Below are 112,034 nucleotides of genomic sequence, written 5' to 3' on the forward strand. Positions count from 1 at the left end.
GGGGGGGCGCCCCCCCCCCGCCCCCACCCGCCGCGTTCTCATGTCCGGGTGCGGGCCGCCTCCGCCCTGACGAAGCGCGCCAGGCGCGCGACGCCGTCCCGGATCTGATCATGCGTCAGATAGCTCACGGACAGCCGGAGGCTGTCCTCGCCACCTCCCTGGGGATAGAAGTACGACATCGGGGTCCAGATGACCCCGAAGTCCTGCGCCGCGCGCGTGAGCGCGGCGTTGTCGGCGCGGAACGGGACGGTGACGGAGAGGAAGAAGCCTCCGCTCGGCTCGTTCCAGCGCATGCCGAGTTCGGCACGCAGGTCTTCCGGGAAGGCCGCCTCCAGCGCCTGGAGGGTGACCCGCATCGCGTCGCCGTAGTAGGCGGCCGTGGCCTTGTTGAGCTCGGAGGCCCGGCCGTCCGCGGTGAGCAGCATGCCCGCCACGACGGCCTGGCTGAGCGGCGAGGTGTTCACGGTCACCATGGACTTGATCTTGGTGAGCTCGTCGGCGAGCAGGCTGGTGCGGCCCGACGCGTCGGTGACGGGCTGGTCCGCGATGGCGAAGCCGACGCGGGCTCCGGGGAAGAGGGTCTTGGACAGCGAGCCCAGGTGCAGCACGCGGTGCCCGCGGTCCAGGGACTTCAGGGTCGGCAGCTGCCGGCCGGGGCTGACCAGCCGGTAGGGGCTGTCCTCGATGATCAGGATGTCCTCGTGAGCGGCCAGTTCGAGCAGCTCGCGCCGGGTCTCCAGCGGCACCGTCGTGCCCGTGGGGTTGGAGTGGTCGGGGATGATGTAGAAGGCCCGGGGGCGGCGCCCCCGGGCCCGCTCGGCGCGGATCGCCGCGGCCAGGTCGGCGCAGCGGAACCCGCCCTCGGCCTCGGCGATCGCGGTCGGCCGGATGTCGAGCAGCCGGGCCGCGCCGGTGATCCCGACGTAGCAGGGGCTGGAGACGAGCAGGACGTCCTCGGGGCCGCGGATCAGCGCCCGGACCGCGAGGAGCATGGCCTCCTGGGCTCCGACCGTGACCACGACCGACTCCGGGGGGACGTCGATCCCCTCGTCCTTGCGCAGCGAGTCGGCGATCAGCTCGCGGATCCGGCCGCCGGTGGGTCCGTACTGGAACAGCGCGGAGCGCACCTGCTCCGGCGTGGCGCCCTCCGTCTCCAGGTGGTCGAGGTAGCGGCGCAGGTACGTGAAGATCTGCTCGGTGTCGAAGAACCCCTCATAGGGGCGCCCCGGCGCGAAGGAGACCGCGTCGGGGTAGTGGGTGGTGATCTCGTTGAGGAACGTCATCGTGCCCAGGACCGGGTCCGAGACGCTGCCGTGCAGATCCTCCGGGCGCAGCCCCGAGGGCCCTGGGCCGTGCACCGGGCGGGCCGGCACGGCGGCCCGGCCGCCGACGAGTTCCGGTCCGGCTTCGCGGACCGAGGCGGTGCCGGTGAGCGCCATCGCCTCCGTCAGCTCGCCGGTGACGAGGGTCAGGACGTCCTCGACGCCGCGGGCCCCGGCCACGGCAAGGCCGTGCAGGACGGGGCGGCCGAGAAGCACGCCGTCGGCGCCGGAAGCGAGGGCCGCGAGCACGTCGGTGCCGCGCCGGATGCCGCCGTCGACGAGGAGCGGGCACGCTCCGGCGACGGCGGCCGCGATCTCCGGCAGGACGTCCAGGGTGGCCGGGGCGCCGTCGAGCTGGCGCCCTCCGTGGTTGGATACCACGATGCCGTCGACGCCCACCGACAGTGCCCGCAGGGCGTCGTCCGGGGAGAGGATCCCCTTGACCAGGACGGGCAGCGAACTGACCGATCTCAGCCACGAGATCACCGTCCAGTCGAGAGCCGGTTCGAACTCGGTGGCGGCGTGCGCGCTCGGCGAGGCGAAGTCGGTGCCGGGGCCGTCCAGGTTGGCGGGCTCGACGCCCGTGGGCAGCCGGAAGCCGTTGCGCACGTCGCGCAGCCGCCGGCCGAGGCGCGGCGCGTCCACGGTGAGCACGAGGGCCTCGAAGCCCGCCCGCTCGGCCCGTTCGACCAGCCGCCGCGTGGTGGCCCGGTCGCGGAAGCAGTAGACCTGGAGCCAGAGCGGGCCCGCGGCCTCGGCCGCGATCTCCTCGAAGGTGCGGCTCGCGAAGGTGCTCACGACGAGCGGCACCCCTGCCGCGCCCGCTCCGCGGGCGGTGGCGACTTCGCCGTCGGGGTGCGCGAGCGTGTGGTACGCCATCGGCGCGACCGCGATCGGGGACGCCCAGCCGCGGCCGAGCAGCGCCGTCCTGGTGTCGGGTGCGCCCTGTCCGGTCAGTACCCGGGGACGCAGCTGCGCCCGGTCGAAGGCGGCGAGGTTGGCGGCGAGGGTACGTTCGTCGCCCGCGCCGCCCTCCAGGAAGTCCCACACGTCGGGGTCGACGGCCGAGCGCGCCGCGGCCGCGTAGTCGGCCAGGGTGACCGGGGGCGCGGCGGTGGGGTCGGTGGCGCTCATCCGGCGGTCAGCCGCTCGCGCTCCACCGCTTCGTACAGGGCACGGATGTTGGAGCTGCCGAAGCCGCGCGAGCCCTGGCGCTGGATGAGCTCGAAGAAGAGCGTGTTGCGCTCGTACGGGGAGCGGCTGAAGAGCTGGAGCAGATGTCCCCACTCGTCGCGGTCGGCGAGCACCCGCGTCTCGCGCAGCTCGCCGACGATCCCGCGCAGCTGCTCGAACCGCTCGACGAGCAGGTCGTAGTACGTGTCGGGCGTGGTCAGGAAGTCGACCCCGCGGTCCCGGAACTCACGCACGGCCGGGATGATGTCGTCGACGAGGAACGCCAGGTGCTGGACCCCGGGGCCCCCGTTGCGCTCCAGGAACGCGTCGAGCTGGCCGGGATCCTTGGCCGGGTCGGGTGCGACGAGGGTGAAGGTGACGCCGCCCGAGCCGCTGCGCACGACCACGGAGTCCATGGCCTGGCCGCCGACGGTGACGTACTCGGAGTAGAAGCGGGAGAACCCGAAGGCATCGCGGTAGAAGTCCGCGTACTCGCCGAGTGATCCGCCTTCGAGGCAGACCGCGATGTGGTCGAGGAGCCGGATCCGTCCCTGTGGGCGGCCGGCGCCCGCCACGGGTATCCAGTTGCGGCCGGGCGGCAGCTGGTCGGCGGGTCTGCCGACGGCGGGGACGAGGGTGTGCACCACGTCGCCGAAGCCGGACACGACCGTTCCGCCGTGCAGGGAGGCGACCGGCTTGGCACCCGCGAGAAGCGCCGCGTCCCGGGTCGCCGTGACGTCGTCGCAGGTCATGGCGATGTCGGCGATGCCGTCGCCGTGCTCGTCGAGGAACTTCCACAGGCCCCGCCCCGAGGTGACGACGATCTGTACGTCGCCCTGTCTGAGCAGGATGGAGCTGCGGTCGACCTCCACGGAGTCGGCGACGCGGGTGAAGCCCATGGCGGACTCGAAGTAGTCGACGGCGGCGAGCTTGTCTCTGGTGAACAGCTCCACGTAAGCCATGTCTTGCACAACCACGGGAAAGCCTCCTGTTGCCGGGGGCGGGGCACCCCGCGCCGCGCTGTGCGGCCGTCCGGGGTGCCCCGCCCGAGAGTTGTCACATGCGTGGTCAGGCGGTGGCTACCAGCGCCACTCCTGCTGCTTGAAGAGGTGACCGGCCTTGATGTCGCGGTCCTTGCACCAGGTCAGGAACTCCTCGATCTGCTTGATCTGGTAGGTGTCCTCGGTGTACGTCGTGGCCATGACGTGGCCCAGCCAGTCCTCCTCGCCCATCGCGTAGACGTACGCCTCGCCGGCGCCGAGCTCCGTCATGATCGCGGCGGCCTGCTCGGCGTTGGAGCCGGAGAGCTTCCGGGAGTTGCTCATCTTCTTGGTGACCGGGATGGTCAGCAGGGCCTGGTAGAGCCAGGTCAGCGGAGCGCCGTCGCACTCCATGCCGAGGAACGCGATGTCGGCCCGGCCCAGGTGGTTCTTGATGTAGCGGTAGAGGTTGGGCTCGATGCCGGAGGAGTCGGCGCCGATGAAGATCTTCTTGCCGGCCAGCTCCGCCCAGTACGTCGACTTGGCACGGATGTCGAGGTCGCAGTGCTCGCCGAGGAACGGGGTCGCGGTGATCTTGCCGCCGGGGAACTCCACCTCGTCGAAGTCGTCGACCTCGATGACGTTGAAGCCCTGGTGACGCAGCATCAGCGCCATCGACGGGTCGGCCAGGTTGCCGCGCGAGGAGCGCGGGACGACGATCGCGCCGAGGCGGCCGCGCAGCTGAAGCAGCGTCTCCAGGACGATGTGGTCCTGGTGGCCGTGCGTGATCAGGACGAGGTCGATGTAGTCGGGCAGGTCGTCCAGCGTGTACCGGTCGGTCTTGTCACTGTCCGCGCTGATGAACGGGTCGGTGACGATGGCGGCTTCGGGCGTCTGCAGGACGAGACAGGCGTGGCCGAAGTAGCGGATGCGGCCGCCGCTCTCGATGTGGCGGTCCTCGGAGAGGCTCGGCTTGTCGGTGAGCAGGGTGCGCAGCTGCTTGGCCTGGGCATCGTCGAGGCCGAGCGCTTCGCGCAGGTGCGCGAGCGTCGTCGGGTGCACCCGGCTCTTGAAGAGCTCCGCGAGGCCCTCGTGGCGGAACGGGATGTCCAGCTCAAGGACGTCGGGGGAGGGCAGACGCGGGGTGCTGAGGATGAACGGGCGCTCGATGCCCGTCTCCATCGACAGCTGCACCGACTGCCGAGCCTCCTGGTAGACGTTGCTCTTGTAGACGACCGGCTCCATGAAACGCATCTGAGCCTGGTTGTCGGTGTCGTACGCGAGCTCGACCAGGCCGCCGAGCTCGGCGGGCAGCTTGGGGTAGAGCGGGGTCAGGTCGAAGCCGGTGGCGTTGGCACGCAGGATCTCCTGCCCCGCGGCGATCGCCTCGGCGAACTTGAGCATGTCCGCCCGGTCGCGCTTGATCGCGGCGAGCAGGTCACGCACCTCGTCGGCGCGCTCCTCCGGGATGTTGATGAAGTAGCCGCCGCGCAGTTCCGGGTTGTTGCTCGCCGCGACATGGACCTGCGGCGACTGCAGGTAGGACTCGAGCAGCGGTACCTGGAGGAAGGCCAGGTTCATCGCCGCCTGCACCGGCGCGATCGTGTAGGGCCAGGCGAAGAACCTGTCCACAAGCGGCTCGATGATTGCTTTCGACCGCAGATAAAGCTGCTCGTCAGCCATGAACGCATTCCCTCCAGGAGAACCGAAGACATTGGACCGCCCGGGGCGTGCGCATCGATTGCTCATGGCGCAACAGCGGACCGTGAAGAACGAATGGGAAACCGCAGGGCTTCGAAATCCGGTTCCGGTGGTGCCCTGCCGCAGCAGAATGCCCCGGGGCGATCCGTCGCTCAATGCCGGTCGGTCTGAACACCCGCGAGAGCCCGAAGGCCCGCTCTTGTCCCGCCGTTCAACCGCCGGTACGGAGCGGTTGAACGGCGGCCTCGGCCGCTCGGAGCCCACTTCGCGCGGTTCCGTCCGTCGTCACACGGCTATCGGCGCGACGGTCGGCTCGGCGAGGTCGAGGTAGTCGGAGACGGCGAGGGCGAACGACAGGTCGAGCCGGCCGGCGTTGAAGTAGATCTCCTCGTGGACGAGCAGGTTCTCGTCGACGAGGAGATCCAGTTCGGACGAGAATGCGAACGGGGTGATGGACCCGCTGACGCTGCCGGCGAGCCGCTCGGCCACCTCCCGGTCCGCGAACGACGCCTCCCGCCCGCCGTAACGGTGGGCCAGCGCCCCCAGGTCGACACGGCGATCGCCGGGGACCACCGCCAGCACGTAGCGCCGTGAGCGCTTGCCCGTGGCGACGCGTACCACGATGGACTTGGCGGCCTGTTCCAGGGGATGTCTGCGCAGTCTGCTGGCGGCCTCCGTGGAGCCTTCGGGTGCGTGGGGAATCATCCGGTAGGAGACCGAGCCGGACGAGAACATCTCGGTGAGCCGTTGGTAGACGTCGGATTCGTCTGTTGCATCAGGGCAGCGGTGCACCATGCCTCCGCGACGGAGAAGAAAAGGGAAAGGGAGAACGTGCCCAGCGGGATCCGACCGCCCGCTCACTTCATGCGCGTACGGCTTGTGGCGCACGCGATGATCTCGTCGAGTGTCATCAATCTTAGGAACCCGCCGCGGAACGGGCAGCTGTTCAACCGCTGTTGCACAGCCCCTTGATCGGGAATGCGGGAAAGGCCCCTGGAAGGGGCCCGGAGGAAGCGCGCGGAGAACGACGAAGCCGCCGTCGGACCTCCGACGGCGGCTTTCCGTGTGACGTGTGCGGGTTACTGGTCCCTGCGCTGTACGGCGACCACGGTGACTATGGCGGAGACGAGGCCCCAGACCGCGTACACGGCCCATGCCCCGCCCTCCGACCACGGGAAGTGCGCGGGCTTCTCGACGACCTCGACCAGCCGCGCCCAGGCGCTGTAGGGCAGCAGGTGATCGACGACGGCCGTTCCGTAGTGGTCGTCGCTCACGGCCATCGGGACGAGCAGCAGCACGGCGAAGCTCACACCCATGGTGGCGGCGCTGGCCCGCACGAGGGCGCCGATCGCCATGCCGACGAGCGCGGCCACCGGGGCGACCAGGGCAGAGGCGAGGATTGCGGGCACGACGCCCGCGTCGCCGATGGAGAGGCCGGTGTCCCGCCCGGAGAGGATCGCCTGGGTCAGCCAGAAGGAACCGCCGGCTGCGACGAGGCCGAGCCCGGTCGTCACCACCACGACGACGAGGACCTTGGCGGCCATCACCGAACGTCGGGCGGGCACGGCGGTGAAGGTCGTACGGATCAGTCCGGTGCTGTACTCGCCGACGACGGTGAGGGCGCCCATCGCGCTGGCGGTCAGCATCAGACACAGCACGGCGGCGTCGGTGAACGCGTCGAGCATCGCCCAGTTGGGCATGAACTCGGCCTTCTGCTGGGCGCTCCAGGTGGGCCAGTTGCTGTAGTCGTTGTACGCGGTGAAGACGTTGAAGCCGATGATGGCGAGCGCGCCGCCCAGGAAGGCCCAGGGGGTGGAACGCAGCGACCAGAGCTTGATCCACTCGGCGGCGACGAGGTCGCCGAAGCGGGCTCGGGGCTCGGTCGTGTCCACGGACCGTACGGGTGACGGCGTGGGGGGAGTGACGGTCGCGGTCATCGGGTGTCTCCTGCTGCGTATTCGACGCTGTCGGCGGTGAGTTCCATGAACGCCGCCTCCAACGATGCGGTGTGGGGGGTCAGTTCGTGCACCGGGACCATGCTCCGGAAGGCGAGGTCGCCGATGCGTGAGGCGCTCATGCCGGTCACCGTAAGCGAGTTGTCGGTCTGGGGCTCGACCTGTGCACCCTCGTCGGTGAGCACCTCCCGCAGCGCGGCGACGTCGGGCGTGCGCACGCTGACGCTCTGGCGGGTGCCGCGTGCGGCGAAGTCCTTCAGGCTCTCGTCGGCGATGAGCCGACCCCTGCCGATGACGACGAGGAAGTCGGCGGTGTTCTCCATCTCCGACATCAGGTGGCTGGAGACGAAGACGGTGCGTCCCTCCGCGGCGAGCCGGTGGAACAGGCCCCGCACCCACTTCACGCCTTCCGGGTCGAGCCCGTTGAGCGGCTCGTCGAAGAGCAGCACCGGCGGGTCGCCGAGCAGGGCGGTCGCGATGCCCAGGCGCTGCTTCATGCCGAGAGAGAAGCCGCCGATGCGGCGCCCGCCCGCTTCGCCGAGGCCGACCTCCTCCAGGACCTCGCCGACACGGCGGCGCGGAAGTCGGTTGCTGACGGCGAGGGCGGTCAGGTGCGCCTGCGCGGTGCGGCCTCCGTGGACGTCGTGGGCGTCGAGCAGGGCCCCGACGTGGCGCATCCCGCGGGGGCGGTCCGCGAAGGGCCGCCCGTCGATCAGGACGCTGCCGCTGGTGGGGCGGTGCAGCCCGAGCATCATGCGCAGGGTCGTGCTCTTGCCGGCGCCGTTGGGCCCCAGGAATCCGGTGACGTGGCCTGGGCGCACGGTGAAACTCAGGTCACTGACAGCGGCCTTCGGACCGTAGCGCTTCGTGAGTTCGTTGACTTCGATCATGCGCTTTATCGTGGCCCGAGGCCGCCCTGGGCGTCATCGGCCCACCGCGGACAATCTCCGAGCGCTCCTGTCGACCACGGTTGTACAACCCTGGGTCGATCCACCCGCCCGCGCAGCCCCGTTACGATCGGCGCCATGCTGGACACTCCCCGTCTCTCGCCGCTGAAGCGGGTCCCTCCGGGCGTCTGGACGGGCGCCGCCTGGTGCGCGGCGGCGCTGTACCCGCTGGTCCTCTCGCCGTCGGTCGCGCCGGGTGCGGCGGCCTCGCGCGGCGGGCTGACCCCCCTCTGGGGGCAGTTGTTCCTCGCCCTGTCCGCCGCGCTGGCCCTGGCCGGCTGCGCGCTGCTCGTACGCCGTCCCTGGCCGGGGTTCGCGCTCCTGCTCGCCGGGACGGGCGCCTTCACGGCCGCGTGGCGGCAGTGGGAGATCCCTCCGCTGCAGTTCTTCTCCGTCGACGTGGCCCTCGCCTTCGTCGCCGCCACCCACCCGCGCCGTTCCTCTCTTCCGTTCGCCGGGGCGGCCCTCGCCGTCCTCGGGCTCTGTCTCACCGGACGGCTGCTGTACGGAGAGGAGGGCGGGACGCCGTCGGAGCCGTACATGGCGCTGACCGTGGTCGTCGCCTGGTTCGTGGGGAACTCCGTGCACCAGTCGCGCGACTACGCCGAGAAGCTCCGCGCCCAGCTCGCCGCACAGGTGGCCGCCCGCGCGGTGACCGCGGAACGGCTGCGGATCGCAAGGGAGTTGCACGACATCGTGGCCCACAGCATCGGCATCATCGCCCTCCAGGCCGGTGCGGCGGCCCGGGTCGTCGACTCCCAGCCGCAGAGTGCGCGCGAGGCGATGCTCGCCGTGGAGAGCGCGGGCCGTGAGTCCCTTTCGGGGCTGCGGCGGATGCTCGGCACGCTGCGCGAGGCGGACCTGGCGGACGGAGAAGGGGACGCGGCCGGTGCGCCGCTCGCACCCGTGGCGGGGCTCGCGGACGTGGAGCGGCTGGCCGAGAGGACGACGGCGGCCGGAGTGCGGGTGGAGGTGCGCTGGCTCGGTGAACGGCGGCCGCTGCCACCGGAGATCGACCTCTCCGCCTTCCGGATCATTCAGGAGTCGGTCACCAACGTCGTACGCCACGCGCGGGGTACGGACGCCTGCCTGGTGACCGTCGACTACGGCGCCGGCGGTGTCGCCATCGAGGTCGCCGACCGGGGCCGGGGAGACGGCTCGACGTCCGGCATGGGTTACGGTCTTGTGGGAATGCGCGAGCGAGTCGCCCTGCTCCACGGGGAGTTCAGCGCCGCACCGCGCCCCGGGGGAGGCTTCCTGGTCACCGCCCGTCTTCCCGTACCGAGCAGCACGACCTCAGGAGCCCGATGACCGTCCGTGTCGTACTCGTCGACGACCAGCCCCTGGTGCGCACCGCGCTGGAGATGGTGATCACCCAGGCGGCCGACCTGGAGGTCGTCGGCCAGGCGGGGACGGGCGAGGAGGCGGTCCGGCTGGTCGCGGCCGAGCGGCCCGACGTCGTGGTGATGGACATCCGGATGCCGGGCATGGACGGCATCGAGGCGACCCGCCGCATCACGGAGGACGGCGACGGCCCGCAGGTGATCGTGCTGACGACGTTCGACGACGACGACTACGTGTACGGCGCGCTGCGCGCCGGGGCGTCCGGCTTCCTTGTGAAGGACATGGCGCTGGACGACATCCTGGCCGCGATCCGGGTGGTGGCGGCGGGCGACGGCCTGATCGCGCCGGCCGTGACACGGCGGCTGATCAAGGAGTTCGCGCAGCGGCCGGTGGAGACGGCGGCGGCCCCACGGATGCTGGGCGGCATCACCGACCGTGAGCACGAGGTGCTGACGCTGGTGGGCCGCGGACTGTCCAACACGGAGATCGCGACCGAGCTGAGCATCAGTGTCGCCACGGCGAAGACCTACGTGACCCGGCTGCTGGCCAAGCTCGACGCGCGCGACCGGGTCCAGCTGGTCATCACCGCCTACGAGACGGGGCTGGTGGGCCGCCCGAGGTAGGCGCCCCGGGGCAGTTCGTACCGTCGTCGGACCTCGCGCACGGGGTGGCGTACGGCGACGGCGACGGCGGTCCTCGGCTCGGCGGACAGGTCGGTCAGGGCCCATCCGGGAAGGTCGCCCGTGACGTCGTCGGCGGCCAGGTCGCGTCCGAGCCCGGTGCCGAGACCTTTGAGATACGCCTCCTTGCGCGCCCAGAGTGTCGCGAACACCGCTGTCCGCGCGCCGGCTTCCGCGGCTTCGACACGGGCACGCTCGGCGGGATGGAGCAGGGGCAGGACCTGCGCCAGGGTGTCCTCGTCCGGCTCCGGCTCGACGTCGACGCCGATGGGCTCCGAGTCGACGCCGATCACCACCAGGTCGCCGCGGTGGGAGAGCGAGAACTCCGGTCCTCCGGGCAGGTCCCGGAGGACGGGCCGTCCGTGCGGTGCGCCGCAGCACGGGCACGGATCGCGCCCGAACCGGAGTTGGTGGTTCGGAAGCCCGGTGCGGGTCGCGAGCACGGTACGGAGCGCGATGTGGGCGAAGGCGTACCGGGCTCGGTCCCGCGGGCGTGCGAGCGCGGTGAACCGGGCCCGCTCGGTGGCGTCGAGGACGCTCAGGTCGAGCGTGCCGAGCTCCGCGGCCGCGGGGGCCCGCAGAATCCATACCTCGGGGTCGTCGGGTGAGAGCACGGGCCGACGGTAGACGAGGGCCGGGGTGTCCGGGTACGAACGGACCTGAACACTCCTCGGAGACGGGGGTGGGAACCGGCGCCCTGAGGCAGCAGCCTCATGGTGCTGACGCGCATGCGGACGCGCTGAACTATGGTGTCCCACCACATACGCCACTGACCTGCGTGTTTCTACGGTGTGGCCACACGAAAACGTCCCCGTACATCCCTGGAAGTGGTGCACATGGCCTCCCCCGCGTCGGCTCCACCCGCCGAGTCGAATCTCAAGCGCATCGTCGCCGCGAGTCTCATCGGCACCACCATCGAGTGGTACGACTTCTTCCTCTACGGCTCGGCCGCGGCGCTGGTCTTCAACAAGCTGTTCTTCCCGGAGTCCGACCCGCTGGTCGGCACGCTGCTCTCGTTCCTGACCTACGCGGTCGGGTTCGCCGCCCGACCGCTCGGCGCGCTGGTCTTCGGCCACTACGGCGACCGGCTCGGGCGCAAGAAGCTGCTGGTCCTGAGCCTGCTGTTGATGGGAGGCGCGACCTTCGCGATCGGCCTGCTCCCCACCCATGCGGCCGTCGGGTCCATCGCCCCGGTGCTCCTGACGGTGCTGCGTCTGGTGCAGGGCTTCGCTCTCGGCGGGGAGTGGGGCGGGGCCGTCCTGCTCGTCTCCGAGCACGGGGACGCCGAGCGGCGCGGGTTCTGGGCGTCCTGGCCGCAGACCGGCGCGCCGGCCGGCCAGCTGCTCGCGACCGGTGTGCTCTCGGCGCTCACCGCGCTCCTGTCCGACGCGGCGTTCCTCTCGTGGGGCTGGCGCATACCGTTCCTGCTCTCCGGTGTGCTGGTGATCGTGGGCCTCTGGATCCGGCTCTCGGTCGACGAGTCGCCCGTGTTCAAGGCCGCGCTGGCGGCGGCCGAGGAGCGCAAGGCGGCCGCCGCGCAGGTCGAGAAGATGCCGCTCGTCGCCGTGCTCAAGCACCACTGGCGCGATGTCCTGATCGCGATGGGCGCCCGCATGGCGGAGAACATCTCCTACTACGTGATCACCGCGTTCATCCTCGTCTACGCGACGACCCAGGTGGGCCTCTCCAAGCAGACGGCCCTGAACGCCGTCCTCGTCGCCTCCGCCGTCCACTTCGCCGTCATCCCGGCCTGGGGCGCGCTGTCGGACCGGATCGGCCGCCGCCCCGTCTACCTGATCGGCGCGGTCGGTGTCGGTGCCTGGATGTTCCCCTTCTTCATGCTGATCGACTCGGGCACCTTCGGCGCCCTGCTGCTCGCCGTGACCGTCGGTCTGGTCCTGCACGGGGCGATGTACGCGCCGCAGGCGGCGTTCTTCTCGGAGATGTTCGCGACCCGGATGCGCTACTCGGGCGCCTCCATCGGCGCGCAGTTCTCCTCGGTGGCCGCCGGTGCCCCCGCTCCGCTGATCGCGACGGCGCTGCTGGCCGACTACGACTCCTCGACGCCGATCTCCCTGTACGTGATCGCCGCCGCGCTGCTGACGGTCGTCGCCATCGCCTGCGCCCGGGAGACCCGTCACCGCGATCTCTCCGAGGTGGCCGAGGACGCCCCGCGGGCCGCGACCGCCCCGGTCCGCGCCGACGTCTGACCGCGCTCCTCGACGGGGACCGAGCGGCCCCCTCGGCCGAGATGGCCGAGGGGGCCGCTTCGTACGGTCGGCGGGGGTGCGGTCGCGGTCCGCTCCTGCCGGTCAGCGGGCGGCGGCCGACGACATCGCGTGGAGGCGGAGGGCCAGTTGGATCTCCAGGGCACGGGACGGTGACTGCCAGTCCGGGCCCAGGAGACGGCCGATGCGCTCGACGCGCTGGGCCACCGTGTTCACGTGGACGTGGAGGTCGTCCTTGGTCCGCGCGGGGCTCATGCCGCTCGCGAAGTACGCGTCCATCGTGCGGACGAGGTCCGTGCCGCGCCGCTGGTCGTAGGCCAGGACCTGGCCGATCGTGCGGTCGACGAAGCCGTCGATGTCCCGGGTGTCGGCGAGCAGCAGGCCCAGGAAGCCCAGGTCCTCGGCGGCCGCGCCCTCGCCCGTGCGGTGCAGCAGGCGCAGGGCGTCCACGCAGCGCCGGGCCTCCTCGTAGGCGCTCACGACCCGGTCCGGTGTGGCCAGGGGCGAGGCGACGGGCGCCGACGCGCCCACGGTGACGCTCTCTCGTAGTGCGCCGCCGAGGTGCTTGGCGGTCTGCCGGGCCAGCTCGGCCGCGGACTCCCCCGGCCCGAGCGGGAGCAGGAGCACCGTCCCGCCGTCGCGCGCGGAGGCCAGCCCCTGCCGGGTCGCGGCGAGGTGGGAGGCGGCCGACCACAGTCGCCGGCGGTCCGCGCTCTCCCGTACTGCGGCGTCGGCCTCGCCCCCGGCCCCGGTCCTGTCCATGCGGGCGGCGAGCACGACGTGGGGTGCGTCGACATCGGTGCGGAGGCGGGCGGCGCGCTCGCGCAGCAGCCCGCGGTCGCGGTCGGGGGCGTCGAGGAGGTCGTCCAGCAGCTCGCCCCGGACCCGCTGTTCGGCTTCGCCGGCCGAGCGGCGGGCGAGCAGCAGCAGGGAGGTCACGAGACCGGCGCGCTCCAAGGTGCGCTGGTCGACGGGGTCGAGGTCGGGCTGGTCGTGCAGGACGAGGGCGCCGAAGGTCTCGCCGCCGGCCGAGACGGCCGCCACCCAGCGGTCGCCCTCGCGCAGTGCGTGGCCGTCGGCGAGCCGGGCCGAGTCGAGGCCGGCGTCGATGAACTCGACCCTTCCGCCGAGGACTTCCGAGACGGCCGCGGCGACGTCGTGGACGCCGCCGCCGTGCAGCACGAGCTCGGTGAGCCGGTCGTGGACCTCCGAGGCCCGTTCGATCACGCCGCTGTGCTCGCGGATGATGTCGTTGGCCCGTTCCAGCTCGGCCAGGGCCGAGCGGGTCTCGGCGAGCAGGTTCGCGGTGTCGATGGCGACGGCGGCGTGCGCGGCGAAGGAGCCGAGCAGCGCGACCTGCTCCCGTTCGAAGACGCGGGCGCGCCGGTCGGCGGCGAACAGCACGCCGATCACCTGGCTGCCCAGGGTCAGCGGCACGCCGAGGATGGCGACGAGGCCCTCGTCGCGCACGGCGGAGTCGATGGTGGCGGTGTGCTGGAAGCGGGGGTCGTCGAAGTAGTTCTCGGTGACGTAGGGCCGGGCGGTCTGGGCGACGAGGCCCCCGAGCCCCTCGCCCATGCCGAGCCGGACCTGCTGGAAGCGCGCCGAGACCGAGCCCTCGGTGACGCGCATGTACGTGTCCCCGGCGCCCGGGTCGTTGAGGCTGAGGTAGGCGACCTCGGTACCGAGCAGGGAGCGCGCCCGCTGGACGATGGCGCGGAGCACGGCGTCGAGGTCGCGCAGTCCCGCGAGGTCGTGGGCGGTCTCGAAGAGGGCGGACAGCTCGGCCTCGCGGCGGCGCCTTCCCTCCAGCTCGGCCCGCACGCGCAGGGCGAGCTTCTTGGCCTGTTCGAGCTCGGCCAGCTCCTCGGGGCCCGCGCCGCTCGCACGGGCGAGCAGCACGGGCCTGTCGAAGCCCTCCGTGGCCGCTCCTCGCGCGAGGAGCTCCAGGTAGGAGACCTGTTCATGGGACATGGACACAGGGATACCTGTCGTAGGGGTGATCGCACCAGCCCTGTGGAAAACCTGTCGTCAGTGCGCGGTCCAGCCGCCGTCGAGGGCCAGGGACGTTCCGGTGATGAACGACGCCTGCGGCGTGCAGAGGTAGAGCACCGCCTCCGCGACCTCCTCCGGCTCGATCAGCCGCTTGAGCGCCGAGTCCTTCAGGAGGACGTCGGTCAGGACCCGCTCGGCGGGGATGGCGTGGGCGGCCGCCTGGTCGGCGATCTGCCGCTCGACCAGCGGGGTGCGGACGTAGCCGGGGTTGACGCAGTTGGAGGTGACGCCGTGCGGGGCGCCTTCGAGCGCGGCGGTCTTGGAGAGTCCCTCCAGACCGTGCTTGGCGGCCACATAGGCGGACTTGAAGGGGGACGCGCGCAGGCCGTGCACGGAGGAGAGGTTGACGATCCGGCCCCAGCCCCGCTCGTACATGTGCGGCAGGGCGCCCCTGATCAGCCGGAAGGGCGCCTCGAGCATCACGGTGAGGACCGTGTGGAAGACCTCCGGCGGGAACTCCTCGATGGGCCGGACGAGCTGGAGTCCGGCGTTGTTCACGAGGATGTCGGCGCCGGCGGCCGCGGCCTCCGCTGCGTCGAGGTCGGTGAGGTCGAGGAGCTGGGGTTCGACGGCGCCGCCGAGACCGTCGGCGGCCCGGACCAGTTCCTCCAGTCCGTCGGCCGCCCGGTCGACCGCTCTGACCACGGCTCCCGCGGCGGCGAGCCGGAGCGCGCATGCCCGGCCGATGCCGCCGGCCGCGCCGGTGACCAGCGCCGTGCGGCCCGTGAGGTCGAGCGTGACGGAGCCGGGCGCGGGCGTGGCGGCGGGTGCGGGGCCCTGTGCGAGTGGGGCCGAGACCTGTGCCGGTGCGGGACCTGATGTGGTGGGGGCGCTCATGCTCCGCACCTTATGAAGGCTCCCACCACCGACCGATGTGTTCAGAGCCCATACTTCAGCTCAGGGGCATGGGGTCGAACCATGTGGGTTCGTCTCTGAGCGCCTGCTCGATCCGGAAGTACGAGAACCGCTTCATCTCCGGCAGGTCGTCCACCTCGAACCACCCGACGTCCGTGGACTCGTCGTCGTTCACGCGCGCCTCGCCACCGACCGCCCGGCAGCGGAAGGTGACGTCCATGAACTGGCACCGGTCGCCGTTGGGATAGACGATCGGCTTGCGCAGGGTCTGGACGAGCACCACCCGCTCGGCCTCGCAGCGTACGGCGGTCTCCTCGAACACCTCGCGCACGGCACACGCGGCGGGCTGCTCGCCCGGCTCGACGATGCCACCGACGATCGACCACATTCCGTTGTCCGTCCGGCGGCCGAGCAGCACGCGGCCCCTGTCGTCGAAGACGACCGCGCTCACACCCGGCAGGAAGAGCAACTGGTGACCGGCGCTGGCCCGGATCTCTCGGATGAAGTCAGGAGTAGCCATGTCTCGACCCTAAGCCTTTGTGGATCAAGAACGCTCGCCTCCGGTCGGGAGCCCTCAGACCTCGCGGCTCCGGCGGGCCCGCACGGCCCGCAGCGCCGACCAGCCGAGCCCGGCGGCCGCGACGCCCAGCAGGAGGACCTCGGGCAGCGTGCCCATCCGCGTCGCCGGGGTGAGCGAGGAGCGCAGCGGCACCTGCTCGACCAGGACGTCCGGGGTGAACATCTCCGATCGTGCCACGATCTCGCCGTCCGGCCGGATGATCGCGCTGACGCCGCTGGTCACCGGCACGACGACGGCGCGGCTGTGTTCGACCGCCCGCACCCGCGACATGGCGAGCTGCTGGTAGGTCATCTCGCTGCGGCCGAAGGTGGCGTTGTTGCTCGGCACGGAGATCAGCTGGGCGCCGTGGGTGACGGTGTCCCGCACGGCCCAGTCGAACGCCGCCTCGTAGCAGGTCGCCAGGCCGACCCGGGTACCGGCGAGGTCGAAGACGCCGACCTCGGTCCCCGGGCCGAAGTCGCGGCTGACGCGGTCGACGTTGCTGTTGAAGATCCGTACGAAGGACCGCATCGGGATGTACTCGCCGAAGGGCTGGACATGCCGCTTGTCGTAGGTGGCGACGGGGCCCTTGCCCGGCTCCCACTGGATCAGGGTGTTGCGCAGCTTCCCCGTGTCCGGGGCGACGACGGCGCCGATCACGGTCGGTGCGCCGATCTTCCGCACGGCCCCGCTGATGGCGTCGGCCGCGTCGGGGTTGGCGTAGGGGTCGATGTCGGAGGAGTTCTCCGGCCAGAGGACGAAGTCCGGCTGGGGCTTCCTCCCCTTCGCCACGTCCTCGGCCAGCTCCTCGGTGCGGGCGACGTGGTTGTCGAGGACGGCCCTGCGCTGGGCGTTGAAGTCGAGGCCGAGGCGGGGCACGTTGCCCTGGACCGCGGCGACGGTCGCGGTGCCGTCCTGCGCGGTGTCGTCGACGAGCGGCAGCGCGGCGAGGGCGCCGGTGACCGGTACGAGGACGGTGAGCGCGGCCGCCGCGAGCGGGCCGCGCGGGACGGCGCCCGTGGCGCGGTACGCGCGGACCTGGCGGATCACCTCGTACAGTCCGAAGCCGCAGAGGGCGACGGCGAAGCCGAGCACCGGGGTGCCGCCGACGGCCGCCAGGGGCAGGAAGACGCCGTCGGCCTGGCCGAAGGCGATCTTGCCCCAGGGGAAGCCGCCGAAGGGGACGCGCGCGCGTGCCGCCTCGGCGAGGATCCACACCGCGGCGGCGAACACCGGCCAGGCGGGCAGCCGGGAGACGGCCGCGATGCCGAGCCCGGCGGCGGCGATGAAGAGGGCCTCGACCGCGGAGAGCGCGATCCAGGGGAAGCGGCCGACCTCGGATCCGGTCCAGATCAGCAGCGGGAGCAGGAAGCCGAGCCCCGTCAGGTAGCCGAGTCCGAACCCGGCTCGCGCACGGCGGCCCCGCAGGGTCCAGCCGAGCAGGCCGAAGGCGGGCAGCGCGAGCCACCACAGCGGCCGGGGCGGGAAGCTCAGGAAGAGCAGCACGCCCGACAGCACGGCCGCTCCCGGCCGTACGAGGCGCCGCGGGCCGGACGGACCGGGCTCCGGGGCGGCGGCGGGTCCTGAGGAGTCGACGGGGGTGATCGTGGTGCTCACCTTGCGGAGTCTACGGCGCGTGCCCGGGGCCGGATCACTCCGGCCGCGTCGGCCGGCCGACGCGGCCGGACGCGGGGCCACGGCCGGGGCGGCGGGCGCCGCCCCTCGGTCACCGTCACCCTTCCCTCACTTCTGCAGCAACGTTCCTGCGCATATGCTCCCCAAACCCCGCCGGTCCCGTTACGGTGTCGGCCAGACGGAGCGGGGGGTCGAGGGGGATGGCTGCACCTGCGGCGGAGCTGGCCGCCGTGCGCGAGCGTGGGCGCGCACCCGATGTCGCCGGGGTGTTGATCCTCGGTGCCGTCGTGCTGTGGTCGCTCGCCACCGCCACCGGCCGGGACGCCCGCCCGGAGGGCGTTCTCCTCGCCGTTCTCGCGCTCGCAGCGGGCTACGCCTGCGGCCGGATCTCCGGGACGCTGCTGCCGGTGGCCGCGGCGGCGACCGCGTCGCTGGCCGCGCTCGGCCTCGCGCTGACCTCCGGGCCGAGCATCCCGGGCGCCGCCCCCACCGGTGCCGTACCCCCTGGCCATACGGGCGCGGCCGCGGCGTTGCTCGTCCTGGCCGCCGGCGCGGCCTGCTGCGCCGCCTCGGCCGCCGATGCGGTCCCGGTCCGTCTCCTGGCGCGGCTGCTCGCGCTCGCGGTGGCGGGTGTGGCGCTCGTCCTCGGCTCCGTGGTGGGTTTCGTCGCGGCGCTCGGGGTCCTGCTCTGCTCCCTCGCGGCGGAACGGATGCGACGCAGACTCCTCGGACTCGCGGGGCTCGTGCTGGCGACGGGGCTGTTCGTGGGGGCGTCCTGGGCCGTGGCCGAGCAACGGCTGCCCGACGGCCTCTCGGTCTCCCTGGAGGGGCAGCTGACCGGGCACCGGGTGCTGCTGTGGCAGGAGGCGGCCTCGATGGCCCGGGAGAACCCGCTGGTCGGGGTGGGCCCGGAGCGCTTCGGCGCACTGAGCCCCACGGCCCGGACGACCCTCTACGCGGACGGGAAGCCGCACTCGGCTCCGCTCCAACAGGCGGCGGAACAGGGGGTCCCGGGCGTCGTCCTGCTGGGCGCGACGTACGGCTGGCTGGTGTGCGGGCTGTGGACCTCTCCCCGGCGGACGGCGGTGGTCCTGACGGCGGCGGCCACCCTCACCGCCCTCGCGGCGCTCGCCACCGTCGGCAACGCGCTGAGCTTCACCCCGGTGACCGCGGGCGCGGGGCTCCTCGCGGGTCTGGCGACGGCCCGCCGGGCACCCGCGCCGACCGACGGCTGACGGCCGACGACAGCCGGGCGACGACCGATGACGAACCATCCGCGCGCCCCTCGCTCAGGCCCCCGACGGCCCCGTCGGCGTCGGGGGGCGCAGCCGGTCGCGGATGACGCGGACCCCGAACTCGGCGTCGTCGACGGTGACCGTGAACGTCCGGCCGTCGTCCAGCTTCAGGACGAGCGCCTCGCCGCGTCGGACGATGACCCCCTTGCCCTTCTCCGGACGCCAGCGGTAGCCCCAGCCGCCCCATTCGTGGGGCGTGACCTTCGCGACGTAGTCGGCACCGACCACATGGGCGAGCAGGATGCGCCGACGCGGCACTCCCATGTGGCCGCAGCGGACCTCCATGGCCCGCTGGTCCACCCTGACCTCGACATGGACGAAGGCCAGCGTCCCGAACAGGACGAGCAGCCCCGCCGCGACGCACCCGATCACGGCCATCAACAGGGCCGCGATGCCGGAGGTCCAGGCCGAGTCGACCGCGATGGTGATGCCGAGCGCCATGCAGGCGGCGCCGGCGACCGCCGCCACCCACTGCATGCGGTTGGTGGCTCGGCCGATCCACACCTCGGGCAGGGGCGCGTCGACCCCCAGGGGGCGAGGATGTCGGGGATGTCGGAAATGGTCCCTCATGCGGGGCAGCCTACTCACGTTCCGCTCGTACGGCGCCCCTTCGGGGCCGGACGGCGGCTCCGTCAGCGGGCGGGCGCCGACGCCCGGAGCAGGCGGCCTTCCAGGTAGCTCAGGGCGGCGGCCGGCAGGTCCGAGGTCCGTCCGCTGAGCAGGACGGTGAGGCCGCCGGTCGGCTTCGCGGTGGGCTCGGGCTCGGCGCCGATCCGACGGAGCGCCTGTGCCGCGACTGCCCCCGCCGAGCCGTGGAAAACCACCGGCGGCAGGTCGGGGGAGTGCACCGCGGCGCGGATCCGCTCGGCGACCAGCTCGTAGTGCGTGCAGCCGAGCACGAGGGCCCGTACGTCCGGTGGGGTGAGGGCCGCGGCGGCGGCGACCGCCCGGTCGACGGCGTCCGCGTCGGCGTGCTCCACGGCGTCCGCGAGGCCGGGGCAGGGCACCTCGGTGACCTCGGCGCCGTCGGCGAAGTCGCGGATCAGGCCGCGCTGGTACGGGCTGCCGGTGGTGGCCGGCGTCGCCCAGATGGCGACCTTGCCGCCCCCCGCGGCGGCCGGCTTGATCGCGGGGACCGTGCCGATGACCGGGATGTGGGGCTCCAGCGCGGCGCGCAGCGCGGGCAGGGCGTGCACGGAGGCGGTGTTGCAGCCGACGATCAGCGCGTCGGGCTCGTGCTCCGCGGCCGCGCGGGCGACGGCGAGGGCCCGCTCGGTGAGGTCCTCCGGCGTCCGGGGCCCCCAGGGCATCCCGTCGGGGTCGCTGGAGATCACCAGATCGGCGTCCGGCCGCAGTCGACGAACCACGGCCGCTGCCGGGAGCAGGCCGATTCCGGAGTCCATGAGCGCGATCTTCACCCGATCACCCTATCCGACCACCCTTGCGCGCCCGGGGATCTGGGGCAGACTGCGGCGAATGAGCGCCATTGCCTGGATCGCCACGGGTTCGCTGGCCGCCTGGGGGTGGCTGCTGCTGGGTCAGGGGTTCTTCTGGCGTACCGATCAACGCCTGCCGAAGGCACGGGCGCGCCCGCGGCCGGGCGAGTGGCCGAGGGTCGCGATCGTCGTGCCGGCACGGGACGAGGCGGAGGTGCTTCCGCTGAGCCTGCCGTCGCTGCTGTCGCAGGACTATCCGGGTGAGGCGGAGGTCGTGCTCGTCGACGACGGCAGCACGGACGGCACAGGGAAGCTCGCCGGCGAGCTGGCGTCGCGGTACGGGGGGCTGCCGCTGACCGTGGTCTCGCCGGGCGAGCCCGAGCCCGGCTGGACGGGGAAGTTGTGGGCGCTGCGCCACGGCATCGGCCTGGCACGCGCGCGTGGCCCGGAGTTCCTCCTTCTGACCGACGCCGACATCGCCCATGAGCCGGACAGTCTGCGCCGGCTCGTGGCCGCGGCCGTCGGCGGCGATCTGGACCTGGTGTCCCAGATGGCCCGGCTGCGGGTGGCGAGCGTCTGGGAGCGCCTGGTCGTGCCGGCGTTCGTCTACTTCTTCGCCCAGCTGTATCCGTTCCGCTGGATCAATCGTCGGCGCCCGCTGGCGACGGCGGCGGCCGGCGGGTGCGTGCTGCTGCGGACGTCGACGGCGGAGCGGGCGCGGGTGCCGGACTCGATCCGGCAGGCGGTGATCGACGACGTCTCGCTGGCGCGCGCGGTACGGAGGGCGGGCGGGCGGATCTGGCTGGGTCTCGCCGAGCGGGTGGACAGCGTCCGCCCGTACCCGCGCCTCGTCGACCTGTGGCGCATGGTCTCGCGGAGCGCGTACGCCCAACTCCGGCACAACCCGCTCGTGCTGGCGGGCACGGTGGCCGGGCTGGCCGTCGTCTATCTCGCTCCCCCGGTGGCGCTGGTGGTCGGCGTGGCGGGCGGGGACGCGGCGGCGGCCTGGACGGGCGGGGTCGCGTGGGCGGTGATGGCGGGGACGTATCTGCCGATGCTCCGCTACTACCGGCAGCCGCTCTGGCTCGCCCTGACGCTGCCGTTCACCGCGTCGCTCTATCTGCTGATGACGGTGGACTCGGCGGTGCAGCACTACCGGGGACGGGGCGCGGCCTGGAAGGGACGGACCTACGCCCGCCCCCGGCCGGCCCCGGACCGGTGACCTGAGGGCGCACCCGCCGCGCTTCCCCTCGTGACGGCCGGAGCGCGAAGCGCGCCGAGACCGGCCGGAGAAATGGGCGTCGGTATCGGAGCGCACTTTCTCCGACACAAGGAGTAGCGCCCGGGTCTCGACGTCCCGGACTCCCCCACCTGAACGCCGGCCCAATTCGACGCGCACAGCGCGCGCCGCCACCGGAACATTGACTCCCTTAAGCATGGACATGATCCCCCGGGTCGCCGCTCTCGGGACATCAAGATTTCTTTACGCCGACCTAATGACGGGGCATGCGGGGCATCGGAGCAACCCGTGGGTAACCCCTTCCCAGCTCGTGTTTTCAAGATCAGCGGCCCGGCGGAGCCTCTCGGCGCGACCGTTTTTGTCACGTTCGATCGGATTATGGATCGACGGTCACTCAGAACCCGTCAAACAACCCTCTTATCGGGCTCCCCAACCAGCACATCGTGGGCTTAACTTATGTGCCATGACCTCCCCCCGCTCCACCTACGGCGGCGGTTACTACACCGCGCCGTCGTTCCCCGACACCCCCATCTACGACTCCCTGGTCGCGGAGCGGGGCACGCCTCAGATCGCCCCGATCCGAGTGCCTTCCGCGTACGACACCGGCAACAGCTACCTGCCGGCGCTGCCCGCGGCCCTGCCCGCCCTTCCGGCGGGCCCCAGCCAGCCCTCGCCCGCCTACAACGGGGGCTCCTACGGCTACCCGCAGCCGATGCAGCAGCAGATGGCCCCCGTGCCGCTGCAGCACGCGCCCGCGCCCTACATCCCCCAGCAGCCCGTCGGCCGCGGCGGCTACCCGGGCGGCCAGCCCCAGCAGCCGCAGCGCCCGGCCAACACGGGGTACGAGGCGATGCGCCCGGCGGCCCGCCCCGCCCCGGCGCCCGCGCAGTACCAGGACCCGTACAACCGCCCTTACCAGGGTCAGGGGTACTGAGCGACGCCAAAAACGGAGCTACTGGCAGGATGGCGACATGTCGATCCCTCGCCTGCGCTCCGTCCATGTCCACCCGGTCAAGGCGCTGCGCGGTTACGCACCCGCCGAGGCGGAGGTCCAGCCATGGGGACTGGCCGGTGACCGCCGCTGGGCCGTCGTGGACTCGTCGGGCAAGGTCGTGACCCAACGCCGTCATCCGCAGATGGCGTTGGCCTCGGCCGAACCGCTGCCGAGCGGTGGCATCGAGCTGTCCGCGGCCGGCCGCCCGACGCTGTCGGTCGAGGTGCCGCGGCCGTCGTCCACGATCCGGGTGGAGGTCTTCGAGACTCCGGTGGAGGCGGTCCCGGCCGATCCCGCGGCCGACGCGTGGTTCAGCGCGTACCTGGACACCGAGGTGCGGCTCGTCCACATGGACGAGCCGGCGCACCGCCGTCCGATCAAGCCCGAGTTCGCTCTGCCGGGCGAGACGGTGAGCTTCGCGGACGGCTTCCCTCTCCTGACCACCACCACCGCCTCCCTCGATGCCCTGAACTCGCTGATCGCGCAGGGCGATCACGCCGACGAGGGCCCCCTGCCGATGAACCGCTTCCGGCCCAATCTGGTCATCGACGGGACCGCGCCCTGGGCCGAGGACGGCTGGACCCGGCTCGCGGTCGGCGAGGTCACCTTCCGGGCCGCCCGGTCCTGTGGCCGTTGTGTCGTGACCACCACCGACCAGCGCACCGCCGAGCGCGGCAAGGAGCCGCTGCGGACGCTCGCACTCCACCGCAAGGACGGCGGCAGGCTGATCTTCGGGCAGAACCTCGTGCCCGAGACCGTCGGCACCGTCCGCGTGGGGGACGAGATCAAGATCATCGACTGAGGCGGGCGACCGGCGCACGACGCCGCTTTCACTCCTCCTGCCCCGGATGGCAGGGAACCCTCCCCGGGGGCAGTCTCGTTGAGAGAGCCATGGACGAGGGGGTGCGAGGCATGCGAGCAGCCGCCGGAGTCTGGCGCTGGCGGCACAATCCCCTGCGCCGGACCACGGACCTGGTCGAGGCGTGGGTCGCCCTGATCTCCGTGGTGCTGCTCGCGCTCGCCGTGCCGACGGCGGGCTGGATCTCCGCGGTGCGCACCGACGCCTCCCTCCAGCGCACCGTCCAGGCCCAGCAGCGGCTCCGGCAGCCGGCGACCGCCCGGGTGATCCGGCTCGCCGACACCCCGGCGTCGGGGTTCACCAGCCCCGACCCCGCGGGCGAACAGCCGCTGCGCCGTTCCGTCGTGGCCCGCTGGACGGCGCCGGACGGCACTGCGCGCACGGGCACCGTCACGACCCGGCGCGAACTGGCCGATCCGGGCGACTCGTTCCGGATCTGGACCGACCGGAGCGGACGACCGGTCGCACCGCCCATGCCTCCGGAGACCGCGCACGCCCACGCGATCGCCATCGGGCTGCTCACCGCGGGCCTCACGGGCGCCTTCGTCGAGGCGGCCAGACGTGGTGTCGTACGACGCCTGGTACACCGGCGGTACCGGCGCCTCGACCGGGCGTGGGACAAGGCCGGTCCCGACTGGGGACGCACGGGCGCGGGCAGCTGAGGCCCGCCCCGGACGCACCCGCCGCGGGCGGCCGCCCCTCCCCGTTCGGCGGATCGGTGCGGGCGACCGCCCGGCCGACCGGACGTATCCGGTCCGAGCGGCCGACCCGTCAACCCCCCGCCGTCGCGCGCGCTACGGTGGGGCATCCGATGAGCAGCGACGCATGAGGCGGGGGCAGAGCACACCCATGGCACAGGGCACGGTCCAGGTGACGCACACCGGCACATCGCGGTGGCGGCGCCGCACGGGTGAGTACGCCTCCCTCGCCGCGGCCCTGGAGGCCGCGGCGGACGGCGACGTCCTCACCGTCGCGCCCGGTACCTACCGGGAGAACCTCGTCATCGAACGGGCCGTCACACTGCGCGGCGCGGAGGGCGGCGTCGGCTCCGTCCGGATCGCCCCCGCGGACGGTGTGCCGCTGACCGTACGGGCGTCCGCCACCGTCCAGGACCTGCATGTGGAGGGGCAGGACACCGCCGCGCCCGCGCTGCTCGTGGAGGACGGCACCCCTGACCTGCTCGACCTGCGGATCGTGACCCGCTCGGCCGCCGGTCTCGAAGTGCGCGGAGCGGCCCGCCCCACCGTCCGGCGCTGCACCGTCGACAATCCCGCGGGCGTGGGCCTCGCCGTCCTCGACGGCGCGGGTGGGGTGTTCGAGGAGTGCGAGATCGTCTCGGCCGGGCAGTCCGGCGTCTCCGTCCGCGGCGGCGCCCATCCGCGCCTGGAGCGCTGCCGGGTCCATCACGCCTCGGGCGCCGGGATCACCGTCAACGGCGAGGGCAGCGGCCTGGAGGGCATCGGCTGCGAGGTGTACGAGATCAAGGGCACCGGTCTGCAGATCGCCGCGCGCGCGAGCGCGCACCTCACGGACTCCTCCGTGCACCGCACCTCGGCCGACGGCATCACGCTCGACACGGACGCGGTCCTCACCCTCTCCGACTGCGACATCCACGACATTCCCGAGAACGCGATCGACCTGCGCTCGCGTTCGGTGCTCACGCTGACCCGATCCACCGTGCGGCGGTTCGGCCGCAACGGGCTCTCGGTGTGGGACCCCGGCACCCGGGTGGACGCCAACCAGTGCGAGATCCACGACAGTACGGGCGACTACCCGGCGGTCTGGATCAGCGACGGTGCCACCGCCGTCCTCGACACCTGCCGGGTGCACGACGTGCCGGACGCCCTGTTCGTCCTCGACCGCGGCTCGCGCGCGGACGTCGTCGACAGCGATCTGTCGCAGGTGCGGAACACGGCGGTGTCGGTCAGCGACGGGGCGACGGCTCAGCTCGACGACTGCCGGATCCGCGAGGCGTCCACGGGCGCCTGGTTCCGGGACCACGGCAGTGGCGGGACGCTCGGCGGGTGCACCATCGACACCGTGCAGACCGGGGTCATCGTCACCAAGGGAGCGGATCCCACGATCGAGCGGTGCACGGTCACCTCGCCCGCCGAAGCCGGGTTCTACGTCTCCGCCGAGGGGCGCGGGTCCTTCCACGGCTGCCGGGTCACCGGAAGCGGCGGCTACGGCTTCCATGTGATGGACGGCTGCCGCACGACGCTGCGCAAGTGCCGCACGGAGCGCTGCGCCCGCGGCGGGTACGAGTTCCCCGACGAGGGTCCGGTGGCCGAGGACTGCACGAGCGACGAGAGCGCGGTGCGCACGGCTCCGGCCGCGGAGGCGGGGACCGTGCTGACGGCGACGCAGTCGGGGGGCCTGCTCGGCACGGTTCCCCCGCCCCGCACCCCCACCGCCCCTCCCGCCCCCGCCCCCGAGCCCGTCCGGGACGCGCGCTCCTCCCAGGACGTGCTCGGTGAACTGGACGCGCTGGTGGGCCTGGAGAGCGTGAAGCACGAGGTGCGGACGCTCACCAACATGATCGAGGTGGGGCGCAGGCGGCAGGAGGCCGGGCTCAAGGCCGCCTCGGTCCGCCGCCACCTGGTCTTCACCGGCAACCCCGGCACCGGCAAGACGACCGTCGCCCGGCTCTACGGCGAGATCCTGGCCTCGCTGGGCGTCCTGGAACGCGGGCATCTGGTCGAGGTCTCCCGGGTCGACCTGGTCGGCGAGCACATCGGCTCGACGGCGATCCGCACGCAGGAGGCGTTCGACCGGGCGCGCGGCGGGGTGCTGTTCGTCGACGAGGCGTACGCGCTGTCGCCGGAGGACTCGGGCCGGGACTTCGGGCGCGAGGCGATCGACACCCTGGTGAAGCTGATGGAGGACCACCGTGACGCGGTCGTGGTGATCGTCGCCGGCTACACGGCGGAGATGGAGCGCTTCCTCACGGTCAACCCCGGTGTCGCGTCCCGTTTCTCCCGGACCATCAGCTTCAGCGACTACGTGCCGGACGAACTGCTGCGGATCGTGGAGCAGCAGGCGGACGAGCACGAGTACCGGCTCGCGGAGGGTACGGGAGAGTCGCTGCGGAAGTACTTCACCGAGCTGCCGAAGGGTCCGGCGTTCGGCAACGGCCGCACCGCGCGGCAGACCTTCGAGTCGATGGTGGAGCGCCATGCCGGTCGGGTCGCCGTGCTCGCCGAGGTGAGCACGGACGACCTGACCCTGCTCTATCCGGAGGACCTTCCCGAACTCCCCTGATCCGCCTGCTCGTCGGCGTCCCCCTCGCGCTGGCGCGGCAGGGCGGGTGGCAGCCGGTCGAGGAGTACGGACCGTTCGGCGGCGAACACCGGGTCGGCCTGGTAGTCGGAGTGGCCCAGGATCGGCTCCGGCAGCGGGTGCGCGTGGGTGCGGCCGTAGACGACCGGATCGAGGAGCACCGCCCGGTCGACGGCCGGCTTGGCTCCCGCGGCGGGCACCCGTACGGGTCCGCCTATCGGGTCGGTGGCGCGGTAGAGGTTGCTCCAGCAGTGCACCGTACGGTGCAGGGCGCGCAGCGGCCCCGGTCCGAAGTAGGCGGGGAACCAGCGGCCGTAGAGCCGCTCCAGCGGTGAGCCGTAGGTCAGCAGCGCGACCCGTCCGCGGGTCGTCGGCGACAGCTGCCAGACGGCGGCGGCGGCCAGCACGCTGCCCTGGGAGTGGCCGGAGATGACGAGCCGCCCTCCCGTGCGCCGGGTCCACGAACTCATCCGCCAGGTGAGGTCGGGCACGGCCCGTTCGGCGTAGCAGGGCGGGGCGAAGGGATGCGCCGCGCGGGGCCAGAAGGTGCCGACGTCCCAGAGGATGCCGATGGTGCGCCGGGCGGAGGCGTCCCGGTAGGCGCGCCGGCCCCAGGTGACGAAGAGCAGGAAGCCGAAGCCGATCATCCAGGAGCCGAGGGCCTGGGCCGTGTCGGCGGCGGAGGCGATGGCCGGGTGAGCGCCGTCGAAGGCCCGGCCCGGTACGTTCCCGCTGGCCCAGGCGCCCGCGACGGAGCCCGCGCCGAGCAGCAGGGTCGCGCCCGAGACGATCCCGACGAGCGCGGGGGCGGCGTCGGTGAGGCCGGCGGTGGCACGGCCCGCGGCGATCCGTGCCGTGCGGACCGGGTCGGCGTCCTCGGCGCCGTACTCGGCCTCGACGACGGGACCGAGGCGGCGGGCCTCGCGCGCGGTCCGTACGGCGAGGAAGATCACCGGGGCGAGGAGCATCAGCAGCAGGACGGGGATGACGGAAGCCTGCCAGCTCAGCAGCACGGGCGGGGCGACGGACGACCCGGCCCCCATGCCGGGGGTGCCGGGTCCGTCGAGCCAGTCGGCCATCCGCTGGGCGACTCCGCCGGACATCACCCCGCCGAGTGCGCAGGCCAGCATGGCGACGGCCGGGCCGCCGAGGCCGTACAGGGCGGTCCTCGTCTCACGACGGGGGCGGTGCAGGAGGAGGGCGACCACCGCGAGGGCGACGACGAGTCCGCCCTGGGCCAGGGTCAGGACGCCGAAGGCGGCGTCACCCGGCAGGACTCCCGAGGAACGCCACGCGGGGCGGGACCAGCCGGCGTGGAGGACGGCGAGGGCGAGCAGGACGAGGGAGGCGCCGGGCAGCCAGGACACCAGGGCCTGTTCGAGTCGCAGGTCGAGACGCTTCTCGCTGCGGCCGCGGCGGCAGACGACCCAGAGGACGACGACGGCGAGGACGACGAAGGCCGCCTGGAGGAGCCAGGCGAGGACCGCCGGCGGTGCGCCCGCGACGCCCCGGTCGTGACGTGCGGCGGCACCGGTGACGGCGGCGGCGACGGTCAGGAAGCCGGCGGCGGTGTGCGCGGCGCGCAGCCGTGCGACGAGACGGCGGCCGTACCAGAAGCCGGGCCGGCCGAGAGCGGGGCGGAGTTCGGTGGGGGTGGCGGCGTCGGCGCTCTCGGTGTCCGCCGTCGCCGAGGAGCCGGATCCGGACTCGGCGCGCACCGGCTCGGACTCGGCCGCCTCCGCGGGCCCGGCGTCGTACCCCGTGGGCGGGCGCTGGGCCTCGTACGCGCTCCACGTCCGGTTGGAGAGGTACCAGAGGAGGCCCACGAGCGCCGCCGGGACCACGGCGGCGAGGGCGAGGCGGCGGCCCGGCTGGGACCACCAGCCGCCCCGCTCCGCCGAGAGGAAGCCGAGCCAGGAGCGGTCCTCCGTGCAGACGGCCGATCCGGCGCACTGCCAGGCCGTCAGATCGAGCGCGACCTCGCAGGCGGCCGCGGTGAGCAGCACGGTGAGGGTGAGCGCCACGAGCCGCACCAGGACCGCGTAGAGGCGGACCAGACCGGGGCGCCCCTTGGCCGACGGGCGCATCCAGTGGGCCAGGTTGGCGACCATGAAGGGCAGGAGCAGCAGCCACAGGGCCCGGGCGCCGTTGCCGGAGGTGAGGTTGGACCAGCAGTACGCCTCGGGGACCGGCCGTTCGGCGTAGCGCTCGGGGTGGTCCTCGGCATCGAGATCGTCGGTGCGGCGGTGCATGGCCGCGGTCGTGTCGCCGGTGACCCGGACCGTGCGGGGGTCGCCCAGCATGTCCTGCGGCGTGGCTCCGCCGACACCGTGGACGAGGAGCTCGAGCGCCGCACCTCCGCTCTTCGGGGCAGGTGTGGCAGGGGACACTTCGGTGTCTCGCTCTCTGGGTGGCAGGATTCGACGACAGGCAACAGGATCGCGGAAGGCCGTGCGCTCGCGCACGGGCTCTCACCGAATCCGACGGCAATCCCCCAGTCCCCTGCGGAAGGAACGGCCCCCGGTGGTGAGCGACCATCAGAATCTCCTCGCGGAGCAGCGGCGCGCCCTCATCCTGGACGAGGTACGGCGGCGCGGAGGCGTACGGGTCAACGAACTGACGCGGCGGCTCAACGTCTCCGACATGACGGTCCGCCGCGACCTGGACGCCCTGGCCCGTCAGGGTGTCGTGGAGAAGGTGCACGGCGGCGCGGTGCCGGTGGTGGAGACGAGTTCGCACGAACCGGGGTTCGAGGCCAAGTCCGCGCTGGAGCTGGGGGCGAAGGAGGACATCGCCCGGACGGCGGCGCGGATGGTCGCTCCGGGCTCGGCGATCGCGCTGTCGGGCGGTACGACGACCTTCGCCCTGGCGGGGCGGCTGCTCGACGTGCCGGATCTGACGGTGGTGACCAATTCGGTGCGGGTCGCGGACGTCTTCCACTCGGCCGGCCACGCGGCCGGCGAGTCGCGGCCCGGGGCGGCGACCGTCGTGCTGACGGGCGGCGTTCGGACCCCGTCGGACGCGCTGGTGGGGCCGGTGGCCGACCAGGCGATCCGTTCGCTCCACTTCGACGTGCTGTTCCTCGGGGTGCACGGGATCTCGGTGGAGGCGGGGCTCTCCACGCCGAACCTCGCCGAGGCGGAGACCAACCGCCGTCTGATGCGCTCGGCACGCCGGGTGGTGGTGGTCGCGGACCACACGAAGTGGGGGACGGTGGGACTGAGTTCGTTCGCCCGGCTCGACGAGGTGGACACACTGGTGACGGACGGGGGTCTGTCGGAGCGGACCCGGGCGGAGATGGCGGAGCAGCTGCCGGGCCTGGTCGTCGCGGGCGAGGACGACGTCGAGGACGAGGAGGCGTGAGCCTCTTCCGCGTCGAGCGCTCATCGGCCCTGCCGGTGGACGAGGCGTGGCGGCGCCTCACCGACTTCCGCGCGCACGGGCGTCTGGTGCCCCTGACCCGGACGCGGCTGCTCTCCGCGGGCCCCACGGGCGCGGGAAGCCGCTTCGTGGCCCGTACCGGCGTGGGGCGGCTGGCGTTCGACGATCCGATGGAGGTCGTGCGCTGGGAGCCTCCGGAGTCGGGGCGGCCGGGCGTGTGCGGGCTGGAGAAGCGGGGCCGGGTGGTGCTCGGCCGTGCCGTGATCGAGGTGTACGGGGCGCCTGGCGGCGGCTCCCGCGCGGTGTGGGTGGAGGAGCTTCGGGTACGCGGGGTGCCGCGCGTCCTCGATCCCGTACTGGCCTTCGCCGGGCGGAGGTTGTTCGGTCGGGCGATGGACGGACTGCTGTCCATGTGACAGAACGTCAGCTAGGGTGTGCGCACTTCAGGCCCCGCTCTCCGGAGGTACGGTCCCATGGCACGCCGACTCAGGCCCGTGGAGCTCGACTTCGCCACATCCGCACCCGTCCGCCTGGTGTTCACGGCGGAGGTGGCGGCCCCTCCCTCCGCCGTCCACCGGTCGCTGGCGGTGGAGTTGGGCAGTATGCCCGCCTGGTTCGCGGCCGTGAGCTCCGCGACACCGACTGCCGACGGTGCCGGACGCACGGTCCGGCTCCGGGGCGGGATCGTCTTCCACGAGACGATCATGGCCGACGAACCGGACACCCGTTACGCCTACCGGATCGACGAGACCAACGCACCCGGCGTCAGCGCCATGCTGGAGGACTGGAACCTCTCCCCCGCCGGCTCCGGTACCCGGGTCCGCTGGACCATGGCCGTCGACGGCCCCGGCCCGTGCCTCCTCGCCATGCGCCTCGCCCGCCCCGGCGTCGGGAAGTCCTTCCGCGACGCGATGCGCAGCCTGGACCGGCGGCTCACTCCGGCCAGGAACCCGTCTCCAGGAACCGGTCGATAGCCGCGGCGTAGGGGGCGATGTCCAGGCCCTGCTCGGCGAGCCAGGCGTCGGAGTAGTACTTGTCGAGGTAGCGGTCGCCCGGGTCGCAGATCAGGGTCACGACGCTGCCGGTGCGGCCGTGCTCGACCATCTCCGCGACGATCTTCAGCGCGCTCCACAGCCCCGTGCCGGTGGATCCGCCCGCCTTGCGGCCGATCGCCGCCTCCAGTGCGCGGACGGCGGCGACGCTGGCCGCGTCCGGGACCTTCATCATCCGGTCGATGGCCCCGGGCACGAAGCTCGGCTCCATCCGGGGCCGGCCGATGCCCTCGATGCGCGAGCCGCAGTCGGAGGTGGCGAGCGGATCGCTGTTCGTCCAGCCGTCGAAGAAACAGGAGTTCTCGGGGTCGGCGACACAGATGCGGGTGTCGTGCTGCATGTAGTGCACGTAGCGCGCGATGGTCGCGGATGTGCCGCCGGTGCCGGCGGTGGCGACGATCCAGGCGGGTTCGGGGTACCGCTCCAGCCTCAGCTGCTGGTACATCGATTCGGCGATGTTGTTGTTGCCCCGCCAGTCCGTGGCCCGCTCGGCGTAGGTGAACTGGTCCATGTAGTGCCCACCGGTCCGCTCCGCGAGGGCCGCCGACTCCTCGTACATCTTGCGCGAGTCGTCCACGAAGTGGCACCGGCCGCCGTGGAACTCGATCAGGCGGCACTTCTCGGGGCTGGTGGTCCGGGGCATCACCGCGATGAAGGGCACCCCGATCAGCTTGGCGAAGTACGCCTCGGAGACGGCCGTCGAGCCGCTGGACGCCTCGATGACGGGCTTGCCGGGACGGATCCAGCCGTTGCAGAGACCGTAGAGGAAGAGGGAGCGGGCGAGCCGGTGCTTCAGACTGCCGGTGGGGTGGGTCGACTCGTCCTTGAGATAGAGGTCGATGCCCCACTTCTCCGGGAGCGGGAAGCGCAGCAGGTGGGTGTCGGCGGAGCGGTTGGCGTCGGCCTGGACCTTGCGGACGGCGTCCTTCAGCCAGGCGCGGTACGCCGGGTCGCTGCGGTCGACGTCGATGGTGGCCGCGGCCCGTGGCGCGCTGCCCGACACCGTGTTCTCCGTGGTGCTCATGCGTCCCTCTCCTCATCCTTCCCCCGACGGTCCCCACTGGTGACGATAACTCGCTCACCTGCACAAACGTTCACTTTGGGGGTCCATAGGAGTCCCTTGCAGAGGGGCGCTCTGGTGTGCCCGGCGCCCGCCGGGCACACTGGTCGGAACAACCGGCGCGAAGGGGGCGGAGCGAGATGACGGAACCCGAGTTCACGGCCACGGGGGTACGGATCGATCGCTGGCCCCGCTCGCTGACCCGGGCGGGCGAGGTCCGGATCGAGGACGGTCGTCTTTCGCTGCTGACCAGCTACGGCAGCGAGATCGACAGCGCCCCGGTGGCCTCCGTACGGGCGGGGCGGCCCTGGTTCGCCAAGCCGGACGAGACGGTGGCCACGGTCAACGGCACGCGCTACCGCCTGACCATGGACGGCCCGCGGGACCGGACGAAGGGTCCGGGGCGCTTCCTCGAAGCGCTGAGGAACGCGGCGGGGAAGAAGGAGAGCGGAGCGGGGACACGCCGGTGACCTGCGGTGGGTCGCCGCGAGTTGCGGGCCACTCACCACTGGTTCACGCTGGAACCACCTCACCGAGGGTTTACCGGCGGTGACGCTGTGATCCAGCCCACCGCGCCGCAGTACCGCATGACAGATCCGAATCTTCGTCTTCTTCCGGACCTACTTCGGGGAGTCGCAGCCGTGATCAGCGAGCCAAGCAGGCACTGCACGGTGGAGCTCCAGGCCCTGCCGTCGCGGATCGGTCAGGTCCGCAGAATCGTATCGGCGCATCTGCGCTACTGGCATCTCGATGCGTTGATCGACCATGCGGCGCTCGGTGTCACCGAGCTGCTGACCAATGTTCACCGGCACGCACAGCCGGACAAGAAGTGCACCGTCGAGATCGAGCTGCTGCTCGACCGACTCATGGTCTCGGTCCACGACCACGACCCGCGGATACCGGGATTCGCCGGCGGGACCGGGATTCTCGGGGCCCAGGACCCCTTCGGGATCGACGAGTTGGCCACCTCGGGCCGTGGGCTGGCCATCATCGAGGCGGTCAGCGAGAGCTGGGGCATCCGCCCGAACGGCGACACGGGGAAGGTCGTGTGGTTCACCCTCTCCGCGCCGACCCCGGCGGTGGCCGTGCCCTCCCGCTCGCACGCCGTCTACGGCGCGACGACCGACGGCCCCTTCGTCGACCAGAGCCGCTTCCGCGGCGCGCACGGCACGGGACTCGACGGGGTGCCCTTCGGGTCCCCCACGGAGCCGGCCCGCGCCCCGGCGGTCGCCCGTTCGGTCCTCACGGGCTGAGCGGGGGCGGCGCACGGCCGGGAGCTCGACGCGCGTCATCGGCATTCACCCCGTCAGGGCCCTGCCCTCGGTGTCGTCGACGCCCCACACCGTGACGGCGTCGACGACCCTGGCAGCTGGGCTCGGAGTGTGCCGCGCGCGGCGGTGGCCGCGGTCATGTCGCACGCCCCTTCGGGCCGGCGGCGCGACCGAACTGCTCCTCCAGGACGGTCAGCCGCCGCCAGTACTCGTCCTCGTCGATCTCACCGGCCGCGAAACGGTGGCCGAGGAGCGCGATCGGGGACTGCTCGTCGTAGGCCGGGCCCGGTCCGCGACCACGCCTCGCACGCATCCATCCGGTGCGGCGCAGGACGGTGACCACGGTCAGGATCACAGCCGCCCAGACGAGCGGGAAGAACAGGACCCAGGGGCCGGGGCCGGTGTGGGCGAGTGTGTTCATGTCTCTCAGCTCCTCGTGTGTGTCGCGTGTCGACGCTTCGAGGCTCGCTCGCGGAGGGGGTCCGGGGCGTCGTACGGCCGGCGGCTTCGTCCGTACGCCGTGGGGAGTACGGACGGAGCCCCGGACCTCTCCGGCCTGAACCGGCATGCACGGCACGGCTGTACCTACTGGTGTGTACACTGCCGTCATGACCACGTCCGAGCGACTGATCGAGGCCACCCGGGAACTGCTCTGGGAACGCGGCTACGTCGGCACGAGCCCCAAGGCGATCCAGCAGGCCGCGGGCGCCGGGCAGGGCAGCATGTACCACCACTTCGCCGGCAAGCCCGATCTGGCGCTCGCGGCGATCCGGCGCACGGCCGACGAGATGCGGGCGACGGCGGACGTCGTCCTCGGAGGCGGGGGTTCGGCGCATGCCCGCCTGGAGGCGTATCTGCTGCGTGAGCGCGATGTGCTGCGCGGCTGCCCGGTCGGGCGACTGACCATGGACCCGGACGTCGTGGCGAGCGCGGAACTGCGCGCTCCGGTCGACGAGACGCTCGACTGGTTGCGCGGCCGACTCGCCGGCGTCGTCCAGGAGGGGCTGGACAGTGGGGAGTTGACCGGTCCCCTGGATCCGGCCGAGCTCGCGGCCACGATCGTGGCGACCGTGCAGGGCGGCTACGTGCTGTGCCGCGCGTCGGGCAGCCCCGCCGCCTTCGACTCCGCCGTCCACGGACTGCTCGCCCTGCTGTCCGCGGTGAAGAGCCGTACCGCCTGAGCACAGACGAGAGAAGCGGAGACCGCACGATGGACGCCATGCAGTACGAGATCACCCTGCCCGCCGATTACGACATGGGGATCATCCGCGAGCGGGTCGCGACGAGGGGGCACCTCCTCGACGACTTCCCCGGCCTCGGCCTCAAGGCGTATCTGATCAGGGACCGCGAGGACGGCTCGCCGGTGAACCAGTACGCCCCGTTCTACCTCTGGACCGCGCCTGAGGGCATGCACGCGTTCCTCTGGGGCACGGGATTCCAGGGGATCGTGAACGACTTCGGCCGACCGGTGGTGCAGCACTGGACGGGTCTGGCCTACCAGGAGGGGCCGGCCGCGGCGGCGGCGCCACGGACCGCGACGCGCCGCAGGGTCCCCGTACCGACGGACGTCGCTCCGGCGACGGCGGTGGCGGAGGCGCGCGCCCGGCACGCCCGCGAGGCCCGTGAGGACGGCGTGGTGGCGAGCGCGCTCGCGATCGATCCCCGCCACTGGGAGCTGCTGCACGTCACCCTGTGGGCGGGGGAGCCGCCGGCCCCGGAGCCGGGCGCCGGCGCGGGCGAGCGCTTCCAGGTGCTGTGGCTGTCGGCCCCGGAACGGGCGGGGCTGTCCGCTCCGGAGCGGGGTGGACCGACCGCTCCGGAGCGGGGTGGACTGTCGGCTCCGGAGCGGGCTGGACTGTCGGCTCAGCCCACCGGGACCAGCGTCAGATAGGCGATGCCGAGGACGCGGCGGTAGCCGTCGAGCCAGGTGGAACGCTGGCGGTCGACCCGTTCGCGGGTCTCCGCGGCGAGCGGATGGTCGGAGTGGCCGGCCAGCCAGAGTTCGGTGTCGTGGCGGTAGCCGGACTCGAACTCCTCCCACTCGTCGACGCTCGCCGTCTCGATCCACGCCGGACGGAAGCCCGCCTCGATCGCCAGGTCGACGAGCGGTCCGAGCAGGAAGTGCTCCCCGGCGTGCGCGTCCGGCCACATCCCGGCGAGCTCCTCGTCCGTCGGCGTGCGCTGCCAGAAGCCCTCGCCGAGGACGACACGGCCGCCGGGCCGTACCAGGCGCCGCAGTTCCCGCAGGGCGGCCGCCGGATCGTGGGGCTGATCGGGCTCGCAGAGGGCCTGGCTGGAACCGAGGCAGAGGATCGCGTCGACGGGCCCCCGGGTGGTGCCGAGCGCCGACTCCTCCACGAACTCGACCCGGTCCGCGAGCCCGCGCTCCTTGGCGAGGTCCCTGCCGCGGGCCAGGTCCTCGGCGTTGATGTCGATGCCCACACCGGTCGAGCCGGGCGCGGCCTCCAGGACGCGCAGCAGCAACTCGCCCCAGCCGCAGCCGATGTCGAGCACGGTGGCGGGCGACGCGGCGGCGAGTCGCTCGATCATGCGAGTGGCGCGGGCCTCGGAGAGCGGCCCGTGGAAGGTCAGACTGCCGAGACGGGGAGGAAGATCATTGTCGGTCATGGAGCGGAACGGTAGTGCGAGCGGCGTCGTCCGCCCAAGCCGTTATCGCGCTCGCGCGCAGGGGCTCCGGTCCGGACGCCGCCCACCCGGTCCACGGCGCGCGCCGGTGGGCGAGGGTGAGCGCCCATGCCTTCGCTCCGGGCCCGCGCCCTCACACGACCGGCCTGCCCAGGGCGGCCAGCGGGTCGTCGAGGACCGGCTGCCAGGCCAGCTCGGCCGCGCCCACCAGGCTGTTGTGGTCGAGCGTGCAGGCGAGGATCGGTACGCCGCCGCTGCGCCCCCACAGGCTGCGGTCCGCGACGACCGCGCGCAGTCGGTCGGGGTCGGCGTCCAGCAGCTCGCGGTGCAGACCGCCGAGGATGATCCGGTCCGGGTTCAGGATGTTCACGAGACCGGCGAGGCCGAGCCCCAGACGGTCGATCAGCTCCGCCGTCGCGACGCGCACGCCCGGGTCGTCGGGGCTGGTCCGCAGCAGGTCGCGCGACTGCTGGAGCAGTGAGACCTCCGGCCCGGGCACCCGGCCCGCGGCGGTGAGGAAGGCGAGCGGGTCGGTCTCGACGTCGAGGCAGCCGCGGCTGCCGCAGTGGCACGGGCGCCCCTCGGGGTTGACCGTGAGGTGCCCGACCTCCAGGGCGAGCCCCGAACTCCCGGTGTGCAGGCGGCCGTCGAGGACGAGGGCACCGCCGACGCCCCGGTGGCCGGTGGCGACGCAGAGGAGGTCCTTGGCGCCGCGGCCGGCGCCGTGGCGGTGCTCGGCGAGGGCGGCGAGATTGACATCGTTGCCGGTGAAGGCCGGTCCTTCGATGCCCGCGGCGCGGACGCGTTCCGCGAAGATCTCCCGCACCTGGGCCCCGGCCGGCCAGGCGAGGTGGAGCGGGTTGAGCGCGGTGCCCTCGGGCTCGGCGACGGCCGAGGGCGCGGCGAGGCCCGCGCCGACGCAGCGGCGGCCGCTCTCCTCCAGCAGGGCGGCTCCCGCGTCGACGACGGCGCCCAGGACCTGGGCGGGGTCGGCGGAGACGGTGACGCAGCCCGGCGCGGTGGCCACGATGGTGCCGCCGAGGCCGACGAGCGCGGCACGGAAGCCGTCGGCGTGGACCTGCGCGGCGAGGGCCACCGGGCCCTTCTCGTCGACGGCGAGGCGGTGCGAGGGCCGCCCCTGGGACCCGGCGGCGGCGCCGGGGTTGGAGTCGACGCGGATGAGGCCGAGGGCCTCCAGTTCGGCGGCGACGGCACCGGCGGTGGCACGGGTGACGCCGAGTTCGGCGGTGAGCACGGCACGCGTCGGCGCGCGGCCGGTGTGCACCAGCTCCAGCGCGGGCCCGAGCGCGCCGCGCCCCCTGTCGAGCCGTGTCTTGGTCGTCGTCGCCTTGCCGTTCATGGGGGCGAGTCTCCCATGATCGGACGGGCGCGCTGTTTCGGCGGGTGCCCAGCGGGTAGCGGCGCGGCGGGAAACAGGAGGCGTCATGGCACGCTCCGTCACGTCGGCGGCCGGTGTGCGGGCCCTGCTGGAGGGCCAGGAGCACGGGACGTACGCCGAGCAGGCCGGCATCCGGCTCACGAACACACCGCGGCCGTTGTACCAGCTGCTCGTCCTGGCCCATCTGCTGAGCGCCCGGATCCGCGCGGAGACGGCGGTCGCGGCGGCCCGGGCGCTCTTCGCCGCGGGGATGCGCACCCCGCGGCGGATGCGGGACGCGACCTGGCAGGAGCGGGTGGACGCACTGGGCGAGGGCGGCTACCGGCGCTACGACGAGCGGACCTCCACGCAGCTCGGCACGGAGGCGGAACTGGTCCTCGGGGAGTACGGCGGCGATCTGCGGCGGATGCGGGCGGTGGCGGACGGCGACGTGGACCTGGCGCGGTCGGCGTTGCGGGAGATGCCGGGAATCGGTCCCGCCGGAGCGGACATCTTCCTGCGCGAGGTGCAGGGAATCTGGCCGGAACTCTCCCCCTACCTGGACGAGCGCGTGCTGCGCGGTGCCCGGCGCGCGCACCTTCCCACGGAACCCGCCGCACTCGCGCGACTGGTGCCCCGCGAGGAGCTGCCGCGTCTCGCCGCGGCGCTCGTCCGGACGTCGCTGCTGCGGGACGGCGCGGACACCTCGGGTTGAAATCCTCGCCCGCCCGCCCCTATCCTGAGTTTGTGCCGCTACTAAACAAAGTACGGACGGCCGTTCCGGGGGGCCCTGGCGGAGACACCGCTCCCTCCCTGTCCCGCCTCCGCACCGCCCTGACCCTCTTCTTCGCCCTCGACGGCTTCCTCTTCGCCGGCTGGGTGGTCCGCATCCCCGCGATCAAGCAGCAGACCGGGGCCTCCGCCAGCGACCTCGGGCTCGCGCTGCTCGGTGTGTCGGCCGGCGCCGTGGTGACCATGACCCTGACCGGGCGGCTCTGCCGGCGCCACGGCAGTCACGCCGTCACCGTCGCCACCGCCGTCCTCCTCTCGCTCTCCATCGCCCTGCCCGCCCTCACGCACTCGCCGCTCGCCCTGGGCCTCGTGCTGCTGGTCTTCGGCGCCGCGTACGGCGGCATCAACGTGGCCATGAACAGCGCCGCCGTCGACCTCGTCGCCGCCCTGCGCCGCCCCGTGATGCCCAGCTTCCACGCCGCGTTCAGCCTCGGCGGGATGGTCGGCGCCGGACTCGGCGGGCTCGTCGCCGGAAGCCTCGCCCCCGCCACCCATCTCCTCGGCCTGACGGTCGTCGGACTGCTCCTGACGGCCGTCGCCGGTCCCGTACTGCTCCGGCAGCCCTCCCCCGCCCCGCCGGAGGCGATCGCCGCCGAACGCCCGCGGGGGAAGGCGGGTTCACGCGGGCTCGTCCTCGTCTTCGGGGTGATCGCGCTCTGCACCGCGTACGGCGAGGGCGCTCTGGCCGACTGGGGCGCGCTCCACCTGGAACAGGACCTCCACGCGCACCCGGGCGTCGCCGCCGCCGGCTACTCGCTCTTCGCGCTCACCATGACCGCGGGCCGGCTCTCCGGCACCGCGCTCCTCGAACGCCTCGGCCAGACCCGCACGCTCGTGGCCGGCGGGGCGACGGCGGCCGCCGGCATGGTGCTCGGCGCGCTCGCGCCGACCGTCTGGGCGGCACTGCTCGGCTTCGCCGTCACCGGCCTCGGTCTGGCCAACATCTTCCCGGTGGCCGTGGCCCGCGCCGGAGCGCTGGCCGGACCGAGCGGGGTCGCCGCGGCCTCCACCCTCGGCTACGGCGGCATGCTGCTCGGCCCGCCGTCGATCGGCTTCCTCGCCGACTGGTTCTCCCTGCCGATCGCCCTGACCACTGTCGCCGTCCTCGCGGCGGGCGCCGCGGTCATCGGCTACGCGGCCCGGAACGTACGGGCCCCGGCACCGGCCGACCAGCGGTAGCCGGGGAGCGGTCGCCTTCCGGGCGCGGGGCCGACGCCTCAGCCCAGCCAGCCCGGGCGCACCAGACCCGACTCGTAGGCCATGACGACGAGCTGGGCCCTGTCGCGCGCGCCCAGCTTCACCATCGCCCGGCTCACGTGCGTCTTGGCGGTCAGGGGGCTGACGACCAGGCGCCGGGCGATCTCCTCGTTCGAGAGGCCGATGCCGACCAGAGCCATCACCTCCCTCTCCCGGTCGGTGAGTTCGTCGAGGACGAACACTCCGGCCGGGGGCTTCGAGCGGGCCGCGAACTCCTCGATGAGCCGTCGCGTCACCCCCGGCGAGAGCAGCGCGTCACCCTCGACGACGGCACGCACGGCCCGCAGCAGCTCCTCCGGCTCGGTGTCCTTGACGAGGAAACCGGAGGCGCCGGAGCGGATGGCCTCGAAGACGTACTCGTCGAGTTCGAACGTGGTCAGCATGACCACCTTCACCTCGCCGAGGGCCGGGTCGCCGGTGATCCTCCGGGTGGCGGCCAGCCCGTCGAGCCTCGGCATCCGGATGTCCATCAGGACGACGTCCGGGCGCAGTTCGCCCGCCTTCGCCGCGGCCTCGTCGCCGTCGGCGGCCTCCCCCGCGACCTCGATGTCCGGCTGGGCGTCCAGGAGCGCGCGGAAGCCCGCCCGTACCAGTGACTGGTCGTCGGCGAGCAGGACACGGATCACGGGGTCTCCCTCGGGCGGGCGGGAAGGACGGCGCGCACCCGGAATCCGCCGTCCGGGCGGGTGCCCGCCTCGATCGTGCCACCGAGCGCCGCGGCCCGCTCCCGCATCCCGGTGAGTCCGCTTCCGCTGCCGCCCGCGTCGCCACCGGTCGCCGGTCCGTCGTCGTCGACGCGGAGCTCCACACCGCCGGGCCGGTAGGCGATCAGCATGCGGGCGGTCCGGGAACCGGAGTGCCGGATCACGTTGGTCAGCGCCTCCTGCAGGATCCGGAAGGCCGCGAGATCGGTCCCGGGCGGCAGCGCCACGGGCTCCCCCTCGGTCGTGGTCTCCACGGTCAGACCCGTGGACGCCGCCTGCTCGACCAGTTCCGGGAGCCGGTCGAGTCCCGGTGCCGGGGTCCGCGGAGCCTCGCCCGGCGCCCGCAGGGTGGCGAGGACCTGCCGGACCTCCCCCAGTGCCTCCTTGCTCGCCGCCTTGATCGTGGTGAGCGCGGTGCGCGCCTGCTCGGGATCGGAGTCCAGCAGGGCCAGCCCGACCCCCGCCTGCACATGGATGACGGAGATCGAGTGGGCGAGGACGTCGTGCAGTTCGCGGGCGATCCGCAGGCGCTCCTCGTCCGCCCGGCGCCGCTCGGCCGCGGCGCGTTCGGCCCGCTGCTGCGCCCACTGCTCCCGGCGGACGCGGACCAGTTCCGAGGCGGCGAGGATCGCGACGACGAACAGGGCCACGGGAATCTCCTGGCCCCAGGGGGCGGCGGAGTCCCCGCGAGGGGGCAGATGGCGGTAGAGCCAGTGGGCGAGGAGCAGATGCCCCGCCCACAGCAGACCCAGCGCCCACCAGGCCGACCGCCGGTGCCCGTGGACGATCGCCGCGTAACAGGCGACGGCGACGAGGAGGAAGACCGGACCGTACGGGTACCCGGCGGCGAAGTAGCCGAGAGCGAGCGCCGTCGTCCCGAAGACCACGGGGACCGGGTGGCGGTGGCGCAGCAGGAGCAGCGCGGAGCCGGCGAGCAGCAGGGCACGGCCGAGGGCGTCCAGCGACTCCCGGTCCGGCTGGTTCCGCGCGGCGAAGCCCGAGCCCACCATCACGAACACGGCGAGCAGCAGGGTGGACCGCCAGGGCAGACCGGTCCCGGGCTCCCGGTCCGCCCACTGCCGCAGCCAGGGCGGCCCGCCCCGGTCACCGAGCGCCCGGGGCGGGCCGCCTTCGCCGTCTCCGCGCAGTTCGTCCATGCCCGCCACGCTAGACGCGGTCGGGCCGCGCGGGCGTCAGCCGGGCGCGGTGCTCACCCCTACTCCCCCGGGAGTACGCGGTGGCGCCCTCCCCGCCGACGGCACGGATGTGGCGTCGTGGGAGTCTGGACGACGTACGAGTCACGGGGGTCACGAGTGCGCAAGAGACATGTGCGGAAACTGCTGCGGGCGATGGCGAGCGGGGAACCGGTCCGCCTGACCTTCATGACCACGACGCGGGGCCGCGCCCGACTCGCCCTCGTCGCGGAGCAGTTCGGGTACGCGTACGCGGATCTGAGCCTGAACGGCAGTTCCACGGTGCTGTCGCTGGATCCCGACCCCACCCCGCGGGCCAGGGCGCGGGCCGCGGAGAACCGGGCACGGTATCCACGGGCGGGCGAAGGACGGGAGCTGCCGCCGATCGCGCCCGAGGACGTCGACCTCCTCGAGGCCCGCATGGTCGTGGACCTCGGCCGGCGGTACTCGACCACGTGGCGCCTGGGGATGGCGGCGGTGGTCACCGTCCTGCTCGCGGAGGAGATCAGCACGGAGTACGGCGACGGCGTGCCCGACGCGCCCGCCCTCGCGGGCATCGCCTGCGCCGTCCTCGCGGCGCTGGTGGTGGTGTTGTTCCCGCTCGGCTTCCGCAGCGTCGCCAAGCGGTCCGCCCGGCTGCGCGCCGCCGGGTTCACGGCGGTGACCGACGCCAACGGACGGCTGCGGTATCTGCCGCCCGGCGGGCGGCTCCCCGGGCACACCGACCCGCCGGCCCCATCGCACCAGGACGCCGCGGACCCGGCAGCGAGCGACCGGACGCCCTCCTGACCCGTACCCCGTCGCCCCCGGCCGGGGCGGGGCCGAGGTGGCTACGGGCGGGGCAGGAGGCCGATGTCGCGGCCGAGGCGCGTGGCGGCGGACGTGAAGAACGCGTCGCGCTCCTCGACGATGCGGTGGAACTGGCCGAACACCTCGAAGGAGACGAGCCCGAAGAGCTGCGACCACGCAGCGACCAGGGCGACGACGAGCCCGGGCGGCAGATCGGGCGCGAAGTCGGCGGCCATCCGCTCCGCCTCGGGGCGCAGCTCTCCGGCAAGCGGCGGCGGGGCGATGCCGTCCGTCGTGAAGGCGTCCCGGGCGATGGAGATGAGAACGAGGCCGACCCGGGAGGCCGGGCCGACGGTGTCCTGGGGGGCGGAGTATCCCGGCACGGGCGAGCCGTAGATCAGGGCGTACTCGTGCGGGTGTGCGACGGCCCAGGCGCGGACGGCCCGGCAGACGGCGGTCCACCGGACGAGGGCGTCGGGCGCGTCGCCCGCGTCCGTGGCGGCGAGGGCCTGTTCGGCGGCGACGCCGACGGCGTCGTACGCGTCGACGATGAGGGCCGTGAGCAGGTCGTCGCGACTGGGGAAGTAGCGGTAGAGGGCGGACGACACCATGCCGAGCTCGCGGGCGACGGCGCGGAGGGAGAGCTTCGGGGCGCCGTCGACGGCGAGCTGCTTGCGGGCCTCGTCCTTGATGGCGGCGGTGATCTCGATGCGGGCGCGGGCCCGGGCTCCTTGAACGCTGGTCATGGAGACAGTCTGCCACCTTTCGGAGCACTGCACTAAAACGAGAGCAGTGCTCTTGCTTTGGGGCACCGATCCGTGCACACTGATCTCAAGAGAGAGCAGTGCTCACAGATTCTTCCTCGGAGGTCGCCATGTCCGCTCAGCCCGCCGCCCACGTCATGAAGCCCGGCTGGATCACGGTCAACGTCATCAACCGGGCCGTCGCCTGGATGACCCGCCGGGGCATCAGCGTCTGGGGCTCCCGCGTCCTCGCGGTCCGTGGCCGCAAGAGCGGCGAATGGCGCACCACTCCCGTCAACCTGATGACGTTCGAGGGCGCCCAGTATCTGGTGGCCCCGCGCGGCCATGTGCAGTGGACCCACAACATGCGGGCGGCGGGCGGCGGCGAACTGCGCCTGGGCAAGCAGGTGCAGACGTTCACCGCCGTCGAGCTGGCCGACGACGAGAAGCCCGTCCTCCTGCGCGCCTACCTCAAGCGCTGGAAGGCCGAGGTCGGCGTGTTCTTCGGCGGGGTCGGGGCGGACTCCACGGACGAGGAGCTGAGGGCGATCGCCCCCAAGCACCCCGTCTTCCGGATCACCACGTCGTCATGAAGCGGTTCGGTCCGCCCGGCCACGCGGCCGGACCGACCCGCCCGATCTCACGACCTCACGACGCCTCGGCGTCACCCGCGTGCCCGGTCTCCCCCGCACCCTTCGACACGCCGGTCGCGCCCGAGGCACCCTCGGCGCCGTCCTCGCCCGACGGGTCCGAGGCACCCTCGGCACGGTCGACCGGTCCTGCGGCGACGGCAGGCTCCGTGACACCACGGCGCGGAGTACCCGCACCGGTGTCCAGCCGCCGGTCCAGGATGTCCAGCGCCCGCCGCGCGATGCCGTTCGAGCGGACCAGACCCGCCAGCGTGGTCGAGCCGCGGGTGATGTCCGTGAAGGCGTTCCAGGCGGGACGCAGGCCCGTGATCGTCGCATGCAGCAGGCCGGGGCTGCGCTCGAAGAGGGCGAGCATGCGCCGCCCGACCGCCATCTCCACACCCAGACCGGCCTTGATCGCGAACGCGTAGTTCAGCGCCTGGCGGCGCGCGTCGACCGCGTCGTGCGACTCCGCGATCCGTACCGCCCACTCCCCCGCGAGCCGGCCCGAGCGCAGGGCGAAGGAGATGCCCTCACGCGTCCACGGCTCCAGGAGACCGGCCGCGTCACCACAGACGAGGACCCGGCCGCGCGACAGCGGCGAGTCGTCACTGCGGCAGCGCGTCAGATGGCCCGAGGAGATCGCCGGTTCGAAGCCCGCGAGCCCGAGCCGGGCGATGAAGTCCTCCAGATAGCGCTTGGTGGCCGCGCCCTCGCCCCGCGCCGAGATGACGCCGACGGTGAGCGTGTCGCCCTTGGGGAAGACCCAGCCGTAGCTGCCGGGCATCGGCCCCCAGTCGATGAGGACGCGCCCCTTCCAGTCCTCGGCCACCGAAGGCGGCACCGGGATCTCCGCCTCCAGCCCCAGGTCCACCTGGTCGAGCTTGACGCCGACATGGGCTCCTATGCGACCGGCGCTGCCGTCCGCTCCGACGACCGACCGGGCCAGGAGCGTCTCGCCGTCGGCCAGGACCACGGCGACGGTCCGCCGGTCGGGCACCGCCGGACCGTGCTGCTCGACGCGGGAGACGGTGGCGCCCGTACGGAGTTCGGCGCCCGCCTTCTGCGCCTGCTCGACGAGGCCGGCGTCGAACTCGGGCCGGTTGATGAGGCCGAAGAGCATCCGGCGGGAGCGGCGCGTACGGGCGAAGCGGCCGTTGTTGGAGAAGGTGACGGCATGCACCCGGTCCTGGAGCGGCAGTTCGAAACCGGGCGGCAGCGCGTCCCGCGACGGTCCGATGATGCCGCCGCCGCAGGTCTTGTACCGGGGCAGTTCCGCCTTCTCCAGGAGGAGCACGCGGCGGCCGGCGACCGCGGCCGCGTAGGCCGCCGACGCACCGGCCGGTCCGGCCCCGACGACCACCACGTCCCAGACGGTCGCGTCCCGCGACTCTCCCGCGCGTACCTCTTCGGCGTCTGCGTTCTCGCTGCTCACGATGTGCTTCTGCTCCTGATCCCACCGACGGTCCATGCTCTTGCGGCATCCTACGGCCCGGTAGTCAGGACCCGGAGCCGTAGGATCGGCCATACGTTCGCCGTACAACCGACATACGGCGACGTCCTTACAACGTCGCACCCACCAGGAGCGTGCCCATGACCGCCAATCCGATCGCCGAGACCGTCGCCGAGCTGATGCCCCGCGCCAAGGCGGAGCTCGCGGAACTCGTGGCCTTCGAGTCGGTGGCGGACGAGGCGGTGGCCCCCCGCAGCGAGTGCGAGGCGGCCGCGAACTGGGTGGCGGACGCGCTGCGCGCGGAGGCGTTCCAGGATGTGGCGCTGCTCGACACGCCGGACGGTTCGCAGTCGGTGTACGGCGTGCTGCCCGGCCCCGTCGGCGCCCCGACGGTCCTGCTCTACGCGCACTACGACGTGCAGCCCAAGCTCGACGAGTCGGCGTGGGTCACCCCGCCGTTCGAGCTGACGGAGCGCGACGGCCGCTGGTACGGGCGCGGCGCGGCCGACTGCAAGGGCGGCTTCATCATGCACCTGCTGGCGCTGCGCGCCCTGAAGGCGAACGGGGGCGTCCCGGTCACGGTCAAGATGATCGTGGAGGGTTCGGAGGAGCAGGGCACGGGCGGTCTGGAGCGGTACGCCGAGGCGCACCCCGAACTCCTCGCCTCCGACGCCATCGTGATCGGCGACACCGGCAACTTCCGGCTGGGTCTGCCGACGGTCACCGCGACGCTGCGCGGCATGACGATGATCCGGGTCCAGATCGACACCCTCGAAGGCAACCTGCACTCCGGCATGTTCGGCGGCGCGGCGCCCGACGCGCTGGCCGCGCTCATCCGGGTCCTGGACACGCTGCGCGCCGAGGACGGCTCGACGGTCATCGACGGCCTGCCGGCCGACGCGGTGTGGGAGGGCCTGCAGTACCCGGAGGACGACTTCCGCGCGGACGCGAAGGTCCTGGCGGGCGTCGGTCTGCCGGGTGACGGCACGGTCGCGGACCGGCTCTGGGCGCGTCCGGCCGTGACGGTCATCGGTATCGACTGCCACCCGGTGGCGGGCGCGACGCCGTCGATCCCGTCGACGGCGCGGGCGCAGATCAGCCTGCGGGTGCCGCCGGGCCAGGACGCCGCCGAGGCGACGAAGCTGCTGTACGCGCACATCGAGAAGCGCGTGCCGTGGAACGCCCGGGTCTCCTTCGAGCAGGTCGGCCAGGGCCAGGCGTTCCGGGCGGACGTCTCCAGCCCGGCGTACGTCTCGATGGCGGAGGCGATGCGGATCGCGTACCCCGGGCAGGAGATGCAGACCTCCGGCATGGGCGGCTCGATCCCGCTGTGCAACACGCTCGCCTCGCTCTACCCCGAGGCGGAGATCCTGCTGATCGGCCTGAGCGAGCCGGAGGCGCAGATCCACGCGGTGAACGAGTCGGTGTCGCCCGAGGAGCTGGAGCGCCTGTCGGTGGCCGAGGCGCACTTCCTCCTCAACTACGCCCGTTCGAAGCAGGGTTAAGCGTTCGGCGAAGCTCGCCGAGAGCGTAGAGGCCCACGGCGGACCTGCGTCGATACGTAGGTTCGCCGTATGGACTTCATCGAGATCGCGCCCCGACTGCACATGCTGCACTTCTCGATCGGCCAGGCCTATCTGTGGCGGGACGACGAGGAGTCGACCCTGATCGACGCCGGCTGGGTGGGCTCGGCTCCGGAGATCGAGTCGGCGATCCGGGGTGCGGGGCTCGATCCGGCCTCGCTGCGCCGGATCGTGCTCACCCACTGCCACCGTGACCACGTCGGTTCGGCCCAGGACCTCGCCGACCGGTGGGGCGCCGAGATCGTCGCGCACCGTCTCGACGCCCCGGTGATCCGGGGCGAGGCCCCGGTCCCCGAGCCCGACCTGCTCGACTGGGAGGTCCCGCTGCACGAGAACGGTCTGACCGTCCCCGTCGCTCCGCCGACCCGGGTCGACCGGGAGGTGGAGGACGGGGACGCGCTGGGCTTCGGGGGCGGGGCCGTGGTGGTGCACACGCCCGGTCACACGCCCGGCTCGATCGCGGTCCACCTTCCGGAGCACGGCGTCCTGTTCACCGGCGACACGGTGGCGTCGGTGGGAGGCGTGATGCTCGGGGTGTTCCATGTGGACCGCGGGCGCGCCATGGAATCGATGCGGCGTCTGGCGGAGTTGAAGCCGTCGGTCCTGTGCTGTGGGCACGGGGACCCGGTGACGACGGACACCGCCCGTCTGCTGGCCGAGGCGGTCGCGTGACCCGTCGGCGTCCCGCCGTCAGCCGACCGGCACGCCGGCCTCCAGGTTGAGCACGGTCCCGCGTTCGCGGGCGCGCAGGGCCCAGCGGAGGCGGCGGTAGCGGACCGGGGGCAGCATGTCGGCCGCCTCCTCCTCGGTGACGAAGCGCCAGCCGCGGAGTTCGGCGCCGGGCAGGAGGAGCCGGTCCGCGTCGGCGGCCGGCAGCCGGCCGCCGTCGAAGAGCAGGCGCAGGCCGCCGTACCCCGGCGGCTGGGGGCGTTCCCAGTCCACGAGCAACAGCCGGGGTACGGCGTCGAGTTCGACCCCTATCTCCTCGGCGACCTCGCGCATCCCGGCCCGCGCGGGTGGTTCGCCGGGCTCGACGACGCCGCCGGGGAACTCCCAGCCCGGCTTGTAGGTGGGGTCGACGAGCAGGAAGCGGTCCTCCTCGTCGAAGAGGAGGACGCCGGCGGCGAGCGTCTCGCCGCTGGGTTCGGGGGTCTGGACGATGCCGCAGGGGGCGGCCTCGCCGGAGGCGACGGCCTCGGCGATGCGCGTGGCCGCCTCGCCCGGGGTGAGGGAGGAGGTGTCGACGACGTGCGCGTCGGCGGCCAGCCAGTCGTGCAGGGCGGTGCGGTAGGGCTCGATGTGGTCGAGGGACCACTGGCGTACGCGCTCCAGCGCCAGGGGGTCCGAGTCATCGGGCGTACGGCTCTTGATCCGGGCGCGCAGGATCGTTTCATCGGGGGCGACCAGGACGTGCCGGACCTGGATGCGCCGGGCGGCGAGTCCCCCGAAGATCTCGTCCCGGTACTCCTGGCGCAGCAGGGTCATGGGGACGACCAGCACGCCGCCGACCTCGGCGAGCAGGGCCGCGGCGGTGTCCACGACCAGCCGGCGCCAGATCGGCAGGTCCTGGTAGTCGTCGACCTCGTCGAGCCGCTTCTCGGGCAGCAGCCGGTGCATCGCGGAGCCGATGACCTCGGGGTCGTACAGCGTGCTGTGCGGGATCAGATCGACCAGCTCGCGCGCGGTGGTGGACTTCCCCGCACCGAACGTCCCGTTGATCCAGACGATCACGATTCCCCCTCTTCGATAGCCCACAGTGGCTTGCCCGCAACACCCTGCCACGGAAACCCCCGGGCGGAACCGTGGGCGCCGGGTCGACGTGGAGAGGGGTGAGTGGGCGGCTGTGAGACGCCTCACTCGACGAACGCGCGTACGGGCCGGTGCGTAACACTTCGGGACGGGGCGTCGTTGGACCGGCGAGGCAAGGGGGTGCGGAGATGAGCCGTACGGTATTGCAGTGGTTTCCCGCGGGAGGCCCACGGGGCAGCTGGCCCGCCGAGGAGTTCGCCAGGGCCCGCCGGGACGAAGGGCTCCCGGCGGAGGTCGTGATGGACCTGGAGTCGGACGCGTTCCTGGTGATCGTGGAGCAGAGGAGGCCGGAGCCGGTGGGCGGTTGACCCCGCCGGGCCGGTGACGCGCCGTCAGCGCCCCGCCCGGGCCGCGCCTTCCGGGACGCGGGGGCCCGCGGCGGCCGCGGCTCCGAGGAGGCCCGCGTCCGTGCCGGTGAGCGCCGGGACGACGACGAGGTCGCGGACGAACGACAGCGTGGCGTAGGCGTGCAGGCTGCGCCGGAGCGGGTCGAACAGCACGTCACCCGCGCCCGCCACTCCCCCGCCCACGACGGCGATGTCGATCTCGACGAGGGTCGCGGTGGCGGCGATGCCCGCGGCGAGCGCCTGCGCGGCGCGCTCGAAGGAGGCCACGGCGACCGGGTCCCCGGCCCGGGCGGCGGCCGCGACCGCCGCGGCCGAGGTGTCGCCGTCGGGGCCCGGCCGCCAGCCGCCGTCCAGCGCGCGACGCGCGATGTGCGGCCCGCTGGCGATCCGCTCGACACAGCCGCGCCCGCCGCAGGCGCACGGGTCGCCGTCCAGGTCCACGCTGATGTGGCCGATGTGGCCCGCGTTGCCGGTGGGACCGGGGTGGACGCGACCGTCGAGCACCAGACCGCCGCCCACACCGGTCGAGACGACCAGGCACAGCGCGTTGTCATGGCCGCGTGCCGCACCCTGCCAGTGCTCGGCGGCCGTCATGGCGACACCGTCGCCGACCAGCGTGACCGGCCGGCCCCCGGTCACCTTGTGGACCCGCTCGACGAGCGGGAAGCCGCGCCAGCCGGGCACGTTCACGGGGCTGACGGTGCCCGCCGAGGCGTCCACCGGCCCGGCGCTGCCGATGCCCACCGCGTGCGCCGACTCCCAGAGCGGCGAGGCCGCCAGGTCGGCGAGCACCGCCTCGACGGCACGCATCACCGTCTCGCCGTCCTCCTGCGCGGGGGTGGGCCGCTGAGCCCGTACGAGGATGGCGCCGTCGCCGTCCACCAGCGCGCCGGCGATCTTGGTGCCACCGAAGTCCAGGGCGACGACGAGGTCATTCTGCATCTGCGCGGTGTCTCCAGAAGGCACGGGAACGGTCGATCGCTGCGACCTACAGTCTCCCTCGGTATGACAACGTTGTCCAGGCCCTATGCTCGGACGAGACAGAGACGAGACAGAGGAGATCCGCGCACCGTGGCCGACACCGCCCGCCGCCCCGAACACCGTTACGGCAATCGGCCCACGATGAAGGACGTGGCCGCCCGCGCCGGTGTCGGACTGAAGACGGTCTCACGGGTCGTCAACGGCGAACCGGGCGTCACCCCGGACACCGAGCGCCGGGTCCAGGAGGCCATCGACTCGCTCGGCTTCCGGCGCAACGACAGCGCCCGCGTGCTCCGCAAGGGCCGCACCGCCTCCGTGGGCCTCGTCCTCGAGGACCTCGCCGACCCGTTCTACGGCCCCCTCAGCCGCGCCGTGGAGGAGGTGGCCCGCGCCCACGGGGCCCTGCTCATCAACGGCTCCAGCGCGGAGGACCCGGACCGGGAGCAGGAGCTCGCCCTCGCGCTGTGCGCCAGGCGTGTCGACGGGTTGATCGTGATCCCCGCGGGCACGGACCACCGCTATCTGGAACCGGAGATCAAGGCCGGCGTCGCCACCGTCTTCGTGGACCGCCCCGCCGGCCGGATCGAGGCCGACGCCGTCCTGTCGGACAGCTTCGGAGGGGCTCGCGCCGGGGTCGCCCACCTGATCGCGCACGGTCACCGCCGGATCGGCTTCGTCGGCGACCAGCCCCGCATCCACACCGCGACCGAGCGTCTGCGCGGCTACCGCGCGGCGATGGAGGACGCGGGTCTGGGCGTCGAGGAGTCCTGGGTGTCCCTGGGCCCGACGGACCCGGACCGGGTGCGGGAGGCGGTCACGGCCATGGTGTCGGGGCCGGAGCCGGTCACCGCGCTCTTCGCGGGCAACAACCGGGTGACCGTCACCGCCGTCCGGGCCCTCGCGGGCCGCGAACGGCCCGTCGCCCTGGTCGGTTTCGACGACATCGAGCTCGCCGACCTGCTCGGGATCACCGTCATCGCCCAGGACGCGGCGGCGCTGGGCCGCACGGCGGCGGAGCGGCTCTTCCGCCGTCTGGACGGTTTCGACGACGCGCCCGCCCAAGTGGTTCTGGAGACCCGGCTGATCGCGCGCGGCTCCGGCGAGATCCCGCCGCCGTCCGCGTAACGGCCCGCGGGTCCCGTACCGACGAACCGTCACCGGCGCCCCGCCCGGTGACGGCCGGCCGCCCTCCCTCCCGGGCCCACCGCGCACGCCGACGCCCCGCTCTCCGTCGCGTGAGGCACGCGCGGAGGGCGGGGCGGGTTATTCGTGCCGGTGGTTACTGCGCCGTGGCCGTGAGGTCGCCTCGGCGCGGGGCGGCGAAGCGGTCGAGGTCCGCCCGGGTCAGGCCGGTGAGGGCGTCGACCTCGGCGGTGTCGAGCGCGCCGCAGTCGATGCCGCGCAGCAGGTAGGAGCTGAGGGCCTTGGCGGTGGCGGGCTCGTCCATGACGTCGCCGCCCGCGTGGTTGGCGTAGGCGGACAGGCGCTTGGCGGCGGCCTCGAAGCCCTCGCGGTAGAAGGCGAAGACCGCGGCGTAGCGGGTGGGGATGTGGCCCGGGTGCATGTCCCAGCCCTGGTAGTAGGCGCGGGCGAGCGCGCGGCGCGTGAGGCCGTAGTGCAGGCGCCATGCCTCGTGGACGTGCTCGGTGGAGCCGACCGGGAGGACGTTGGTGGAGCCGTCGGAGACCCGTACGCCCGTGCCGGCGGCGGCGACCTGCATGATCGCCTTGGCGTGGTCGGCCGCCGGATGGTCGCTGGCCTGGTAGGCGGCGGAGACGCCCAGGCAGGCGCTGTAGTCGAAGGTGCCGTAGTGCAGTCCGGTGGCCCGGCCCTCGGCGGCGCCGATCATGCGGGCGACGGCGGCGGTCCCGTCGGTGGCGAGGATGGACTGGCTGGTCTCGATCTGGATCTCGAAGCCGAGGCGGCCGGCGTCCAGGCCGTGGGTCTTCTCGAAGGCTTCGAGGAGGCGGACGAAGGCGGAGACCTGCTCGGGGTAGGTGACCTTCGGGAGGGTGAGGACGAGGCCGTCGGGCAGGCCGCCGTTCTCGACGAGACCGGTCAGGAAGATGTCGGTGGTGCGGATGCCGCGGTCGCGGACGGCGGCCTCCATGCACTTCATCCGGACGCCCATGTACGGCGCCGCCGTGCCGTTCTCGTACGCCTCCGAGATCAGCCGGGCCGCGCGGGCGGCGTCGTGGTCCTCGTCCTGGCCCGCGTAGCCGTCCTCGAAGTCGACGCGGAGGTCCTCGATGGGCTCGCGCTCCAGCTTGGCCCGTACGCGGCCGTAGACGTCCGCGGCGAGGTCGTCGGAGAGGCCGAGGACGGCGGCGAAGGAGTCCGCGTCGGGGGCGTGCTGGTCGAGGGCCGCGAGGGCCTGGTCGCCCCAGGAGCGGATCGTTCCGGCGTCGAAGACGTTGCCGGGTACGTAGACGGTGTGGACGGGCTGGCGGGTGCCCGGGTCACCGGGGTAGCGCCGGTCGAGCTCGGCGTCCACCGCTGCGAGGGAGGCGCTGATGCCCTCGCTGACCGCTCCGGCGAGGCTCGTCGACACCTTCTCCTGCTGACCCATCCCACATCCTCCTATTTTCCGCTTCACGGAATCAACAATCCGTATAGCGAAGTTAGTAGTCCGCCGGGACCTGCGTCAATGGCTGTCCGAAACGGCCGGGGGCCGCGCGGCGATGATCACCACGCGGCCCCCGGACCGTACAGATGCGCAGGTCAAGCCCTGCGAAGGTCAGCCCTTGCGGGACTTGACCTCCTCGGTCAGCTGCGGGACGACGTCGAAGAGGTCGCCCACGACGCCGTAGTCGACGAGGTCGAAGATCGGGGCCTCGGCGTCCTTGTTGATCGCGACGATGGTCTTCGAGGTCTGCATACCCGCGCGGTGCTGGATCGCACCGGAGATGCCGGAGGCGATGTACAGCTGCGGCGAGACCGACTTGCCGGTCTGGCCGACCTGGTTGGAGTGCGGGTACCAGCCGGCGTCCACCGCGGCGCGGGAGGCGCCGACGGCGGCACCGAGGGAGTCGGCGAGCGCCTCGATGACCGCGAAGTTCTCGGCGCCGTTGACGCCACGGCCACCGGAGACCACGATCGCGGCCTCGGTCAGCTCCGGACGGCCGGTCGACTCACGCGGGGTGCGCGCGGTGACCTTGGTGCCGGTGGCCAGCGCGCCGAAGGTGACCGCGAGGGCCTCGACGGTGCCGGCGGCCGGGGCGGCCTCGACCGGGGCCGAGTTCGGCTTGACCGTGATGACCGGGGTGCCCTTGGAGACACGGGACTTGGTGGTGAAGGAGGCGGCGAACGCGGACTGCGTCGCGACCGGACCCTCGTCACCGGCCTCCAGGTCGACGGCGTCGGTGATGATGCCGGAGCCGATGCGGACCGCGAGGCGGGCCGCGATCTCCTTGCCCTCGGCGGAGGACGGGACGAGCACGGCGGCCGGGGAGACAGCCTCATGCGCGGCCTGGAGCGCGTCGACCTTCGGGACGACGAGGTAGTCGGCGAACTCGGGGGCGTCGGCCGTGAGGACCTTGACCGCGCCGTGCTCGGCGAGCGTGGCGGCGGTGTCGGCGGCGCCGTTGCCCAGCGCGACGGCGACGGGCTCGCCGATGCGGCGGGCCAGCGTCAGCAGCTCCAGGGTGGGCTTGCGGACGGCTCCGTCGACGTGGTCGACGTAGACGAGAATCTCAGCCATGGGGATTCAATCTCCTGCGAACGAAAAGGGGGCGGACTTCAGCGGCTCGCGCGAGCGCTTAGATGAACTTCTGGCTCGCGAGGAACTCGGCCAGCTGCTTGCCGCCCTCGCCCTCGTCCTTGACGATCGTGCCCGCGGTGCGCGCGGGGCGCTCGGCGGCGGAGTCGACCGCGGTCCACGCGCCCTCCAGGCCCACCTCGTCGGCCTCGATGTCGAGGTCGTCGAGGTCCAGGGACTCCACCGGCTTCTTCTTGGCGGCCATGATGCCCTTGAAGGACGGGTAGCGGGCCTCGCCCGACTGGTCCGTCACCGACACGACGGCCGGAAGCGCGGCCTCCAGCTGCTCCGACGCGGTGTCACCGTCGCGACGGCCCTTGACGACGCCGTCCTCGATGGAGACCTCGGAGAGCAGCGTGACCTGCGGGACGCCCAGACGCTCGGCGAGGATCGCCGGGAGGACACCCATGGTGCCGTCGGTGGAGGCCATACCGGCGATGACGACGTCGTAGCCGGTCTTCTCGATGGCCTTGGCGAGCACGAGCGAGGTGCCCATGACGTCGGTGCCGTGCAGATCGTCGTCCTCGACGTGGACGGCCTTGTCGGCGCCCATCGACAGCGCCTTGCGCAGCGCGTCCTTGGCGTCCTCGGGACCGACGGTGAGGACGGTGACCTCGGCGTCGTCGGCCTCCTCGGCGATCTGCAGCGCCTGCTCGACCGCGTACTCGTCGAGCTCCGACAGCAGGCCGTCGACGTCGTCGCGGTCGACGGTCAGGTCATCGGCGAAGTGCCGGTCGCCAGTGGCGTCGGGCACGTACTTCACACAGACAACGATCCTCAAGCTCACGCCGGCTCTCCTACTGCATCGTCATAACGGGGCTGCCTTGTTGCTCGCAGCATAGGCGCCTGAAGGGCGGGTTTCCGGTCGGGGCGTCCTCCGCCCCGACCAAAATATTACTCGCCAGTACACCCAGTCCGTTACCAGTGAGCAAGCGCTCAGGCATGTGACCTTGCCAACGCTCAGGTTAGGGAACCCTCAGTCACGCAGAGCGTTGAAGCGTCCCTGGTGGTAGAGGAGCGGCCTGCCCACCCCGCTCGGGTCCCCGGCCACGACCTCGGCTATCACGATCCGATGATCCCCGGCCGGGACCCGCGCCACCACCCGGCAGACCAGCCAGGCCAGGACGTCGTCCAGGATCGGGACGCCCTCGGGCCCCACGCTCCAGCGCGTCGGACCGCCGAAGCGGTCGGCGCCGCTGCGGGCGAAGGTGCCGGCCAGCTCCTGCTGGTGCTCGCCGAGTATGTGGACGCCGATGTGCTCCGTCTCCGAGAGGACGGGCCAGCTGGAGGAGGCGGTGCCCACGCCGAAGGAGATCAGCGGAGGCTCCGCGGCCACGGAGTTGAGGGAGGTGGCGGTGAAACCGACGGGGCGTTCCCCCTGGGCGGTGATGACCGCGACACCGGCCGCGTGCTGCCGGAAGACGGAACGGAGGAGGTCGGGAGAGGCCGTCCGAGGGGCGCCTATGGTGCGGAGCTCGGGCGAGATCGTCATGGAGTTGTCCTTCTGCGAGGGCATCGTGAGGGGGTCCGTGGCTTCTCAGGCGCCCGGACAGCGCGCGCTCGCGTTGCGGGCCAGGTCCACATGGGCCCGGCCGTGGAGAAGGATTTCTGCAGGCACGTCGCCAGCCTGACGATCGTTGCCGGGTGCAGTCAAGTGGGTACCGGGATGTGGGAGAAGTGTCACCGCGTCAGACCGCGCGCCCCAGCGCGGCGATGACGTCCGCGCGGCGGGGCTGCCCGGACGCCCTGACGACGATGCGTCCGGCGCGGTCGAGGACGAGCACGGTCGGGGTCCGCTCGATCCCCATCTCGCGGACGAGGTCCAGCCGCTCCTCGGCGTCGATCTCCACATGCCCCACGCCCTCGACCATCTCCGCCACCTCGGACAGGGTCCGCCGGGTGGCGCGGCAGGGCTGGCAGAAGGCCGTGGAGAACTGCACGAGGGTGGCCCGCTCCCCCAGTTCGACCCCGAGCCGGTCCGCGCCCAGCGACTGCTCCGTCATGTTCCGCTCCCTGCCTTTCGACGTCCTGTGCAGCGTTCCACGGCACCGTTCGATTCCCGCCACAACCACCGGGAGTGACGAGAATCTCCCTGTACGAAGCCGTCAGGGCTGGTCACCACGGCCCACATGGGGCACGATCTGCCCAAAGCCGAAAACCTACGGCCGCGTAACTTCCGCCGGGAGAACCCTCCCCAGGAACAGAAGAAGGGGTTCCTCTCAGATGGCAGAACTCGTGTATCGGCCGGTCGTCGGCGCCGCGCTCACCTTGTTCAAGGCGCTGGACCTGAAGATCGACACGCAGGGTTCCGAGAACATCCCGCGCACGGGCGGGGCGGTGCTCGTCAGCAACCACATCAGCTATCTGGACTTCATCTTCACGGGCCTGGCCGCGCTGCCGCAGAAGCGGCTGGTGCGCTTCATGGCCAAGGAGTCGGTGTTCCGGCACAAGGTGTCGGGCCCCCTGATGCGCGGCATGAAGCACATCCCGGTGGACCGCTCCCAGGGCGAGCACGCCTACAAGCACGCCCTGGAGTCGCTCAAGGCCGGGGAGATCGTCGGCGTCTTCCCCGAGGCGACCATCTCGCAGTCCTTCACGCTCAAGAGCTTCAAGTCGGGTGCGGCGCGGCTCGCCCAGGAGGCCGGGGTCCCGCTGATCCCGATGGCGCTCTGGGGTACCCAGCGCATCTGGACCAAGGGCCGGCCCCGGAACTTCAAGCGCAGCCACATCCCGGTCACGATCCGGGTGGGCGAGCCGGTGGAGGCTCCCACGGACCAGTACGCGGGCGCGATCACCCGGCGGCTGCGCGAGCGCTGCCAGGAGCTCCTGGAGGCCGCGCAGCGCGCCTATCCGGTACGCCCCAAGGACGCGAGCGACACCTGGTGGGTGCCCGCGCACCTCGGGGGTACGGCTCCCACCCCGGCCGAGGTCAAGGACGCCGGCTGACCGGCGGGCCGAGCGGCCGGAAGGCCACCGCCCGCGGCGTCACTCCGGGTCGCGGACGGTGATCCGCGCCCCGGGGTTCAGCTTTCCGAGGGAATCGGCGAGCTCGTCGCCCGCGGCGATCAGCTCCTCGCGCGTCATGGGGGTCAGCGACTCCAGCAGGAAGACCGCGTTGACCGTGTCGTCGTCGATGCGGGTGCGCGGCCCCTGGCGCCAGTTCCAGCGCCGGCAGGTGACGCCCGCCTCGTCGCACCAGACGACCTCGCCCGGCTCGGGGTGCTCCACGGTCTCCTCGCCGCCCGCCGTGGTCACGAACGCCTCGTCACCGGTGGCGCGCACGAGCCGCATCTCGCCCTGGATCTTGTCGAGGTCCTCGCCGCCGACGGGGATCAGGTGCGCGACGCTGATCGCGTTGTAGGCGTCGACGAGCCGGTTGATCCTGGGCAGTCCGCCGTCCGCGAGGGCGCGCTTGGCCAGGGCCTCCGCGGAGTTCCGGGTACGGCTGGGCTTGGCGCCGAAGGCGGAGTACGCCGCGCGCCAGGCGGCGACGTGCGGGTCCTTGTCCGGCGCCTGCCCGTCGAGCCGCTCGGCGAGACGTCGGGCCGCGTCGTCGAGCAGCACCGAACTGACCTCGTCGCTGGGGCCGTTGACGAGTCCGTGGGCCTCGACCGCGAGATGGGTGAAGCCGGGCACGAGGGTGCGCACCTCGTCGGAGACTGTCAGGGTGAGGGGCATCGTCGTCCTTGCGTCAGAGGTCGGTCGGAAGGATCCGCAAGAGTTCGGGACTGTCCCGCGCCGACCGCATGGCGCTCAGAACCCCCGCATGTGGTGCAGCGTACAGCACCGGGTAGTCCATTTCATTGAACTCGGGATCAGGCAGGAAGGCCAGCCGTTCCCCTTCCAGGGAGAACTCGGCCTCCCGTCCCGGTTCACCGCCGCGGGGATCCTGTCGGTGCCAGACATCCTCACCGGGCAGCCGGACCGCGACCAGCCCGTGCAGCACCTCGAACTTCTGGTAGCAGAGCGCCGTCGGGATCGACTCCGCGCGCAGCAGCGCGGCGAGCGCGTGCGCCTTGGCGTGGCAGATCCCGGTGCGCCGGGCGAGGACGTCGGAGGCGCGCCAGGTGACGCGGAGGTCGCCGGTGTCGCTCGAGTGCGGGATCTCGTCCCGTACGTACGCGAAGGCCGCCCTGGCGTATGCGTATACGTCAGGATGCAGGGCGCGCAGCGCGGCGGCCGTCTCGCGCACGACGGGATGCTCGTGGTCGATCACCTCGTCCGCGGCGAGGTATGCGGCCAGTTCGGGGTCCTGCTGGATCAGCTCCATATCCCGGGACCCTAGAAAGACGACCGGCCGGAAGTCAATGACTTTCCGGCCGATCGCATACTTATGCCTACTGGAGAACGGCGCTATCGCGCCATCTCCTCCTTCAGCGCCTGGAGGAAGGCGTCGACGTCGTCCTCCGTGGTGTCGAAGGAGCACATCCAGCGCACGTCACCGGCGGCCTCGTCCCAGAAGTAGAAGCGGAAACGCTTCTGCAGCCGGGTGCTCACCTCGTGCGGCAGCCGTGCGAAGACCGCGTTGGCCTGGACCGGGTAGAGGATCTCCACCCCGTCCACCTGCCGTACGCCGGCCGCGAGACGCTGCGCCATCGCGTTGGCGTGCGAGGCGTTGCGCAGCCACAGGTCCTTGGCGAGCAGCGCCTCCAACTGGACGGAGACGAAGCGCATCTTGGACGCGAGCTGCATGGACAGCTTGCGCAGATGCTTCATGTGGCTGACCGCGTCCGGGTTGAGGACGACCACGGCCTCGCCGAACATCATGCCGTTCTTGGTGCCGCCGTAGGAGATGACGTCCACGCCGACCGCGTTGGTGAAGGCGCGCATCGGCACGTTCAGGGAGGCGGCGGCGTTGGCTATCCGGGCTCCGTCGAGGTGCACCTTCATGCCCTTGGCGTGGGCGTGCTCCACGATGGCCCGGATCTCGTCCACGGTGTAGACCGTGCCCAGTTCGGTGTTCTGGGTGATCGAGACGACCTGCGGCATGGCCCGGTGCTCGTCCTCCCAGCCCCATGCCTGCCGGTCGATCAGCTCGGGCGTGAGCTTGCCGTCCGGGGTCGGGACGGTGAGCAGCTTGAGGCCGCCCATCCGCTCCGGGGCACCGCCCTCGTCCACGTTGATGTGCGCGGACTCGGCGCAGATCACGGCACCCCAGCGGTCGGTCAGCGCCTGCAGGGCGGTGACGTTCGCGCCGGTGCCGTTGAAGACCGGGAAGGCCTCCGCGTTCGGGCCGAAGTGGCTGTGCATGATCCGCTGGAGGTGCTCGGTGTAGTCGTCCTCGCCGTAGGCGACCTGGTGGCCGTCGTTGGCGAGCGCGATGGCCGCGAGGACTTCCGGGTGGACTCCGGCGTAGTTGTCGCTGGCGAAGCCCCGGACCGACGGGTCGTGGTGACGACGCGCGTCGGTCCTGGCGGGGAGAGCCGGGGTCACGGCTTGGGGGTCAGCCACAGACGCTGTCCATTCACTTCCTGAGCGGGCCGGTCCCAGACGCCGACGATCTCGTCGGCCAGATCCTTGACGTCGGTGAAGCCCGCGAACTTCGCATTCGGGCGCTCGGCGCGCATCGCGTCGTGCACCAGTGCCTTGACCACCAGGATCGCAGCCGCGGCCTGGGGGCCCTCGTCGCCCCCCGCCTTGCGGAAGTCGTCGCCCATGGCGAGCGTCCACGCCTCGGCGGCCGCCTTGGCGGCGGAGTAGGCCGCGTTGCCGGCCGTGGGCTTCGACGCGCCCGCGGCGCTGATCAGCACGTATCGGCCGCGGTCGCTGCGCGCCAGCGCATCGCGGAAGGCGAGCGAGGTGGACTGGACCGTGCGGATGAGGAGCTTCTCCAGGAAGTTCCAGTCGGCGAGGTCGGTCTCGGCGAAGGAGGAACTCCCGCGCCAGCCGCCGACGAGGTGCACGAGCCCGTCGATCCGGCCGAACTCCTTCTCCGTCTTGTCCGCCCACTCCCGCGCCGCGCCCAGGTCGAACAGGTCGACCGTGTCGCCGACGACCGTGGCACCGCCGTGGGCGTACCGAGCCGCGTCGACCGCCTCGGCCAGCCGGGCCGGGTCGGCGTCGGCGGCGACGACGATGGCGCCGGCTTCGGCGAGGCGCATCAGCGTCGCCCGTCCCGCCGGACCGGCCGCTCCCGCGACCGCGATGACGGCACCCTCCAGCGGCCCGCCGTTTCCGTTGCCGTTCATGGTCGTCCCCTCCTCCTCCGTGACTGGGTTCACGCGGCAGCCTGCTCGGCCCGCGAAGCGTTCGCGGCGGTGATGCCCTTGGTGGAGGCGATCACGTCCTTCAGCTTCTTGGACAGGGCCTCATAGAACATGCTGAGCGGAAACTCGTCCGGAAGCACGTCGTCGACGAGCTTGCGGGGCGGGAGGGAGAGGTCCAGGGCGTCCGGACCCTTGGCCCACTTCGACCCGGGGTGCGGGGCGAGGTAGGTGGAGACCAGCTCGTACGCCTTGAACCAGTGGACGAGCTTGGGACGGTCGATGCCCTCGCGGTACAGCTTCTCGATCTCGGCGCAGAGCTGGTTGGTGACCTCGGGGGCGCGGTCCCAGTCGATCTTGAGCGTGTTGTCCGTCCAGCGCACGACGTCGTGCTTGTGGAGGTACGCGAAGAGGAGCTGGCCGCCGAGACCGTCGTAGTTGCGGTTGCGGTCACCGGTGACGGGGAAGCGGAACATCCGGTCGAACAGGACGGCGTACTGCACGTCCCTGCCGTGGGTGTTGCCCTCGCCCTCCAGCTTCACGGCCTCCTTGAAGGCGGTGAGGTCGCAGCGCAGCTCCTCCAGGCCGTACATCCAGAACGGCTGGCGCTGCTTGATCATGAAGGGGTCGAACGGCAGGTCGCCGTGGCTGTGGGTGCGGTCGTGGACCATGTCCCAGAGCACGAAGGCGGACTCGCAGCGCTTCTGGTCCTCGACCATGGCGGCGATGTCCTCGGGCAGGTCGATGCCGAGGATGTCGACGGCGGCCTCGGTGACCTTGCGGAAGCGGGCGGCCTCGCGGTCGCAGAAGATGCCGCCCCAGCTGAAGCGCTCGGGAGCCTGGCGCACGGCGATGGTCTCGGGGAAGAGCACGGCCGAGTTGGTGTCGTAGCCGGCGGTGAAGTCCTCGAAGGTGATGCCGCAGAAGAGCGGGTTGTCGTAGCGGGTGGCCTCCAGCTCGGAGAGCCACTCCGGCCAGACCATCCGCAGCACGACGGCCTCGAGGTTGCGGTCGGGGTTGCCGTTCTGCGTGTACATCGGGAAGAGCGCCAGGTGCTGGAGCCCGTCCCGGCGGTCGGCGGCCGGCTGGAAGGCCAGCAGCGAGTCCAGGAAGTCCGGGACCTCGAAGCCGCCCTCGGCCCACTTGCGCAGGTCGGCGACGAGGGCGCGGTGATAGGCGGCGTCGTGCGGGAGGAGCGGGGAGAGCTGCTCGACCGCGGCGGCGATCCGCTCCACGGTGGCCTCGACGAGGGCGCGGGACGGCGCGCCCTCGGCGTCGAGGTCGATGGAGCCGTCCTTGTTCTGCCAGGGACGGATCTCCTCCACGGCATTCTTGAGCTCGGGCCAGGCAGGGTGCTCGATCACCGGAGCAGCGGTTGCTATCCCCCCGCCGGTCACGTCAGCCACAAGAATTTCCGTCATTTCACTTCCTCCACAGGAGAACCTCGCGTCAAGACACCGTATCGGTCCGCGGTTCCTCCGGACAAGAGGAGCAAGAGAAATTATCCTGCGCCACCCCCATGGTCACCGTTAAATTTCCTGTCCGGAAGGGTTGAGGCAATCGCATCCCCCGCGGTCGCGAAGGCCCGAGCCGCCGCTCCGAGGTGCTCGCCCAGGGCCAGGAAGCCGTGGAACATCCCCGAGTGGTGGTCCTCCGTGACCTCGACGCCCGCCGAGGCCAGAGCCGCGGCGAAGGCCCGCCCCTCGTCGCACAGCGGGTCGCATCCGGCGGTGACCACGTGGGCGGGCGGCAGACCGCCGAGCTCCGCGCCCAGCGGGGAGACGAGCGGATGGCGGGGGTCGCCGTCCGGACCGAGGTAGTGGTCGCGGTACCAGCGCATGTGGGCGGCGGTGAGGTAGTAGCCGTCGCCGTTGGTCCGGTACGAGGCGTGGGTGCCGGCCAGGTCGGTGGCGGGGTAGATCAGCACCTGGCGGGCGATCGCGGGGCCCCCGCGTTCGCGGGCGAGCAGCGTGGACGCGGCGGCGAGGTTGCCGCCCGCGCTGTCCCCCGCGACGACGAGCGCCGCCGGCTCGCCGCCCAGCTCGTCGACGTGTGCGGCGGCCCACAGGAGCGCCGCGTAGGCGTCCTCCACGGCGGCGGGGAAGGGCGCCTCCGGCGCGAGCCGGTAGTCGACGGAGACGACGACGCCCCCGGACGCCCGGCACAGGGCCCGGCAGGTGCGGTCATGGGTCTCCAGGCCGCAGAGGACCCAGCCGCCGCCGTGCAGGAAGACGGTGGTCGGGCGGGGCAGCCCGTCACCCTCCGGGCGGTAGACGCGCACCCGGAGCGGTGGGGCGCCCTCGGGGCCGGGGACGGCCCGGTCCTCCACCGAGCCGACGACGGGCGGCTCACCGGGCTGCGCGGGCGCGGCGGCGAGCAGCCGACGGGCCTCGGCCGGGTCGGTGACCGCGCCGCCGATGTCCGGGAAGACGGCGGTGAGCAGGTCGACGAACGGGCGGGCCTCGGGGTCGAGCCGGTCGCCCGGACCTCCGGGACCGCCGGAGGGTGCGGTCCCGGTCATCGTGCGCCCGCCCCCTCGGTGAAGTGGGGGATGACCTTCTCGCCCCACTGGCGCAGGGTCTCCAGACACGCCTCCTGCGGCACGGTCCCCATCTGCATCAGGCACATGATCTCGTCGGCGCCCGCGTCCCTGAGCCGTTCCACGTAGGCGATGGCGTCCTCGGCCGTGCCGTAGGCGTGGTCGGCGTGGAAGGTCGCCGTGGCGGCGGGGCGTACCGGTATGCGCTGTTCGTGGAGGCGGGCGACGACCTGTTCGGCGGCGCGGCGCATGTCGGCGGCCTCGTCCGCGCCGGGCACCACGGCCTCGTCGGGGATGCCCGCTCCCCCGTACCAGTGGCCGATCGACTGGGCGAAGAAGCGCTGGCCCCGGATGCCGACGCGGCGGGCCTCGGCGCGGTCGTCGAGGACGATCGTGGGGCAGAGGACGGAGAAGTGGTCGTTGACCACGGTGGAGACGTACCGGTCACCGGTGCGGGCGGCGCGTGCCGCGTCGTAGGCACGGCGCATCTCGGCGATCGACTCCGGCCCGGCGAAGCCCATCACGAGCGCGCCGATGCCGAGCTCGGCGGCCTGGGTGAGGGTCTCCGTGCGGCTGCAGGCGAGGAAGAGCGGTGGGTGCGGGGTCTGCCGCGGGCGGGGCAGGATCGGATGCGGATCGATGCTGATCAGCTCGGAGCGGTACTCCAGCTCGTCCTTCCGCCAGGCCCTGCCGATGATCCGCAGGGCGTCCTCGACCTCCTGGGCCGTCCGGTCCCGGTCGACCCCGCACAGCGAGGTCTCCTGCTCGGTGCCGCCCCGCCCGGCGCCGAGGTCGAGGCGCCCGCCGGAGAGCAGGTCGAGCATGGCCGCGCGTTCGGCGACACGGGCGGGGTGATTGAAGTTGAACGGCATGCAGACCACGCCGTGGCCGATGCGGATGCGGCTCGTGCGCGCGGCGACATAGCTGAGGAAGACCTCGGGGGCGGACATGTGGGCGTACCACTTCAGGGAATGGTGCTCGACCGCCCAGATCCGGTCGAAGCCCATCTCCTCCGCCAGGACGGCCTGTTCGACGCAGTCGTGGATGACCTGGTGCTCGTGCTCCACGGTCGGGTCGGCCAGCTGTGCCTCGAAGATCACGGAGAACTTCACGTGCCCTCCAGGGGGTTGTGTCGGGGAGCTGTCCTTGTTTCGATCAGTCATATGACTAGTCGTCAGATCGTGAAGAGACAAGAGACCGAGCACGGATTGCCGCAGACCGCCTGGGCGGTGCTCGGGCTGCTCTCCTTCCCCGGCGGGCGCACCGGCTACGAGCTGAAGAAGTGGGCGGACGCCTCCTTGCGCTTCTTCCACTGGTCGCCGGCGATCAGCCAGATCTACGCGGAGCTGCGCCGGCTGGAGTCGCGGGGGTACGTGAAATCGACCCGTTCGGGCCCGGAGGAGCCGCGGACCAAGCGGCGGTACGTGATCACGGACGCGGGCCGGTCCGCGCTGGCCGACTGGGCGGAGGGCGACGGCGGGCCGGTGGTGCTCAAGCATCCGCTGGTGCTGCGGGTCTGGCTGGGGCATCTCGCCGCCCCGGAACGGCTGCGGACGCTCGTCGAGGAGCACATCACCCGCACCCGCGGCGAGCTCGAAGAGGTCCGGGACGCGCTCGCCCGCGCACAGGCCGAGCCGGAGTGGCGGCATCCGGTGGTGGCCCTGCGCTGGAGCGAACGGCAGCATCTGGCGGAGCTGGAGCTCGCCGAGTCGATGCTGACGGACCTGGAGGCCCTGGTGGAGGCTCCCGCGCGGGGGGACGCGGCGCCCTGAGGCGGCCGTGGGCGTGACGCCCGGAGTGGCACCTTCCGACGCCCCGCGCGCATGCGCTTCCTTCTCGCGGCGAAGTCACTAGGCTGCGCCCCCAGGGGGTGTCTTGTGGGTCTTTCCGGGCTCGCGGCGCCTGGCACGCACATCTGCTGCGTTGTCGTGAGTCGTCGACGCTCCGCGTGGACTCCTTCCTCCGCCTCGCAGCTGCACGCGCCAGACGCCGCCATCTGATCCGGCCTGACCCACAAGACACCCCCTGGCCGCACCGGAAGCCCGGAGGGACCCGGGCCCGGACATCGACGGAAGCGAGAAGATCTTGAGTTTCCTCACCATCGGTCATCGCGGAGTCATGGGCGTCGAGCCCGAGAACACCCTGCGCTCCTTCGTCCGGGCCGAGCAGTCCGGCATGGACGTCATCGAGCTGGATCTCCACCTGAGCAAGGACGGCGCCCTGGTCGTGATGCACGACGCCGACGTCGGCAGGACCACCGACGGCAGCGGCGCGATCGCCGAGAAGACCCTCGCCGAGCTGCGCGAGCTGGACGCGGGCGAAGGCGAGCGGGTCCCCGTCTTCGAAGAGGTCCTGGACGCCGTGCGCTCCCCGCTCCAGGCGGAGATCAAGGACGTGGCGGCCGCCCGGGCGCTCGCGGAGGTGATGAACCGGCGTGACCTGGTGGGCCGGGTGGAGGTCCTCTCGTTCCACGCCGAGGCGCTCGCGGAGGTCTCCCGGCTGGTCCCCGGCGTCCGTACCGCGCTCGTGGCGGACCTGTGGGAGGCCGACGTCGTGGACCGGGCCAAGGCCGTCGGCGCCGGCGCCCTCGTCCTGAACATCCGGCACCTCACCCTGGAGACCGTCGAGCGCGCCCACGGCGAGGGCCTGCGGGTCATCGGCTGGGTGGTGAACACGCAGGACCATCTGCGGCTCGTACGGGCCCTGGAGCTCGACGGCGCGACGACCGACTACCCGGAGATCCGCCGCACCGGCCGCTTCACGGCCTGATCCGCCGGCCCCGGGCTCAGACCAGCGGCTTCACCAGGAGCTCGAACTGCAGGTCGTCCCGCTGCGGGATGCCGAAGCGCTCGTCGCCGTACGGGAAGGGCGTCATCTCTCCCGTACGGCGGTAGCCGCGCCGCTCGTACCAGGCGACGAGCTCCTCGCGGACGGAGATCACCGTCATGTGCATCTCGCGCACGCCCCAGGTCTCCCGCACCCGGCGCTCCGCCTCGGCGATGATCAGGCGGCCCAGACCGGCGCCCTGGAGGTCGGGGCGGACCGCGAACATCCCGAAGTAGGCGGCGTCGCCACGGTGTTCGAGCTGGCAGCAGGCGACGACCTCGCCGTCCCGCTCCACGACCATCAGCCGGCTGCCCGGGGTGGTGATGACGGCCCGCACGCCCTCGGCGTCGGTCCGCTGGCCCTCCAGGATGTCCGCCTCGGTCGTCCAGCCGGTCCGGCTGGAGTCGCCGCGGTAGGCCGACTCCACGAGCGGCACGAGGAGCGCGACGTCGTCCTCGACGGCGTCGCGGTAGCCGATCCGGCCGGTCTCCTGCGGCGTGGCGGTGTCCATGCTGTTCGGTCTCCCTCGGGGCGCTGTCGATCCCCCCGAGCGTAACGCCCCGGGACCGTGCTCCCCCCGCGTACGCCTGTGCGCTCGCGTAGTCCCGGCCCGGTACGGGCATCGACCCGGGTGGAGACCCACGGGAGGTGTGCCGTGCACGGACCGGCGTTGTCGGCCTGGCTGTTGCTGACGCTGTGCGGGGCGGTCGGCGTGTACTGCCTGCTGCGGATGCGCCGGTGCGCGGGCGAGGAGCGCCGGACGGCGGGGAGCGAGGCCCTGATGGGCTTCGGGATGGCGGTGATGGCCGCGCCGCCCGCCATGCTGACACCGCCCGCCTGGTCCTGGGCGGTGTACGCGGCCGTGTTCGGGGCGGCGGCCCTGCGCGCGCTGTCGGCGGTGCGGCGCGGCGGCCACCATCTGCACCATCTGCTGGGCTCCTTGGCGATGGTCTACATGGCCGTGGTCATGGCGGCTCCGGCCCAGGGAGCGCACGGGGGCCACGGATCCGCCGGGGTCACCGCGGGCGTACCGCTCGTGACCGGCGCGCTTCTCGCGTACTACGTCGTGTACGTGCTCCGCGCGGGGACGCGGCTCGTCCCGGTGGCGGTGCCGTCGGGCGGCCCGTCGGCGGCCCGGTCCACCGGGCCGGAGTTCGCGCTGGTGTGCCGGCTGTCGATGGCGCTCGCGATGCTGGCGATGCTGGTCGCCCTCTGACACCGACGGCGTCGGAAACCGTGGCGTACGTCACTTGACGCGCGGGGCCATACCCCCGAGTAGTACACCCCTCATAGGCTGGACACCATGTTGGTCTCCCTCGCGCTGCTCTCGCTCGGCGTCCTGACCGCCGCCGTGGCCCCACGGCTGTTGTCACGGTCCGACTGGGCGGAACGGGAGCCCGTCGTGGCCCTGTGGGTGTGGCAGTGCGTGGTGGCGGCGGTGCTGCTCAGCTTCGCGCTGTCGATGACGTTCAGCGCCTCGGCCGCCTGGCAGGTGGTACGGGGACAGGTCTTCGCGGGCGCACCGCACGGTGTGCTGGAGGCGTACGAACTGGGCACCCACCGGCCCTGGTCGGCCGTGCTCGCCGTGGTCCTGGCCTGTGGTGGCCTGTGGACCGGCGCGATGCTCGGCAGGGAGATCCGCCGGGCGCGGTCCCGCCGTCGGCAGCGCCGCTGCGAACTGCTCGTCCGCGCACCCCTGTTGCCGGGCGAGGAGCCGGGGAGTGAGCGCCTCGTGGTGCTGGAGGGCGAGCGGCCGGACGCCTGGTGGCTGCCGGGGACCGCGCCGCAGCTGGTCATCACGACGGCGGCGCTGCGCCGCCTGAAGGGGCGCCAGCTCGACGCCGTGCTCGCGCACGAGCAGGGACACGCCCGGGCGCGCCACGACTGGCTGCTGCACTGCTCGGGGGCGCTGGCGGACGGGTTCCCGGGGATCCCGGTCTTCGCGGCCTTCCGGGGCGAGATGCACCGGCTGGTGGAGCTGGCTGCCGACGACGTGGCCTCGCGCCGGTTCGGACGGCTGACGATCGCGCTCGCGCTGGTGGAGCTGAACGAGGAACGCGGGGTGTTCGGGCCGGGTCCCGCACCGGACGCGGATCTTCCGCAGCGGGTCAACCGCCTCCTCACGGCCGCTCCGCGGCTCACCGCCGGCCGCCGGCTGGGACTGACGGCGTCCGCGGCGCTCGTCCCCGTCGTGCCGGTCCTGGTGGCGTTCGTGCCCGCCCTCAGGGCACTCGGATAGCCGGGGAATCCGGCGCGTAGCCGGGGTCGGCGGGGATTCCGCCGCGCGGGTCGGGGAAGATCGACCCATGCGCTCCTCCGCCGTGGTCTCCGCCGCCTTGGCCGTGCTGCTGCTCGTCCTGGTGGCCGTGAGCTGGCCACCACTGCTCTCCCTGGACCGATCCGTCACGGAGGAGCTGCACCGCAGCGCCGTCGCCGAGCCGGGTTTCACGCAGCTCAACCGGATCCTGAGCGACTGGGTGTGGGACCCGTTGACGATGCGCGTGCTGGTCGGTGTCGCCGTGGTGGTGCTGTGGTGGCGGCGCGAGCGGCTGCTCGCCCTGTGGCTGACGGCGGCCAGTCTGCTGACGGCGGGCATCCAGCAGGGCATGAAGTGGGCGGTCGGCCGGGAGCGGCCCGCCTGGCCGGATCCGGTGGACTCCGCTCACTACGCGTCGTTCCCCTCGGGACACGCGATGACCGCGACCGTGAGCTGTGGCCTGCTGCTCTGGGTGCTCGCCCTGCACTGGCGGGAGGGCTGGAGGGGCTGGAGCGTGATCGCGGTGACGGCCGTGGTGTCGGTGCTCGGTGTGGGGTGGACCCGGGTCTATCTGGGAGTGCACTGGCCGTCGGACGTGGTGGCCGGCTGGCTGCTCGGGATCTTCCTCGTGACTGTGTCGATCATCACGTTCCGCGCGTACGGCGAAGGGTCCGGCCGGGCCGCTCCGCCGGGGACGACTCGGAGGAGAATGGGAGAAACGCCCTGACGCCGCCTGTCCTGGACGATCCCCCGCGTCGCCCAGAACAGACGGCAAAACCGCTGACCAGCCACGAAGGCGCGACAGCAGGCTGCGCTGAGTATATTGGCTGCGAGCCAGTCAACGCAGGAGTCAAGCATGTCCCCGCGTAGCCCATCGGTCAATGAAGAGCTTCGGCGACGATCTCGGGAACGCCTCCTGGAGGCGACCGTCGAGCTCGTCTCCGAGCGCGGGTACGAGGCGACGACACTGGGCGACATCGCCGAGCGGGCCGGGTCGGCACGCGGTCTGATCTCGTACTACTTCCCGGGCAAGCGTCAGCTGCTGCAGTCGGCGGTGCACCGGCTGATGCACCTCACGCTGGAGGAGGCGCTGGAGCGCGAGCCGCGGACCGAGGACGGCCGGGAGCGGATGGCGCGGGCCATCGACGCGATCCTGGGGCTGGCGGTGGACCGGCCGGTCCTGATGCGGACGCACATGGCGGGGATCCTGCAGGCCGAGGGGTTCGTGCAGTGCCCGGAGCAGCAGCGGCTGGCCTTCCTGCTGCGGGACACGGTGACGCGGTACGGCTCCGCGGACGTGGACGCGGACTATCCGCTGCTGCGGGCGCTGCTGATGGGCGCCGTCGTGGCGGTGCTGCTGCCGGGGGCGCCGATGCCCGTGGCGCGACTGCGGTCGGAGCTGTTCCAGCGGTACGGGCTGGACTGGGAGCAGGGAATGCCGCCGGACGGCGGTCCGCCCGACGGCATTCCCTTCACGGCCTCGGTGTCAGAGCTCCGGGTGCCGTGTCAGTCGCCCAGGACCCGGCCCCCGAAGGACCCGCCCTCGGAGACCCGGTCGTCGACGTCTCAGTCGTCGAAGTCGTCGAAGTAGTCCGGCTGCGTCTGGACGTTCAGCGCGTCCATCCGGATCCGCTTCGCCGGGTCCGTACGACGGTCGTCGAGCTTCAGCACGTCGAAGCCCTTCGCGATGTCGTTGGAGTAGATGTAGCCGTTGTAGTAGTACGCGGACCACGAACCGCCGGTGCTGATGGTGGTGGCGGAGAGCGGACCACGCTCGAAGTAGGCGATCTCCTTCGGCTTGCGGGAGTCGGTGAAGTCCCAGACCGAGACGCCACCCTGGTACCACGCCTGGACCATCAGGTCCTTGCCCCGGACCGGGATCAGCGAGCCGTTGTGGGCGACGCAGTTCTCGGTGTCGGCCTGGTGGCGCGGGATCTTGTAATAGCTGCGGAAGACGAGCTTGCTCTTCTTCCCCTTGCCGACGATGTCGTAGATGCCGTTGGCACCGCGGTTCGGGCCGACGGCCTCGTTGCAGGTGGCCGCGCCGCCGCCGCCGAGCTCGTCGGTGAAGACGACCTTGTTGGCCTTCTGGTTGAAGGTCGCGGAGTGCCAGAACGCGAAGTTGACGTTGTCCTGGACCTGGTCGATGACCTTCGGCCGCTCGGGGTCCTCGATGTCGAAGATGATGCCGTCGCCCATGCAGGCGCCGGCCGCGAGGTCCTCGTCCGGCAGCACGGTGATGTCGTGGCAGCCGGTGGTCTTGGAGACGCCCGGGTTGGTCGGGCCGCCCGGGTTGCCGCCGCCGTCCGGTCCCTCACCGGGGAAGAGGACGGGGAAGGAGACGATCGCGGACTTCTCCGGCGCCTTGCGCGGCACCTTGATGACCGTGATGCCGTCGTGCGGGGGCTGGCAGTCCGGGAACGCGGTGTTGGGCGAGTACGAGGAGACGTAGACGTACACGTCCCTCTTCTTCGGCACCAGCGTGTGGGTGTGCGAACCGCACGCGGTCTCGACGGCGGCGACGTACCTCGGGTTGCGGATGTCGCTGATGTCGAAGATCTTCATGCCCTCCCACGAGGACTTCTCCGTGGCCGGCTGGCTGACGCTGGCACAGGAGTTGTCGCTGCGGGAGGAGTCGGTGGAGAGGAAGACGAGGTTGCCGGAGACGGAGATGTCGTTCTGGGAGCCCGGGCAGAGGACCTGGGCGACCGTCTTCGGTGCGCGCGGGTTGCTGATGTCGAAGATGCGGAAGCCGTCGTAATTGCCCGCGAAGGCGTACTTGCCCTGGAAGGCCAGGTCGGAGTTGGTGCCCGCGAGAGCGTCCTTGGGGATGTTCACGAGGTGCTGGATGTTGTCACTGTGGACGATCTCGTCCACGCCGGGTATCTCGCCGCTCTGGATGGCGGACCGGGCCTCGGCCGCCTGCTCAGAGGAGACGGTGCCCTGCGCGGTGGCGTCACCCGGGTCGGGTGTGGCGGCCGCGGGGCCGGCCGCGAGCAGGCTGACCAGCAGTCCGGCCGCGGCGGTCGCCACACCCAGACCTCTGATCCGTGCGCGCGGGGTACGCGTGATGCGCGTGGTACGCAACGAAGTCACTCCGTCCTCCCTTGTGTCCGTTCGTAGTTGAACGGGTGATGGACCCCGGCAGTATCGTCCTTAGCGTGCACATCTCAACAGATGGCAACACACACGTAATGAATGTTTTTGCTCGATGCCCCTGAGAAGCGTGCTAGGAACGGTGCCCGACGCATGTCCCCGGTCCCTCGGAACCACCTCTGGAGGTCGCCTTGTTGAACCGCCGTATCCGTGGAGCTGTCGCCGTCGCGCTGAGTGCCGCCGCGGTGTGGGCGCTGGCCGCCTGCGATGCGGCCCCGGACGCGAAGGAGCCGCAGAGCCAGGGCGCTTCGGCCCCCGCGGTGGTGGCGCCGGGCAAGCCGGGCGAGCCGGCGCGGAGGATATCGCCGGCCGAGGCGTCCCGGCTGCTCCCCGACGACAAGCCCAACGCGGCGGACTTCACCTATGCGCAGATGATGATCGTGCACCACAGGCAGGCGCTGACGATGACCGCGCTCGCTCCGGAACGGGCCGCGTCGGCGCAGGTCAAGAAGCTGGCCGACCGCATCACGGCGGCGCAGAAGCCGGAGATCGACGCCATGGAGGGCTGGCTGAAGAACAACGGCGGCCCGCGTGAGCAGGGCGGTCACGACCACCACACCATGCCGGGGATGGCGACCGAGGCGCAGCTCGCGCAGCTGCGCCAGGCGAAGGGCACGGCGTTCGACGAACTGTTCCTGAAGCTGATGGTCACCCACCACGAGGGCGCGGTGACGATGGCGGCCGAGGTGCTGGGGCAGGGGAACAACGTCCTCGTGGAGGAGATGGCGAACGACGTGATGGCGCAGCAGACGGCGGAGATCAACCGGATGCGCTCGATGTAGCGGAGCCCGCCCCGGGGCGGCCGGGCCTGTCGCGCGTCTCCCCTGCCGGGGCTTCCGGTGCCATGCTGGAAGCCTCTCGGCGGGAACGCCCGCGGCGGGAAGGAGTACGGCCGTGCTTCGTGTCGCTGTCGTCGGTTCCGGGCCCAGCGGGGTCTACACCGCCCAGTCGCTGGTCCAGCGGTCCGGGGTGCCCGGGGTGCGGGTCGACGTCCTGGACCGGCTGCCCTGCCCGTACGGCCTGGTCCGCTACGGCGTCGCGCCCGACCACGAGAAGATCAAGTCGCTCCAGCAGAACCTGCGCGCGGTCCTGGAGGACGAGCGGGTCGGGTTCGTCGGCAACGTCGAGGTGGGCCGGCGGGGGCTGACCCCGGCCGGCCTCCTGGAGCTGTACCACGCGGTCGTGTACTGCGTGGGCGCGGCGCGGGACCGCCGGCTGGGGGTGCCCGGCGAGGATCTGGCGGGCAGCCACTCGGCGACCGACTTCGTCTCCTGGTACAGCGCGCACCCCGATGCCGCGGGCGACGGCTTCCGGCTCGACGGCCGCTCGGCGGTCGTGATCGGCGTGGGCAACGTGGCGGTGGACGTCACCCGGATCCTGGCCAGGGGCGCGGACGAACTGCGCCCCACGGACGTGCCGCAGGACGCGCTCGCGGCGCTGGCGGCGAGCCGGGTGCGCGAGGTGCACATGGTGGGGCGCCGGGGCGCCGGACAGGCCAAGTTCACGACGAAGGAGCTGCGGGAGCTCGGTGGACTGGACAGCGCGCGGGTGAGCGTGGATCCGGCGGATCTGGCGCTGGACCCCTCGTTCGCCGACTCCTCGGCACTGCCGGCCGTGAACCGGCGGAACGTGGAGGTCGTCCGCGGCTGGGCGGCGGGCGGCGGCCCGGCGGCACGGGACGGCGGGGCCGAGGCGGCACGGAGCATCCGGCTGCGGTTCTTCCTGCGGCCGGTGGAGCTGCTGGGCGAGGGCGGCCGGGTGGCCGCGGTCCGCTTCGAGCGGACGGAGCCGGACGGCGCCGGCGGGGTGCGCGGCACGGGACGGTACGAGGAGATCGAGGCCCAGCTGGTCCTGCGGGCCGTCGGCTACAAGGGCGTCGCCCTGCCCGGGCTGCCCTTCGACCAGAACCGGGGCACCGTCCCGAACGAGGCCGGCCGGGTGCTGCGGGACGGCGTGCCGTCGCCGGGCGAGTACGTCGCCGGCTGGATCAAGCGCGGCCCCACGGGTGTCATCGGCACCAACCGCCCGTGCGCCAAGGAGACCGTGACCTCCTTGCTGGACGACGCGGCGGAGCTGGCCCGGCGCCCGGTGGCGGCCGACCCGATCGGCGCGCTGCGGGACCTGGGCCACGAGCCGGTCGCCTGGCGGGGCTGGCTCTCCATCGAGCGCGCGGAGTCGGCGCTGGGGCGCTCACTGGGCCGTGAACGCGTGAAGATCCCGGACTGGCAGGGCCTCCGAGCGGCAGCGCGGGAGGGCACCGACCGACAGGCGTGACGGCACGGGGCGGTGCGGATCGGGGGCGGCGCGGACCGGGGGTCAGCGCGGACCGGGGTCAGCGCGGCGCCGGACGTCGGTAGGGCCGTCGGGGGCTCCGACCTCGGCCGTGGGTGCGCTACGCGTCGTCGCCGGCCCGCTGCCCCACACGCTCCCCCTGGGCCCGGGCCGCCCGCAGGACGCTGTCCAGCAGGCCGGGGAAGAGGGCGTCCAGGTCCTCGCGGCGCAGCACGTTGAGCTTGGCGGTGCCCCGGTAGATCTGCTGGATGACGCCGGCCTCGCGCAGCACGCGGAAGTGGTGCGTCGTCGTGGACTTGGTCACCGGCAGGTCGAAGTAGGAGCAGCTCAACTCGGTGCCCTCGCGCGCCAGGTCGCCGACGATCGTCAGACGCACCGCGTCCGACAGCGCGTGCAGCACCCCCTCCAGGCGGATCTCCTCGCGCGTGGGGTGGTCGAGGACCCGAGGGCTGGTCGCGGTCGTCACGGCGGCGGCTCCACTTCATCCGAGGTAGGCAGCCATTGTACGAGAACTCTCGTAGTTTGACAGATGACGTACTACGATGAGTATCGTACGAGCATCCTTCGAGACCCCACGAAACGGAGTCCGCCATGAGCGTCGCCCTGTTCGAGCCGTACACCCTGCGGTCGGTGACCATCCCGAACCGGGTGTGGATGGCCCCGATGTGCCAGTACTCGGCAGAGGTGTTCGGCCCGAACGCGGGCGTCGCCAACGACTGGCACTTCGCCCACTACGCCTCCCGCGCCACCGGCGGTACCGGACTCATCCTCGTCGAGGCGACCGCTGTCGCCCCCGAGGGCCGTATCAGCCCCGCCGACCTCGGCATCTGGAACGACACCCAGGTGGCGGCGCTCCGCCGCATCTCCGCGTTCCTCAAGGAGCACGGCACCGTTCCCGGCATCCAGATCGGCCACGCGGGCCGCAAGGCCGCCACCAAGCGTCCCTGGGACGGCCGCGGCCCGGTCCCCGCCGACGGCCACGGCTGGCAGCCCGTCGCGCCGAGCCCCGTCGAGTTCGCCGAGGGCTATCCCGTCCCGACCGAGCTGACGACGGAGCAGATCGCGGAGATCACCGGGCAGTTCGCCGACGCGGCCCGCCGGGCCCTGACCGCCGGCTTCGAGGTGCTCGAGGTGCACGGCGCCCACGGCTACCTCATCGGCGAGTTCCTCTCCCCGCACAGCAACCACCGCACCGACGCCTACGGCGGCTCGTTCGAGAACCGCACCCGTCTCGCCCTCGAAGTCGTCGACGCCGTTCGGGCGGTGTGGCCCGAGGAGCTTCCGCTCTTCTTCCGGATCTCGGCCACCGACTGGCTGGAGGAGCGGGGCTGGACCCCGGACGACACCGTCCGCTTCGCCCGCCTGCTGCGGGAACACGGGGTCGACCTGCTCGACGTCTCCAGCGGCGGCAACGGCGGCCCGGCGCAGATCCCCGTCGGCCCCGGGTACCAGGTGCCCTTCGCGGCCCGGGTGCGGGCCGAGACCGGTCTGCCCGTCGCCGCCGTGGGTCTGATCACGGAGATCGACCAGGCCGAGAAGATCGTCGCCAACGGCGAGGCCGACGCCGTCCTGCTCGGCCGCGAGCTGCTCCGGGACGCCTCCTGGGCCCGCCGGGCGGCCCGCGAGCTGGGCGCCGGGACGCACGCGCCGAGCCAGTACGCCTGGGCGATCTGAGCACGCGCCCTCCGCGCGGAACCCGCTTCCGGAACCCGCGCTCCAGCTCTCCCCAGGTCGACCGGGAACACGCCCGTGACCTGGGGAGACGTCCGTTCCGGGAGCCGCTGTCAGTGGCCGGGTGCAGACTGGCCCCTATCCGCGACAACGGCGTCCTGGAGGTGTCGGCCATGCCCGACGTAGTACTGACCGTAGGCACCCGCAAGGGGCTGTTCATCGGCCGAAGGCGCGACGGCCGGTGGGAGTTCGACGAACCCCACTTCAACGCTCAGGCGATCTACTCGGTCGCCATCGACACCCGGGGTTCCACCCCCCGGCTCCTCGTCGGCGGCGACAGCTCCCACTGGGGCCCGTCCGTCTTCCGCTCCGACGACCTCGGCGCGACCTGGACCGAGCCGCCGAAGCCCGCGGTCAAGTTCCCCAAGGACACCGGGGCTTCGCTGGAGAGGGTCTGGCAGCTGCACCCCGCCCCCGCGCACTCCCCCGACGTCGTCTACGCGGGTACGGAGCCCGCCGCCCTGTTCCGGTCCGAGGACGGCGGCACGTCCTTCGAGCTCGTCCGCCCGCTGTGGGAGCACCCGACCCGGTCGCGCTGGATGCCCGGCGGAGGCGGCGAGGCCGTGCACACGATCGTGACCGATCCACGCGATCCGGAGGCGGTGACGGTCGCGGTGTCGACGGCGGGCGTGTTCCGCTCCCAGGACGGAGGGGCCAGCTGGAACCCCTCCAACCAGGGGGTGTCCGCGGTCTTCCTGCCCGATCCGAACCCGGAGTTCGGCCAGTGCGTGCACAAGATCGCCCAGGACGCGGGCGACCGTGACCGGCTCTACCTGCAGAACCACTGGGGCGTGTACCGCAGCGACGACGCGGGCGGGAAGTGGACCGACATCGGCTCCGGCCTCCCCTCCGACTTCGGCTTCACGGTCGCCGCGCACCCCCACCGGCCCGACGTGGCCTACGTGTTCCCCATCAACGCCGACGAGGACCGGGTGCCGGCCGGGCACCGCTGCCGCGTCTACCGTACGAGTGACGCGGGCGCGAGCTGGGAGCCGCTGACGGCGGGGCTGCCGGACGGCGACCACTACGGCACGGTCCTGCGCGACGCGATGTGCACCGACGACGGCGATCCGGCGGGCGTCTACTTCGGCAACCGCAACGGCGAGCTCTACGCGAGCGCGGACGACGGCGACAGTTGGCAGCTGCTCGCCGAACACCTGCCGGACGTGCTCTGCGTGCGGGCGGCGGTGATCGGGTGAGCCGGGTGACGCTGCGCCAGTAGAGTGACGTCCGTGGCAGCACGACCGTTGAATGAGATCGTCGAACCGGGGTGGGCGCACGCGCTCGCGCCCGTGGCCGAACGCATCGCCGCGATGGGCGACTTCCTGCGTCAGGAGATCGCCGCGGGGCGGACCTACCTGCCCGCGGGGGCGAACGTCCTGCGGGCGTTCCAGCAGCCCTTCGACGAGGTGAGGGTCCTGATCGTCGGCCAGGACCCCTACCCGACGCCGGGGCACGCGGTGGGCCTGAGCTTCTCCGTGGCGCCGGAGGTGAACCCCGTCCCGCCGAGCCTGGACAACATCTTCCGGGAGATGCACACCGACCTGGGGCTGCCCCGGCCCTCGAACGGCGATCTGACGCCCTGGACCCGTCAGGGTGTGCTGCTGCTGAACAGAGCGCTCACCACCGCGCCCCGCAAGCCCGGCGCCCATCGCGACAAGGGCTGGGAGGCCGTCACCGAACAGGCCATCCGGGCGCTGGCCGCCCGCGGGAAGCCGCTGGTGTCCGTGTTGTGGGGCCGTGACGCGCGCAATCTCCGTCCGCTGCTGGGCAATCTGCCGGCGATCGAGTCCTCCCACCCCTCCCCGATGTCGGCCGACCGCGGGTTCTTCGGTTCGCGGCCGTTCAGCCGCACGAACGAACTGCTTCTGCGCCAGGGGGCGCAGGAGGTGGACTGGCGCCTGCCATGACGGACGCGGGCTGGGTCGTCGGGGTCGACTCGGGCGGCTCGGGGCTGCGGATCGCCCTCGCGCGGGCGGCCGACCCACGCCCCGTGGAGACCGTGACGTCCGCCGAGCCGGTGCGGACCGGCCCCGGCGGGATCGAGGCGGCCCATCTCCTCGCGCAGGTCCTGCCCGCCGTCGAGGCGATGCTCGGCAGGGCCGGGGCGGGGAACGTGGTCGCCCTCGCGGTCGGTGCCGCCGGCATGGCGACGCTCGGCGACGAGCTGCGCGCCGTGCTGCCCTGGGCGCTGGAAGGGGCGCTGGGCGTGCGCCGGCTGGCGCTGGCCGCCGACGCCGTCACCGCGTACGCGGGGGCCCTCGGACAGCGTCGCGGCGCGGTGGTGGCGGGTGGCACCGGGCTGATCGCGCTCGGCACGGATCTCACGACCTGGCGCCGGGCCGACGGCTGGGGCCATCTGTTGGGCGACTGCGGCAGCGGCGCCTGGATCGGGCGCGCCGGGCTGGAGGCCGCGATGCGGGCCTTCGACGGTCGCAGGGGCGGTTCGCGGGCTCTGCTCGCCCGGGCCGAGGAGCGGTTCGGCCCCGCCGCCGGGCTGCCGGGAGCGCTCTATCCACGGACGGACCGGCCCGCCGTGCTGGCCTCGTTCGCCCCCGACGTGGCCCACTGCGCGACGGCCGGCGACGCGGTGTCGACGGGGATCCTCCGGCGGGCCGCCGCGCATGTGGCCGAGGCCGCGGCCGCCGTGTGCCCGGCCTCGGGAGCGGCGGAAGTGGCTCTGACGGGCGGCCTGTTCAGGATGGGCGACCCGCTCCTCGTACCGCTGCGCGCCGAGCTCGCGGAACAATTGCCGCATGCCCGCACGGCGTCGGCGGCCGGGGATCCGCTCGCCGGGTCGCTGGCCGTCGCCGGTTGGCTGGCCACGGACACGCTGCGGCTGCCCACGGAGCCTCAGTTGCTGCAATTGACCCGGTAAACGACGGTTCGGACAAAGAGGGGCAGATAACGCTCTGCTGCACCTCAGTGCCCTGCGCGGCGGACGAAACCAGTAACATGCGGCGCCATGAGCTCCCCCACTGGGCCCGCTTCCGGCCTGCCTGTACGAATGCCGCGACCCCGCCAGCCCGGACGGCACCGTCGCCCCGAACCCGTGGCGGCGCCCGAGGGTGCTCCCGCACTCGTTCTCGCCGTCCCGGGCGCGCCGTCGGCCGCCATACGCTCGCTGGCCGAGGAGGTCGTGAGCATCGCCCGTTCCGAGCTGCCCGGCCTGGAGGCCGTGATCGGCTACCTGGACGGCGACGACGCCGAGTACCCCACCCTCGAGACCGTGCTGACGCGGGCCGAGACGCTGCGCACCGAGCGGTACCAGCTGGCCGTGGCCGCCGGCCGCGAGGTCAGCGCCCCCGAGGGCCCGGCGGCCGTCGTGGTGCCGCTGCTCGCCGGACCGGACAGCGCCCTGATGCGCCGGATCCGCCAGGCCGTGATGGACAGCGGCAACGTCGCCGAGCTGACGGACGTCCTCGGACCGCACCCGCTGCTCGCCGAGGCCCTGCACGTGCGCCTGTCGGAGGCCGGTCTGGCCCGCGCCGACCGCGCCCGGCTCTTCACGGTGGCGACGGCCGCCGACGGCATCGTCCTGGCCACGGTCGGCGGCGAGGAGGCCGTGCAGGCCGCCGGGATCACCGGCATGCTGCTGGCCGCCCGGCTGGCCGTCCCGGTCATGGCCGCCGCGCTGGACCAGGAGGGTTCGATCACCGCGATCGCCGAGCAGCTGCGCGGCTCCGGCTCGGTGCAGCTGGCCCTGGCCCCGTACCTGATCGGCCCCGAGCTGGCCGACGGCCTGCTCGACGCGGCCGCCAAGGAGGCGGGCTGCGCCGCGGCCGAGCCGCTGGGTGCCTACCCGGCGATCGGCAAGCTGGTGCTCTCGCAGTACACCTCGACGCTGGGGATCGCCCCGCAGCAGCAGGGTGCCCCGGCCGTCTGACCGGCCGACGACATACGGGAGGGCCCGCACCGGACACGTCCGGGGCGGGCCCTCCCGTATGTCCGGGGCCGGCCGTTCAGCCGAAGACCACGCAGGTCGCGGCCGGTGCCTCGATCGCGCCCGCGCGGTGCGGGATTCCGCTCTCCGCGTCGATGTCGAACCGGGTGACGTCGCCGGAGCGCTCGTTGGCGGCGTACAGCCGCCGCCCCGAGGGGTCGAGGGCCAGGTCGCGGGGCCAGTGGCCCCCGCAGGGCACGGAGGCCACCAGAGCGGCCTTCTCGCCGGTCTCGTCGAGCGCGAGGACGGCGACGCTGTCCTCGCCCCGTACGGCCGCCCACAGGAACCGGCCGTCGGGGGAGGCGACGAGCGCGGAGGGGTAGCTCGCCCCCGTGGCTCCCTCGGGAAGCACGGACGTCTCGGCGACCGGTTCGAGGGCCCCGGCCGCCGCGTCCCAGCGGCAGACGGTGAGGGTGGGTTCCAGCTCGTTCAGGACGTAGGCGTGGCCGCCGGCGGCATGGAAGGCCAGGTGGCGGGGGCCCGAGCCGCGGCGCAGGACGGTCTCGCCGTGCGGGCGCAGCGCCCCGGAGGCGGGTTCGAGGGCGTAGATCCGTACGGAGTCGGTGCCGAGGTCCACGGCGGTCACCCAGGGCCCGCCGGGCGTGGGCAGCACCTGATGGGCATGCGGACCGCGCTGGCGCTCGGCGACCGGCCCCGAGCCCTCGTGCCGGGCGACGTGGGTGGCGGGGCCGAGCGCGCCGTCGGGGCCGACGGGCAGGGCGGTGACGCTGCCGGAGCCGTAGTTCGCGGTGAGGACGTGGCCCCCGGCGACGGCGAGGTGGGTGGGGCCGGAGCCCTGGACGGCCACCGGAGCGCCGAGCGGCCGGGGTACGGCTCCGCTCACGTCGAAGGCGGCGGCAGCACCCTCGTCGGCCTCCGAGACGGCGTAGAGCACGGTGCCCGCGAGAGCGAGGAAGGAGGGGTCCGCCAGGGCGGCGGTCTCCGCCGTGACGGTCAGGGCGCCGGTGTCGGCGTCCACGTCGGCGGTGAGGATGCCCCGGCCGCCGGCCGAGGTGAACGATCCGATGAAGGCCCGTACCGGTTCCCGCGCGTCTGTGCCGCCCATGGCGTCTCCCCTCTCCGCCGGGCGGTCACGGCCGACCGCCCGCGTCGTCGGGGCCGACGTTAGCAGGCGGTCTAGACCAACTTGGATCAAGCGGCGCCGGAAGCCGCCCTCAGGCCGCGGGGACGAGCGGGGCGCTCGGGGAGGTGCGCAGCGGCGCGGCCAGATCGACCAGCGCCCGCTCCAGCCCGTACAGGTGGCCGAGAGCGGCCTCGGCGCCCGGGTGGTGCGACGGCAGGGCCTCTGCCGCGACGGCGGCGGAGGGCGCGGGGCGGGCCGGCGGGACGAGGGCGTGGACGGCCGCCTCGACCCGCCAGGACGCGGCGGCGAGCCGGGCGTCGTGGGAGGCGTCGGGGTCGGCGGCGACGGCGGCGAGACCGCGGATCTCGCGGGCGCAGTCGTCGAGCAGGTCGAGCACGCGGCGGGCACGGGCCTTGCGGGCCCGCAGCGGGCTCAGCGGGTGCACCAGCGGCGCCAGCGAGAGCCTGACGCGCCCGAGCAGGACCTCCAGCTCGGCGGCGAGCGGCGCGGGGTCCGCGTCCGGGTCGCCCGCGAGCCGTCGCGCCGCGACGGTGGTGCAGTCGTGCACACAGGTCACGGCCCGCTCGATCCAGGCGTTGGTGGCGGCGTGGGTCGTCACGGGCAGCAGGGCGACACCGACGGCCGCGCCGAGCGCCCCTACCGCCGTTTCCTCGAAGCGGAGCAGCAGCAGCCCGGGGTGCAGGACGCCGAGGAGTCCGTACAGCAGCCCGGCCATGACGGTCACGAAGAACATCATCCAGCTGTACGACAGCGGGGCGGTGTAGAAGATCCCGAAGACGCACAGCGCGACCAGGACGGCGGTCGGGGCGGGCGCGCCGGCGAGCGGGATCGCGATCAGGAGTCCGGCGGCGATGCCGGTGACCGTCCCGACGACCCGGCGGAAGCCGCGGACCAGGGTCTCGCCGCGCGAGGCGGTGTTGACGAAGATCCACCACGCGGTGCCGACGGCCCAGTACCAGCGCTCGTGGGAGATGAGCTGGCCGGCGGCGAGCGCGACGGCGCAGGCCGCGGTGGCCTGGAACGCCTGCCGGGTGGTGGGCCGGTCGAGGCCGCGGCCGGGCAGCGGGGCGGGGGCGGCGGGCGGCGGCACGCGCCGCTCGATGCACCAGGCGACGAAGCGGACCGTGGCCGAGACCACGAGGGCGAGCGCCACCGCCGCGTACAGCTCCGGAAGCTGGGCGGGCAGCGCGTGCAGGAACTGGGTGACGAAGAACATCATGAACGCGAAGATGCCGAGCGCGTGTCCGCGCGGGCCCCAGCGGCGCGCGTACACGCCCGCGAAGACGACGAGCAGCCAGGACGCGTCACGCAGCAGCGGTACGCCGTGCAGGGCGGTGGCGAGGGCGAGGACCGGGAAGCCGACGGCGGGCAGCAGGGCCGTGGTGGTCAGCTGCCGGCGGACGGTCGGGTCGCCGACGGTGAAGAGCGCGAGCAGCGCGGCGAGGCCGCCGGTGATCGAGGCGGTCAGGGAGAGTCCGGCGAGCTCGGCCGCCGCGACGGAGAGCGCGACGGCGAGCACGGCTCGCGAGGAGACCCGCAGCCGGACCCGGCCCGGGTCGGGTGCCACGAACACGAGTCGGACGAGCCGACGCCCGGCCGCCCGGAGCTGCTTCATGGCGGTGGTTCCGCGCCTGCTGCCGTACACACACCCTCTTCGCGTGATCTCGTGCCCGGGCCTGCTTGTGGCGGCGGCCCCTGGACATGGGAAAGGCGCCGCGGTCCGGTACCCGGCCTCGTCGCCGGTCCGGCGCACGCGCGGCGCCATCTCTTCGTACTCTCCTCAGAGGAAAACACCTGATCACCCACTGGCTCAACTCGACGGGTCAGGGCTGGGCCATTGGTACAGTCGTCGCGACGTGAAACCGGCCAGAAGGGGGCCAACGGACCATGGCGGTGGACGAGCTCGACACGCGCATCCTGCGGCTGCTGATCGAGCAGCCACGCACCTCCGTGCGGGAGTACGCACGGATCCTCGGGGTGGCCCGGGGCACGGTGCAGGCCCGGATCGACCGGCTGGAGCGGGACGGGGTGATCACCGCCACCGGTCCGGTCCTCTCCCCCGCCGCACTCGGCCACCCGGTGCTCGCCTTCGTCCACATCGAGGTCACGCAGGGGCATCTGGACGAGGTCGGCGACGCGCTGGCCGCCGTGCCCGAGATCGTCGAAGCCTTCTCGATCACCGGCGGCGGGGACCTGCTGACGCGCGTGGTGGCCCGGGACAACGGCCATCTGGAGGACGTGATCCAGCAGCTGATCCAGCTGCCGGGCGTGGTCCGCACGCGGACGGAGATGGCCCTGCGCGAGCGCGTTCCGCACCGGCTCCTGCCCCTGGTGGAGGCGGTGGGGAGGGCGTCGGGCCGGGGCGCCTGAACCGGCGTGACGGGGCGGTCGGCGAAACCCCTTCGCCCGGCGGAGCCTTCGCGTGTCAGGGTACGGACGACCCGACCCGCCCCGCCGAGGAGCCCGCATGTCCCTGCCGCCCCGACTGGTCCCGCTGCTCGACCAGTTCGACTTCGCACGGCTCAGGCTCCGGCAGCGCATGGCGGGGCCGTTCGTGGACAGCGGCAACGGCACGGACGTGGGGGTCGAGGCGCTCACCGACGAGGAGTACCTCTGGGAACCGGTGCCGGGCTGCTGGTCGGTGCGGCGCCGCGCCGACGGGCCGGGCCCGCGGGCGACCGTCCTGACCGGCGTGGGCGACTGGGGGCGCGACGCGACCGCGCCTCCGCACCCCACTCCCCCGCCGTTCACCACCATCGCCTGGCGGCTGAGTCATCTGAGCGAGCTCATGACGCTCCGCGCGGACCACACCGCCGGCGGCCACCGGCTGACCCGCGACGACTATCCGGTCCGAGGCGACGTCGCCTCGGCGGTCGACGCCTTCGACGCCGGCGCGGAAGCCTGGCGGAAGGCCCTGCTCTCGGTCGACGACGAGGGGCTGGACACGGTGGGCCTCAGCACGTACCCGCACGGCGGCGATCCCGAGGAGCCCTTCCTCGATGTCGTCTGGTGGGTCAACCAGGAACTGCTGCACCACGGAGCCGAGATCGCGCTCCTCCGGGACCTCTACCGGGAACGCGGCGCGTAGGCGCCGGGCAGGGGGAAGGCCGAGGTGCTCGATGGCAATGCGGTCCCGCCCGTGGGATCATTCGGATGAAGCGACAACAGCCATGACGAAGACAGTCAAGAGGGCGAAATGTCTGCCATCAAGGAATCCATCGACATTTCCCGCAGCCCCGAGGAGGTCTTCTCCTACGTGACCGACCCGACCCACTTGCCCGACTGGCAGGAGAGCGCCGTCTCGGTCCGCCCCCTGGGCACGGGACCCGTCACGGTCGGCTCCAAGGTCGCCGTGACACGCCGGGTGGGGCGGCGTTCGATGGTCAGCATCATGCAGGTCATCGAGTTGGATCCGCCCCGGAGCTGGCACGTCCACGGCATCGACGGGCCGGTGCGCGGCGATGTCCAGGGCAGGATCGAGCCGATCGACGACGGCGAGCATTCACGGGTGACGATCTCCCTCGACTTCGAGGGCCACGGCATCGGCAAGGCGCTGGTCCCGCTGGTCGTACGCCCGCACGTGCGCAAGGAGATGCCCAGGGACGAGCGGACCCTGAAGGGCATTCTGGAGGCGGGCGCCACCCGCTGACGGAGCGATCACGCGTCGCCCGACCGCACGAGGCCGGGGACGTCGGCGAAGGAGTCCCGTACGTGGTCGGGGTCGCCCTCCGCCGCCTCGTGCGTCTCGGGCAGGTACTTGCCGGTCCGCACCAGGACACCGGTGATGCCGCAGCGCTGGGCCGCGAGGACGTCGGACTCGATGTCGTCCCCCACCATGAGCGTCTCGCCCGCGTCGGCGCCGAGGCGGGCGAGAGCGGTGGCGAAGAAGGTGGGGGACGGTTTGCCGGTGATCTCGGCCTCGACTCCGGCGGCCCGTTCCAGCCCGAGCAGGAAGGCTCCCGTGTCGAGGTCGAGCCCGTCGGCGGTACGCCAGTAGAGGTTGCGGTGCATGGCGACGAGCCGCGCGCCGGCCCGCACATGGCGGAAGACGCGGTTGAGCGAGGCGTAGCCGAACGCGTCGCCCGCGCCGCCGAGGACGACCACGTCCGGGGGCGGGCCGTCCTCGTCGACGAGCGTCAGACCGCCGAGGTCGTCGGCGACGTCCCCGGTGTTGAGCAGCAGAACGCGCGCCCCCGGGTAGTGCTCCCGCAGGTGGCCCGCGGTGGCGGCGGGCGCGGTGAGGATGTCGTCGACACCGACGGGAAAGCCCTCCCCGGCCAGCCTCTCGGCCACGGAGGCGCGCGTCCTCGACGTGGTGTTGGTGACGAGCGCGAGGGGGACGTCGTCGGCGCGCAGCCGCTCCATGGCCGCGACGGCGCCCGGCAGCGCCTTCCAGGAGACGGTGAGCACGCCGTCGATGTCGATCAGTGCGGCTCGGATTCGTGGCACGGGGAGAGGCCTCCACACATGCAGTCCCCGGTAGTCCGTCTCCGCACTCGGGCTTCTCAGTCGTCGCTGATCACCCTGAGATCCGGGAGGATCTGCCGGGGGCCTGGCCAGAGCCAGCGAGTGGGTCACGCGGGTCGGCGAACGTCTTCGCCGACGGGTGCGGCTCGCTCTGGTTTTCTGGTGTATTAGGGATTTTCCTCCTTATTTCGCCCTCGTCAAGACCCCCATGCCTCGACCTCGTAGATCCGTGCGGCGGGGTCGGTGGTCTGGGTGGGCCTGCTGATGTCCAGGCGTACGTAGCGTGCCTCGGCGGCCACGGGGTGTGGTGGCGGCCGCCGTGTTGCCGGTGACGGTCGCCGCCGTGGTCCACGGGTCGGCGGTCGAGCGGCGGACCTTGAGGGTGAAGTCGCGGGTGTTCCAGGACGCGCTCTCGCCGCCGGACGCCGCGTGCCCGACCGTGAGCCGGTTGACCGTACGGAGCGAACCGAGGTCGATCTCCAGCCACTTGGCGGTCGTGGTGGTGCACCACTTGTCGCCGTTCCCGCCGGAGACCGTGCCGTTGACGGCCTTCGCCGGCGTCTCGGTGCCGTTGCACTGGCCGGAGGCGGTCGCGGGACGGTTCAGCGCGAGGTTGGACTCGGTCGCGCCGGACCAGCCGACGGTGGTGGTGGCGGCCGGCGAGCGGCCGTACTCGGTGGAGACCGCCTCGACGTCGAGCGTCGTGGCGGCCTCGGTACCGGACCGGTCGAGCCGGGGGACGAAGAGCGCGTCGTTGGGGGTGGCGCCGAGGAAGGTGCGGCTGCCGTCGTCGTTGCGCCGGTAGACCTCGTAGTGGTGTACGGAGCCGGCGGCCGAGGCCGTCCAGGACAGGCGCAGCGACTTGCGCGCGGGGCTCACGTCGGTGGTGCCGAGGACGGTGACGGCGGTCGGCGCCGCCGCCGCGTCCACGGCGCCGTCGTAGACCGCGATCTGCCCGACCCGCACGTCGTACGAGGCGGCGGATCCGGTGGTCTGCAGACCGATCTGGGCGACGGTCCGGCCGGCGTGGGCGGTCAGGTCGAGGGTCTTGCGCTCCCAGCCGGTGGTGCTGTTGGAGCCGAGGTCCAGGGTGGTGAAGGTGGTCGGCGCGTCGGTGAAGGAGACCGCGGCCCTGAGGCGGGTGGGGCCCGCGGCCGGGGTCTTCACGACCACGGACAGCTTGGTGTCGGCGGCGACCGGCAGCCTGGTCTGGTACAGCCGGACGGTGTTCACCGCGTCGAGGGTGCCCGTCAGGCGCAGCGAGGAGCCTCCCTCGTAGGCGTCGGAGAAGTCGATCGACGGGGTGAGTTCGGAGCCGGTGGAGGTGACCAGCCAGCGGTACGTCGGGGGCACGTCCTGGAGGGACAGGTTGTTCCAGCCGCCCGACGCCACCCGTACCCCGCCGGAGTGGTAGGAGTCCCCCTGGCCGGCGCCGAACGAGGTCACGAAGGGTTTGGCGGTGACGGGGGAGGACTCGGGGACGTAGTGCGCGAGCCCCTTCCAGGCCGAGGTGGTCGTGGTGTCGGACGGGTCGCCGTTGGCGCCGACCCAGTAACGCGCCTCTCTGGCGTGGGAGTCCGCCCGGTTCGCCGAGGAGGTGAAGGTCCACTCGGGCCGGTAGATGCCGAGGGAGGTGACGTGCGGCTGCCCGGCGGGGAAGACCGAGGCCCAGGGGACGGCGGTGTCATAGCCGTTGGCCTCGGTGTCGATGCCCGAGTACAGCTCGTACTCGCTGCGCCCGAGGCCGCGGGCGAGCGTGCGGGAGGAGCTCAGCCCCGAGGCGCTCCACCCGAAGTCGAGGAACATCGCGTCGGAGGTGCGCAGCGAACCCTCCTGCAGGAAGGAGTCGTTGGCGGAGGTGAGGGAGTCCTGCCAGCTCACGGCGCCGGACTCGGTCATCGCGTCGTACCACATGAACTCGACCGGGCCGAGGGAGCGGGTGTACCGCATCTCGTCGCGCAGCGCGGTCGCGAGGGCCGCGTCCCCGCCCGCGGTCTCCTGGTTGATGAACCAGCCGTCGAACCCGTAGTACTGCGCGACCTGGGCGAGCTTGTCCGCGACGGGGTAGGTGGAACCGGTCTTCTTCGCGAAGTCGCGCACCCACTGGATCTGGCCGCCGTAGGCGGTGGGCGGGAAGAAGACGGTGCCGTAGACCTTCACGCCGTTGCGGTGGGCGGCGTCGATGACGGTCGCGTTGGGGGCGAGGATCAGGCCCTCGCTCGCCGAGCCGCCCCAGAACACCAGCGTGTCGATGTACTGCCAGTGGCCGAAGGCGTAGTGGTGCGGGTCGGTGGAGCCCTGGGAGGGGTTGTTCGAGGTGGGGCCGAAGGAGACCAGGGACGCGATCTTCCCCTCGCCGGCCCGGGCGTTGGCGTTGGCCTTGAGCGCGGGGTCGGAGACGCGCGGGCGCAGGGGGACGCGGGAGCGGTTGAACCGCGCGTCGGGATCCGTGGCCGGGTCCCAGTTCAGGAGGGTGTCGGGGTGCCAGTACGAGGCGTAGGGCTGGTCTCCCGCCGCCCGCGCCGACGCGGGGGTTCCGGTCGGCGGGCTCGACGCGCTCGCGGCGGACGTGAGGGGTGCGAGGCCGAGAAGGGCGGCGAGGAGCGCCGCGATCGGCACGAGGGGCAGATGTCGTCTCATCCGATACTCCGGTCCAGCGAAGGGTGGGGGTGCTGGGCGTACGGGAGGTACTGGTGGTGCGGATGACGCGTGACGAGAGGGGTGCCTGGCGGGTGGGGCTCGGACCACGGCGCGGGGTGCCTCGGCACCGCGCCGACGGGCGCGTGGTGCCCGGCGTACCGCGCCGACGGGCGTAGCGGGGACGCCGCGCGGAGCCGGGGGCGTGGAAGTGACGTCCACGCGCGGCGCCGTCGGCCCGTCACGCCCCGGGAGGCTAAACGGCTTTAGTTCGCCGGGTCAAGAGCCGGGGGCGCCGTGCTCTCACGGACCGTCAGGCGCGGGGTCGGGTTCTTGACGTCCCGCGCCGCCGCCGGGTCGTCGACGAGCGTGAGCAGTTCCCGCGCGACCTGCTCGCCGAGGGCGAAGGTGTCCCGGGAGAGCGCGGTGAGCGCGGGGTGGACGATGCGGGCGAGCGCGGAGTCGTCGAAGGAGACGATCGACAGTTCGCCGGGGACCCGTACGCCCATCTCGGCGGCCACGCCCAGCCCGGCCACGGCCATCACGTCGCTGTCGTAGATGATCGCCGTCGGCCGCCGGGGCCGGGCCAGCAGGGCCCGGGTGGCGGCGGCGCCCTCCGCGTCGCTGAAGTCGGTGGGCAGCGACACCGCCTCGGCCAGACCGAGGCGCCGGGCGCTGTCCCGTACGGCCCGGATGCGGCGCTGGGTGTGCTGGAAGGCCGGCAGGCCGGCCAGGTGGGCGATCCTGCGGTGCCCCAGGGCCGCGAGGTAGTCCACGATCGACACCATCGCCTCGCGGTCGTCCGCCCAGACGCCGGGCAGGCTGCCGTGCCTGCCGGGCCCGCCGATGACGACCGTGGGGGCGCCGAGCTCCTCCAGGACGGGGATCCGGGGGTCACGCACCTGGAGGTCGACCAGGACGAATCCGTCGACGCGATGCTCGGAGGTCCAGCGCCGGTACACCTCGATCTCGGCCGCCGTGTCCTCGACGACCAGCAGGTTCAGTGCCGTACCGCGTACCGAGAGACCGGCCTGCAGTCCGCTCAGCAGGTGGCCGAAGAACGGCTCGAGACCGATGGTGCGGGCCGGCCGTGCGAGCACGAGGCCGACGGCGCCGGCCCGTGCCCCGCCGAGGGCCCGCGCGGCGCTGTGGGGCCGCCAGTTCATCTCCTCGGCCACCCGCAGGATGCGCTCCCGGGTCACCTCGCTCACCCCCGGCCTGCCGTTGAGCGCGAAGGACACCGCGCCCTTGGAGACCCCGGCCCTGCGGGCGATGTCGGCGATCGTCGGTCTGGCCACGCAGCGCCCCTTCGTTCCTCGCGCACTGTCTTGACAGCGGAGTGTAGCCGGAGCATAGTCCCCCATCGCTAGACCGGTTTAGTAACTCTGCATCCTCCGCCAGAACAGACCGGGAGACCTCTCACATGCGAACAAGCCACTGGGTGCGGGCGGCCGTCGCCGCGGTCGCCGCGGCCACGCTCGCCGGCTGCGGCCTCGGCGACCCGAACGGCTCCGACGACACGGGCGCGGCGGCCGGCGGCGAGGTGAAGGGCAAGGTCTCGCTGCAGACCTGGGCCCTGAAACCGAAGTTCACCGCGTACATGGAGGGCGTGATCGACGCCTTCGAGAAGAAGAACCCGGGCGTCGAGGTCGAATGGCTCGATCAGCCCGGCGAAGGCTACGCGGAGAAGGTGCTGAGCCAGGCGGCCGGCGGCACCCTTCCCGACGTGGTCAATCTGCCGCCTGACTTCGCTCTGCCGCTGGTGCGGCAGTCCATGCTGCTGGACGTGGCGAAAGCGGACCCGAAGCTGGACGCCGACTACGTCGAGGGCGGCACCGACGCCTACCGTTTCGCCGGACACGACGGCACGTACGGATACCCCTGGTACCTCAACACCGACGTCAACTACTGGAACGCGGCCCTGCTCACCCGCTACGGCCTGGACCCGAAGAAGCCGCCGGCGTCGCTCGACGAGCTGATCGCCGCGGCCAGGACCGTCAAGCGGAAGTCCGACGGCTCGGTCTATCTGATGAGCCGCAAGCCCGGTCTGATGGACTTCGCCAACGCCGGGGTGAAGCTCATGTCCGACGACGGCACCCGCTTCACCTTCAACACCCCGGAGGCCGCCGCGGTCCTCGACACCTACCGCGCCGCCTTCAAGGAGGGGCTGCTGCCCAAGGACGTGCTGACCGAGACGTACGCGGGCAACACCAAGCTGTTCAGCTCCGGTACGGCCGCCTGGACGACCGCGGGCGGGAACTACATCACCTCGCTGGCGACCGACAACCCCAGCCTGGCCCCCACGGTGGTCTCCTCCCCCGCCATGGGCACCCCTCCGCTGTACGTCCAGGGCCTCTCGGTCGCGAAGGGCACCAAGAACCGGGCCACCGCCCTGGCGCTCGCCCGCTGGGTGACCAACGCCGAGAACCAGGCCGCCTTCGCCCACCTCACGAGCATCTTCCCGTCGACCAGGGCATCGGCCTCCGACCCCTTCTTCAGCAAGAGCGACGGCACCAACGCCGGGGACGCCAAGGTCACCGCCTTCGCCTCGCTCGCCCAGGCCACGATGCTGGAGCCCGTCCAGGCGAACGACGCGGTCAAGACCGTCGTCAACCAGCAGATCGCCCTCGCGCTGAGCGGCCAGGCCGGCTCCAAGGAGGCCCTGGACACCGCGGTCGCCCGCGCCGACCAGCTGCTCAAGGACTGATCCGGCGAGCGGCGCCGCCTTCCCCCGGCGCCGCTCCCCTTCCCGGAAGGCACCCCATGACACACCGGCGCTGGTTCACCCCGTGGCTGCTCGCCGGGCCTGCCGTGGTCTGGCTCGTCGTGTTCAACCTGTGGCCCGCCCTCAACACGGTGATCCTGTCGTTCACCAACGCCAAGCCCCTGGGCGGCGGCCGCTTCACCGGCCTCGCCAACTACGAACGCGCCCTGAACGACGAGCAGCTGACCGACGCGCTGATCAACAGCATCGTGTACCTGCTCGTCTGTCTGCCCCTGCTCACCCTGCTGCCGCTGCTGCTCGCCCTCCTCGTGGAGAAGAAGCTCCCCGGGATCACCTTCTTCCGCACCGCCTTCTACACCCCGGTCGTCGCCTCCGCCGTCGTGGTGGGGCTGATCTGGGGATGGGTCCTGGACGACCGCGGCCTCGTCAACGGGCTGCTCGGCCGGCTCGGCCTCGCCGACCGGCCCGTCGACTTCCTCACCGACCGCTGGCTCCTGCTCTTCAGCGCCATCGGACTCACGGTCTGGAAGGGGCTCGGCTACTACATGGTCATCTACCTGTCCGCGCTGGGAAACGTCGGCCGCGAGCTGCACGAGGCCGCCGCCGTCGACGGAGCCTCCGCCGTGCGCCGCTTCTGGCACGTCACCCTGCCCGGGGTCCGGACGACGATGATGCTGGTCTCGGTCCTCATCTCGGTCTCCGCCCTGCGGGTCTTCTCGGAGCTGTACGTCCTGTCCGACGGAACCGGCGGCCCCGGCGGCCGGGACATGTCGGTGGTGATGCTCATACAGATGTACAGCCGGGGCTTCACCGGGCACATCGGCTACGCCTCCGCCCTCAGCCTGCTGCTCTTCGTCATCACCGTCGGCCCGATGCTGCTCCTGGCCCGGCTCAACCGGAAGGCGGCCTGACCATGCCCGCACGCGGATTCGGCACGCCCGCCCCGGCCACGCGGGCGGCCCGCTATCTGCTCCTGACCCTGGTCCTGCTGCTCACCATCGGCCCGTTCCTGTGGCAGCTCTCCACCTCGCTCAAGGGGCCCGGGGAGGACGTGTACTCCCGCACCCCGGACTTCCTGCCGCAGGACTGGACCCTCTCCAACTACGCCCAGGTCGCCGACGCCGTCCCGGTGTGGACCTACGCCGTCAACTCACTGACCGTGGCGGCGATCGCGGTGGCGGGCAACGTCGTGGGGGCCACCCTCGCCGGGTACGCGCTGTCCCGGCTGCGGTTCCGCGGGGCGCGCCTGGTGCTCGGTCTCTTCCTCGCCACGCTGGTGCTGCCCGGCGAGGTCACGATCGTCTCGCAGTACGTCACGGTCCGGAGCATGGGACTGACGGACACCCTGCTCGGGGTGGCGCTGCCCGGGGCGATCGCCATGCTGAACGTGCTGCTGATGTACACCGCCTTCCAGGCCGTGCCGCCCGAGCTCGACGCGGCGGCGCTCGTGGACGGCGCGAGCGTGTGGCAGCGCCTCGTCCACGTGGGCCTGCCCAACGTCCGGGGGATGCTGAGCGTGGTCGTGATCTTCACCTTCATCGGCGCCTGGGACGACTTCCTCTGGCCTCTGATCGTCCTCAACGATCCCGAGCACTACACCCTGACCGTCGGACTGCAGTACCTCGACGGCACGTTCACCGCCAACCCCCGGCTGATCGCGGCCGGCACCATGATCGCCTTCCTGCCGATCGTGGCCGTGTTCGCCGCGCTCCAGCGGTTCTTCTTCAAGGGCGTCGAGGAAGGCGCCATCAAGGGATGACCTCCGCACCGGATCCGGGAAGGACTCGACGCCCCGCATGACCACTCCCCAGGACCTCCCCGCCGAGCACGGGCACGCCCCTCGGTTCGGCGTCAACTACACCCCCAGCAGGGGCTGGTTCCACCACTGGCTCGACTTCGACCTCGACGCCGTCCGCGCCGACCTCGACTCGATCGCCGCACTCGGCCTCGACCACCTGCGGGTCTTCCCGCTGTGGCCCGTCTTCCAGCCGAACCGCACCTTCATCCGCCCCCGCGCCGTGGAGCAGCTGGTGGAGCTCGTCGACGCGGCGGCCGAGCGCGGGCTCGACGTGGCCGTCGACGGGCTGCAGGGCCATCTGTCGAGCTTCGACTTCCGGCCGTCGTGGACCCTGACCTGGCACCGGCGCAACATGTTCACCGACCCCGAGGTCCTCGACGGACAGGCCGCCTATCTGCGCACCCTCGCCTCCGCCCTGGCCGACCGGCCCGGCTTCCTGGGCATGACCCTGGGCAACGAGATCAACCAGTTCTCCGGCGACCCGCACCCCGACCCGGACCGGATCACGCCGGCCGAGGCGGAGAGCTGGCTGCGCCGCATGCTGGCGGCCTGCGAGCAGGGGGCACCCGGCCGGCCGCACCTGCATGCGGAGTACGACGCCGCCTGGTACCTCGACGACCATCCCTTCACGCCCGCCCACGCGGCCAGGATCGGCGCGGTCACGGCCGTGCACTCCTGGGTCTTCAACGGCACCGCGCAGCGGTACGGCCCCACCTCCGTCGCGACCGGACAACACGCCGCCTACCTGGTCGAGTTGTCGAAGGCATGGGCCGAGGAACCCGGTCGGCCGGTGTGGCTGCAGGAGGTCGGCGCGCCCGCCCCGCACATCGCCGCCGACCGGGCCGCCGCCTTCACCCGTACGACGGTGGACGCCGTGCTCGACTGCCAGGACCTGTGGGGCGTCACCTGGTGGTGCTCCCACGACGTCGACCGGTCGCTCGCCGACTTCCCCGAACTGGAGTACAGCCTCGGTCTGCTGACCACCGAACGGACGGTGAAGCCGGCCGGCCGCGAGCTCGCCGAGGCGGTGGCGCGGGCCCGGGCGCGGACGCGTCGCCCCCGGCCGCGCTCCACGGCCCTGGTCCTCGACCTGCCCGACGACGCACCGAAGCGCTCGACGTGCGCCCCCGGAGGCGCCTTCTTCGAGGCGTTCATGCGACTGGCGGCGGACGGCGCGCGGCCGAGCGTCGTACTGGCGTCGAAGACGGCGGACCGCGATCATCTCAGCGCACGCGGGATCACCGAGACGGTCACCGTCGACGACGTCGGCCGGGCCTGACCACCACCCTCTCTACGTGATGGAGCGACTGCCATGCATGACGACCGCACCCTGATCGAGTCCCGTCTCCGGCGCGTCCTCGACGAGCGCATCCGGCCGGCGATCCACCCGGAGTCGGTGCCCCTGGAGGTGGGGATCTGGACCGCGCCCGACGAACCGGTGCCGGTGGCGGAGGGGATCGCGGCCCCGCGCACCCCGATCGCCGTCGGCGACGCCTGGGGAGCGCCCTGGGGCACGAGCTGGCTCACGGTCTCCGGCACGGTACCGGCGGGCTGGGCGGGCCGGACGGTCGAGGCGCTGATCGACCTCGGCTTCGACGCGAACATGCCCGGCTTCCAGTGCGAGGGGCTGGTCCACCGGGCGGACGGTTCGCCGGTGAAGGGGCTCAACCCGCGCAACCAGTGGGTCAGGATCGCCGCCCCGGCGGCGGGTGGCGAGGAGGTGCTGCTGCATGTGGAGGCGGCGTCCAACCCGGTGATCCTGGACTACCACCCCTTCCTGCCGACCGAGCTCGGCGACAAGGAGACGGCCGGCGACCGGCCGCAGTACCGGCTGGAGCGGATGGACCTGGCCGTCTTCGACGAGACGGTGTGGCAGCTGGTGATCGATCTGGAGGTGCTCGGCGAACTCATGGCGGAGCTGCCCGTGGAGGGCGCCCGCCGCTGGGACATCCTGCGGGCGGTCGAACGGGCGCTGGACGCCATCGACCTCCAGGACGTCAACGGGACCGCGGCGGCCGCCCGTGAGGAGCTGGTCGCGGTGCTGTCCTCGCCCGCCGAGCCGTCGGCGCACCGGATCAGCGCGGTCGGGCACGCCCACATCGACTCGGCCTGGCTGTGGCCGCTGCGCGAGACGGTCCGCAAGGTGGCGCGGACCACCGCCAACATGACCGCGCTTCTCGAGGACGAGCCGGACTTCGTCTACACCATGTCGCAGGCGCAGCAGTACGCCTGGATCAAGGAGCACCGGCCCGAGGTGTACGCGCGGGTCAAGAAGGCGGTCGCGGAGGGCCGGTTCGTGCCGGCCGGGGGCATGTGGGTGGAGTCGGACACGAACATGCCGGGCTCGGAGGCGATGGCCCGTCAGTTCGTGCACGGGAAGCGGTTCTTCCTGGACGAGTTCGGCGTCGAGAACGAGGAGGCGTGGCTGCCGGACACCTTCGGTTTCGCGGGCGGGCTGCCGCAGATCATCAAGGCGGCGGGATCGAAGTGGCTGCTGACGCAGAAGATCTCGTGGAGCCAGGTCAACACCTTCCCGCACCACACCTTCTCGTGGGAGGGCATCGACGGGACGCGGATCTTCACGCACTTCCCGCCGGTCGACACCTACAACTGCTCGATGAAGGGCAAGGAGATCGCCCACGCGGTCCGCAACTTCAAGGACAAGGGGCGGGCGCGGCACTCGATCGCGCCGACCGGCTGGGGCGACGGGGGCGGCGGCACCACCCGCGAGATGATCGCGAAGGCGGCGCGGCTGCGGGATCTGGAGGGTTCGGCGCGGGTGCGCTGGGAGCGGCCGGCGGAGTTCTTCGCGAAGGCCGAGGCCGAGTACCCGCATCCGCCGGTCTGGGTGGGCGAGTTGTATCTGGAGCTGCACCGGGCGACGCTGACGAGCCAGGCGCGGACCAAGCAGGGCAACCGGGCGAGCGAGAACCTGCTGCGCGAGGCGGAGCTGTGGGCGGCGACCGCCTCGGTGCGGTCAGGAGCGCCCTATCCGTACGAGGAGTTGGACCGGATCTGGAAGACGGTGCTGCTGCACCAGTTCCACGACATCCTGCCCGGCTCGTCGATCGCGTGGGTGCACCGTGAGGCGGAGCGGACGTACGCGGCGGTCGCCGAGGAGCTGGAGGGGATCATCGGGCGGGCGCAACGGGTGCTGGCCGGTGACCCCGCGGCGGCGGGCGAGGTGAGCTTCAACGCGGCTCCGCACGCGCGGGCGGGGGTGCCGGCGGGCGGGGGCCGCAGGGCGGCCTCGGCGGACGGCTCCTCCGGCGGGTGCACGGTGGAGGCGCGTCCCGGCGGTGGGTTCGTGCTCGCCAACGGGCTGCTGCGGGTGGTGGTGGACGGGCGCGGACTGGTCGTGTCGGTGCTCGATCTCGCCGAGGGACGGGAGGCGGTCGCCCCGGGAGCGGCGGCGAATCTGCTCCAGATCCACCCCGACTTCCCGAACATGTGGGACGCGTGGGACGTCGACCCGTTCTACCGCAACACCGTGACCGATCTGGCCGACGCGGACGAGGTGGCCGTGGCGACGGAGACGGGGCGGGCCGTCTCGGTGCGGGTGACGCGTTCGTTCGGCTCCTCCCGCGCCGTACAGACGCTGACCCTGTCCGCCGGGGCGAAGCGACTCGATCTGGAGACCGAGGTCGACTGGCACGAGACGGAGAAGTTCCTCAAGGCGGCCTTCCCGCTGGATCTGCACAGCGACCGGTACGCCTCCGAGACCCAGTTCGGCCACCTGTACCGCCCGACGCACACCAACACCAGTTGGGAGGCGGCCAAGTTCGAGGCGTGCAACCACCGGTTCGTCCACGTCGAGGAGCCCGGCTGGGGTGTCGCGCTGGTGACGGCGTCGACGTACGGGCACGACGTCACGCGTACCGTACGGCCCGACGACTGCGGCACCACGACGACGGTGCGGGTGTCCCTGCTGCGCGCTCCGCGCTTCCCCGACCCGCACACCGACCAGGGTCCGCACCGGTTCCGCCACGCACTGGTGCCCGGCGCCTCGGTCGGGGACGCGGTCCGCGAGGGCTACCGGGTCAATCTGCCGGAGCGGCGGGTGCCCGGGGACACGGACGTGGTCCCGCTGGTCGCCGTGGACGACGACGCCGTCGTGGTCAGCGCCGTGAAGCTGGCCGACGACCGGAGCGGCGACGTCGTCGTCCGGCTCTACGAGTCGCGGGGCGGGCGGGCCCGCGCCCGGCTCACCACCGGTTTCGACCTCGGCGGGGTCGAGGTCTGCGACCTGCTGGAGCGCCCGCTGGACGACGTCCCGGCCGGTGCGGTCACCGTGACGGACGGCGGGCTCGAACTGGCCCTGCGCCCCTTCCAGCTGCTCACGCTGCGTTTCGCGGGGACCGGGGCCGCGCGGTGAGCGCGGCGGCCGGCCAGCGGGGGTGGAGGGCGTCGATGCGGTAGTCGTGGACGTGGCGCCGGCCCGTACCGGTCAGGTGCGGATGGTCCGGCGCCAGCTCCGCGTGGACGTGTTCGAGCTCGGCCGGATCGGCGCGCGGCCAGAGCCGCGCGGCGGCGACGGCCGCGAGGAGGGCGACGGCGCTCAGCGATCCCGCCGCGAGGGGCAGGCCGCCGTGCGCGGCGGTCCATCCCGCGAGGGGGTAGGTGAGCAGCCAGCAGCCGTGGGAGAGGGAGAACCGGGCGGCGAACACGGCGGGCAGGTCCGAGCCGCCCGCCGAGCGTCGCAGCAGCCGCCCGCCCGGGGTCAGGACCGCCGAGCAGGCGGCCCCGAGCAGCGACCAGGCGGCGAGCAGGGCCGGCCATGACCAGGGGCCGGGGCTCGCCGCCGTGCCCGCCGGGAGGAGGGCCAGGACTCCGGCCGTCACGAGGGCGGCGGGAAGGAGCACCGCCCGGTCACCGACCCGGTCCAGCAGCCGTGGCAGCAGCAGCGCCACGGCCATGGAGCCCGCTCCGTACGCGCCGAGGGCGAGGGCGACGTCGGCGGCCGAACGCCCCAGCACCTCCCGTACGACCACGACGGTGTTGACGAGGACCATCGCGCCGCCGGCCGCGACGACCAGATCGAGCGCGAGGAGGGCCCGCAGGCGCGGGGTGGCGAGGAAGAGCCGGGTGCCGTGGGCCGCCTTGGCGTACGCACCGCCGGTCCGCTCGACCGGTTCGGGTCTCGGGAGCAGGACCGAGCCGACCAGGGCGGCGGAGGCGAGGAAGCCGGCGGCGGTGCCGGTGAAGAGGAGTCCGGAGGGGACGAGGGTCAGCAGCGCGGCGGCGAGAGCGGGGCTGAGGAGGTTCTCCAGGTCGTAGGCGAGCCGGGAGAGCGACAGGGCGCGGGTGTAGTCGCGCTCCTCGGGCAGGACGTCCGGGACGGTGGCCTGGAAGGTCGGGGTGAAGGCGGCCGAGGCGGCCTGGAGGAGCAGGATCAGGACGTAGACCTGCCAGACCTCGGTGACGAAGGGCAGCGCCAGGGCGGCCGCGGCGCGGGTGAGGTCCATGGCGACCAGCAGCGCGCGCCGGGACACGCGATCGGCGAAGGCGCCGATGACGGGGGCGATGCCCACGGAGGCGATCATCTTGATCGCGAGGGCGGTGCCGAGGACGGCCGAGGCGTCGGCGCCCGCGAGGTCGTACGCGAGCAGGCTCAGCGCGACCGTCGCGAGCCCGGTGCCGGCGAGGGCGACGACCTGGGCGGTGAACAGACGGCGGTAGGTGCGGTTGCGCAGCACGGACAGCATGGGGCACGCCCTCGTTCGGCTACCGGATGCTCACCACCGTAGCCGACATGTGCATGGTTGCGCACATGTTGAATCCATAACGGGAGGGCGGTCCGTCAGTCGTGCCAGGGCTCCCCCGTCACCTGGTGATCGGCATGGCTGATCGCCTCGATCACCAGCCGCCTCATATGTCCGTCCGGCAGCGTGTAGACCACCCGCCGACCGTCCTTGCGGTGCTGGACGAGTCCGCCGAGCCGGAGCTTGGCCAAGTGCTGGCTCACCGCGGGCCGGGCCGCGCCGCACGCCTCCGCGAGGGCGCCGACGTCCGACTCCCCACGCGTCAGGAGCCACACCAGATGCAGGCGGGTCGGGTCGGCGAGCAGCGCGAACACTCCGGCCGCCGCGGCGAGCTCGGGAGCGCCGGGGGTGCGCTGGTGCACAACACTCGCTGGTGAGGATCCCTCGCGTTCTGCCATGGGGCCATCGTAGGCAGGGCGAAGCGAACCGCCCCCGGCGCGAGGCACCGGGGGCGGTTCGGGGAAGCGAGCGGTCAGAGCTTGTGCATCCCCTTGTACGGGCTCAGGACGCGGACCTGGGTGGCTCCGAAGTCGACGAGAAACGCACCCGTCGACTCCTGGCCGATGACCTTCCCGAGCCCGTGGCGATCGTGGGAGACGCGGTCACCGACGGCGAACTCCTTGATCACGGGGTCGACGGGGGCCGCGAAGGGGCTGGTGGACAGGTGGCGCCGAGGCGCGGATCGGTTCGTCATCGTCAGTCAGTATGCCCGCCGAGACGCCCCCGGCACAGGGGCGAGCGCCCGCCCGGTGACGAGGCCGACGGATCCCGCGAGCCCTCCGCCGGGCCCCACCCGCCTCAAGTGCCCCCGTTCCGGCGCTGGTTCGTCCGGCCGGTTCCGCTTCGCCGGGGCGGTGAAATGGACGGAGACGATCCGCCGGGCTGTACATCGCCGCCGCCCCTGTCGAGGTGACCCGCTGCGAGCACGCGGCTACGCGACCCCCGCGCGAGGGCCCGCCGGGCCGGTCCCCACCCGGGTCCGGTGGTGTCACCGCGCGGTCAGCGATCTGTCAGCCGGGCGGGTCATCGTCGGGATGCTCCGTCGAGTGCGCGGGGGTGAGAGGGAGGGACGCATGTCGTACACGATCCGGGCCGAGGGCCTGGTCAAGAGCTACGGGGACACGGTCGCGCTGGACGGCGTCGACCTGGAGCTGCGGGTCGGCGAGGTGCGGGCGCTGATCGGCCCGAACGGCGCGGGCAAGACCACCGCGATGCGGATCCTGGCCGCCCTGGAGCACCCGGACGCCGGCACCGCGACGGTCGGCGGCCACGATCTCGTACGGGACCGGGCCCGGGTCCGGGAGCTGATCGGGCCGCTCCTGCCCGGCGTCGACGGAGTCGGGGCGCTCGGCCGGCTCCTGGGCGGACCGCCGGTGCTGCTCCTGGACGAGCCGGACGCGGGGCTCGACCCGCGGGCGCGCGAGGCGCTGTGGGACGTGGTGCGGCGGCTGGCGCGGGAGGGTTCCTCGGTGCTGTTCACGACGCGGTACCCGGACGAGGCCGACGGTCTGGCCGACCGGGTCACCGTGCTCGACCGGGGCCGGACCGTCGCGGAGGGACGTCCCGACGAACTGCGGCGCCTGATCGGGGAGCCCCGGCTGTGCGTGCGCCCGACGCTGCCCGGAGACGGGGAGGCGGTGGAGCGGATCCTGACGGAGCTGTCCTGTGCCTCGCCCCGGCACGACCCCCACTCCGGTCTCTTCTCGGTGCCGGCGTCCGACCCGATGCTGCTCTCCGCGCTGGTCCGCCGTCTGGAACGCGCCGGCATCGGCACCGAGGACACGGGCATGCGCCGCCCTGGCCTGGGCGAGGTGCTCCTGGCTCTGACGGGACGAGGGGGCCGGCAGGCGCCGGGGTCGCTCCAGACCGTTGCCTCCGGAGCGAGCCGGCCGGATCCGGAGGGGACGACCTAGGTGTGTGTCGAAAGGGGCGCCGTCCGCCCGGAGGGCGGGCCGAAGCAGGCGGGACTCTCGACACACGCCCTAAGCGCCCGGCACCCGGCCCACCTCCTCGTTCAGCCGGTTCAGCGCCTCCTGTCTCGGCAGCCCGGCGCCGGCGAGGAACGCCTCGCGGTAGGCGTCCTCGCCGAGGCGTTCGGTGAGCCCGGCGACCAGCGCCCGCAGCTCCGGACTGCCCTCGTCGAAGGCGCCACGGATGGCCTCGCTCATCCCCAGAGCGGTCGCCGCGGCGGTGTGCCGGTGCTCCAGGACGAGTTGCGCGGCGAGTTGCTCCGCGATTCCGGCCAGGCCGTTGCTGTCGCCGCGAGCGGTGTAGCCGCGCAGCGCCCTGGGCAGCAGGGCTCGGGCCTCCGCGACCGCGCCCTTCGCCCGCAGGTTGCCCGCCCAGCCTGCCGCGATGATGTCCCGGGACGTCTCCTCGGGGTAGGGCAGCCAGCGTACGAGTGTCTCCATCCGCTCCAGGGCATCGTCGGCGCGGGCCAGATCGCGCGCGGCCCGGTGAGCGACGGCCAGCACCTGCAGCAGACCGGCCTCCAGCCGGCGATGGCCGCGCTCCCGGGCCTGCCGCTCCGCGGCGTGGATGTCGCGCAGTGCCCCGTCCACGTCGCCGATCCGGATCCGCTCCATGGCGAGCCGGTACTTGGTCCACATCAGGTGTTCCTCGGTACCGAGCTCGGAGCTGATCGCCACGGCCCGCTCGAAGGCCACCAGTGCCTGGTCGTGCTCGCCGCGCAGGGAATGCGTGGCGCCCGTGGGCAGCAGGCTCATCACCAGCCCCCAGCGGTCGCCGACCTCCTCGAAGCCCCGCAGCGCCTCGCGCCGTGCGTGGGCCCCGGTCTCCCTGTCCCCCTGCTCGGAGAGGACGAAGTCGTGTGCCCAGTGCGCGCCGGCCCGCACCCAGGGGTCCGGGGATTCCAGGGACTGCCGGAGCCCGCGCTCACGGTCGGCGTCACCGGCGAGCTGGGACATGCGCAGCAACGGGAGGGCCGGGTGGAAGCCGAGCACCTCCACGGTGTCGACGCTCTCCTCCGGCGCGGGCGCGGCGGCGCCCACCGCGTCCGGGGCGCCGCCGCCCGGGGAGCCCTCCGCGTCCGGGGCGCCCGCCGCGCTGCGCACGAGACCGAAGGCCAGCCGCGTCTCGTGGGGCAGCGCGTCGCCGAATTCCATGACCTCGTCGAGGAACGTCTCGAACTGCGTGGTCATGCCCCTGATCCCCCAGTACCAGAACATCGCCCGGACGAAGCGGGCGGCCATCGCCGCGTCGCGGGCGTCGAGCACGGAGCGCAGCGCGCCGACCATGTTGTCGTGCTCGGCGTCGAAGACCGCGATCGCCCGGAGCTGTTCTCCGGTGCGGAGCAGGGGTTCGAGCTCCTCGGCCAGGGCGAGGAAGTGGCCGGCGAACCGGGCTGCGACCTCGTCGCCGGACTCGGCGAGCCGGTCGGCCGCAAAGGCACGCACCGTCTCCAGCATGCGATAGCGCGGCTCGTCCTCCTCCGTGGCGGTCACCAAGGACTTCTCGACCAGGGAGCCGAGCACGTACAGCACCTCGTCGGACGGCAGGGAGTCGTCGGAGCAGACCCCTTCCAGAGCGGTGACCGTGGCGCCGCCGGGGAACACCGACAGTCGCCTGGCCAGCGCCCGTTCGGCTTCGTCGAGGAGGTCCCAGCTCCACTCGACCAGCGCGAGCAGGGTCCGCTGCCGGGGCAGCGCGGTCCGGCTGCCCGAGGTCAGGAGGCGGAAGCGGTCGTCGAGCCGGCGCGCGATCTGGTCGACGCCCATCGCGCGGAGCTTGGCCGCGGCCAGTTCCAGGGCGAGCGGCATCCCGTCGAGGCGTCGGCAGATCTCCACCACGGCGCCCACGGTGCGGTCGTCGAGCGTGAAGCCCGGCCGGACGCCCGCGGCGCGGTCGACGAACAGCCGCACCGCCGCCGATTCGGCGGCCTCGGCGAGCTCGCGCGAGCGCTCGGGAAGCTCCAGCGGGCCGAGCGGGCACAGCGCCTCGCCGGTGATGGCGAGCGCCTCCCTGCTGGTGGCGAGAATCCGCAGCCGCGGCAGTCGGTTCAGGAGCTCCTCGGCGAGTTCGGCGGCCTCCTCGACGAGGTGCTCGCAGTTGTCGAGGACGAGGACCGCCTCGCCGCCGTCGAAGAGCTCGGCCAACCGGTCGACCGGCGCCTGTGCCCGCCCGGCGTCGTAGAGCCGCCCGTCCTGGGAACCGATCGTGCCGAGCACGGCGTCAGCGAGCCGGTCACCGGGGCCCACGCCGGCCAGTGGCGCGAACCACACCCGGCCCCGCCGGTACGCGGGGTGCCTGCCGGCCGCTTCCAAGGACAGCCTGGTCTTTCCGGCACCGCCGAATCCGACGATGGTGACGAGCCGGGACGCCGCCAGCAGACCGGCGACCCGGTCGAGTTCCCGGTCGCGGCCGACGAAGCTGGTGAGCCGGGCCGGGAGGCGGCTGGGCGCCGCCTCGGGCTGGGTGGCCGACGCGGTCAGCTCCCCGCGGAGCAGAGCGAGATGCGCCTCCTGGAGTTCGGCCGAGGGGTCGACGCCGAGCTCGTCGCCGAGCCTGCCGCGCATCTGCTCGTAGACGGCGAGGGCGTCGGACTGGCGTCCCGCCGCGGACAGCGCCCGCATCCGCAGACCGGCGACGCGTTCGCTCAACGGGCGTTCGGCGCCCGCCGCTTCGAGGTCGGCGAGGACGTCGGCGTGCCGGCCGAGCCGCAGCTCCGCGTCGAAGCGGTCCTCCGCCGCCACGGCCCGCAGGTCGTCGAGGCGCGTGGCGGCGGCGCGGGCGAACGGGGCGTCCCGCACGTCCGCGAGGGCCGGGCCGCGCCACAGCGCGAGCGCCTCGGCGAGCACCGACGCCGCTTCGTCGACGCGGCCCGCGGCCAGCTCGCGCCTGCCTCGCGCGGCCAGTTCCTCGAACCGGTGGGCGTCCACGTCCTCGTCGCGCACCGAGAGCCGGTACCCGCCGGCCACGGACTCCAGCGTGGCGGCCCCGCGCAGGGCCCTGCGCAGCCGCGAGGCCAGGGCCTGGAGGGCGTTGCCCGCCTCGGCCGGGGAATCGGCGCCCCACAGTCCGTCGACGAGCGTGTCGGCGGGGACCGGCCGGCCGCCTTCGAGTGCGAGCCGGGCCAGCAGCATCCGCAGCCGCACCCCGCCGATGTCGATCGGCAGCGCCTCGTCCGTACCGGCTCCGACCGGTCCCAACAGGACAACCCTCACCGCTTCAGCCTCCCCCGGGCCACGGACGGCCTCCTCACCCGCCGGGGGTGACGGCCGCCGACTCCCCGGCGCGCGAGCGGTGTCGCCCCGCGGCCGGTCCACGCCTTCGGCGATCGGCGCCATCCTAGCGATCATGACCGGGGAGCGGCCGGGCCTTCGTCCAGGCGCCACGGAAACGCCGACGGGGCGGCGGTGGGAGGGTGCGCGGGCCCTTTCGGGACCTGCCGCACCGCTCCACCGCCGCCCCGTTCACCGGGACCCGGACGGGCCGGACCTGCGAGGTCAGGCCACGGGCACCGGGTACGTCGGGTACTCGACGCCGGAGACGTGCTGGACGACTCGGATGACCTGGCACGAGTAGCCGAACTCGTTGTCGTACCAGAGGTAGAGGATCGCGTTGTCACCGTCGACCTTGGTGGCGCCGGCGTCGATGATCGAGGCGTGGCGCGAGCCGACGAAGTCCATGGAGACGGCGTCGGGGGCGGTGGTGAAGTCGATCTGGCGCTTCAGCGGCGAGTGCAGCGAGACGTCGCGGAGGTACTCGAGGACCTCGTCGCGGGTGGTCTCGCGGCCCAGGCGCAGGCTGAGGATGGCGATCGAGACGTCCGGGACGGGGACGCGGATCGAGCTGCCGGTGATCGGCGCCTTGAGCTCGGGCAGCGCCTTGGCGACGGCGGAGGCGGCGCCGGTCTCGGTGATGACCATGTTCAGCGGCGCGGAGCGGCCACGGCGGTCGGCCTTGTGGTAGTTGTCCAGCAGGTTCTGGTCGTTGGTGAACGAGTGGACGGTCTCCACGTGGCCGCGAAGCACACCGTACTCGTCGTCCATGGCCTTCAGCGGCGGGACGATCGCGTTGGTGGTGCAGGAGGCGCAGGAGAGGATGCGCTCGTCCGGCTTCACCGTGTCGTGGTTGACGCCGTGCACGATGTTCGGGACGTCGCCCTTGCCCGGGGCGGTCAGGACGACCTTGTCGATGCCGGGACGCAGGTGCTTGGACAGGCCCTCGCGGTCGCGCCACTTGCCCGTGTTGTCGATGAGGATGGCGTCCTTGATGCCGTACGCCGTGTAGTCGACCTCGGAGGGGTCGTTGGCGTAGATCACCCGGATCGCGTTGCCGTTGGCGACGATCGTGCTGTTCGCCTCGTCGACGGTGATGGTGCCCTGGAACTGGCCGTGGATGGAGTCGCGGCGCAGCAGCGAGGCGCGCTTGACCAGGTCCTGCTCGCCGCCTCCGCGGACGACGATCGCGCGCAGGCGCAGACCGTTGCCGGAGCCGGCCTTCTCGATGAGCAGGCGGGCGACGAGGCGGCCGATGCGACCGAAGCCGTAGAGGACGACGTCGCGCCCCTCGCGGGACTCGATCTTGTTGGCACCGGTGGCACCGGCGACGGCCTCGGAGGTGAACTCCTCGACCGAGAGGCCCCGGTCGTCCGTCTTGTACTCCGCGGCGAGCATGCCGATGTCGATCTGGGAAGGACCGAGATCCAGCGCGGTGAGCGCCTGCAGGAACGGCAGCGTCTCGGTGACCGACAGCTCCTCGCCGGCGATCTGCCGGGCGAACCGGTGCGTCTTCAGGATGCTGACCACCGACTTGTTCACCAAGGAGCGGCTGTGCAGCAGGACGGTCACGTCCCGCTCACGGTGCAGCTTCCCGATGATCGGGATCATCGACTCCGCGATCTCCTCGCGGATCTTCCAGTTGGTGAACGAGTCGTCTTTGACAGTCACAGGATTATCTTTCGAGCTAGGCGGCGCTCATATGCTAACCCGACCCGCGTTTGATCGATCAAGGGGGTCCGAGGGAGAGCCTTCACGGCGCCCGCGGGAGGCTCAGAGGCACCACCGGGTGGGGGAGAAAATCCTCTTCGCGTTGTTATGTCCATCTTTCCACCGGCGCCCTATCCTCGTCGTTGTCGACGACGCGGGAGGAAGCGCGTGGAGCAGCTGCTGAGGGTCCAGAACTTCGTCGTCTCGCGGGACGGCTTCGGCGCGGGTGAGGGCCAGAGCCTCCAGAGACCGTTCGGCCACGCCGACCCCGGCACCATGTTCGCCTGGGCCGGCGCCACCGCGAGCTGGCCGAACCGCACCGATCCCGGGGGGACCCGAGGACTCGACGACTACTTCACGCGGGACTTCGCCCGCAACATCGGCGCCGAGATCATGGGCCGCAACAAGTTCGGGCCGCAGCGTGGGGCCTGGCAGGACCACGAGTGGCGCGGCTGGTGGGGCGACGAGCCCCCGTTCCACACCCCGGTCTTCGTCCTGACCCACCACGAGCGCCCGTCGTTCACGCTCTCCGACACCACCTTCCACTTCGTCGACGGCTCCCCCGCCGCCGTCCTCGCGCGGGCGAAGGAGGCGGCACGGGGCAAGGACGTCCGCCTCGGCGGCGGGGCGAGCACCATCCGGGAGTTCCTGGAGGCCGACCTCGTCGACACCCTGCACGTGGCGGTCTCGGAGGTGGAGCTGGGATCCGGGGTACGGCTCTGGGAGACGCCCGAGGAGCTGCTCGACCGCTTCCACCTGGAGGTCGTGCCCAGTCCCAGCGGCGTGACGCACCACCTCTTCTGGCGGAAGTGAGCGGAAGCGGCACGAGCGCCCGGCGCGTCCCCGCGCCACCGATGACTTCCGGCACCCCGCGGCGTCTACCGTCGGTAGGGAGCCACCGTCGGACACCCCCGTGGAGCGTCACATGAGGAAGATCGTCTCCCAGCTGTTCATCTCGCTCGACGGAGTCGTCGAGGACCCGCACCTCTGGCACTTCCCGTACTTCGACGACGCGATGGGTGTCGCGGTCGACGCCGTCATCGGCCGGGCGGACACCCTCCTCCTGGGGCGCCGGACGTACGACAGCTTCGCCGGGGCCTGGCCCGAGCGGGAGGCGGCGGGAGGCGAGGACGCCGCCTTCGCCAAGGTCATCGGCGACGCCCGGAAGATCGTCGTCTCACGCCGGCCGCTCACCTTCACCTGGCGGAACTCCGAGCAGCACCGGGGCGATCTCCTCGACGCGGTCAGGGCGCTGAAGAACGAGCCCGACGGCAGCCGGATCGCGATCAGCGGCTCGGTCTCCCTCGTACGGCAGCTCCTCGCCGCGGGACTGCTGGACGAGCTGAACCTCCTGGTGCACCCCATCGCCGTACGCAAGGGGATGCGGCTCTTCGACGAGGCCGAGACGCCGACACCGCTGAAGCTGCTCTCCTCCGAGACCTTCCCCACCGGGGTCCTCAACCTGGTGTACGCCCCCGCGGGCCGGGCGGCCGAGGGCGGCTACGACGAGGCCGTGACGCACCTGCCCCGCTCCGAGGGGTAGGCCGCGGGGCGGGCCCGTCGGCCGGCCGTGTCCACCTGGTGAACAGGCGGGTGGCGGATCTTCTCGGTCCGTCCGGAAAACCGCAGGTCACAGGGGTGCGGTCGGAGCGTCAGGTGGCGCAATACTGCGGCAACACCATCCGGGCCACCGCGCCGGTACGTTCCCAGACATGTCAGCCGAACCCACCCCCGCCGCCCTGCCGGTCGCCGCCGCGCGTCGTCGGCGGCTGCGCGCGGACCGGGCCCGGCAACTCGCCGACCTGCTGCGGCACCAGATCCTGACGGGCGGTTTCCCCGGCGGCGTCCTGCCGCTGGAGGACGCCATCGCCGCCGACTTCCGCGCCAGCCGCAACACCGTCCGGCAGGCCCTGGACCTGCTGCGCGGCGAGCAGCTCGTCGAGCGGCAGCCGGGGGTCGGAACCGTCGTGGTGTGCGAGAAGTACCCCCACGGCCTGGACCGGCTGCAGGGGCTGGCCGAGACCCTGCACGAGCACGGCCGGGTCACCAACGAGGTGCGCACGGTCGGGCCGGTCGCCGCCTCCGGCCCGGTCGCCCACCGGCTGGGCCTCCCCGAGCACACCGACGTGCTCTGCATCGAGCGGCTGCGCCGGCTGAACGGACTCCCGCTCTCCCTCGACCTGTCCTATCTGCCCATGGACATCGGCGGTGAACTCCTCGGCTGCGACCTGGAGAACACCGACGTGTTCCGGCTCCTGGAGACGGTGACCGGCGGCCCGCTGGGGCATGCCGAGATCACCCTCGAAGCGGTCAACGCCGACGCGCACTCCGCCGCCGTGCTCCAGGCCCCGCGCGGGGCCGCCGTCCTGATGCTGGAACGGCTGACCTGTCTGCCCGACGGACGACCGGTGGACCTGGAGTTCATCCGGTTCCGCGGCGACCGCATCACCATGAGCGGCGTGCTGCGCCGCTCCCTCTGAGCCCCGCCCCACCTCCTCCCTTCCGCCCCTTCCCGGAGACAGCCATGCCTCTCGTGCCGCAGCGCGCCGACGTGCCCGTGACCATCGACGAGTCCAAGTGCATCGACGGCTGCACCCTCTGCGTCGACATGTGTCCGCTCGACTCGCTCGCCATCCGCGAGGACGACGGCAAGGCGTACATGCACGTGGACGAGTGCTGGTACTGCGGCCCGTGCGCGGCCCGCTGCCCCACCGGCGCGGTGACCGTCAACATGCCCTATCTGCTCCGGTGAAAGGCCCGACTCCCATGCCAGACAAGAAGACCCCGACGCGTCGCCCGCTCCTCCCGCTGCTCGCGCTCGCCCTGCTCGTCCCGTCGGCCACCGCCTGCGCCGGAGCCGCGGGCGCCGACGACGCGGACGGCGCACGGACGGTCACCGTGACCGTCGGCTACCAGTCGAAGACCATCAACACCGTCACGGCCGGCACTCTGCTGCGCTCCCTCGGCTACTTCGAGGAGGAGCTCGCCGCCCGTGGGAAGAAGGACGGCGTCACCTACAAGGTCGCGTGGCAGGACTACGCGACCGGTGCGCCGATCACCGCCCAGATGACCGCCGGCAAGATCGACATCGGCTCCATGGGCGACTTCCCGCTGCTCATCAACGCGGCCCGCGGCAAGCAGCTCAAACAGCCCACGCGCTTGGTCTCGGTCACCGGCTACAACCTGCGCGGCGGGCTCAACACCGTGGTCACCGCTCCTGGTTCGCCGGTGCGCTCGCTGGCCGACCTGCGCGGCAGGAAGGTGTCCACCAGCGTCGGCTCGGCCGCCGACGGCACCCTGGTGCGCGCCCTCCGGCGCGCGGGCGTCGACCCGGAGAAGGACATCCGGAAGCTGAACCAGCAGCCCAGCGTCGGCGCGTCGGCGCTGACCGCCGGCAGCGCCGACGCGCTCTCCCAGTTCGTCGCCTGGCCCGGGCTGCTGGCCTTCCAGGGCCGTGCCACGGCGCTGTACGACGGTGCCGAGCTGAACCTGCCGACGTTCCACGGGGTCACCGTCCGGGAGGAGTTCGCCACGGAGCGGGCGGGGATCCTCGACGACTTCCTCACCGCGCAGCGGCGGGCCACCGATCATCTGCGCGCCCACCCGGTCGCGGCGGCCGAGTCGGTCGCCAGGGAGACCGGGCTTCCGGCCGAGGTCGTCTATCTCTACAACGGCGCCCACGGCATCGCCACCTTCGACCCGGCGCTCCGCCCGGAGCTGATCGCCGCGCTGAAGGAGGACGTACCGCTGCTGAAGGCGGCCGGTCTCGTGGGTGACGTCGACGTGGACGCGTTCGTCGACCCGGCGCCGCTGAAGCGGGCCGTGCCGGCCCCGGCGTACCCGAGGGCGACCGCCGCCAAGCCCGAGCTGTGGCTGAAGGGGCAGAGCACCACCCGTACGTTCGACAGCCCGAAGGAGCTGTTGAGGGCCGCCGAGGGCGCGGACGTGCGGGCCGCCTACGTCCCGGACGCGGTGACCGGCACGCTGTGGTTCGCCGACAGGGCGGTGTGGGTCGCCGACGGCGCCGAGCTGCGCGCCTTCGTCACCCCGTCCGGAGCCCGGGCGTACGTCGCCGCGCACGCCGGGTCCCGGATCGTCGACCACGCGACCGCCGTCGGCCTGGCGTCATGAGCGCGGGCCGCTGGCTGCTCCGCGCGGCCTCGATCGGGGCCGCCCTCGGACTGTGGCAGTTGCTGACCTCCCTCGACGTCACCCTGTGGCTGCGGTTCGAGCAGTTCCCGACCGTCGGCGAGGTGGCCTCCGCCTTCGCCGACCGGGTCGGCACGGCCGCGTACTGGCAGGACCTGGGGCACAGCGTGCGACGGATCGTGGTCGGCTTCCTGCTGGCCGCGGTGCTCGGGGTGGCGGTCGGCACCGCCGTCGCCCGCTCCCGGTGGGCGGCCGACCTGCTGGGCCCGCTCCTCGAGGTCGTCCGGCCTGTACCGGCCATCGCCCTCGTCCCGGTCGCGATCCTGCTGCTGCCCACCAACGAGCAGGGCATCGTCTTCATCACCCTCACCGCCGCGTTCTTCCCCGTCCTGGTGTCGACCCGGCACGCGGTGCGCGCGCTCTCCCCGGTGTGGGAGGAGGCCGTGCTGACCATGGGCGGCGGCCGGGCGCGCGTGCTGTTCTCGGTCGTGCTGCCCGGAGCGCTGCCGGGCATCTTCGGCGGCCTCTCCGTGGGCATCGGCGTCTCGTGGATCTGTGTGATCTCCGCGGAGATGATCTCGGGCGAGTACGGGGTGGGCTACCGCACCTGGCAGGAGTACACGGTCGTCGACTACCCGGGGGTCTTCGTCGGCATGGTCACCATCGGCGCCCTCGGCTGGCTCACCTCCACCGCGGTGGAGCTCCTGGGCCGCCGCGTCACCTCCTGGCTGCCCAGGCCCGCCGCGCGGCCGGCGGCGCCCCGCGCCTCGCGTACGCCGCTCGGCCACCGGGCCTCCCGCACCCCCCTCGTACCCGCCCGCGCCGGCGTCCCCGTCCACGACCCGGAGAAGGAGTCGGTCTCATGAGCAGCGCCCCCGCCGGCCTCGCGTCCGTGCCCACCGGCGCGGAACTCGCCCTGGACGACGTCCGGCTCGGCCACGCGGACGGTACGACGGTGTTCACCGCCGCCGGACTGCGGATCGCGCCGGGAGAGCTGCTGGCCGTGGTCGGCCCGTCCGGCTGCGGCAAGTCCACGCTGCTGCGCACCCTCGCCGGACTGCTGCCCGCGCTCGGCGGGCGGGTGACCCAGGACGGGGAGCCGATCGGCGGACCCGCCGCGGACCGGGCGCTGGTCTTCCAGCACGACGCCCTGCTGCCCTGGCGGACCGTCCGCGCCAATGTGGAGCTGCCGTTGGCGATCCGCCGGGTCCCGCGCCCCGAACGGCGGCGGTCCGCGACCGAGTGGCTGGACCGGGTCGGCCTCGCCGGTCACGGCCACAAGCTGCCGCACCAGTTGTCCGGTGGCCAGCGCCAGCGCGTCCAGCTGGCCCGCGCCCTGGCCGGCCGGCCCCGCGCGGTGCTGATGGACGAACCCTTCGGCGCGCTCGACGCGCACACCCGCGCCGAGATGCAGGACCTCCTCGTCGACATCCTGCGCGGCACGGGGGCGACCGTCGTCTTCGTCACCCACGACGTGGACGAGGCCGTCCACCTCGGCGACCGCGTCGCGCTCCTTCCGTCCGGCCGGGTGCTCGACGTCCCGCACCCGCGGCAGCGGGACGCGCGCCGGGCGCCCGCCACGGCCGAGCTGCGTCGGCGCATCCTCGCTTCCCTCTGAAAGGCATTCCGTGGACACCCCACCGGCCCCGGCCGCTCCTCTGACCATCCCGGCCCTCGCCGACGCGACCGAACTGTCCTGCGACGTCCTCGTCATCGGCGGCGGCACCGCGGGCACCATGGCCGCGCTGACGGCCGCCGGGCGCGGCGCGAACGTCCTGCTCCTGGAGAAGGCGCACGTCCGGCACTCCGGTGCCCTCGCCATGGGCATGGACGGGGTCAACAACGCCGTCGTGCCGGGCCGGGCCGAACCCGACGACTACGTCGCCGAGATCACCCGCGCCAACGACGGCATCGTCGACCAGTCGACCGTCCGGCAGACCGCGACCCGCGGCTTCGCGATGGTCCGGCGACTGGAGTCGTACGGGGTGAAGTTCGAGAAGGACGAGCACGGCGAGTACGCGGTCCGCCAGGTGCACCGCTCCGGTTCGTACGTGCTGCCGATGCCGGAGGGCAAGGACGTCAAGAAGGTCCTCTACCGGCAGTTGCGGCGCCGGGAGATGCGGGAGCGGATCCGTATCGAGAACCGGGTCATGCCCGTGCGGGTGCTCACCCACCCGGACGACGGCCGCGCCGTCGGCGCGGCCGGGTTCCACACCCGCACCGGCGAGTTCGTCGTCGTCCGGGCCGGCGCGGTCATCCTCGCCACGGGCGCGTGCGGCCGGCTCGGGCTGCCCGCCTCCGGCTATCTGTACGGGACGTACGAGAACCCGACCAACGCCGGTGACGGGTACGCCATGGCGTACCACGCGGGGGCGGCCCTGACCGGCATCGAGTGCTTCCAGGTCAATCCGCTGATCAAGGACTACAACGGGCCGGCCTGCGCCTATGTGGCGAACCCGTTCGGCGGTTACCAGGTGAACCGGCACGGCGAGCGGTTCGTGGAGTCCGACTACTGGTCGGGGCAGATGATGGCCGAGTTCGCGGCCGAACTCGCCTCCGACCGGGCCCCGGTGTACCTCAAGCTCAGCCATCTGCCCGAGGAGACGATCGGCGCCGTCGAGTCGATCCTGCACACGACGGAGCGCCCCACCCGCGGCACCTTCCACGAGGGCCGGGGGCACGACTACCGCACCCACGACATCGAGATGCACATCTCGGAGATCGGCCTGTGCGGCGGGCACTCCGCCTCGGGGGTACGGGTGGACGACCACGCCAGGACCACGGTGCCCCGGCTGTACGCGGCCGGAGACCTGGCCTGCGTGCCGCACAACTACATGATCGGGGCCTTCGTCTACGGAGATCTGGCGGGCGAGGACGCCTCCCGGTACCGGGCGTACGAGGGCGAGTTGCCGGGGGACCAGCTGGCCGCCGCCCATGAGCTCGCCTACCGGCCGCTGCTCAACCCCGACGGGCCGCCGCAGCCGCAGGTGGAGTACAAGCTGCGACGGTTCGTGAACGACTATGTGGCACCGCCGAAGACCGGGGCGAAGCTGTCCCTGGCGGTGGAGGCGTTCGACCGGATGTCGAAGGAGATCACGGGGATGGGGGCGCGCACCGCGCACGAGTTGATGCGCTGCGCCGAGGTGTCGTTCATCCGGGACTGCGCGGAGATGGCGGCGCGTGCCTCGCTGGCCCGCACCGAGTCGCGCTGGGGGCTCTACCACGAGCGCCTCGACCACCCGGAGCGGGACGACACGGGCTGGCTGCACCACCTGGACCTGCGCAAGTCGGCGTACGGTGCGATGGAGTTCACGGCCCGGCCGGTCGAGCCCTACGTCGTCCCGGTCCCGGAGTTCACGCCCGAGCAGGGGCCGGAGCGGTGGCTCGGCGAGGTGCGGCTGGTCCCGACGGCCACGGCGGGCCGGCGGGACGCGGCTCCGGCGGCGCGACGGGACGACACCGCACCGGACGCGTCCCCGTCCGGCGCGCCGGCCCCGGACGTGTCCCCGACCGCCGGGTCCGGGGCGGCCGGCCCGGACACCGCCGACGGGCCGAGCCCCGCCCTCCTGCGGCTGCTCGCCCTCGCGGAGGAGTCGCCCGACCTGGGGGCGCTCCGCCCCTACCTCACCGACGGCGATCCCGCCGTCCGCTCGGCCGCCGTCGTGGCTCTCGGGGAGACCTTCCCCGCCGGCGCCGGTCCGGCGCTCGCGGAACGGCTGCGGGACACCGCGCCCCAGGTCCGGCACGCGGCCGCGGCCGCCCTGCGCGAGCTGGTGGAGGTGCTGCCCGCGGAGGCGGAGCTGGGGGACGCGCTGCGCGCGGCGCTCGTCGTGACCGATCGGGGCGTCCGGTCCGCGGCGCTGGAGGTCCTGCGTGCCCTGCGCCTCGCCGACGCCGCGGTGTACGCCGGGGCGCTCGCCGACGCCGACATCGACGTCCGTATCCACGCCGTGCGGGCGCTGGTCTCGGTGGACGCCGTGCCCGAGCTGGTGGTGGCCGCGGGGGACCCGGCCCGCGAGGTCCGGGTCGCCGTGGCCCGAGGTCTGGCGGCCGTGCGCGAACCGGCGCCCGCTCCGCTGCTGCCCCTGCTCGACGACGCCGACCCCCTGGTCAGGGGCGCCGCGCTCGCCTC

104 protein-coding genes (1 of these 104 running past the window's edge) are annotated in these 112,034 nt (G+C 72.7%); 55 read left to right on the top strand and 49 right to left on the bottom strand.

The window, feature by feature from the left end; genetic code table 11:
* Positions 1-38: 38 nt before the first annotated feature.
* The 6 genes from AB0D99_RS04130 to AB0D99_RS04155 all read right to left on the bottom strand — a co-directional run bounded on the left by AB0D99_RS04130 (position 39) and on the right by AB0D99_RS04155 (position 8,021).
* A complete protein-coding gene (locus tag AB0D99_RS04130; RefSeq protein ID WP_362356680.1) occupies positions 39-2,456 on the bottom strand; it encodes an aminotransferase class I/II-fold pyridoxal phosphate-dependent enzyme in 2,418 nt (805 codons plus the stop codon).
* Complete coding sequence (gene hppD / locus AB0D99_RS04135) at positions 2,453-3,472, bottom strand: 4-hydroxyphenylpyruvate dioxygenase (protein WP_362356682.1); 1,020 nt, start codon at positions 3,470-3,472, stop codon at positions 2,453-2,455. The genes AB0D99_RS04130 and hppD overlap by 4 nt, the downstream gene beginning before the upstream one ends.
* 102 nt (positions 3,473-3,574) lie before the next feature.
* Entirely contained in the window at positions 3,575-5,158 is a 1,584-nt protein-coding gene (locus AB0D99_RS04140) for an MBL fold metallo-hydrolase (protein ID WP_362356684.1), read from the bottom strand.
* Between the two features lie 303 nt (positions 5,159-5,461).
* Positions 5,462-5,911, bottom strand: a complete 450-nt coding sequence (locus tag AB0D99_RS04145) for a YbaK/EbsC family protein (RefSeq protein WP_362357212.1) — start codon at positions 5,909-5,911, stop codon at positions 5,462-5,464.
* A 344-nt stretch (positions 5,912-6,255) separates the two neighbouring features.
* Positions 6,256-7,113 carry an ABC transporter permease gene (locus AB0D99_RS04150; protein ID WP_362356686.1) on the bottom strand — a complete coding sequence of 286 codons (858 nt, stop codon included), beginning with the start codon at positions 7,111-7,113 and terminating at the stop codon, positions 6,256-6,258.
* Positions 7,110-8,021, bottom strand: coding sequence for an ABC transporter ATP-binding protein (locus AB0D99_RS04155; RefSeq protein ID WP_362356688.1), 912 nt, complete (start codon positions 8,019-8,021; stop codon positions 7,110-7,112). Before AB0D99_RS04155 ends, AB0D99_RS04150 begins: the two co-directional genes overlap by 4 nt.
* A gap of 135 nt (positions 8,022-8,156) precedes the next feature.
* On the opposite strand from AB0D99_RS04155, the gene AB0D99_RS04160 reads away from it, so the two are divergent.
* Both AB0D99_RS04160 and AB0D99_RS04165 read left to right on the top strand, forming a co-directional pair.
* Positions 8,157-9,389: a sensor histidine kinase gene (locus tag AB0D99_RS04160; protein WP_362356690.1), complete on the top strand. Its 1,233-nt coding sequence runs from the start codon at positions 8,157-8,159 to the stop codon at positions 9,387-9,389.
* Positions 9,386-10,045 carry a response regulator transcription factor gene (locus tag AB0D99_RS04165; protein WP_362356692.1) on the top strand — a complete coding sequence of 220 codons (660 nt, stop codon included), beginning with the start codon at positions 9,386-9,388 and terminating at the stop codon, positions 10,043-10,045. Before AB0D99_RS04160 ends, AB0D99_RS04165 begins: the two co-directional genes overlap by 4 nt.
* Here the strand turns inward: AB0D99_RS04165 and AB0D99_RS04170 are convergent.
* A complete protein-coding gene (locus tag AB0D99_RS04170) occupies positions 10,012-10,716 on the bottom strand; it encodes a 4'-phosphopantetheinyl transferase superfamily protein (RefSeq protein WP_362356694.1) in 705 nt (234 codons plus the stop codon). The two genes, AB0D99_RS04165 and AB0D99_RS04170, sit on opposite strands and share 34 nt — an antisense overlap.
* A 222-nt stretch (positions 10,717-10,938) precedes the next feature.
* Between AB0D99_RS04170 and AB0D99_RS04175 the strand changes: the two genes are divergently transcribed.
* Positions 10,939-12,312 carry an MFS transporter gene (locus AB0D99_RS04175; protein WP_362356696.1) on the top strand — a complete coding sequence of 458 codons (1,374 nt, stop codon included), beginning with the start codon at positions 10,939-10,941 and terminating at the stop codon, positions 12,310-12,312.
* A gap of 102 nt (positions 12,313-12,414) precedes the next feature.
* Here AB0D99_RS04175 and AB0D99_RS04180 read toward each other — a convergent pair whose 3' ends face one another.
* Genes AB0D99_RS04180 through lnt form a run of 4 tightly spaced genes read right to left on the bottom strand, consistent with a single transcriptional unit; the run spans position 12,415 to position 17,416 of the window.
* Positions 12,415-14,304: a GAF domain-containing protein gene (locus AB0D99_RS04180; RefSeq protein ID WP_362356698.1), complete on the bottom strand. Its 1,890-nt coding sequence runs from the start codon at positions 14,302-14,304 to the stop codon at positions 12,415-12,417.
* Between the two features lie 57 nt (positions 14,305-14,361).
* Positions 14,362-15,222, bottom strand: a complete 861-nt coding sequence (locus AB0D99_RS04185) for a 3-hydroxybutyrate dehydrogenase (RefSeq protein WP_362356701.1) — start codon at positions 15,220-15,222, stop codon at positions 14,362-14,364.
* Between the two features lie 55 nt (positions 15,223-15,277).
* Entirely contained in the window at positions 15,278-15,760 is a 483-nt protein-coding gene (locus tag AB0D99_RS04190) for an NUDIX domain-containing protein (protein WP_362356703.1), read from the bottom strand.
* 54 nt (positions 15,761-15,814) lie between these two features.
* Positions 15,815-17,416, bottom strand: coding sequence for an apolipoprotein N-acyltransferase (gene lnt, locus AB0D99_RS04195; RefSeq protein WP_362356705.1), 1,602 nt, complete (start codon positions 17,414-17,416; stop codon positions 15,815-15,817).
* Between the two features lie 218 nt (positions 17,417-17,634).
* Between lnt and AB0D99_RS04200 the strand changes: the two genes are divergently transcribed.
* Positions 17,635-18,669: an O-antigen ligase family protein gene (locus AB0D99_RS04200; RefSeq protein ID WP_362356707.1), complete on the top strand. Its 1,035-nt coding sequence runs from the start codon at positions 17,635-17,637 to the stop codon at positions 18,667-18,669.
* A gap of 54 nt (positions 18,670-18,723) precedes the next feature.
* Here the strand turns inward: AB0D99_RS04200 and AB0D99_RS04205 are convergent, their stop codons facing one another.
* Entirely contained in the window at positions 18,724-19,299 is a 576-nt protein-coding gene (locus AB0D99_RS04205) for a hypothetical protein (protein WP_362356709.1), read from the bottom strand.
* Positions 19,300-19,361: 62 nt separating this feature from the next.
* Positions 19,362-20,147 (bottom strand): aspartate/glutamate racemase family protein, encoded by a 786-nt coding sequence (locus tag AB0D99_RS04210; RefSeq protein WP_362356711.1) that lies wholly within the window; start codon positions 20,145-20,147, stop codon positions 19,362-19,364.
* A 58-nt stretch (positions 20,148-20,205) separates the two neighbouring features.
* Between AB0D99_RS04210 and AB0D99_RS04215 the strand changes: the two genes are divergently transcribed.
* The 5 genes from AB0D99_RS04215 (at position 20,206) to AB0D99_RS04235 (ending at position 26,519) form a co-directional block, all read left to right on the top strand.
* On the top strand, positions 20,206-21,387 hold the full coding sequence (locus AB0D99_RS04215; protein WP_362356713.1) for a glycosyltransferase: 1,182 nt from the start codon (positions 20,206-20,208) through the stop codon (positions 21,385-21,387).
* A gap of 481 nt (positions 21,388-21,868) precedes the next feature.
* A complete protein-coding gene (locus AB0D99_RS04220; protein WP_362356715.1) occupies positions 21,869-22,339 on the top strand; it encodes a DUF6643 family protein in 471 nt (156 codons plus the stop codon).
* Positions 22,340-22,376: 37 nt separating this feature from the next.
* Entirely contained in the window at positions 22,377-23,201 is an 825-nt protein-coding gene (locus AB0D99_RS04225) for an MOSC N-terminal beta barrel domain-containing protein (RefSeq protein WP_362356717.1), read from the top strand.
* A gap of 110 nt (positions 23,202-23,311) precedes the next feature.
* On the top strand, positions 23,312-23,920 hold the full coding sequence (locus AB0D99_RS04230; protein WP_362356719.1) for a hypothetical protein: 609 nt from the start codon (positions 23,312-23,314) through the stop codon (positions 23,918-23,920).
* 187 nt (positions 23,921-24,107) lie between these two features.
* Positions 24,108-26,519, top strand: coding sequence for a right-handed parallel beta-helix repeat-containing protein (locus tag AB0D99_RS04235; RefSeq protein ID WP_362356721.1), 2,412 nt, complete (start codon positions 24,108-24,110; stop codon positions 26,517-26,519).
* Here AB0D99_RS04235 and AB0D99_RS04240 read toward each other — a convergent pair.
* Positions 26,489-28,927 (bottom strand): hypothetical protein, encoded by a 2,439-nt coding sequence (locus AB0D99_RS04240; RefSeq protein ID WP_362356723.1) that lies wholly within the window; start codon positions 28,925-28,927, stop codon positions 26,489-26,491. The genes AB0D99_RS04235 and AB0D99_RS04240 overlap by 31 nt on opposite strands.
* 136 nt (positions 28,928-29,063) lie before the next feature.
* Between AB0D99_RS04240 and AB0D99_RS04245 the strand changes: the two genes are divergently transcribed.
* From AB0D99_RS04245 to AB0D99_RS04255, 3 genes are read left to right on the top strand one after another with little or no spacing between them, the layout of a single operon-like run.
* Positions 29,064-29,900 (top strand): DeoR/GlpR family DNA-binding transcription regulator, encoded by an 837-nt coding sequence (locus AB0D99_RS04245; protein ID WP_362356725.1) that lies wholly within the window; start codon positions 29,064-29,066, stop codon positions 29,898-29,900.
* A complete protein-coding gene (locus AB0D99_RS04250) occupies positions 29,897-30,334 on the top strand; it encodes an SRPBCC family protein (RefSeq protein ID WP_362356727.1) in 438 nt (145 codons plus the stop codon). Before AB0D99_RS04245 ends, AB0D99_RS04250 begins: the two co-directional genes overlap by 4 nt.
* A 57-nt stretch (positions 30,335-30,391) precedes the next feature.
* On the top strand, positions 30,392-30,892 hold the full coding sequence (locus tag AB0D99_RS04255) for an SRPBCC family protein (protein ID WP_362356729.1): 501 nt from the start codon (positions 30,392-30,394) through the stop codon (positions 30,890-30,892).
* Here the strand turns inward: AB0D99_RS04255 and AB0D99_RS04260 are convergent.
* Complete coding sequence (locus AB0D99_RS04260; protein ID WP_362356731.1) at positions 30,852-31,994, bottom strand: PLP-dependent cysteine synthase family protein; 1,143 nt, start codon at positions 31,992-31,994, stop codon at positions 30,852-30,854. The genes AB0D99_RS04255 and AB0D99_RS04260 overlap by 41 nt on opposite strands.
* Positions 31,995-32,170: 176 nt before the next feature.
* Here AB0D99_RS04260 and AB0D99_RS04265 point away from each other — a divergent pair, with 176 nt between their 5' ends.
* Positions 32,171-32,500, top strand: coding sequence for a hypothetical protein (locus tag AB0D99_RS04265; RefSeq protein WP_362356733.1), 330 nt, complete (start codon positions 32,171-32,173; stop codon positions 32,498-32,500).
* A 171-nt stretch (positions 32,501-32,671) separates the two neighbouring features.
* Positions 32,672-33,283: an ATP-binding protein gene (locus AB0D99_RS04270; RefSeq protein WP_362356735.1), complete on the top strand. Its 612-nt coding sequence runs from the start codon at positions 32,672-32,674 to the stop codon at positions 33,281-33,283.
* Between the two features lie 154 nt (positions 33,284-33,437).
* Here AB0D99_RS04270 and AB0D99_RS04275 read toward each other — a convergent pair whose 3' ends face one another.
* The gene (locus AB0D99_RS04275; protein WP_362356737.1) at positions 33,438-33,722 is read right to left on the bottom strand and encodes an SHOCT domain-containing protein; all 285 of its coding nucleotides are present in this window, start codon (positions 33,720-33,722) and stop codon (positions 33,438-33,440) included.
* A gap of 187 nt (positions 33,723-33,909) precedes the next feature.
* On the opposite strand from AB0D99_RS04275, the gene AB0D99_RS04280 reads away from it, so the two are divergent.
* A complete protein-coding gene (locus AB0D99_RS04280) occupies positions 33,910-34,482 on the top strand; it encodes a TetR/AcrR family transcriptional regulator (RefSeq protein ID WP_362356739.1) in 573 nt (190 codons plus the stop codon).
* Positions 34,483-34,511: 29 nt separating this feature from the next.
* Positions 34,512-35,192: a DUF4865 family protein gene (locus tag AB0D99_RS04285; RefSeq protein WP_362356741.1), complete on the top strand. Its 681-nt coding sequence runs from the start codon at positions 34,512-34,514 to the stop codon at positions 35,190-35,192.
* Here the strand turns inward: AB0D99_RS04285 and AB0D99_RS04290 are convergent.
* Both AB0D99_RS04290 and AB0D99_RS04295 read right to left on the bottom strand, forming a co-directional pair.
* Positions 35,165-35,929: a class I SAM-dependent methyltransferase gene (locus tag AB0D99_RS04290; protein ID WP_362356743.1), complete on the bottom strand. Its 765-nt coding sequence runs from the start codon at positions 35,927-35,929 to the stop codon at positions 35,165-35,167. The genes AB0D99_RS04285 and AB0D99_RS04290 overlap by 28 nt on opposite strands.
* A gap of 151 nt (positions 35,930-36,080) precedes the next feature.
* On the bottom strand, positions 36,081-37,307 hold the full coding sequence (locus tag AB0D99_RS04295; protein ID WP_362356745.1) for an ROK family protein: 1,227 nt from the start codon (positions 37,305-37,307) through the stop codon (positions 36,081-36,083).
* Positions 37,308-37,392: 85 nt separating this feature from the next.
* Here AB0D99_RS04295 and AB0D99_RS04300 point away from each other — a divergent pair, with 85 nt between their 5' ends.
* Together AB0D99_RS04300 and AB0D99_RS04305 are read left to right on the top strand one after the other, a co-directional pair.
* The gene (locus tag AB0D99_RS04300; RefSeq protein ID WP_362356747.1) at positions 37,393-38,040 is read left to right on the top strand and encodes an endonuclease; all 648 of its coding nucleotides are present in this window, start codon (positions 37,393-37,395) and stop codon (positions 38,038-38,040) included.
* Between the two features lie 32 nt (positions 38,041-38,072).
* Positions 38,073-39,296: an MFS transporter gene (locus AB0D99_RS04305; protein ID WP_362356749.1), complete on the top strand. Its 1,224-nt coding sequence runs from the start codon at positions 38,073-38,075 to the stop codon at positions 39,294-39,296.
* Between the two features lie 38 nt (positions 39,297-39,334).
* Here AB0D99_RS04305 and AB0D99_RS04310 read toward each other — a convergent pair whose 3' ends face one another.
* Complete coding sequence (locus AB0D99_RS04310; protein WP_362356751.1) at positions 39,335-40,000, bottom strand: response regulator transcription factor; 666 nt, start codon at positions 39,998-40,000, stop codon at positions 39,335-39,337.
* Positions 39,997-41,235: a sensor histidine kinase gene (locus AB0D99_RS04315; protein ID WP_362356753.1), complete on the bottom strand. Its 1,239-nt coding sequence runs from the start codon at positions 41,233-41,235 to the stop codon at positions 39,997-39,999. Before AB0D99_RS04315 ends, AB0D99_RS04310 begins: the two co-directional genes overlap by 4 nt.
* A gap of 156 nt (positions 41,236-41,391) precedes the next feature.
* Between AB0D99_RS04315 and AB0D99_RS04320 the strand changes: the two genes are divergently transcribed.
* The gene (locus tag AB0D99_RS04320; RefSeq protein ID WP_362356755.1) at positions 41,392-42,060 is read left to right on the top strand and encodes a hypothetical protein; all 669 of its coding nucleotides are present in this window, start codon (positions 41,392-41,394) and stop codon (positions 42,058-42,060) included.
* 41 nt (positions 42,061-42,101) lie between these two features.
* On the opposite strand, the gene AB0D99_RS04325 is transcribed toward AB0D99_RS04320, so the two are convergent.
* Entirely contained in the window at positions 42,102-42,806 is a 705-nt protein-coding gene (locus AB0D99_RS04325; RefSeq protein WP_362356757.1) for a TetR/AcrR family transcriptional regulator, read from the bottom strand.
* Between the two features lie 128 nt (positions 42,807-42,934).
* Between AB0D99_RS04325 and AB0D99_RS04330 the strand changes: the two genes are divergently transcribed.
* On the top strand, positions 42,935-43,396 hold the full coding sequence (locus AB0D99_RS04330; protein ID WP_362356759.1) for a nitroreductase family deazaflavin-dependent oxidoreductase: 462 nt from the start codon (positions 42,935-42,937) through the stop codon (positions 43,394-43,396).
* Between the two features lie 55 nt (positions 43,397-43,451).
* Here AB0D99_RS04330 and AB0D99_RS04335 read toward each other — a convergent pair whose 3' ends face one another.
* Positions 43,452-44,903, bottom strand: a complete 1,452-nt coding sequence (locus AB0D99_RS04335) for a geranylgeranyl reductase family protein (RefSeq protein WP_362356761.1) — start codon at positions 44,901-44,903, stop codon at positions 43,452-43,454.
* Positions 44,904-45,025: 122 nt separating this feature from the next.
* On the opposite strand from AB0D99_RS04335, the gene AB0D99_RS04340 reads away from it, so the two are divergent.
* On the top strand, positions 45,026-46,390 hold the full coding sequence (locus AB0D99_RS04340; RefSeq protein ID WP_362356763.1) for a dipeptidase: 1,365 nt from the start codon (positions 45,026-45,028) through the stop codon (positions 46,388-46,390).
* A gap of 69 nt (positions 46,391-46,459) precedes the next feature.
* On the top strand, positions 46,460-47,140 hold the full coding sequence (locus tag AB0D99_RS04345) for an MBL fold metallo-hydrolase (RefSeq protein ID WP_362356765.1): 681 nt from the start codon (positions 46,460-46,462) through the stop codon (positions 47,138-47,140).
* 18 nt (positions 47,141-47,158) lie between these two features.
* On the opposite strand, the gene AB0D99_RS04350 is transcribed toward AB0D99_RS04345, so the two are convergent.
* Positions 47,159-48,202, bottom strand: coding sequence for an NUDIX domain-containing protein (locus AB0D99_RS04350; protein WP_362357214.1), 1,044 nt, complete (start codon positions 48,200-48,202; stop codon positions 47,159-47,161).
* Positions 48,203-48,405: 203 nt separating this feature from the next.
* On the opposite strand from AB0D99_RS04350, the gene AB0D99_RS04355 reads away from it, so the two are divergent.
* Entirely contained in the window at positions 48,406-48,585 is a 180-nt protein-coding gene (locus AB0D99_RS04355) for a hypothetical protein (protein ID WP_362356767.1), read from the top strand.
* A gap of 24 nt (positions 48,586-48,609) precedes the next feature.
* Here the strand turns inward: AB0D99_RS04355 and AB0D99_RS04360 are convergent, their stop codons facing one another.
* The gene (locus AB0D99_RS04360) at positions 48,610-49,566 is read right to left on the bottom strand and encodes an ROK family protein (RefSeq protein WP_362356769.1); all 957 of its coding nucleotides are present in this window, start codon (positions 49,564-49,566) and stop codon (positions 48,610-48,612) included.
* A 129-nt stretch (positions 49,567-49,695) separates the two neighbouring features.
* Between AB0D99_RS04360 and AB0D99_RS04365 the strand changes: the two genes are divergently transcribed.
* Positions 49,696-50,730, top strand: a complete 1,035-nt coding sequence (locus AB0D99_RS04365; protein WP_362356771.1) for a LacI family DNA-binding transcriptional regulator — start codon at positions 49,696-49,698, stop codon at positions 50,728-50,730.
* A 154-nt stretch (positions 50,731-50,884) separates the two neighbouring features.
* Here the strand turns inward: AB0D99_RS04365 and AB0D99_RS04370 are convergent, their stop codons facing one another.
* The 5 genes from AB0D99_RS04370 to AB0D99_RS04390 form a co-directional block, all read right to left on the bottom strand.
* The gene (locus tag AB0D99_RS04370) at positions 50,885-52,174 is read right to left on the bottom strand and encodes an aldolase/citrate lyase family protein (RefSeq protein ID WP_362356773.1); all 1,290 of its coding nucleotides are present in this window, start codon (positions 52,172-52,174) and stop codon (positions 50,885-50,887) included.
* Positions 52,175-52,342: 168 nt separating this feature from the next.
* Positions 52,343-53,305 (bottom strand): electron transfer flavoprotein subunit alpha/FixB family protein, encoded by a 963-nt coding sequence (locus tag AB0D99_RS04375; RefSeq protein WP_362356775.1) that lies wholly within the window; start codon positions 53,303-53,305, stop codon positions 52,343-52,345.
* Between the two features lie 58 nt (positions 53,306-53,363).
* On the bottom strand, positions 53,364-54,149 hold the full coding sequence (locus AB0D99_RS04380; RefSeq protein ID WP_362356777.1) for an electron transfer flavoprotein subunit beta/FixA family protein: 786 nt from the start codon (positions 54,147-54,149) through the stop codon (positions 53,364-53,366).
* A 189-nt stretch (positions 54,150-54,338) separates the two neighbouring features.
* Positions 54,339-54,854, bottom strand: a complete 516-nt coding sequence (locus AB0D99_RS04385) for a flavin reductase family protein (protein WP_362356779.1) — start codon at positions 54,852-54,854, stop codon at positions 54,339-54,341.
* Positions 54,855-55,050: 196 nt separating this feature from the next.
* The gene (locus AB0D99_RS04390; RefSeq protein WP_362356781.1) at positions 55,051-55,365 is read right to left on the bottom strand and encodes a thioredoxin family protein; all 315 of its coding nucleotides are present in this window, start codon (positions 55,363-55,365) and stop codon (positions 55,051-55,053) included.
* A gap of 220 nt (positions 55,366-55,585) precedes the next feature.
* Here AB0D99_RS04390 and AB0D99_RS04395 point away from each other — a divergent pair, with 220 nt between their 5' ends.
* Positions 55,586-56,308 carry a lysophospholipid acyltransferase family protein gene (locus AB0D99_RS04395; RefSeq protein WP_362356783.1) on the top strand — a complete coding sequence of 241 codons (723 nt, stop codon included), beginning with the start codon at positions 55,586-55,588 and terminating at the stop codon, positions 56,306-56,308.
* A gap of 39 nt (positions 56,309-56,347) precedes the next feature.
* On the opposite strand, the gene AB0D99_RS04400 is transcribed toward AB0D99_RS04395, so the two are convergent.
* The 7 genes from AB0D99_RS04400 to AB0D99_RS04430 form a co-directional block, all read right to left on the bottom strand.
* The gene (locus tag AB0D99_RS04400; protein ID WP_362356785.1) at positions 56,348-57,040 is read right to left on the bottom strand and encodes a phenylalanine--tRNA ligase beta subunit-related protein; all 693 of its coding nucleotides are present in this window, start codon (positions 57,038-57,040) and stop codon (positions 56,348-56,350) included.
* Between the two features lie 13 nt (positions 57,041-57,053).
* Positions 57,054-57,632, bottom strand: coding sequence for a transglutaminase domain-containing protein (locus AB0D99_RS04405; protein WP_362356787.1), 579 nt, complete (start codon positions 57,630-57,632; stop codon positions 57,054-57,056).
* A gap of 83 nt (positions 57,633-57,715) precedes the next feature.
* Positions 57,716-58,795, bottom strand: a complete 1,080-nt coding sequence (locus AB0D99_RS04410; protein WP_362357216.1) for a low specificity L-threonine aldolase — start codon at positions 58,793-58,795, stop codon at positions 57,716-57,718.
* Positions 58,792-59,550 carry an SDR family NAD(P)-dependent oxidoreductase gene (locus tag AB0D99_RS04415; protein WP_362356789.1) on the bottom strand — a complete coding sequence of 253 codons (759 nt, stop codon included), beginning with the start codon at positions 59,548-59,550 and terminating at the stop codon, positions 58,792-58,794. The genes AB0D99_RS04410 and AB0D99_RS04415 overlap by 4 nt, the downstream gene beginning before the upstream one ends.
* A gap of 29 nt (positions 59,551-59,579) precedes the next feature.
* The gene (locus AB0D99_RS04420; protein WP_362356791.1) at positions 59,580-60,986 is read right to left on the bottom strand and encodes a DUF6421 family protein; all 1,407 of its coding nucleotides are present in this window, start codon (positions 60,984-60,986) and stop codon (positions 59,580-59,582) included.
* 80 nt (positions 60,987-61,066) lie between these two features.
* Positions 61,067-62,086 (bottom strand): alpha/beta hydrolase, encoded by a 1,020-nt coding sequence (locus AB0D99_RS04425; protein WP_362356793.1) that lies wholly within the window; start codon positions 62,084-62,086, stop codon positions 61,067-61,069.
* A complete protein-coding gene (locus AB0D99_RS04430; RefSeq protein WP_362356795.1) occupies positions 62,083-63,216 on the bottom strand; it encodes an LLM class flavin-dependent oxidoreductase in 1,134 nt (377 codons plus the stop codon). The genes AB0D99_RS04425 and AB0D99_RS04430 overlap by 4 nt, the downstream gene beginning before the upstream one ends.
* Before the next feature lie 69 nt (positions 63,217-63,285).
* On the opposite strand from AB0D99_RS04430, the gene AB0D99_RS04435 reads away from it, so the two are divergent.
* Both AB0D99_RS04435 and AB0D99_RS04440 read left to right on the top strand, forming a co-directional pair.
* The gene (locus tag AB0D99_RS04435; RefSeq protein WP_362356797.1) at positions 63,286-63,876 is read left to right on the top strand and encodes a PadR family transcriptional regulator; all 591 of its coding nucleotides are present in this window, start codon (positions 63,286-63,288) and stop codon (positions 63,874-63,876) included.
* Positions 63,877-64,189: 313 nt separating this feature from the next.
* Positions 64,190-64,873 (top strand): glycerophosphodiester phosphodiesterase family protein, encoded by a 684-nt coding sequence (locus AB0D99_RS04440; RefSeq protein WP_362356799.1) that lies wholly within the window; start codon positions 64,190-64,192, stop codon positions 64,871-64,873.
* A 16-nt stretch (positions 64,874-64,889) separates the two neighbouring features.
* Here the strand turns inward: AB0D99_RS04440 and AB0D99_RS04445 are convergent, their stop codons facing one another.
* Positions 64,890-65,441: a GNAT family N-acetyltransferase gene (locus AB0D99_RS04445; RefSeq protein ID WP_362356801.1), complete on the bottom strand. Its 552-nt coding sequence runs from the start codon at positions 65,439-65,441 to the stop codon at positions 64,890-64,892.
* 144 nt (positions 65,442-65,585) lie between these two features.
* On the opposite strand from AB0D99_RS04445, the gene AB0D99_RS04450 reads away from it, so the two are divergent.
* The 4 genes from AB0D99_RS04450 (at position 65,586) to AB0D99_RS04465 (ending at position 68,778) form a co-directional block, all read left to right on the top strand.
* Entirely contained in the window at positions 65,586-66,146 is a 561-nt protein-coding gene (locus tag AB0D99_RS04450; RefSeq protein ID WP_362356803.1) for a DUF5134 domain-containing protein, read from the top strand.
* Between the two features lie 87 nt (positions 66,147-66,233).
* Entirely contained in the window at positions 66,234-67,169 is a 936-nt protein-coding gene (locus tag AB0D99_RS04455) for a M56 family metallopeptidase (protein WP_362356805.1), read from the top strand.
* Positions 67,170-67,236: 67 nt separating this feature from the next.
* Positions 67,237-67,914 carry a phosphatase PAP2 family protein gene (locus AB0D99_RS04460; RefSeq protein ID WP_362356807.1) on the top strand — a complete coding sequence of 226 codons (678 nt, stop codon included), beginning with the start codon at positions 67,237-67,239 and terminating at the stop codon, positions 67,912-67,914.
* A gap of 129 nt (positions 67,915-68,043) precedes the next feature.
* A complete protein-coding gene (locus AB0D99_RS04465) occupies positions 68,044-68,778 on the top strand; it encodes a helix-turn-helix domain-containing protein (protein ID WP_362356809.1) in 735 nt (244 codons plus the stop codon).
* Here AB0D99_RS04465 and AB0D99_RS04470 read toward each other — a convergent pair.
* Entirely contained in the window at positions 68,754-70,283 is a 1,530-nt protein-coding gene (locus AB0D99_RS04470; RefSeq protein ID WP_362356811.1) for a hypothetical protein, read from the bottom strand. The genes AB0D99_RS04465 and AB0D99_RS04470 overlap by 25 nt on opposite strands.
* Positions 70,284-70,474: 191 nt before the next feature.
* Here AB0D99_RS04470 and AB0D99_RS04475 point away from each other — a divergent pair, with 191 nt between their 5' ends.
* Positions 70,475-71,125, top strand: coding sequence for a DUF305 domain-containing protein (locus AB0D99_RS04475; protein ID WP_362356813.1), 651 nt, complete (start codon positions 70,475-70,477; stop codon positions 71,123-71,125).
* A 112-nt stretch (positions 71,126-71,237) separates the two neighbouring features.
* Positions 71,238-72,617, top strand: a complete 1,380-nt coding sequence (locus AB0D99_RS04480) for an FAD-dependent oxidoreductase (RefSeq protein WP_362356815.1) — start codon at positions 71,238-71,240, stop codon at positions 72,615-72,617.
* Positions 72,618-72,735: 118 nt separating this feature from the next.
* Here the strand turns inward: AB0D99_RS04480 and AB0D99_RS04485 are convergent, their stop codons facing one another.
* Positions 72,736-73,101 (bottom strand): helix-turn-helix transcriptional regulator, encoded by a 366-nt coding sequence (locus tag AB0D99_RS04485; RefSeq protein WP_362356817.1) that lies wholly within the window; start codon positions 73,099-73,101, stop codon positions 72,736-72,738.
* A gap of 125 nt (positions 73,102-73,226) precedes the next feature.
* On the opposite strand from AB0D99_RS04485, the gene AB0D99_RS04490 reads away from it, so the two are divergent.
* The 5 genes from AB0D99_RS04490 (at position 73,227) to AB0D99_RS04510 (ending at position 78,252) form a co-directional block, all read left to right on the top strand.
* A complete protein-coding gene (locus AB0D99_RS04490; protein WP_362356819.1) occupies positions 73,227-74,309 on the top strand; it encodes an NADH:flavin oxidoreductase/NADH oxidase in 1,083 nt (360 codons plus the stop codon).
* 170 nt (positions 74,310-74,479) lie between these two features.
* Positions 74,480-75,565, top strand: a complete 1,086-nt coding sequence (locus tag AB0D99_RS04495) for an exo-alpha-sialidase (RefSeq protein WP_362356821.1) — start codon at positions 74,480-74,482, stop codon at positions 75,563-75,565.
* 33 nt (positions 75,566-75,598) lie between these two features.
* Entirely contained in the window at positions 75,599-76,276 is a 678-nt protein-coding gene (locus AB0D99_RS04500) for a uracil-DNA glycosylase (protein ID WP_361862405.1), read from the top strand.
* A complete protein-coding gene (locus tag AB0D99_RS04505) occupies positions 76,273-77,244 on the top strand; it encodes a BadF/BadG/BcrA/BcrD ATPase family protein (protein WP_362356824.1) in 972 nt (323 codons plus the stop codon). Before AB0D99_RS04500 ends, AB0D99_RS04505 begins: the two co-directional genes overlap by 4 nt.
* 87 nt (positions 77,245-77,331) lie before the next feature.
* Positions 77,332-78,252, top strand: coding sequence for a hypothetical protein (locus AB0D99_RS04510; protein ID WP_362356826.1), 921 nt, complete (start codon positions 77,332-77,334; stop codon positions 78,250-78,252).
* Between the two features lie 76 nt (positions 78,253-78,328).
* Here AB0D99_RS04510 and AB0D99_RS04515 read toward each other — a convergent pair whose 3' ends face one another.
* Positions 78,329-79,375 (bottom strand): lactonase family protein, encoded by a 1,047-nt coding sequence (locus AB0D99_RS04515; RefSeq protein WP_362356828.1) that lies wholly within the window; start codon positions 79,373-79,375, stop codon positions 78,329-78,331.
* 109 nt (positions 79,376-79,484) lie between these two features.
* Positions 79,485-81,029 (bottom strand): FUSC family protein, encoded by a 1,545-nt coding sequence (locus tag AB0D99_RS04520; protein WP_362356830.1) that lies wholly within the window; start codon positions 81,027-81,029, stop codon positions 79,485-79,487.
* Between the two features lie 272 nt (positions 81,030-81,301).
* On the opposite strand from AB0D99_RS04520, the gene AB0D99_RS04525 reads away from it, so the two are divergent.
* From AB0D99_RS04525 to AB0D99_RS04535, 3 genes are all read left to right on the top strand, one after another.
* Positions 81,302-81,784, top strand: a complete 483-nt coding sequence (locus AB0D99_RS04525; RefSeq protein WP_362356832.1) for an Lrp/AsnC family transcriptional regulator — start codon at positions 81,302-81,304, stop codon at positions 81,782-81,784.
* Positions 81,785-81,881: 97 nt separating this feature from the next.
* The gene (locus tag AB0D99_RS04530; RefSeq protein ID WP_362356837.1) at positions 81,882-82,502 is read left to right on the top strand and encodes a DinB family protein; all 621 of its coding nucleotides are present in this window, start codon (positions 81,882-81,884) and stop codon (positions 82,500-82,502) included.
* A 108-nt stretch (positions 82,503-82,610) separates the two neighbouring features.
* Positions 82,611-83,063 carry an SRPBCC family protein gene (locus AB0D99_RS04535; protein WP_362356840.1) on the top strand — a complete coding sequence of 151 codons (453 nt, stop codon included), beginning with the start codon at positions 82,611-82,613 and terminating at the stop codon, positions 83,061-83,063.
* Positions 83,064-83,071: 8 nt separating this feature from the next.
* On the opposite strand, the gene AB0D99_RS04540 is transcribed toward AB0D99_RS04535, so the two are convergent.
* The 3 genes from AB0D99_RS04540 to AB0D99_RS04550 all read right to left on the bottom strand — a co-directional run bounded on the left by AB0D99_RS04540 (position 83,072) and on the right by AB0D99_RS04550 (position 87,816).
* Positions 83,072-83,863, bottom strand: coding sequence for an HAD-IIA family hydrolase (locus AB0D99_RS04540; protein ID WP_362356842.1), 792 nt, complete (start codon positions 83,861-83,863; stop codon positions 83,072-83,074).
* 201 nt (positions 83,864-84,064) lie between these two features.
* Positions 84,065-86,521, bottom strand: a complete 2,457-nt coding sequence (locus tag AB0D99_RS04545) for a discoidin domain-containing protein (RefSeq protein ID WP_362356844.1) — start codon at positions 86,519-86,521, stop codon at positions 84,065-84,067.
* Positions 86,522-86,784: 263 nt separating this feature from the next.
* The gene (locus AB0D99_RS04550; RefSeq protein WP_362356846.1) at positions 86,785-87,816 is read right to left on the bottom strand and encodes a LacI family DNA-binding transcriptional regulator; all 1,032 of its coding nucleotides are present in this window, start codon (positions 87,814-87,816) and stop codon (positions 86,785-86,787) included.
* A gap of 125 nt (positions 87,817-87,941) precedes the next feature.
* Between AB0D99_RS04550 and AB0D99_RS04555 the strand changes: the two genes are divergently transcribed.
* Genes AB0D99_RS04555 through AB0D99_RS04575 form a run of 5 tightly spaced genes read left to right on the top strand, consistent with a single transcriptional unit; the run spans position 87,942 to position 95,416 of the window.
* Positions 87,942-89,225 carry a sugar ABC transporter substrate-binding protein gene (locus tag AB0D99_RS04555; protein ID WP_362356848.1) on the top strand — a complete coding sequence of 428 codons (1,284 nt, stop codon included), beginning with the start codon at positions 87,942-87,944 and terminating at the stop codon, positions 89,223-89,225.
* A gap of 56 nt (positions 89,226-89,281) precedes the next feature.
* Positions 89,282-90,154 carry a sugar ABC transporter permease gene (locus tag AB0D99_RS04560; protein ID WP_362356850.1) on the top strand — a complete coding sequence of 291 codons (873 nt, stop codon included), beginning with the start codon at positions 89,282-89,284 and terminating at the stop codon, positions 90,152-90,154.
* A gap of 2 nt (positions 90,155-90,156) precedes the next feature.
* A complete protein-coding gene (locus AB0D99_RS04565) occupies positions 90,157-91,002 on the top strand; it encodes a carbohydrate ABC transporter permease (protein WP_362356852.1) in 846 nt (281 codons plus the stop codon).
* Positions 91,003-91,039: 37 nt separating this feature from the next.
* A complete protein-coding gene (locus AB0D99_RS04570; protein ID WP_362356854.1) occupies positions 91,040-92,320 on the top strand; it encodes a glycosyl hydrolase in 1,281 nt (426 codons plus the stop codon).
* 33 nt (positions 92,321-92,353) lie between these two features.
* A complete protein-coding gene (locus tag AB0D99_RS04575) occupies positions 92,354-95,416 on the top strand; it encodes a glycoside hydrolase family 38 C-terminal domain-containing protein (RefSeq protein ID WP_362356856.1) in 3,063 nt (1,020 codons plus the stop codon).
* Here the strand turns inward: AB0D99_RS04575 and AB0D99_RS04580 are convergent.
* From AB0D99_RS04580 to AB0D99_RS04590, 3 genes are all read right to left on the bottom strand, one after another.
* Positions 95,379-96,746 (bottom strand): MFS transporter, encoded by a 1,368-nt coding sequence (locus AB0D99_RS04580; protein ID WP_362356858.1) that lies wholly within the window; start codon positions 96,744-96,746, stop codon positions 95,379-95,381. The genes AB0D99_RS04575 and AB0D99_RS04580 overlap by 38 nt on opposite strands.
* 95 nt (positions 96,747-96,841) lie before the next feature.
* Positions 96,842-97,201 (bottom strand): metalloregulator ArsR/SmtB family transcription factor, encoded by a 360-nt coding sequence (locus AB0D99_RS04585; protein WP_362356860.1) that lies wholly within the window; start codon positions 97,199-97,201, stop codon positions 96,842-96,844.
* A gap of 74 nt (positions 97,202-97,275) precedes the next feature.
* Positions 97,276-97,497: a hypothetical protein gene (locus AB0D99_RS04590; protein ID WP_362356862.1), complete on the bottom strand. Its 222-nt coding sequence runs from the start codon at positions 97,495-97,497 to the stop codon at positions 97,276-97,278.
* 379 nt (positions 97,498-97,876) lie between these two features.
* On the opposite strand from AB0D99_RS04590, the gene AB0D99_RS04595 reads away from it, so the two are divergent.
* The gene (locus AB0D99_RS04595) at positions 97,877-98,716 is read left to right on the top strand and encodes an AAA family ATPase (protein WP_362356864.1); all 840 of its coding nucleotides are present in this window, start codon (positions 97,877-97,879) and stop codon (positions 98,714-98,716) included.
* Positions 98,717-98,785: 69 nt separating this feature from the next.
* Here the strand turns inward: AB0D99_RS04595 and AB0D99_RS04600 are convergent, their stop codons facing one another.
* A complete protein-coding gene (locus AB0D99_RS04600; protein WP_362356866.1) occupies positions 98,786-101,971 on the bottom strand; it encodes a BTAD domain-containing putative transcriptional regulator in 3,186 nt (1,061 codons plus the stop codon).
* A gap of 297 nt (positions 101,972-102,268) precedes the next feature.
* Positions 102,269-103,714 (bottom strand): glyceraldehyde-3-phosphate dehydrogenase, encoded by a 1,446-nt coding sequence (locus tag AB0D99_RS04605; RefSeq protein WP_362356868.1) that lies wholly within the window; start codon positions 103,712-103,714, stop codon positions 102,269-102,271.
* 207 nt (positions 103,715-103,921) lie between these two features.
* On the opposite strand from AB0D99_RS04605, the gene AB0D99_RS04610 reads away from it, so the two are divergent.
* From AB0D99_RS04610 to AB0D99_RS04645, 8 genes are all read left to right on the top strand, one after another.
* Positions 103,922-104,566, top strand: coding sequence for a dihydrofolate reductase family protein (locus AB0D99_RS04610; protein ID WP_362356870.1), 645 nt, complete (start codon positions 103,922-103,924; stop codon positions 104,564-104,566).
* A 112-nt stretch (positions 104,567-104,678) separates the two neighbouring features.
* Entirely contained in the window at positions 104,679-105,296 is a 618-nt protein-coding gene (locus AB0D99_RS04615) for a dihydrofolate reductase family protein (RefSeq protein WP_362356872.1), read from the top strand.
* Between the two features lie 169 nt (positions 105,297-105,465).
* On the top strand, positions 105,466-106,233 hold the full coding sequence (locus tag AB0D99_RS04620; protein ID WP_362356874.1) for a GntR family transcriptional regulator: 768 nt from the start codon (positions 105,466-105,468) through the stop codon (positions 106,231-106,233).
* Between the two features lie 44 nt (positions 106,234-106,277).
* Positions 106,278-106,505, top strand: a complete 228-nt coding sequence (locus AB0D99_RS04625; protein ID WP_017236562.1) for a ferredoxin family protein — start codon at positions 106,278-106,280, stop codon at positions 106,503-106,505.
* A gap of 14 nt (positions 106,506-106,519) precedes the next feature.
* Positions 106,520-107,884, top strand: a complete 1,365-nt coding sequence (locus AB0D99_RS04630) for an ABC transporter substrate-binding protein (protein WP_362356877.1) — start codon at positions 106,520-106,522, stop codon at positions 107,882-107,884.
* Positions 107,881-108,768 carry an ABC transporter permease gene (locus tag AB0D99_RS04635; protein ID WP_362356879.1) on the top strand — a complete coding sequence of 296 codons (888 nt, stop codon included), beginning with the start codon at positions 107,881-107,883 and terminating at the stop codon, positions 108,766-108,768. The genes AB0D99_RS04630 and AB0D99_RS04635 overlap by 4 nt, the downstream gene beginning before the upstream one ends.
* A complete protein-coding gene (locus AB0D99_RS04640) occupies positions 108,765-109,520 on the top strand; it encodes an ABC transporter ATP-binding protein (protein ID WP_362356881.1) in 756 nt (251 codons plus the stop codon). The genes AB0D99_RS04635 and AB0D99_RS04640 overlap by 4 nt, the downstream gene beginning before the upstream one ends.
* A 10-nt stretch (positions 109,521-109,530) precedes the next feature.
* A protein-coding gene (locus AB0D99_RS04645; protein ID WP_362356883.1) for a fumarate reductase/succinate dehydrogenase flavoprotein subunit crosses the window boundary here: on the top strand, positions 109,531-112,034 show its 5' portion. Its footprint extends 295 nt past the window's final position; the window shows 2,504 of its 2,799 coding nt (coding positions 1-2,504); its start codon is at positions 109,531-109,533; its stop codon lies beyond the right edge, outside the window.

This window comes from Streptomyces sp. NPDC047971 (genome assembly GCF_040653355.1).
GTDB lineage: Bacteria > Actinomycetota > Actinomycetes > Streptomycetales > Streptomycetaceae > Streptomyces.

Excerpts from the sequence above, each read along its gene's own strand:
- AB0D99_RS04130 (WP_362356680.1), bottom strand. The coding sequence starts at position 2,456 with ATGAGCGCCACCGACCCCACCGCCGCGCCCCCGGTCACCCTGGCCGAC.
- AB0D99_RS04625 (WP_017236562.1), top strand. The coding sequence starts at position 106,278 with ATGCCTCTCGTGCCGCAGCGCGCCGACGTGCCCGTGACCATCGACGAG.
- AB0D99_RS04280 (WP_362356739.1), top strand. The coding sequence starts at position 33,910 with ATGACCACGTCCGAGCGACTGATCGAGGCCACCCGGGAACTGCTCTGG.
- AB0D99_RS04525 (WP_362356832.1), top strand. The coding sequence starts at position 81,302 with ATGGCGGTGGACGAGCTCGACACGCGCATCCTGCGGCTGCTGATCGAG.
- AB0D99_RS04595 (WP_362356864.1), top strand. The coding sequence starts at position 97,877 with ATGTCGTACACGATCCGGGCCGAGGGCCTGGTCAAGAGCTACGGGGAC.
- AB0D99_RS04145 (WP_362357212.1), bottom strand. The coding sequence starts at position 5,911 with ATGTTCTCGTCCGGCTCGGTCTCCTACCGGATGATTCCCCACGCACCC.
- AB0D99_RS04510 (WP_362356826.1), top strand. The coding sequence starts at position 77,332 with ATGAGCTCCCCCACTGGGCCCGCTTCCGGCCTGCCTGTACGAATGCCG.
- AB0D99_RS04640 (WP_362356881.1), top strand. The coding sequence starts at position 108,765 with ATGAGCAGCGCCCCCGCCGGCCTCGCGTCCGTGCCCACCGGCGCGGAA.
- AB0D99_RS04290 (WP_362356743.1), bottom strand. The coding sequence starts at position 35,929 with ATGACCGACAATGATCTTCCTCCCCGTCTCGGCAGTCTGACCTTCCAC.
- AB0D99_RS04315 (WP_362356753.1), bottom strand. The coding sequence starts at position 41,235 with ATGGACGAACTGCGCGGAGACGGCGAAGGCGGCCCGCCCCGGGCGCTC.
- AB0D99_RS04260 (WP_362356731.1), bottom strand. The coding sequence starts at position 31,994 with ATGAGCACCACGGAGAACACGGTGTCGGGCAGCGCGCCACGGGCCGCG.
- AB0D99_RS04175 (WP_362356696.1), top strand. The coding sequence starts at position 10,939 with ATGGCCTCCCCCGCGTCGGCTCCACCCGCCGAGTCGAATCTCAAGCGC.
- AB0D99_RS04415 (WP_362356789.1), bottom strand. The coding sequence starts at position 59,550 with ATGAACGGCAACGGAAACGGCGGGCCGCTGGAGGGTGCCGTCATCGCG.
- AB0D99_RS04520 (WP_362356830.1), bottom strand. The coding sequence starts at position 81,029 with ATGAAGCAGCTCCGGGCGGCCGGGCGTCGGCTCGTCCGACTCGTGTTC.
- AB0D99_RS04490 (WP_362356819.1), top strand. The coding sequence starts at position 73,227 with ATGAGCGTCGCCCTGTTCGAGCCGTACACCCTGCGGTCGGTGACCATC.
- AB0D99_RS04585 (WP_362356860.1), bottom strand. The coding sequence starts at position 97,201 with ATGGCAGAACGCGAGGGATCCTCACCAGCGAGTGTTGTGCACCAGCGC.
- AB0D99_RS04555 (WP_362356848.1), top strand. The coding sequence starts at position 87,942 with ATGCGAACAAGCCACTGGGTGCGGGCGGCCGTCGCCGCGGTCGCCGCG.
- AB0D99_RS04190 (WP_362356703.1), bottom strand. The coding sequence starts at position 15,760 with ATGGCTACTCCTGACTTCATCCGAGAGATCCGGGCCAGCGCCGGTCAC.
- AB0D99_RS04390 (WP_362356781.1), bottom strand. The coding sequence starts at position 55,365 with ATGACGGAGCAGTCGCTGGGCGCGGACCGGCTCGGGGTCGAACTGGGG.
- AB0D99_RS04265 (WP_362356733.1), top strand. The coding sequence starts at position 32,171 with ATGACGGAACCCGAGTTCACGGCCACGGGGGTACGGATCGATCGCTGG.
- AB0D99_RS04235 (WP_362356721.1), top strand. The coding sequence starts at position 24,108 with ATGGCACAGGGCACGGTCCAGGTGACGCACACCGGCACATCGCGGTGG.
- AB0D99_RS04455 (WP_362356805.1), top strand. The coding sequence starts at position 66,234 with ATGTTGGTCTCCCTCGCGCTGCTCTCGCTCGGCGTCCTGACCGCCGCC.
- AB0D99_RS04330 (WP_362356759.1), top strand. The coding sequence starts at position 42,935 with ATGTCCGCTCAGCCCGCCGCCCACGTCATGAAGCCCGGCTGGATCACG.
- AB0D99_RS04215 (WP_362356713.1), top strand. The coding sequence starts at position 20,206 with ATGAGCGCCATTGCCTGGATCGCCACGGGTTCGCTGGCCGCCTGGGGG.
- AB0D99_RS04565 (WP_362356852.1), top strand. The coding sequence starts at position 90,157 with ATGCCCGCACGCGGATTCGGCACGCCCGCCCCGGCCACGCGGGCGGCC.
- AB0D99_RS04230 (WP_362356719.1), top strand. The coding sequence starts at position 23,312 with ATGCGAGCAGCCGCCGGAGTCTGGCGCTGGCGGCACAATCCCCTGCGC.
- AB0D99_RS04495 (WP_362356821.1), top strand. The coding sequence starts at position 74,480 with ATGCCCGACGTAGTACTGACCGTAGGCACCCGCAAGGGGCTGTTCATC.
- AB0D99_RS04200 (WP_362356707.1), top strand. The coding sequence starts at position 17,635 with ATGGCTGCACCTGCGGCGGAGCTGGCCGCCGTGCGCGAGCGTGGGCGC.
- AB0D99_RS04420 (WP_362356791.1), bottom strand. The coding sequence starts at position 60,986 with ATGACGGAAATTCTTGTGGCTGACGTGACCGGCGGGGGGATAGCAACC.
- AB0D99_RS04205 (WP_362356709.1), bottom strand. The coding sequence starts at position 19,299 with ATGAGGGACCATTTCCGACATCCCCGACATCCTCGCCCCCTGGGGGTC.
- AB0D99_RS04375 (WP_362356775.1), bottom strand. The coding sequence starts at position 53,305 with ATGGCTGAGATTCTCGTCTACGTCGACCACGTCGACGGAGCCGTCCGC.
- AB0D99_RS04400 (WP_362356785.1), bottom strand. The coding sequence starts at position 57,040 with ATGCCCCTCACCCTGACAGTCTCCGACGAGGTGCGCACCCTCGTGCCC.
- AB0D99_RS04275 (WP_362356737.1), bottom strand. The coding sequence starts at position 33,722 with ATGAACACACTCGCCCACACCGGCCCCGGCCCCTGGGTCCTGTTCTTC.
- AB0D99_RS04150 (WP_362356686.1), bottom strand. The coding sequence starts at position 7,113 with ATGACCGCGACCGTCACTCCCCCCACGCCGTCACCCGTACGGTCCGTG.
- AB0D99_RS04615 (WP_362356872.1), top strand. The coding sequence starts at position 104,679 with ATGAGGAAGATCGTCTCCCAGCTGTTCATCTCGCTCGACGGAGTCGTC.
- AB0D99_RS04155 (WP_362356688.1), bottom strand. The coding sequence starts at position 8,021 with ATGATCGAAGTCAACGAACTCACGAAGCGCTACGGTCCGAAGGCCGCT.
- AB0D99_RS04355 (WP_362356767.1), top strand. The coding sequence starts at position 48,406 with ATGAGCCGTACGGTATTGCAGTGGTTTCCCGCGGGAGGCCCACGGGGC.
- AB0D99_RS04575 (WP_362356856.1), top strand. The coding sequence starts at position 92,354 with ATGCATGACGACCGCACCCTGATCGAGTCCCGTCTCCGGCGCGTCCTC.
- AB0D99_RS04165 (WP_362356692.1), top strand. The coding sequence starts at position 9,386 with ATGACCGTCCGTGTCGTACTCGTCGACGACCAGCCCCTGGTGCGCACC.
- AB0D99_RS04630 (WP_362356877.1), top strand. The coding sequence starts at position 106,520 with ATGCCAGACAAGAAGACCCCGACGCGTCGCCCGCTCCTCCCGCTGCTC.
- AB0D99_RS04620 (WP_362356874.1), top strand. The coding sequence starts at position 105,466 with ATGTCAGCCGAACCCACCCCCGCCGCCCTGCCGGTCGCCGCCGCGCGT.
- AB0D99_RS04395 (WP_362356783.1), top strand. The coding sequence starts at position 55,586 with ATGGCAGAACTCGTGTATCGGCCGGTCGTCGGCGCCGCGCTCACCTTG.
- AB0D99_RS04580 (WP_362356858.1), bottom strand. The coding sequence starts at position 96,746 with ATGCTGTCCGTGCTGCGCAACCGCACCTACCGCCGTCTGTTCACCGCC.
- AB0D99_RS04560 (WP_362356850.1), top strand. The coding sequence starts at position 89,282 with ATGACACACCGGCGCTGGTTCACCCCGTGGCTGCTCGCCGGGCCTGCC.
- AB0D99_RS04345 (WP_362356765.1), top strand. The coding sequence starts at position 46,460 with ATGGACTTCATCGAGATCGCGCCCCGACTGCACATGCTGCACTTCTCG.
- AB0D99_RS04300 (WP_362356747.1), top strand. The coding sequence starts at position 37,393 with ATGGCACGCTCCGTCACGTCGGCGGCCGGTGTGCGGGCCCTGCTGGAG.
- AB0D99_RS04465 (WP_362356809.1), top strand. The coding sequence starts at position 68,044 with ATGTCCCCGCGTAGCCCATCGGTCAATGAAGAGCTTCGGCGACGATCT.
- AB0D99_RS04220 (WP_362356715.1), top strand. The coding sequence starts at position 21,869 with ATGACCTCCCCCCGCTCCACCTACGGCGGCGGTTACTACACCGCGCCG.
- AB0D99_RS04535 (WP_362356840.1), top strand. The coding sequence starts at position 82,611 with ATGTCTGCCATCAAGGAATCCATCGACATTTCCCGCAGCCCCGAGGAG.
- AB0D99_RS04160 (WP_362356690.1), top strand. The coding sequence starts at position 8,157 with ATGCTGGACACTCCCCGTCTCTCGCCGCTGAAGCGGGTCCCTCCGGGC.
- AB0D99_RS04635 (WP_362356879.1), top strand. The coding sequence starts at position 107,881 with ATGAGCGCGGGCCGCTGGCTGCTCCGCGCGGCCTCGATCGGGGCCGCC.
- AB0D99_RS04385 (WP_362356779.1), bottom strand. The coding sequence starts at position 54,854 with ATGACGATCTCGCCCGAGCTCCGCACCATAGGCGCCCCTCGGACGGCC.
- AB0D99_RS04185 (WP_362356701.1), bottom strand. The coding sequence starts at position 15,222 with ATGAGCGCCCCCACCACATCAGGTCCCGCACCGGCACAGGTCTCGGCC.
- AB0D99_RS04370 (WP_362356773.1), bottom strand. The coding sequence starts at position 52,174 with ATGGGTCAGCAGGAGAAGGTGTCGACGAGCCTCGCCGGAGCGGTCAGC.
- AB0D99_RS04225 (WP_362356717.1), top strand. The coding sequence starts at position 22,377 with ATGTCGATCCCTCGCCTGCGCTCCGTCCATGTCCACCCGGTCAAGGCG.
- AB0D99_RS04515 (WP_362356828.1), bottom strand. The coding sequence starts at position 79,375 with ATGGGCGGCACAGACGCGCGGGAACCGGTACGGGCCTTCATCGGATCG.
- AB0D99_RS04460 (WP_362356807.1), top strand. The coding sequence starts at position 67,237 with ATGCGCTCCTCCGCCGTGGTCTCCGCCGCCTTGGCCGTGCTGCTGCTC.
- AB0D99_RS04340 (WP_362356763.1), top strand. The coding sequence starts at position 45,026 with ATGACCGCCAATCCGATCGCCGAGACCGTCGCCGAGCTGATGCCCCGC.
- AB0D99_RS04505 (WP_362356824.1), top strand. The coding sequence starts at position 76,273 with ATGACGGACGCGGGCTGGGTCGTCGGGGTCGACTCGGGCGGCTCGGGG.
- AB0D99_RS04360 (WP_362356769.1), bottom strand. The coding sequence starts at position 49,566 with ATGCAGAATGACCTCGTCGTCGCCCTGGACTTCGGTGGCACCAAGATC.
- AB0D99_RS04285 (WP_362356741.1), top strand. The coding sequence starts at position 34,512 with ATGGACGCCATGCAGTACGAGATCACCCTGCCCGCCGATTACGACATG.
- AB0D99_RS04590 (WP_362356862.1), bottom strand. The coding sequence starts at position 97,497 with ATGACGAACCGATCCGCGCCTCGGCGCCACCTGTCCACCAGCCCCTTC.
- AB0D99_RS04570 (WP_362356854.1), top strand. The coding sequence starts at position 91,040 with ATGACCACTCCCCAGGACCTCCCCGCCGAGCACGGGCACGCCCCTCGG.
- AB0D99_RS04255 (WP_362356729.1), top strand. The coding sequence starts at position 30,392 with ATGGCACGCCGACTCAGGCCCGTGGAGCTCGACTTCGCCACATCCGCA.
- AB0D99_RS04335 (WP_362356761.1), bottom strand. The coding sequence starts at position 44,903 with ATGGACCGTCGGTGGGATCAGGAGCAGAAGCACATCGTGAGCAGCGAG.
- AB0D99_RS04180 (WP_362356698.1), bottom strand. The coding sequence starts at position 14,304 with ATGTCCCATGAACAGGTCTCCTACCTGGAGCTCCTCGCGCGAGGAGCG.
- AB0D99_RS04295 (WP_362356745.1), bottom strand. The coding sequence starts at position 37,307 with ATGAACGGCAAGGCGACGACGACCAAGACACGGCTCGACAGGGGGCGC.
- AB0D99_RS04325 (WP_362356757.1), bottom strand. The coding sequence starts at position 42,806 with ATGACCAGCGTTCAAGGAGCCCGGGCCCGCGCCCGCATCGAGATCACC.
- AB0D99_RS04530 (WP_362356837.1), top strand. The coding sequence starts at position 81,882 with ATGTCCCTGCCGCCCCGACTGGTCCCGCTGCTCGACCAGTTCGACTTC.
- AB0D99_RS04445 (WP_362356801.1), bottom strand. The coding sequence starts at position 65,441 with ATGGACACCGCCACGCCGCAGGAGACCGGCCGGATCGGCTACCGCGAC.
- AB0D99_RS04545 (WP_362356844.1), bottom strand. The coding sequence starts at position 86,521 with ATGAGACGACATCTGCCCCTCGTGCCGATCGCGGCGCTCCTCGCCGCC.
- AB0D99_RS04405 (WP_362356787.1), bottom strand. The coding sequence starts at position 57,632 with ATGGAGCTGATCCAGCAGGACCCCGAACTGGCCGCATACCTCGCCGCG.
- AB0D99_RS04425 (WP_362356793.1), bottom strand. The coding sequence starts at position 62,086 with ATGACCGGGACCGCACCCTCCGGCGGTCCCGGAGGTCCGGGCGACCGG.
- AB0D99_RS04140 (WP_362356684.1), bottom strand. The coding sequence starts at position 5,158 with ATGGCTGACGAGCAGCTTTATCTGCGGTCGAAAGCAATCATCGAGCCG.